This is a genomic window from Pseudomonas sp. LG1E9 (assembly GCF_003290225.1).
GTDB classification, from domain to species: domain Bacteria; phylum Pseudomonadota; class Gammaproteobacteria; order Pseudomonadales; family Pseudomonadaceae; genus Aquipseudomonas; species Aquipseudomonas cyclaminis.
Genome location: NZ_CP029983.1, coordinates 1,482,654 through 1,597,996, shown reverse-complemented (window position 1 = coordinate 1,597,996; position 115,343 = coordinate 1,482,654). Strand labels below are relative to the sequence as shown.

Here is a 115,343-nt window from a genome sequence, read left to right as displayed (position 1 = left end):
CACGCCTCGACCATTTCCTCGGCCAGCACCAGCAGGCGATCACCGACGTCTACCAGCGCGTAGGTGAACTCCGGGTGCACGTTCAGCGCCTGGTTGGCCGGGATGGTCCACGGGGTGGTGGTCCAGATCACGATGGCCGCTGGTTTGCTCAGGCTTGCCAGGCCGAATGCCTGGGCCAGCTTGGCGTCGTCGGCGATCGGGAACGCCACGTCGATGGTCGAGGACTTTTTGTCTTCGTACTCGACTTCGGCTTCGGCCAATGCCGAACCGCAGTCAAAGCACCAGTTCACGGGCTTGAGGCCCTTGAACACGAAACCACCCTTGACGATTTCTGCCAAGGCGCGGATTTCACCGGCCTCGTTCTTGAAGTTCATGGTTTTGTACGGGTTGTCCCACTCGCCCAACACACCCAGGCGGATGAACTCGGACTTCTGCCCTTCGATCTGCTCGGCGGCGTAGGCACGGCACAGTTCGCGGGTTTTATCGGCGCCCAGGTTCTTGCCGTAGGTCACTTCGACCTTGTGTTCGATCGGCAGGCCGTGGCAGTCCCAACCCGGAACATAAGGTGCGTCGAAGCCCGAAAGGGTTTTCGAACGCAGGATCATGTCCTTGAGAATTTTGTTCAGTGCATGACCGATGTGAATCGTGCCGTTGGCGTAAGGAGGGCCGTCGTGCAGGACGAACTTCGGACGATCCTTGCCAATCTCGCGCAACTTTCCGTACAGGCCAATACTGTCCCAGCGCTGCAGGATCTGCGGTTCGCGCTGTGGCAGGCCGGCCTTCATTGGGAAGGCGGTGTCCGGAAGGTTTAGCGTGGCTTTATAGTCGGTCATTTAAGGCTCTTCGGTTAGCGATGGGCGCTAGGTGCGGCTAGTGCACGGGCGGCGGCGACATCCGCATTGATCGCCGTTTTCAACGCCTCAAGGGAGGCGAAACGCTGCTCTTCACGCAGCTTCTGGTGGAAAACCACCGTCAAACGCCGGTCGTATAAATCACCGGCAAAATCCAAAAGGTGAACTTCCAGGTGGGCCTTGCCATCACCTGCAACCGTGGGCCTGACGCCTATGTTGGCGACTCCCGGCCACGGCTGGCCGTCGATGTCGACGCTCACCAGGTAAACCCCGGTAAGCGGCACACGACGACGCTTGAGTTGCACGTTGGCGGTTGGCGTGCCCAGTTGGCGCGCCAGCTTCTGGCCGTGCAGTACCCGCCCGGCAATGCGGAACGGGCGACCCAGCAGACGCTCGGCCAGGGCGAAGTCGGCAGCCGCCAGGGCATTACGCACCTGGGTGCTGCTCACACGCAGGCCGTCCAGTTCGACGGTTTGCGCGGCTTCAACGGTAAAGCCCTGGGTAACGCCGGCGTGCTGCAGGAATTCGAAATCCCCAACCCGATCGCAACCAAAACGGAAGTCGTCGCCGACCTCCAGATGCTGCACACCCAGGCCATCCACCAGGATACGGTCGACGAACTCGGCGGCGCTGAGGCTTTGCAAGCGCTGGTTGAAAGCCAGGCAGAGGACGCGGTCCACGCCTTCTTCGGCCAGCAGTTGCAGCTTGTCCCGCAAGCGGGCCAGGCGGGCCGGCGCCGTCTCCGGGGTGAAGTATTCCCGCGGCTGTGGCTCAAAAATCACCACGCAGCTGGGCACGCCCAACTCGACCGCACGCTCGCGCAGCCGGGCCAGGATAGCCTGGTGACCACGGTGAACACCGTCAAAGTTGCCAATAGTGGCGACGCAGCCCCGATGCTGGGGGCGCAGGTTGTGGAGACCTCGAACCAGCTGCATAACGCGCTTCTTGCTCATAAAGTGGTCGATTATAACCACACCCAGCCTCATACGACAGGCAACAGCGCAGGGCAAATGGATCGAATCGATAAAACACCGCTTTTATCGCGGCAAACTCTCTAGCTCAACGACTTGCGATTGAAATCCCGCAGGCGGAAACCCTGCAGCAGCAACATTCCGAAGTACACCACCACGCCAGCGACAACCAACACGCCCAGACGCATGAAGCGCTCCAACATAGGGCCTTGGTCCCACGCCGGCATAAAGTGCATCAAGCCCATTAACACCGCCGACATCATTGCCACCGCCACCAGCAGCTTGAGGGCAAACATGCCCCAGCCCGGCTGCGGCTGGAACATCTGCTGTTTGCGCAGTTGATAAAACAGCAAGCCCGCATTGATGCAGGCACCCGCGCTGATCGCAAGGGCCAGGCCGGCATGAGCCAATGGACCGATAAACACCAGATTGAGCAGTTGCGTGACGATCAGCGTGAAGATCGCGATTTTCACGGGTGTACGGATGTTTTGCTGGGCATAAAAGCCAGGCGCCAGCACTTTGATCACGATGATGCCGAGCAGGCCGACGGAGTAGGCAACCAGCGCGCGCTGCGTCATCAAGGCGTCATGGGCGTCGAATTGGCCGTATTGGAACAGTGAAACCGTCAGCGGCTCGGCCAGGATGCCCAGCGCCAGGGCACACGGCAACACCAGGACAAAACACAGGCGCAGGCCCCAATCAAGGATGCGCGAGTACTCCTGCCGGTCCTTGCTGGCATACGTGCGCGCCAGGGTAGGCAGCAGGATTGTGCCCAAGGCCACGCCCAGCACGCCGGACGGCAGCTCCATCAGGCGGTCGGCGTAATACATCCACGACACCGAGCCCGATACCAGCAGCGAGGCAAAGGCCGTGTTGATAATCAGGGAAATCTGGCTGACCGATACGCCGAGGATCGCCGGCAGCATATTGCGCATCACGCGCCAGACGCCGGTGTCCTTAAGATTCAGGCGCGGCAGCACGAGCATGCCGATCTTTTTCAGGTGCGGCAGTTGGTAGAGCAATTGTGCCAGGCCGCCGGCCAATACAGCCCAGCCGAGCGCCATGACCGGCGGATCGAAATACGGGGTGAGGAACAGCGCGAAAATGATCATGCTGACGTTTAGCAGGGTCGGCACAAACGCCGGCACCGAGAAACGGTTCCAGGTATTGAGGATCGCCCCGGCCAGGGATGACAGGGAAATCAGCAATATATAAGGAAAGGTAACCCGTAGCAGATCAGTGGTCAGCGCGAACTTTTCCGGCGTATTGGCGAAACCGGGCGCCGTGGCCCAGATCACCCAAGGTGCGGCGAGCATGCCGAGGATAGTCACCACCATCAAAACCAGGGTCAGCAGGCCTGAGACGTAGGCAATAAAGGTGCGGGTGGCCTCCTCGCCTTGCTGGGTCTTGTATTCCGCCAGAATCGGCACGAATGCTTGGGAAAATGCTCCCTCCGCGAAGATACGCCGCAGCAGATTGGGCAATTTAAAGGCAATAAAGAAGGCATCCGTGGCCATGCTGGCGCCAAAAATGCGTGCCAGCAGGGTGTCACGCACAAACCCCAGAACCCTGGAGATCATCGTGATAGAGCTGACGGCGGCCAACGATTTGAGCAGATTCATTGAAAGAGTTTGCGCCTATTAGATAAAGAGCAGGCGAACTGTGCGCCTACTTATGCGATACTGCGCGCCTGCAACAGCACAGAGCCAAAGCTCGCGAGTTTACAGGTCAAGCGCCGGAAATAAATCACCCGCCTCTTCAGATCGACCACTCAGCAGTTCGCATCAGCCGCCCTTGACAACACATCAAGTCATCGGCATGATTCGCGGCCTATTTTGTTTGCTATTTCCTAAAAAGTCTTTCGAGGAGCTCGACGGTGGCCAACACACCTTCCGCCAAAAAACGTGCAAAACAGGCTGAGAAGCGTCGCAGCCACAACGCCAGCCTGCGTTCCATGGTTCGTACCTACATCAAGAATGTAGTTAAAGCCATCGACACCAAAGACGCTGAAAAAGCTCAAGCAGCTTACGTTCTGGCTGTGCCTGTTATCGACCGTATGGCCGATAAAGGCATCATCCACAAGAACAAGGCCGCTCGCCATAAGAGCCGCCTGAACGGCCACATCAAGGCTCTGAGCGTTCCTGCTGCTGCCTAAGTGGTAACAACTGCAACGCAACCCTGGTTGCGAAACAGTTAAGAAATGCCCCGTACCGAAAGGTCCGGGGCATTTTTGTTTTCTGAAGTACGCCCCTCCCACATTTGAACTTCAGTGCTTTTTTAAGCGCAAAAAAAACGCCCCGAACCAGTCGGGGCGTTTTTGCTATCAGCTGATTAACGCATCAATCAGTGCTGATGACCGCCTTCACCGTGAACGTGGCCGTGAGCCACTTCTTCCTGGGAAGCGTCGCGGATGGCAACGATCTTCACTTGGAAGTTCAGGCGCTGGCCTGCCAGAGGGTGGTTGCCGTCGACGGTTACGTCGTCGCCGTCCAGATCACGGATAGTCACGATCTGCATTTGGCCGTCCGGCGCGGAAGCGTGGAACTGCATGCCCACTTCCAGCTCGTCAACGCCTTCGAACATGCTGCGGCTCAGAGTGCTGACCAGTTCAGCCGAGTACTCGCCGTAGGCATCTTCAGGTTCTACGGCAACGGTCAGTTCATCACCAACTGCCTTGCCTTCCAGTGCCTTTTCCAGGCCTGGGATGATGTTACCTGCGCCTTGCAGGTAGACCAGCGGCGCGCCGCCGGCGGAGCTGTCGATGACCTCACCAGCGTCGTTGGTCAGGGTATAGTCGATGGAGACAGCCTTGTTAGCGGCGATCGTCATGGGGCGAGACCTTTTGCATAAGAATGAAGAACGGACAAGTCTAAACAAGGATTTGCCCGAAAGCGAACAGAACCCGGACAGACGGGACCGATCAAGGGTCACGGTCGTCGGTTTTCATCTGGACGAAGAACGGCATTGGGTGGCCGAGCTCTCCTGCGGCCACACCCAGCATCTGCGCCACCAGCCGCCATGGCAATCCCGCGCCTGGGTACTCGACCCCGCACAGCGTCTGGAAAAAATAGGCCAGCCCTTTGCCTGCGGCTGGTGTGCGCAAGCCCCGAATAACGATAACCTTGACGCCTGATTCCCGGTAGGCGCTCAGCCATAGAGCGCCACCGAAGCCATGCACCTCCAGAGAATTCGCATGCAGACTTTTTTTATCGCGCCCACCGATTTTGGTGTGGGTCTGACCTCCATCAGCCTTGGGCTGGTGCGCACCCTTGAGCGGGCCGGGCTGAAAGTCGGCTTCTTCAAGCCGATTGCCCAGCCGCACCCCGGCGACACCGGCCCCGAACGCTCCACCGAACTGGTGGCACGCACCCACGGCCTCAAGCCACCACAGCCTTTGGGCCTGGCACACGTTGAACGGATGCTCGGCGACGGCCAGCTCGACGAACTGCTCGAAGAGATCATCACCCTCTATCAGCAGGCCGCCGTGGGCAAGGACGTACTGATCGTCGAAGGTATGGTGCCCACCCGCAACGCCAGCTATGCGGCACGGGTCAACCTGCACCTGGCCAAGAGCCTGGACGCGGAAGTGATCCTGGTCTCCGCTCCGGAAAACGAAGTGCTCACCGAACTCTCCGGCCGCGTGGAATTGCAGGCCCAACTGTTCGGCGGCCCGAAAGACCCGAAAGTACTCGGCGTAATCCTCAACAAGGTGCGCACCGACGAAAGCATGGAGGCGTTTTCAGCGCGCCTTAAAGAGCATTCGCCTTTACTGCGCAGCGGTGACTTCCGCCTGCTCGGCTGCATTCCGTATCAACCGGAACTCAACGCGCCGCGCACCCGCGACGTGGCCGACCTGATGGGCGCGCAGATCCTCAACGCCGGCGACTACGAAACCCGGCGCATGACCAAGATCATCATCTGCGCCCGCACCATGCGTAACACCGTCGAGCTGCTCAAACCCGGCGTGCTGGTGGTAACCCCAGGCGACCGCGACGACATCATCCTGGCCGTCAGCCTGGCCGCGATCAACGGCGTGCCGCTGGCCGGCCTGCTGCTGACCAGCGATACACTGCCCGATACGCGCATCATGGATCTGTGTCGCGGAGCGTTTCAGGCCGGGCTACCGGTGCTGTCGGTGAGCACCGGCTCCTACGACACCGCCAACCTGCTCAACAACCTGAACAAAGAAATCCCCATCGATGACCGCGAGCGCGCCGAGATCATCACCGATTTCGTCGCCAGCCACCTTGATGCGCGCTGGCTGCATCAGCGTTGCGGCACACCACGGGAAATGCGCCTGTCGCCAGCGGTGTTCCGCTACCAGTTGATCCAACGCGCCCAGGCCGCCAACAAACGCATCGTGCTGCCCGAAGGCAGCGAGCCACTTACCGTCCAGGCCGCCGCCATCTGCCAGGCCCGAGGCATTGCCCGCTGCGTGTTGCTGGCCAAACCAGCCGATGTGGAAGCCGTCGCCCGCGCCCAAGGCATCGAATTGCCGGAAGGCCTGGAAATTCTCGACCCGGATCTGATCCGCCAACGCTACGTCGAACCAATGGTCGCGCTGCGCAAAAGCAAAAGCCTCAACGCGCCGATGGCCGAGCAACAATTGGAAGACACTGTGGTGATCGCCACCATGATGCTCGCACTGGATGAAGTGGATGGCCTGGTTTCTGGCGTTATCCACTCCACCGCCAACACCATCCGCCCCGCCCTGCAACTGATCAAAACGGCGCCGGGCTGCACGCTGGTGTCGTCGGTGTTCTTCATGCTGTTCCCCGAAGAGGTGCTGGTGTACGGCGACTGCGTGATGAACCCGCACCCAAGCGCTGCGGAACTCGCGGAAATCGCCCTGCAAAGCGCCGACTCGGCGGCGGCGTTCGGCATTACCCCGCGCGTGGCGATGATCAGCTATTCCAGCGGTGATTCGGCCAGCGGCGAGGAAGTGGAAAAAGTTCGCGAAGCCACCCTGCTCGCCCATGAACAGCAAAGCTCGCTGTTGATCGACGGCCCCCTGCAATACGACGCCGCCGCCAACGAGGACGTAGCCCGACAACTGGCGCCCAACAGCCAGGTCGCCGGCAAGGCCACCGTGTTCGTCTTCCCTGACCTGAACACCGGCAACACCACCCACAAGGCCGTACAACGCAGCGCCGATTGCGTAAGCCTGGGCCCGATGCTCCAGGGCCTGCGCAAACCGGTCAACGACCTGCCCCGCGGCGCCCAGGTTGACGACATCGTGTACACCATCGCCCTGACCGCGATCCAAGCCGCCAACCGACCAATGGATATCTAAATGCTGGATTTTCTACCTGCCGCCGTGCGCGGGGTGATCGCTTCGCTGTTGCTGGCGCTGAACACGATCCTGCTGTGTTCGTTCCTGTTCATCGTTGCGCTGTTCAAGGCGTTGCCGTTTGCCAAGCGCTTCAGCGAATGGCTGATGAACCACACCCACGAAGCCTGGGTCACCAACAACAAGGGTTGGATGAACCTGGTACAGCGCACGCGCTGGCACCTCAAAGGCCTGGAAGGGCTGGATTATCAACACTCGTACCTGGTGACCAGCAACCACCAGAGCTGGGTCGACATCATGGTCTTGCAATACGTGCTCAATCGACGGATTCGCCCGCTAAAGTTCTTCCTCAAGCAGGAATTGATCTGGGTGCCGGTGATTGGTCTGGCGTGGTGGGCACTGGGCTTTCCGTTCATGAAGCGCTACACCAAGGCTTATCTGGAGAAGCACCCGGAGAAGAAAGGCAAAGACTTGGAAACCACCCGCAAGACCTGTGCGAAGTTTCGCGACAACCCGGTCGGGATTTTCAACTTTGCCGAAGGCACACGGTTTACTGATGGCAAACATGCCCAGCAAAAATCGCCATTCCGTTACCTGCTCAAGCCCAAGGCTGGCGGCATCGCATTTGTGCTGGACGCCATGGGCGAGCAACTGAAGTCCCTGGTGAATGTGACCATTCACTACCCTGGCGGGCGTCCTGGTTATTGGGATTTGCTATGCGGGAATGTGAAGGACGTGGTGGTGCAGTTTGAAGAGGTGCAGATTCCGGCCGAGTTTATTGGCAAGAATTATGAGCAGGATGGGGAGTATCGGTTGGCGTTCCAGGGCTGGATCAACCGGTTATGGGAAGAGAAGGATGCGTTGCTGGAAAAGCTGCATAAAGACTTCCCAGGCAAACGATGATCAACCTGTGGGAGGGGGCTTGCCCCCGATGACGGAGCATCAGTTGATGCAGTCGTAGCTGACCCACCGCTATCGAGGGCAAGCCCCCTCCCACATTTGACCGCGCCCGATCTTGAAGATGTGAAAAAGCCCGCCACCGATCACTCGGTGGCGGGCTTTTTTTGTGGCCGCGAGGTTTAGATCGCGCCGCGCTGACGCAACAGTTCCAGCACTTGCTTGACGCTGTCTTCCAGCGACAGCGCCTGGGTGTCGAGCACCAGGTCGGCATTCAACGGCACGTCGTACGGGAAGGATTCGCCAGGGATGTTATCCCCGCCGGCCGCGTACAGGCCTTGCGGATCACGCTCGGCGCATACCAGCGGCGACGCCTGCACGTACACAGTCAGCAGACGATCACCGCCAATCAGCGCCTTGGCCTGTTCACGGCCTTCGGCATCCGGGGCAACGAACGCGGCCAGGGTCAGCAGGCCGGCTTCGTTGAACTGGCGCGCCACGTGAGCGGCACGACGCCAGTTTTCCGTACGCCCGGCACGATCCTGTGGCAGACCTTTGTTCAGGTCGTGACGCAGGTTCTGACCATCCAGCACGAAGACCGCACGACCCATGTCGAACAGCTTGCGCTCGACCGCATAGGCCAAGGTGCTCTTGCCAGCGCCGGACAGGCCGCTGAACAGCACGGTGGCCGGTTGCTGGCCGAAGCGCTGGGCACGCTCTTCGGTGGCCACATGCGCCAACTTGCCATGCTGCGCCGCGCTGCCGTGAGTGACCGGCGGTGCGATGATCATGCCTGCGGCAACGGTGCCGTTGGTCAAGCGGTCGATAACAATGAACGCGCCCGTGGTGCGATTGCTGTCGTAACCATCCAGCGCGATGGCGGCGTCGAGGCTGACCTTGACCCGGCCGATCTCGTTCAATTGCAGCGAACTCGCCGGGCCTTCGGCCAGGGTGTTCACGTCCACGCGGTGCACGATACTGGTGATGGAACCCGGCACGTAGCTGGTGGCGCGCTTGATGTCGTATTTCTTGCCCGGCAGCATCGGTTCTTCGGCCATCCACACCAGCATGGCGTCGAAGGCGTCAGTTACTTGCGGCACGTTGTCGGCATGCACCAGCAGGTCGCCACGGGAGATGTCGATCTCGTCTTCCATGGTCAGGGTCACGGCCTGGCCTGGGCCGGCGTGTTCCAGCTCACCATCGAAGGTGACGATGGATTTGACGCGGCTGCTCTTGCCCGACGGCAGAACCACGATCTCGTCGCCCTTGTGCACGATGCCGCTGGCCAGGGTGCCGGCGAAACCACGGAAGTTCAGGTTCGGACGGTTGACGTACTGCACCGGGAAACGCAGGTCGGTGTAGTTGCGGTCGTTGGCGATCTCGACGGTTTCGAGGATTTCCATCAGCGACTGGCCGGTGTACCAAGGCGAACGCTCGCTCTTGTTCACCACGTTGTCGCCCTTGAGCGCCGACATCGGCACAAAGGCCATGGTGCTCGGCTTGAAGGCGATACCGTCGGCGAACTTCAGGTAATCGGCCTTGATCTGCTCGAACACGCTCTGGTCGAAGCCATTGATGTCCATCTTGTTGACGGCGATCACGATGTGCTTGATGCCCAGCAACGAGGCGATGAAGCTGTGGCGACGGGTCTGGGTCTGCACGCCGTAGCGGGCGTCGATCAGGATGATCGCCAGGTCACAGGTGGAGGCACCGGTGGCCATGTTGCGGGTGTACTGCTCATGGCCGGGGGTGTCGGCAATGATGAATTTGCGCTTGGCGGTGGAGAAGTAGCGGTAGGCAACATCGATAGTGATGCCCTGCTCACGCTCGGCCTGCAGGCCGTCGACCAGCAAGGCCAGGTCGATGTCGTCACCGGTAGTGCCGGACTTCTTCGAATCGCGGGTGATGGCTTCCAGGTGATCTTCGTAGATCATCTTGGAGTCGTGCAGCAGGCGCCCGATCAGGGTGCTCTTGCCGTCATCGACGTTGCCGCAGGTCAGGAAGCGCAACATCTCTTTGCGCTCGTGCTGGCCCAGGTAGGCGAGGATGTCCTCGCTGATCAAATCAGATTGATGCGACATGACAGCCCCTTAGAAATAGCCTTGACGTTTTTTATCTTCCATTGAGCCTGCGCCATCGTGGTCGATGACACGGCCCTGGCGCTCGGAAGTTCGCGTCAGGAGCATTTCCTGAATGATGTCCGTCAGCGTCTCGGCTTCGGACTCCACCGCGCCCGTCAACGGGTAGCAGCCAAGGGTACGGAAACGTACTTTCTTTTTGACGATGCGGGCTTTGTCTTCGTCGGACAGGTGCTCAAGGATGCGGTCGTCGTCGATCATGATCAACGTGCCGTTCTTCTCGATCACGTCGCGTTCGGCGGCGAAGTACAGCGGCACGATCGGGATGCCTTCCAGGTAGATGTACTGCCAGATGTCCAGCTCGGTCCAGTTGGACAGCGGGAATACACGGATCGACTCGCCCTTGTTGACGTTGCCGTTGTAGACGTTCCACAACTCGGGGCGCTGGTTCTTCGGGTCCCAGCGGTGCTTGCTGTCGCGGAACGAGTACACGCGCTCTTTGGCGCGGGATTTCTCTTCATCACGACGGGCACCGCCGAACGCTGCGTCGAAACCATGCTTGTCCAAGGCCTGCTTGAGGCCTTCGGTCTTCATGATGTCGGTGTGCTTGGCGCTGCCGTGGGTGAACGGGTTGATGCCCTGCGCAACGCCATCGGGGTTGACGTGGGTGATCAGGTCCAGGCCCAGTTCCTCGACCATCTTGTCGCGGAACGCGTACATCTCCTGGAATTTCCAGCGGGTGTCGACGTGCATCACCGGGAACGGCAGTTTGCCCGGGAAGAAGGCCTTGCGTGCCAGATGCAGCATCACGGCGGAGTCTTTACCGATCGAGTAGAGCATCACCGGGTTGTCGAACTCGGCGGCGACCTCGCGGATGATGTGGATGCTTTCCGCCTCCAGCTGTTTCAGATGCGTCAGTTTGTCGACCATGGTTACTCACGGAAAAACGATCTTATGGACGGCCAGCGGGCCGTGTTCGAGCGAGGCATGCTAGCACAGCACCTTCTTCTATTCAGGGAGCTGGCTAGATCGAAACGGTATATGAATATGCCGCCAGGTTTGGCCTGCCATGCCGTCAAACCCCCTCCCACATTCAGATTGGGTTGGGGCAGTCGATGAACAGATGTTCGAGCGCAAAACGCCGCGCCAAGTAATCGCCCAGTGCCTGTACGCCATAGCGCTCGGTGGCGTGGTGGCCGGCGGCGATGAAGCTGATGTCGTTTTCCCGCGCACTGTGGAAGGTTTGCTCGGAGGCTTCGCCGCTGAGGAACAGGTCGACGCCGGCGGCAATCCCATGGTCGATGTAGCCTTGGCCACCGCCGGTGCACCAGCCGACGCGGCGGATCATTTCGCTGCCTTCGATCAGCAGCGGTTCGCGGCCCATGACGTCCTGCACGCGGCGGGCAAAGTCGCGGGGCGACAGGGGTTCGGCGAGGGAGCCGACCAGGCCGACGATCTTGGGGTTGGTCGGGTCGAGAGGGCCTTCGACGGTGATGTCCAACTGCTTGGCAAGCTGCACGTTGTTGCCGACGTCGGGGTGCAGGTCCAGCGGCAGGTGATAGGCCAGCAAACTGATGTCGTGCTTGAGCAGGGTTTTCAGGCGGCGCTGCTTCATGCCGGTGATGCAGGGGTTCTCGCCTTTCCAGAAATAGCCGTGGTGCACCAGGATCAAATCGGCCTGGGCTTCAACGGCTGCGTCCAGCAGAGCTTGGCTTGCGGTCACGCCGCTGACGATGCGCATCACCTGCGGACGGCCTTCGACTTGCAGGCCGTTGGGGCAGTAGTCGGCGATTTTTGCACTGCCGAGGTAGCGGTCCGCTTCCTCGACGAGGGTGGTAAGGGGGACGGCCATAAAAGACTCCTAAATATCCCGTTCCGAGGCGCTCGCAGCCTCGTATAATGCGCGACATTATGGGCGCTCTCCCGCCCCCTGCAACCTGTCAGGACTTACTTGATGCTCAAGGCACTGCGTTTTTTTGGATGGCCATTGCTGGCTGGCGTGCTGATCGCGATGCTGATTATTCAGCGTTATCCCCAGTGGGTGGGCTTACCCAGCCTTGATGTCAACCTGCAACAGGCGCCGCAGACCAGCGCGGTGGTGCAAGGCCCGGTGACGTACGCCGACGCAGTGGTCATTGCCGCTCCGGCGGTGGTCAACCTGTACACCACCAAGGTCATCAACAAGCCGGCGCATCCGTTGTTCGAGGATCCGCAGTTCCGCCGCTATTTCGGTGACAACGGGCCCAAGCAGCGGCGCATGGAATCCAGCCTGGGTTCCGGGGTGATCATGAGCCCCGAAGGCTACATCCTCACCAACAACCACGTGACCACCGGCGCCGACCAAATTGTGGTAGCCCTGCGTGATGGCCGCGAAACCCTGGCCCGCGTGGTGGGCAGCGACCCGGAAACGGACCTGGCGGTGTTGAAGATCGATTTGAAAAACCTGCCTTCCATCACCCTCGGCCGTTCCGATGGCTTGCGGGTGGGTGATGTGGCGCTGGCCATCGGCAACCCGTTCGGGGTGGGCCAGACGGTGACCATGGGCATCATCAGCGCCACCGGCCGTAACCAGTTGGGCCTCAACAGCTACGAAGACTTCATCCAGACCGACGCGGCGATCAACCCCGGCAACTCCGGCGGCGCGCTGGTGGATGCCAATGGCAACCTGACCGGTATCAACACCGCGATTTTTTCCAAGTCCGGCGGCTCCCAGGGCATCGGTTTTGCGATCCCGGTGAAGCTGGCGATGGAAGTGATGAAGTCGATCATCGAGCACGGCCAGGTTATTCGCGGCTGGCTGGGGATCGAAGTACAACCGCTGACCAAGGAACTGGCCGAGTCGTTTGGCCTGACCGGGCGCCCTGGCATCGTAGTCGCCGGGATCTTCCGCGACGGACCGGCGCAGAAAGCCGGCCTGCAATTGGGTGACGTGATCCTGAGCATCAACGGCGAACCGGCCGGCGATGGTCGCAAGTCGATGAACCAGGTGGCGCGGATCAAACCGACCGATAAGGTGGCGATCCTGGTGATGCGCAACGGTAAAGAGATCAAGTTGTCGGCGGAAATCGGCCTGCGCCCGCCGCCGGCTCCGGTAAAAGAAGAAGAATAAGCCGCCTCGTCCAGGTGCCCCTTAGCGGGCACCTGTAAATTAATGTTTCACAGCGATTCATTCTCATTGGTCATGTTATATTGTTTCAATATCGCTATTGGAACGCTCTATCATGCCGTCTCGAAGAATTGCCCCCTTGGCTGGCCTGGCCTTGGGTTTGCTGCTCGACCCCGCCTTTGCCGAAGACACCACCGTCGAACTCGATACCATCAGCGTCACTACCGACGCCTATGAATCCGCCACCGGCCCGGTGAAGGGCTACCGCGCCACTCGTTCGGCCAGCGCGACTAAAACCGACACAGCCCTGCGCGATATCCCACAATCCATCAGCGTGATTCCCGCCACGGTGCTCAAGGATCTGGGCAGCACCAATGTGGAACGCGCCCTGGAATTTGCGGGCGGCGTGTCCAAGCAAAACAACTTCGGCGGCCTGACCCTCTACGAATACAGCGTGCGTGGTTTCACCACCTCGGAGTTCTACCAGGACGGTTTCAGCGCCAACCGTGGTTACCCGAGCACACCGGACGCGGCCAACATCGAACGCATTGAAGTACTCAAAGGCCCTGCGGCCAGTTTGTACGGGCGCGGCGACCCAGGCGGCACCGTGAATATCGTCACCAAAAAACCTCAGCCAGACGCCTTCACCACCCTGCAAACCAGCGCCGGCAGTTGGGACCGTTACCGCACCGCCATCGACGTCAACACCCCCCTGGACAACGAAGGCCACGTGCTCTCGCGGGTCAACCTGGCAGTAGAGGACAACCACAGCTTTCGCGATCACGTGCAGAGCAAGCGCGTTTTGGTTGCGCCCTCGTTCAGTTGGCAACTGGACCCGGACACCAGCCTGCTGGTGGAAAGCGAATTCGTGCGCCACAGCTCCACGTTCGACCGTGGCATCGTCGACGCGCCCGGTCTGTCGCGCTCCACCTTCCTCGGCGAGCCCAACGACGGCGACATCGACAACCACAACAACCGCATCCAGGCGACCCTCGAACATCACCTCAACGACGCCTGGAAACTGCGCCTGGCCAGCCACTACAAACAAGGCAGCCTATGGGGCGATGCCTCGGAAAACCGGCCACTCAGCGCCGACGGCCATACCCTCAACCGCCGCTACCGCGAACGCTCCATGGGCTGGCACGACAGCATCACCCAATTGGAGCTGCGCGGTTTGTTCGACGTCGGCAGCTGGCAGCATGAACTGCTGGTGGGCACCGAATACGAGGACTACCGCAAGAAGGAACGCGTGACCGCCATCGCCGGCAGCCCGGGTAGCTCATACGCGATCGACATCTACAACCCGGTCTACGGCCAAGCCAAACCCAATGGCGTACGTTCCGGCACCGACTTTTTCGAGCAGACCAAAAGCCACGCCCTGAACCTGCAAGACCAGATCGTCTTTACCGACCGCCTGCGCGGCATGGTCGGCGCACGCTTCGAGCATTTCGAGCAAACCGTCGACGACTTCACCCGCAACGCCCCGCCGAGCCGGCAAACCCACGACGCCCTCACCCAGCGCGCCGGCCTGCTTTATCAACTCACGCCCGAAGTCGGCGTGTTCGCCAACGCTTCGACCTCGTTCAAACCCAACAGCGGCCTGGACGCCACGGGCAACACCTTCAAGCCCGAAGAAGGCGTGGGTTATGAAGTGGGGATCAAGAGCGAGCTGTTCGACGACCGCCTCAGCACCACCGTCGCCGCGTTCCATATCGAAAAGGAAAACGTGCTGGCCCTGGACCCGGCCACCAACACCAACCGCGCCATGGGCAAGGCGCGCAGCCAGGGCGTTGACTTGCAACTGACCGGGCAACTGACCGACGCGATACGGGTGATCGGCGCCTTCGCCTACATCGACGCCGAAGTGACCAAAGGTGACAAGGCCATTGCGGCCGGCAGCCGCATTCTCGGCGTGGCCAAGCGCAGCGGCAGTCTGTTGGGGGTGTATGAATTCCAGGATGGCGCGTTGCGCGGCTCAGACCTGGGCGCAGCGTTCACCTATGTGGGAGACCGCTCAGGTGAAGCAGGCGGCAGCTTTGAACTGCCGGCCTACCACACCGTGGATTTGCTCGCGCATTACAAGGCGAACGAGAACGTGACGGTGGGCCTGAACCTGAACAACCTGTTTGATGAAAAATACTATGAGCGGTCCTACAGCAACTACTGGGTCAACCCCGGCGAACCGCGCAATTTCACGGTCAGCCTGACCCTCAATCTCTAACACAAATCAAACATGTGGGAGGGGGCGTGCTCCCGATAGCTGCTACGAATTACGTGTAGCGGGATCAAGCCCCTTCCCACATTTGGATCTGTGCCAGGTTCAATTACAGTGAAAGAGGCGCTCTTTCACACAGCGTATTGAGCGCCGCCGCCCACTGCGGATCATCATTCAAGCACGGTACCAATACCAATTCCTCGCCTCCGGCCTCGCGGAACTGCTCCAGGCCGCGATCGCCAATCTCTTCCAGGGTCTCGATGCAATCGGCCACAAACGCCGGGCACATCACCAGCAGCTTTTTCACGCCTTGTTGAGCCAGCGCCTCCAAGCGCGCTTCGGTGTAGGGTTCGATCCACTTCGCACGGCCCAGGCGCGATTGAAACGCCACCGACCATTTGCCATCCGGCAAGCCCAGGCGCTCGGCTACATCGCGAGCAACACTGAAACATTGCGCGCGATAGCATGTGGCAAGCACCTGCGGCGAGGCGTTCTTGCAGCAGTCGGCATCCTTGAAGCAATGCTGGCCGGTCGGGTCGAGCTTAGTCAGATGGCGCTCGGGCAAACCATGAAAGCTCAGCAGCAAGTGGTCGTAATCCTGCTCGATATAACGCTGTGCGCTCGCCGCCAGGGCATCGAGGTATTCGGGCTGATCGTAGAACGGCTGCAGGATCGAGAACTGTACATTCAGCTTCCTGTCTTTCACCACGCGCCGGGCCTCTTCGATCACCGTGGTCACAGTGCTGTCGGCGAACTGCGGGTACAAAGGCGCCAGGGTGACCTTCTGAATGCCTTGGGCGGCCAGCCGGGTGAGGGTCGTTTCCAGGGACGGCTCGCCGTAACGCATGGCCAACTCTACGGGGCCCTGGGTCCACTGCGCGGTCATCTGCTGTTGCAGGCGGCGACTGAGCACCACCAGCGGCGAGCCTTCATCCCACCAGATCGACGCATAGGCATGGGCTGACTGCTCGGGGCGCTTGATCAGGATCAGCGACACCAGCAAGCGCCGCACCGGCCATGGCAGGTCGATCACATAAGGGTCCATCAAAAACTGGTTGAGGTAGCTGCGCACATCGGCCACCGAAGTGGACGCCGGTGAACCCAGGTTGACCAGTAACAACGCGTGATCCGTCATGCAACATCCTATCTCTAGAGGCGGCTGGACAAGTCGTCCAGAGCCGCATGCAACTCAGTGAACTGGAAAATGAAACCGGCGGCCATCAAGCGTTCGGGGATCGCCTTCTGCCCGCCCAGTAACAGCCCCGACAACTCGCCCAAGCCGACTTTCAGCGCAAAGGCCGGCATCGGCATGAACGCCGGGCGGTGCAGCACCTGGCCCAGGGTCTTGGCGAACTCGCGGTTACGCACCGGGTGTGGCGCGCAGGCATTATACGGACCGCTGGCGTCATCCTTGTGCAGAAGAAAATCAATCAGGGCGATTTGATCCTTGATATGCACCCAGGGCATCCACTGCCGACCATTGCCGATCGGCCCGCCCAGCGCCAGTTTGAACGGCAGCAGCAGCCGCGACAAAAAGCCGCCCTCGGCCGCCAGCACCAGGCCGGTCCGCACCAGCACCACACGGATGCCCAGGGCTTCTGCGCGCTGGGCGGTTTCTTCCCAGGCGATACACAGCTGGCTGGGGAAGTCGTCCTGCACCGGGCCGCTGGCCTCGGTCAGTTCGCGCTCACCGCCGTCGCCGTACCAGCCCACCGCCGAGCCGGAAATCAACACCGCCGGTTTCTGCGCCTGGCCTTCGAGCCACGCCAGCAGGGTTTCGGTAAGACCGATGCGGCTGCTCCACAACAGCGCCTTGCGTTTGTGAGTCCAGGGGCGGTCGGCGATGGCGGCGCCGGCGAGATTGACCACCGCGTCCACGGCGCCGATCACCTCTTCCAGGCGCGCAACGCCCAGCACCTGCGCGCCACACAGGGCGGCAACCTCTTCCGGATGGCGGCTCCACACGGTCAGGCGATGGCCTTGGGCGAGCCAGTGTTGGCAGAGTTGGCGGCCGATCAAGCCGGTACCGCCGGTCAGCAAAATATGCATGGGATCCTCCTCATGTAACGTTCGCCGCCGATCACTGGTCTATTTTATAAGCAGGGATCAATTTGTAATCGGGCGTGGCTGTTGTTTAAGCCTCAGCTTTAACCATAGGTCACGCCAGACGTTCAGGTACGCCAAAACTTATACCAAAAAACAATATTGTACAGCTATTGGTGTCGGCGTAGTCTGTACCCAACGGTAAAACGAGGCCTCCCATGACTGTCCCCATCGCGATCATCGGTACCGGCATCGCCGGTCTCTCCGCCGCCCAAGCGTTACGAGACGCCGGGCACGCTGTAAAACTTTTCGACAAGAGCCGCGGCAGCGGTGGCCGCATGTCCAGCAAGCGCAGCGATGCCGGCGCGCTGGACATGGGCGCCCAGTACTTCACCGCCCGCGACCGACGCTTCGTCAACGAAGTGCAACGCTGGCAAAGCAACGGCTGGGCCGAGCAATGGAAACCGCAGTTGTACAACTTCAAATCCGGCCAGCTCACGCCCTCCCCCGACGAGCAGATCCGCTGGGTCGGCTCACCGCGCATGAGTGCCATCACCCGCGCCCTGCTCGATGACTTGCCGGTGGAATTCGGTTGCCGCATTACCGAGGTGTTCCAAGGCACTCAGCACTGGAACCTGCTCGACGCGGACGGCGGCAGCCATGGCCCATTCAGCCATGTGGTCATCGCCACGCCAGCGCCCCAAGCCACCGCCCTGCTGGCTGCTGCACCCAAGCTGGCCAGCGCCGCCGCGGGGGTGAAAATGGACCCCACGTGGGCTGTCGCCCTGGCCTTCGACAAGCCACTGGATACACCGATGGAAGGCTGTTTCGTACAAGACAGTCCCCTCGACTGGCTGGCGCGCAACCGCAGCAAACCTGGGCGCGACACCACCCTCGATACCTGGGTGCTGCATGCCACCAGCGCGTGGAGCAAAGCCCATCTGGACTTGCCCAAGGAAGCCGTGATCGAACACCTGCACGGCGCCTTCGCCGAATTGCTGCACAGCGCCATGCCTGCGCCGTCCTTCAGCCTGGCGCACCGCTGGCTTTATGCGCGCCCGTCCAGCAGTCACGAATTCGGTGTGCTGGCCGATGCTGACCTGGGCCTGTACGTGTGTGGCGACTGGTGCCTGTCCGGTCGGGTCGAAGGTGCCTGGCTCAGTGGCCAGGAAGCCGCGCGACGATTGATCGAGCACCTGCAATGAACCGCCTCAACCCCGCCAAACTGCTGCTGTCGAAGTGGACAGCAGCCCACCCCCGCCACAAGGAAAAACACTTTCTAGTCACCGAATTGTTCCGGGACGAAGAAGGCACCGTGCTGGAAATCGAGCTGCAGGCGATCATGACCAAACGGGCCGAACGCCTGCCGTGGCAGACGTTGCAGAATGCCGAGGCCTGGAAAATCGGCTGGAAATAGTCCTCACGAAAAAACCTGTACAAATAATTTGACTTGTACAGCGTCAGACCTATGATGAGATTTAGTTGTACAACGCCTAAAGCTTGTACAGGAATTTATCAGGGGTTTGCCAATGTCCAGCAGCGCAAAACCGAAGATCGCTATCAGCGCCTGCCTGTTGGGCGAGAACGTGCGCTTCAACGGCGGTCATAAACAATCCCTGCTCTGCAGCCAGACCCTCGCCGACTATTTCGACTTTGTGCCGCTGTGCCCCGAAGTTGCGATTGGCCTGGGCATCCCCCGCGAACCGATCCGCCTGGTCGGCGACCCTGCCCATCCGCAGGCCGTGGGCACGGTGCGCCGTGAGCTCAACGTGACCCAACCGCTGGACGACTACGGCCAGCAGATGGCCCAGGAACACACCGACCTGTGCGGTTACATTTTTATGCAGAAGTCGCCGTCCTGTGGCCTGGAGCGGGTCAAGGTGTACCGCGAAAACGGCACCCCGGTCGACGGTGGCGGGCGCGGCATCTATGCCCGGGCGTTTTGCGCGCGCCACCCCAACCTGCCGGTCGAAGAAGACGGCCGATTGAATGACCCGGTGCTGCGGGAAAACTTCCTGACCCGCGTGTTCGTCTACGCCAGTTGGCAGCAGCTGCAGGCCGAAGGACTGACCCGTCACGGCTTGCTGGCTTTTCACTCGCGCTACAAATACCTGCTGATGGCCCACAGCCCTGTCCATTACAAAAGCCTGGGTCACCTGCTGGGCAGCATGGGCAAAGGCACCGACCTCAGTGAACTGGCCGCGTGTTACTTCAGTGACTTGATGACCGGCCTGACCAAATGCGCCACCCGCGGCACCCACACCAATGTGCTGCAACACATCAGTGGCTACCTCAAGCAGGTCATCAGCGCCGACGACAAGCAGGAAATGCAGACCGTTATCGGCCAATACCGCCACGGCATCGTGCCACTGGTGGTGCCGTTGACCCTGCTCAAACATCACTTTCGCCAACACCCGGACCGCTACATCGCGCAGCAGGCGTACCTGCAACCGCACCCGGAAAACCTCAGCCTGCGCAATGCGATTTAGACCATGAAAGTTGCCCTGCAAGACGAACCCGGTGAAGACATCGCCCAAGCCCTGCAAGACGGCTGGCTGCCGATACGCGAAGTGGCGCGCCAGACTGGTGTCAACGCCGTGACCCTGCGCGCCTGGGAACGCCGCTATGGCCTGATCGTGCCCCAGCGCACGCCCAAGGGCCATCGGCTGTTCAGCGCCGACCATGTGCAACGTATCCACGCCATTCTCACCTGGCTCAATCGCGGCGTGCCGGTCAGCCAGGTGAAACACCTGATTGACACTGCCCAGACCAGCCCCGACACGGCAGAGAATGAATGGCACACCCTGCGCCAGACCCTGGTGCAGGCCATCAGCGAACTGACCGAGCGCCGGGTCGACGACGCCTTCAACCAGGCCATGGCGCTGTACCCGCCGCGCACCCTGTGCGAACAACTGCTGCTGCCACTGATCATGGACCTGGAGCAGCGTTGGCAGGGCCAGTTCGGCGCGCAGATGGAACGGGTGTTTTTCCTGTCCTGGCTGCGCAGCAAGTTCGGTGCGCGTATCTACCACAACAATCGCCAACTGCACGGTGCGCCGCTGTTGCTGGTCAACCAGTCCGACCTGCCACTGGAGCCGCATCTGTGGCTCAGCGCCTGGCTGGCCAGCAGCGCCGATTGCCCGGTGGAAGTGTTCGACTGGCCGCTGCCCGCCGGCGAACTGGCCCTGGCGGTGGAGCATCTGCAACCGCGCGCGGTGCTGCTGTATTCGAGCAAGGCCCTGCACTTGCCAGCGCTGACCAAACTGCTGATGGGCGTCAGTTGCCCGACGCTGCTCGTCGGACCAACGGTGTGCATCCACCAGGCTGAGTTAGCCGTATTAACCCGTGACACTCCTGAATTGTTCGTGGCCGAAGAGGTGCTGTCGGCTCACCAGTTATTGATCCAGCGTGGACTTATCTAAATGCATTTGATCTGGCTGCGCACCGACCTGCGCCTACACGACAACACCGCCCTGGCCGCCGCGAGCCAGCGTGGCCCGGTCGCTGCCGTGTACCTGATCACGCCTGAGCAATGGCTGGCCCACGATGACGCGCCGTGCAAAGTCGACTTCTGGCTACGCAACCTGCAGCACCTGAGCCAGGCCTTGGGCGAGCTGAACATCCCGCTGTTGATCCGCACGGCGGCCACTTGGGATCAGGCGCCCGCTGTGCTCGGCGAACTGTGCCGGGCGCTGTCGGTGCAATCGCTGCACGTCAACGAGGAGTACGGCATTCACGAAAGCCGCCGTGACGCCGCCGTCGCCCAGGCGCTGGAGGCCGAAGGCGTGACGTTCCACAGCTACCTTGACCAATTGTTCTTCCAACCGGGCAGTGTGCTGACCAAGACCGGCACCTACTTCCAGGTCTTCAGTCAGTTCCGCAAAGTCTGCTACACACGGCTGCACAGCGCCCTGCCACGCTTGGTGCCCACGCCAAAGGCCCAGGCCAGACTCGACTTCAACAGCGATCCGGTCCCGACCACCGTTGCCGGTTTCGAGCCGCCCAGCAACACCCTGCGCGCGCTCTGGCCTGCCGGTGAAGACGAAGCCCGGCGCCGCCTTGACACCTTCGCCGACCAGCAGATCAGCTACTACAAAGACGAGCGCGATTTCCCCGCCAAGCCCGGCACCAGCCAGTTATCGGCCTACCTCGCGGCAGGCGTGGTCTCGCCGCGTCAGTGCCTGCATGCCGCGTTGCAGACCAACCAGGGCGAATTCGAAAGTGGCGACATCGGCGCCATCACCTGGATCAACGAATTGCTCTGGCGTGAGTTCTACAAACACATCCTGGTGGGCTACCCACGGGTGTCGCGCCACCGTGCGTTCCGCCCCGAAACCGAAGCCGTGGCTTGGCGTGATGCGCCCAAGGATCTGGCGGCCTGGCAGGAAGCTCGCACGGGCCTGCCGATCATTGACGCCGCCATGCGCCAACTGCTGGAAACCGGCTGGATGCACAACCGGCTGCGCATGGTGGTGGCGATGTTCCTGACCAAGAACCTGCTGATCGACTGGCGTGAAGGCGAGCGCTTCTTTATGCGCCACCTGATCGACGGCGACCTGGCGGCCAACAACGGCGGCTGGCAGTGGAGTTCGTCCACCGGCACCGACTCGGCGCCGTACTTCAGGATCTTCAGCCCCCTGAGCCAGTCGGAAAAGTTCGACAGCGAAGGTGTATTCATCAAGCACTGGCTGCCGGAACTGGCCGCCCTGAATAAAAAGGAAGTGCACAACCCCGAAGCCGTCGGTGGCCTGTTTGGCGTGGCGGATTATCCGCGCTCGATTGTCGACCTGAAAAAGTCCCGCGAGCGAGCACTGGCCGCCTTTCGCAGCCTGCCTTCGCGGCAGTCGGTGGCCGAACATGAGTGACTTCCTGCAACGCTTCGCCCAGACCTTCGCCACGCTGGACAAGCACAACCTGCACCTGCTCGACAGCCTATACAGCAAGGACATTGCCTTTACCGACCCGCTGCACGAGGTCCATGGCCTGACCGCGCTGCACAGCTATTTCGCCGAGCTGTACAGCAATGTCAGCCAACTGCGCTTCGACTTCCACGGTTTCGACCAAGTGGCCGAAGGCGAAGGCTACCTGCGCTGGAAAATGAGTTTTTGCCACCCGCGCCTGGCCAACGGCCAAGTGATCCGGGTGGAGGGGTGCTCGCACCTGATGTGGCGGGACAAGGTGTACCGCCACCGCGATTACTTCGATGCGGGCGCCATGCTCTACGAACACCTTCCCGTCCTGGGCAAAGTCGTCAGTTGGTTGAAAAGGAGAGTGGGATGAACGCAGTGTCGCCACGTCGTTATTGGCTGACCGGTGCCAGCAGTGGGATTGGTGCCGCCTTGGCTGTGGAGTTGCTTGACAGCGGCGCCCATGTGGCCTTGAGTTCCCGCACACAGGCGCCGCTGGACGCACTGGCCCAACGTTACCCCGGCCAAGTGCTGGTGGTGGCCGGTGACCTGACCAACAGCCAGACGGTACGCGAGATCGGGGAGCATATCGGTGCTGCCTGGGGTTCGCTCGACACCGTGATCCTCAACGCCGGCACCTGTGAGTATGTCGACGCCAAGCAGTTTGATTCATCGATCATCGAGCACGTGGTGCGCACCAACTTGCTGGCCAGCAGTTATTGCATCGAAGCGGCCCTGCCGTTGTTGCGTGCCGGGCGCACCCCGCATCTGGTGGGTGTTGCCAGCGCCGTGACCTACCTGCCGATGCCCCGCGCCGAAGCCTATGGCGCGTCCAAGGCCGGGCTGCGTTACCTGTTTGAATCCCTGCGCATCAGCCTGTCGACGGAAAACATCGACGTCACCGTGATCAGCCCTGGCTTTGTCGACACGCCACTGACCGAGCGCAATGACTTCCCGATGCCCCTGAGCTGGCCTGCCGACAAGGCGGCTCGGCACATTTTCGCCAAGCTGGACAAACGCCCACTGGAAATCGCCTTCCCGGCGTTGTTCATTGCGACCCTGTGGCCCCTGTCGAAACTGCCTAACCGCGCGCAATTGATCATCGGCAAACGCATGCTGCGCAGCCCGCCACCGAAAAAGGACGACCAGTGAAGATCGCCATTATCGGCAGCGGCATTGCTGGCCTGACCAGCGCCTACCTGCTCAGCCGCCGTCACGAGGTCACCGTGTTTGAAGCGGGCAATCGTATCGGCGGGCATACCCATACAGTCGATGTCAGCGTCGACGGCAAAAGCTACGCGGTGGACACCGGCTTTATCGTGTTCAACGACTGGACCTACCCCAATTTCATCCGCTTGCTGGGGCAGATTGGCGTGACGTTCAAACCCACCGAGATGAGCTTCTCGGTGTGCGACGAAAGCACCCGGTTCGAATACAACGGCAATAACCTCAACAGCCTGTTCGCCCAGCGCCGCAATATCCTGTCGCCGGGCTTCTGGGGCATGTTGCGCGACATCCTGCGCTTCAACCGCCAGGCGCCGCTGGATCTGCAGGAGCAACGCATCAGCGCCGAGATGACCTTGGGCGATTACCTCGCAGCCGGCGGTTACGGCGAACGCTTTGTGCGGCATTACATCGTGCCGATGGGCGCGGCGATCTGGTCGATGTCCCTGGCAGACATGCTGGGCTTTCCGTTGCAGTTCTTTGTGCGCTTCTTCAAGAACCACGGCTTGCTGTCGGTGAACAACCGGCCGCAGTGGTGTGTGATCGAAGGCGGGTCCAGCCGCTACATCGAACCGTTGACGCGCCGCTTTCGCGAGCAGATTCGCCTGAATTGCCCTGTGCATAATGTCGAGCGCACCGAGGACGGCGTAGTTATCCACAGCCCTGCCGGCAGCGAGGCGTTTGATCGGGTGGTGTTCGCCTGCCACAGCGACCAGGCACTGGCATTGCTCGCCGACCCCAGCCAGGCCGAACAGGAGATTCTCGGTGCCCTGCCCTACGCCGACAACGACGTGGTCCTGCACACCGACACCCGCCTGCTGCCCGACCGCAAACTCGCCTGGGCCAGCTGGAATTACCGGCTGAGCGGCAACACCCAGACCCAGGCGGCCGTCACTTATGACATGAACATCCTGCAGGGCATCGACAGCGCCACCACCTTTTGCGTCAGCCTCAACCAGACGCCAATGATCAACCCGCTGAAGATCCTCGCGCGCTACACCTACGCCCATCCGCAATACAGCCTGGCGGCGGTGGCCGCGCAAAACCGCTGGGAAGAACTGGCCGGGGCGCGCAACACCTTTTACTGCGGCGCCTACTGGGCCAATGGGTTCCACGAAGACGGCGTGGTCAGCGCCCTGCGCGTGGCCCAGGCCTTTGGGGAAACCCTGTGAACAGCGCCCTGTACAGCGGCTGGATTGCCCATCGACGGTTTGCGCCCAAGGCCCATGCCTTTCGCTACCGCATCGGCCTGCTGTACCTGGACTTGAGCGAACAAGACGAAGTCCTCGGGCTGTCGCCGTTGGCGGGGCGCAGTCGCCTGGCGCCCTTCGGTTTTCGTCAGCAGGATTACCTGCGTGAATTCACGCGCCACGGCATGAGCTTGAGCGATGCCGTGCGCCAGGAAGTCGGCAAGGCGCTGGGGCGTACGCCTCAGGGCGTTATCTGCCTACTGACCCAGGCCCGCAGTTGGGGCTTGGCTTTTAATCCGGTGAGTTTCTTCTATTGCTTCGAGGCCGACGGACAACTGGCCGCGATTCTGTGTGAAGTGACCAACACCCCGTGGCGCGAGCGCTACCACTACGTGCTGCCGGCCCAAGCCCTGGGCGCTGATGAGCACCAGCATTTCGCCGTGGCCAAGGCCTTCCATGTGTCGCCGTTCTTGCCCCGCGACCTGGAATACCGCATGAGCTTCAGCCCGCCCGCCGCCAGGCTCGGCGTGCACATGGCCGACTGGCAGGGCGAGCTGAAAGTGTTCGACGCCACCTTGAGCCTGCAAAAAGAAGTGTTGGATCGCGCCAGCCTGCATCGCTACTTGTGGCGCTTTCCGTGGATGACCGCCAAGACGTGCCTGGCCATTTACTGGCAGGCGCTGCGCCTTTTTCTTAAGCGCACACCGATTTTTCCCCACCGGGCCGCCGATGGCGCCTCTCGTACAGCCGTCGGGTATACCAAGGATCGCCGCCATGAAATCCCCTAGCTTATCGGTCAAGGCCAACCGCCTGAACGTCAACGGTGTGACCAGTGCGCTGTTGCGCAAGGGCGTGCTGCGTCAACTCAGCCAATTGCGCCACGGCCAACTGGTGGTGATCGAGGACGGCGAACGGCAAGTGTTCGGCGCACGGGAAGCGCACTTGCTGGGGGAAATCCAGATCCTCGACCCTGCGGTTTGGGGACTGGTGGCGGCCAACGGCTCCATCGGCGCCGGCGAGGCGTTTATCCACGGGTATTGGAGCAGCCCGGACCTGACCGCCGTAGTGCGTGTGATGGTCAGCAACCTGGACGTGCTCGACGCCATGGAAGGTGGCCTGGCGCGGCTGGCACGCCCGCTCACCCAAGGCCTGCACTGGCTCAACCGCAACACGCGCAAGGGCTCGCAGAAAAACATCGCCGCGCACTACGACCTGGGCAACGACCTGTTCGAAGAATTCCTCGACCCGACCATGATGTATTCGGCGGCGCAATTTCTGAGCCCTGACGACACCCTGGAACAGGCGCAACTGAACAAGCTGGAACGCATCTGCCAGAAGCTCGCGCTCAAGCCCACCGACCACCTGCTGGAAATCGGCACCGGTTGGGGCAGCATGGCGCTGTATGCGGCGCAACACTATGGCTGCAAGGTCACCACCACGACCTTGTCCAAGGAGCAGTTCGCCTACACCGAAAAACGCATCGAAACCCTCGGCTTGCAAGGCCAGGTCACGCTGCTGCTGAGTGACTATCGCGACCTCACCGGCCAGTACGACAAGCTGGTGTCCATCGAGATGATCGAAGCCGTTGGCCATCGCTTCCTGCCGACCTACTTCAAGCAATGCGCGCACTTGCTCAAGAGCGATGGGCTGATGTTGCTGCAGGCCATCACCATCCGCGAGCAACGGTTTGAGCAGGCCAAGAACAGCGTGGACTTTATCCAGCGCTACATTTTTCCGGGCGGCGCCCTGCCCAGTGTGCAGAACATGCTGCAAATCGTCAGCCGCGACACCGATATGAACCTGCTGCACATGGAAGACTTTGGCCTGCACTACGCGCGAACCCTGCGCCTGTGGCATGAGAACTTTCGTCGCGCTCACGGCCGCCTGACAGAAATGGGCTACGACGAATACTTCCTGCGGTTGTGGGAGTTTTACCTGTGTTACTGCGAAGGTGGCTTTATGGAGCGCACCATCGGCACCGCGCAATTGCTGCTGGCCAAACCGGCAGCGATCAACCCGCCGTTGCTCGGGCGCTTCAATGCTTAAAAACCTGGCCAATGCCGCGCTGTTCCAGTGCGGCTGGTTTGCCTGTGTGCTGGGTGGCGACAGCGTGTGGTTACTCGTGGGGCTCGCTGCGCTGGCTATTCACCTGCTGTGGATAAGTTCATGGGCCGAAGACGGCAGACTGATTCTCGGCGTGACGGTGCTGGGCACATTGCTGGATACGGCGTTACGCACGGTGGGCGTGTTTCATTTCACCGAGCCGGGCCCGCTCATCCCGTTCTGGTTGATGCTGCTGTGGGCGCTACTGGCAACCACACTGCGTCATTGTCTGGCCTGGAGCACCCAGCCTCGCTGGCGCGCAGCATTATTGGGCGCCGTGGGCGGCCCCATGTCTTATTACGCAGGCAGCCAACTGGCAGGGGTGAGCTTCGGTTACGCCCTGTGGCCGAGCCTGTTCGGCTTGGCACTGCTGTGGGCTGTGCTCTTCGCACTGCTTGCTCGCGCCGCGACAAAATACTGAAGCCGGTCGGCTTTTTCTTGCAGCTTGCCGCTCAAAGCTTGAAGCTGCCGCCATGACCAACATCCCCCACACTCAAATCGCCGAACCCGCCGTCACCTGCTCGACGTGCGCGGCCTGCTGCTGCCAGCTGGAAGTCATGCTGATCACCGACACCGGCGTGCCGGAGCGCTATATCGACACCGACGATTGGGGCGGCGAAGTGATGCTGCGCCTGGACGACGGCTGGTGCGCGGCGCTGGATCGGGACACGATGATGTGCACGATCTATGAGCGCCGGCCGCTGATTTGCCGGGAATTCGAGATGGGCGCACCGGAGTGCATCGAAGAGCGCCAGGGGATTGCGACGGCCTACCGCTGACCCAAACACCGATGACGATCAAATGCAGGAGGGGGCTTGCCCCCGATTGCAGTGTGTCAGGCAAAAACTTGCTGGCTGATACAGCCCAATCGGGGGCAAGCCCCCTCCCACAAGGGATTTGCGCAATTACAACTGCAGGGTGTAGTGCAGCGCGTAGCTCTCTACCCCATCATTGTTGCTGCTGATGCCGGCATTGGAATAGTGCGTGGCACGAATGCCCACTTCATGCCCACCGGTAAAGCGCAGGCCGAACCCCAGACGGTCTTCGAACTGGAAAGCCTGGCCGATGTTGTTGTCTTCCAACTTCGTGCGGGAGAACACCGCCACACCGATCCCCGCCTCGATGTATGGCTTGACCGATTCCCCGGCAAACTCATACACAAACACCGGCGAGAACGACAGGCTGCTGGCACTGGCGCGCTTGTCGCCATCCCAGTAGGTATAAGCGCCGCTCCAGTAACCGGTCAGGCGACCCACATCGCTCTGCCACCAGCTTTTATCCCAGTCCGACGTGAGCCCCAATCGGTAGGTCATGGTCGAGTCGCTGGTGCTGCCTACGCCAAATTCCAGGCCAGCAGCCTGGGCCGAAACCGAGTGTCCCACCACTACGGCCGCAATTGCGGCCAAACAGAACAAGCGCTTCATAAGAAACAGTCCTTTGAGAACGAAGTTGTATGATTTTTTACAGGCCATCTCGCTATAGAAGCTGACTCAGAGCCAGAAGTTCAGCGACATTTCACGAAATTTTCACGAGCCGAAGCTTCGCACAACTGCGGAATGTTTCCAAAGTGTGGGTAGGATATTTCTTAGATGACACACATCGCCGCTGGTCCAGAACTGGGCAGGTTCAGGATCGCCATGGGCCAGCAGGTTGCGTTCGCCCAACAAACGCTTGAGCTGGCGGGCCACGGCGGCGCCGGTGTCGATGAGGGCGATACTGGGGGGCAGCATCTGTGCCAGGAGGGGCTTCAGGAAGGGATAGTGGGTGCAACCGAGGATGATGGTGTCGCAACCGGCGTTGAGCAGCGGCTCGATGTAGCCCTGCAACAACTGGCGCAGGGCCGGGCTGTTCAGGTCGCCTGTTTCAATCAGTTCCACCAGGCCGGGGCACGGCTGGGTGATCACCCGCACATCGGTGGCGAAACGGTCGAGCAACGCGGCGAACTTGGCACTTTGCAGGGTGCCGGTGGTGGCCAGCACGCCGACCACGCCACTGCGGGTGGCGGCAGCCGCTGGCTTGACGGCGGGCTCCATGCCCACCAACGGCCAGTCTGGGTAGTCCTGGCGTAAATCTGCAACGGCGGCGACGGTGGCGGTGTTGCAGGCAATCACAAAAGCCTTGGCACCCTGTTCGCGGAAAAACTCAGCGACCCGTCGCGAACGCTCACGAATAAATTCGGGAGTTTTCTCGCCATAGGGGATATGCCCGCAATCGGCCACATACAACAGCGATTCGTGGGGCAATAGCTGCTGGATTTCATCCAGCACCGACAAACCGCCGACGCCGGAATCGAACACACCGATTGGCGCGTCCTTAACCATGTTGCGTCCCGCAGACACTGCAACCGGGATCACGCTTGACGCGCAATTCTCGAAAACGTGTGGTCAAGGCGTCGATCAGCAGCAAGCGGCCCACCAGCGGTTCACCGAAACCGGCCAGCAACTTCAAGGCTTCCAAGGCTTGCAGGCTGCCGACGAGCCCCACCAACGGCCCGACCACGCCCGCTTCGCTGCAGGTGAGTTCGGTGTCGCTGCCGTGCCCGTATAAACAGTGGTAACACGGACTTTCGGCGCGACGCGGGTCGAACACCGACAATTGGCCTTCCAGGCGAATCGCTGCCCCGCTGATCAACGGCTTGGCCGCGATAACGCAGGCGGCGTTGACCGCTTCGCGTGTGGAGAAGTTGTCGCTGCAATCAAGCACCACGTCCACCGCAGCCACTGCCGCCGCCAGCGAGTCGGCGTCCAGCGCGGTGCGATGGGCGACCAACGTGATTTCAGGGTTGATGGCGGTCAGGCGGCGCAGGGCCGAGTCGACCTTGGTCTGCCCGACACTGTAGGTGTCATGGATGATCTGACGTTGCAGGTTGGTCAGGTCGACGGTGTCGAAGTCGGCCAAATGCAGTTCGCCCACGCCCGCAGCGGCCAGGTACAGCGCCACTGGCGCGCCCAGGCCACCAAGGCCGACGATCAGCGCACGGCTGTTTTTAAGGCGCAACTGGCCTTCGATGTCGACATGCTGCAACAGAATCTGTCGGCTATAGCGCAACAGCTCCTGATCGGTCAGCACGGGCGATGCCCCAAGGTGATGCGTTCGTGGCCGCCGAGGTCGATGCGACTGTGCACGCCCTCAAAACCCTGGCCCAGCAGCAGATCACGCACGGCCAGGGCCTGGTCGTAACCGTGTTCGAGCAGCAACCAACCACCGGCATTCAGGTAGGCCGGGGCCTCGTTGATGATCAACCGCAGGTCGTCCAAACCGTCATGGCCCGCCACCAGGGCGCTGGCCGGTTCAAAACGTACATCGCCCGCGACCAGATGCGGGTCATTGTCGGCGATATACGGCGGATTACTGATGATCAGGTCGTAACGGCGACCTTGCAGCGCGCTGAACCAATGACTGCTCAGCACTGTGGCGTTATTGAGGTGCAGACGCTGGCGATTGCGCTCGGCCAGCGCCACGGCTTCCAGCACGCGGTCGACGGCCGTGACGTGCCAGGCCGGGCGCTCGCTGGCCAGGGCCAATGCGATGGCGCCGCTACCCGTGCCGAGGTCGAGGACCTGGGTGGGCGTGGCCGGCAACAATTCCAGGGCGGCCTCTACCAGCAACTCGGTGTCCGGACGCGGGATCAGCGTGTGGGGCGCGACCTCCAGGTCCAGCTTCCAGAAGCCCTGCTGGCCGAGAATATAGGCGACCGGCTCCCCGGCGCGGCGGCGCTGGAGGTAGTCGGCAAAGGTCAGCGCGTCTTCGCTGCTGACGATTTTTTCCGGCCAGGTGTGCAGGTAGCTGCGGGACTTGCCCAGGGCCGCCGCCAGTAACAATTCCACGTCCAGGCGCGCAGTGGGCGAGTCGGGCAGGTCGGCGGCGCGCAGCAGGCTGGCGATGATGGTCATTTATTCACCTATCGCGGCCAATTGGTCGGCCTGGTACTCGGCGAGCAAGGGCTCGATCACCGCATCGACGCCGCCGGCGAGAATCTCGTCGAGGGAGTAAAGGGTCAGGTTGACCCGGTGGTCGGTGACCCGGCCCTGGGCAAAGTTGTAGGTACGGATGCGCTCGGAACGGTCGCCCGAACCCACCAGCAACTTGCGCTCGCTGGCAATCGCGTTGGCGGCGGCGCTGGTCTGCTGGTCATTGAGCTTGGCCGACAGCCAGGACATGGCCCGGGCCCGGTTCTTGTGCTGGGAACGTTCTTCCTGGCATTCGACCACGATGCCCGACGGCAAGTGGGTGATACGGATTGCCGAGTCGGTCTTGTTGACGTGCTGACCACCGGCACCCGACGAGCGGTAAGTGTCGACCCGCAGGTCCGCCGGGTTGATCTCGATGGCCTCCTGCTCATCCGGCTCAGGCAATACAGCCACGGTGCACGCCGAGGTGTGGATACGGCCTTGGGATTCGGTCGCCGGTACACGCTGTACGCGGTGCGCGCCGGATTCGAACTTCAGCTTGCCGTAGACATTTTCGCCTTCGACCCGCGCGATGACTTCTTTATAGCCGCCGTGCTCGCCCTCGTTTTCGGACAGGATCTCCACACGCCAGCCACGTCGCTCGGCATAGCGCGAATACATGCGAAACAGATCGCCGGAGAAAATCGCCGCCTCGTCGCCACCGGTGCCGGCGCGGATTTCGAGGAACACGTTGCGCCCGTCGTTGGGGTCCTTGGGCAGCAGCATGCGTTGCAGGTCGCCTTCCAGCGCGATCAACTTGTCCTTGGCCTCGCGGACTTCTTCCACAGCCATTTCGCGCATGTCCGGGTCGCTGTCCTTGAGCAGCGCTTGGGCACCTTCAAGGTCGGCCTGGGTTTTCAGCCATTGCCCGTAGGTGGTTACGATCGGTTCAACTTCGGCGTATTCCTTGGAATAGGTGCGGAACTTGGTCTGATCGGAGATGACTTCGCCATCGCCGAGCAAGGCGGTCAGTTCTTCGAAACGGTCCTGGAGCACGTCCAGTTTATTGAGCAGTGACGCTTTCATTGCGGTTTTTTATCCGAAGAGCTTTCTGACGCGCCCTCACCGAGGGCAAAGAGTTCCTGAGCCATGGCCAGCGCATCGAGGCGGCCTTCGGCGGTAAGCTTTTTCAACTGTACGCTGGGTGCGTGGAGCAACTTGTTGGTCAAGCCACGGGCCAGTTGCATCAGCACTTCTTCGGCGCTGCTGCCGTTGGCCAGCAAACGCTGGGCCTTGATCAGCTCCTCGTCGCGCAGGCGTTCGCCCTGCTGACGATACGCCTTGAGCACGTCCACTGCCGCCAGTTCGCGCAGGCGCACCATAAAATCTTCGGCGCCGGTGCTGACCATTTCCTCGGCGGCCTGGGCTGCGCCCTGGCGGCTCTTGAGGTTTTCGGCGACGACTTCGTGCAGATCGTCGACGCTATAGAGGTAAACGTCGTCCAACTCGCCGACTTCGGGTTCGATATCCCGGGGAACGGCGATGTCTACCATGAAAATCGGCTTGTGCTTGCGCAGCTTCAGCGCGCTTTCCACCGCGCCCTTGCCGAGAATCGGCAATTGGCTGGCGGTGGAGCTGATGACGATGTCACTGCGCACCAGTTCGGCGGGGATATCCGCCAGCAGAACGGCGTGGGCACCGAATTGTTCGGCGAGGATGCTGGCGCGCTCCAGGGTGCGGTTGGCGACCACGATGCGCTTCACACCCAGGTCATGCAGGTGACGGGCGACCAGGGTGATGGTCTCGCCGGCGCCAATCAGCAAGGCCTGGCTGCGTTGCAGGTCGCTGAAAATCTGTTTGGCCAGGCTGACGGCGGCAAATGCCACCGAGACCGGGTTTTCGCCGATGGCGGTGTCGGTGCGCACCTGCTTGGCGGAATTGAACGTGGCCTGGAACAGCCGGCCCAGCAGCGGGCCGACGGTGCCGGCCTCACGCGCCACAGCGTAGGCGGATTTCATCTGCCCCAGAATCTGCGGCTCGCCCAACACCAGCGAATCGAGACCGGCAGCCACGCGCATCATGTGACGAACTGCCGCATCCTCTTCGTGCACATAAGCGCAGGCGCGCAGGTCGTCGAGGCTCAAATGGTGGAAATCGGCCAGCCAGCGCAGGACGACATCTGCTGAAAGATGTTCCTGCTCTATATAAAGCTCGCTGCGATTGCAGGTCGAAAGGATCGCAGCTTCGCGACTGTCGGTGAGCCGGCAGAGCTGCTGCAAGGCCTCAACCAACTGCTCTGGCGTAAACGCCACGCGCTCTCGCACGTCTACGGAGGCAGTCTTGTGGTTAATACCGAGTGCGAGGAAGGCCATTCAATATCGCTGATGATGTCGGGAAGCCGACAATTGTCCTACTTCGAAAGATTCAGAACAACCACCGTCGTCTATTGTCCTAATGCCTTGTGTCTATAAAGGCACCAACTGAGACTCGGTTATGTTTGGCCGAAGGCTTGTGTCATGATGATCCGACCGCAGGTTAGTCGTCCTCTTCCTATATGAATAGATCTTCCGCGTTGCTCCTTGCTTTTGTCTTCCTCAGCGGCTGCCAGACCTTGGCCCCCGTGTCGCCGGACGGTACGCCGCCGGTAGAAGACAGCACCCCCGCCCCTGAAAAGCCCAAGGTTTATTCCTCATTCAGTGAAGAAACGGTGTTCAGCCTGCTGAGTGCGGAACTGGCCGGCCAGCGCAATCGCTTCGACATTGCGCTGGACAACTATGTGACCCAGGCCATCAATACACAGGATCCTGGCATCTCCGAACGGGCATTTCGCATCGCCGAGTACCTGGGCGCCGATCAGGCCGCACTGGACACCTCGCTGATCTGGGCGAAAAACGCGCCGGACGATCTGGAAGCGCAACGGGCGGCGGCCATTCAACTGGCGCGGGCCGGGCGCTATGACGACTCCATGGTCTATATGGAGAAAGTCCTGCAAGGCAAGGGCGATACCCATTTTGACTTCCTGGCGCTGTCGGCTGCCGACACTGACCAGGACACGCGCAATGGCCTGATGAAGAGTTTCGACCGCCTGTTGCAAAAGCATCCAAAAAACAGCCAGCTGATTTTCGGCAAGGCCCTGCTGCTGCAACAGGACGACGAGGCCGACGCCGCGCTGAAACTGCTGGAGCAGAACCCGCCGGACGAGGGCGAGATCGCGCCGATCCTGCTGCGCGCACGCTTGCTGCAGAATCTCAATCGCGGCAAGGAAGCCATTCCGCTGCTGGAAAAAAGCATCAAGAAGTACCCGGACGACAAACGCCTGCGCCTGACTTACGCACGTATGCTGGTGGAGCAGGACCGTATGGAGGACGCCAAAGTGCAGTTCGCCAACCTGGTCCAGCAATACCCCGATGACGACGAACTGCGTTACTCCCTGGCGCTGGTGTGCCTGGAAGCCAAGGCCTGGGACGAGGCCAAGGGTTACCTTGAAGAACTGATCGGGCGTGAAAGCCATGTGGACTCGGCGCACCTGAACCTGGGCCGTATCGCGGAAGAACGCAACGACCCCCAGGCCGCCCTGCTCGAATACGCCCAGGTTGGCCCCGGTAACGACTACCTGCCGGCCCAGCTGCGCCAGGCCGATATCCTGATGAGCAACGGTCGTACCGACGAGGCCGAAAAACGCCTGGCCGCGGCCCGCGATGCCGAGCCGGACTATGCGATCCAGCTGTACCTGATCCAGGCCGAAACCCTGTCGGCCAACAATCAGGGCGAGCGCGCCTGGAAACTGCTGCAACAAGCCTTGCTGCAATTCCCCGACGACTTGAACCTGCTTTACACGCGCGCCATGCAGGCGGAAAAACGCAATGACCTGGCGCAGATGGAAAAAGACCTGCGCCTGATCATCAAGCGCGACCCTGACAACGCCATGGCCCTCAACGCCCTGGGCTACACCTTGTCCGACCGCACGACCCGCTACGACGAAGCCAAGGTGTTGATCGAACAGGCACACCAGCTCAACCCGGAAGACCCGGCCGTACTCGACAGCCTCGGCTGGGTGAATTACCGCCTGGGCAACCTCGACGAAGCAGAGCGCTTGCTGCGCCAGGCGCTGGAGCGCTTCCCCGATCAGGAAGTCGCGGCGCACCTGGGCGAAGTGCTGTGGGCCAATGGCAAGCAGCGCGAAGCACGTCAAATCTGGGAAAAATTCCTCAAGGAACAACCCGAAAGCCCCATCCTGCGCGGCACCATCAAGCGCCTGACCGGATCCGAGACCCTTTAAGCTTATGTTCTTGCGCCATGTTGTAGTGTTCAGTCTTATCGCCCTGCTCGCCGGTTGCGCGGGCATCGGCAGCCGTGAATCCGTTGAAGGCCAGGGCAACCCGGCGCAATGGCAACAGCACAAGGATCAGCTCAGCAGCATTGATGGCTGGCAGATCGAAGGCAAAGTCGGGGTGCGCGCACCCAAGGACTCAGGCAGCGGCACCTTGTTCTGGCTGCAACGCCAGGACTACTACGACATTCGCTTGTCGGGCCCGCTGGGCCGTGGCGCCGCTCGCCTGACAGGTCGACCGGGGCAAGTCAGCCTTGAAGTGGCCAACCAGGGCCGCTATGAGGCGGCTTCGCCGGAAGCACTGCTGGAAGAACAGATTGGCTGGAAGCTACCCGTGTCGCACCTGGTGTGGTGGGTGCGCGGCTTGCCCGCTCCGGACAGCAAGAGTCGCCTGAGCCTCAATGGTGACAGCCGCCTCGCATCACTGGAACAGGATGGCTGGCAGGTTGAGTACCTCAGTTATGTGGAACAGGGCGGTTATTGGCTGCCCGAGCGCATCAAGCTGCATGGCACTGACCTTGATGTCACGCTGGTGATCAAGGATTGGCAACCGCGCAAGCTGGGGCAATAACGTGACTTCAGAACGCCTGATACTGCCCTCACCCGCCAAGCTCAACCTGATGCTGCATATTCTCGGCCGTCGTGAAGACGGCTATCACGAGCTGCAGACGCTGTTTCAATTTCTCGACTACGGTGATGAGCTCACCTTCGCCGTGCGCGACGATGGCGTGATCCACCTGCACACCGAATTCGAAGGCGTGCCCCACGACAGCAACCTGATCGTGAAGGCGGCAAAAAAACTTCAGGAACAATCCGGCTGTGCATTGGGCATCGATATCTGGATCGATAAAATTTTGCCCATGGGCGGCGGAATCGGTGGCGGCAGTTCAAATGCCGCGACGACGTTGCTGGGGCTCAATCACTTGTGGCAACTGGGCTGGGGCAATGATCGCCTGGCCGCACTGGGCCTGACACTGGGCGCAGACGTCCCGGTTTTCGTGCACGGACACGCCGCTTTTGCTGAGGGCGTGGGGGAGAAACTCACCCCGGAATATCCCGAAGAGCCGTGGTATGTCGTGCTTGTCCCGCAAGTATCTGTAAGTACAGCAGAAATTTTTTCAGATCCGTTGTTGACACGTAACTCTTCTCCCATTAAAGTGCGCCCCGTTCCCAAGGGAAACAGTCGAAATGACTGCTTACCGGTTGTAGCAAGGCGTTATCCAGAGGTACGTAACGCTTTGAATTTGTTAGGTAAATTTACCGAAGCAAAATTAACCGGAACTGGAAGTTGTGTGTTTGGGGGCTTCCCAAACAAAGCTGAAGCTGATAAAGTCTCGGCCCTTCTTACAGAGACCCTTACAGGGTTTGTAGCAAAGGGAAGCAACGTTTCTATGTTGCATCGCAAGCTGCAAAGTCTGCTCTAAAAGGAACCGAGTACTGGGTACTCGTTGCAACAGATACAGGGGCGTCGCCAAGCGGTAAGGCAGCAGGTTTTGATCCTGCCATGCGTTGGTTCGAATCCAGCCGCCCCTGCCATTTTCTAATACTCATCCAGGTTACCCTCAGCCTCTAGGTACTGCGCGTGTCCAAGATGATGGTCTTTACGGGGAACGCCAACCCCGATCTGGCTCGACGTGTCGTACGTCAGCTGCATATCCCTCTCGGTGACATCTCTGTCGGTAAATTTTCCGACGGCGAAATTACAGCCGAGATCAATGAAAACGTCCGCGGTAAAGACGTCTTCATTATTCAGCCGACCTGCGCTCCGACCAACGATAACCTGATGGAACTCGTCGTGATGGCTGATGCCTTCCGCCGCTCCTCAGCGACTCGAATCACAGCTGTAATCCCTTACTTTGGTTATGCCCGTCAGGATCGCCGTCCGCGTTCCGCACGTGTGGCTATCAGCGCGAAAGTCGTTGCTGACATGCTGACCGTGGTAGGCATCGACCGTGTTCTCACGGTTGACCTGCACGCTGACCAAATCCAGGGGTTCTTCGATATTCCGGTAGATAACATCTACGGTTCGCCAGTACTGGTGGACGATATCGAAGATCAGCGCTTTGAAAACCTGATGATCGTGTCCCCGGACATTGGTGGCGTCGTGCGTGCACGGGCTGTTGCCAAATCCCTGGGCGTTGATCTCGGGATCATCGACAAACGCCGCGAGAAAGCCAATCACTCTGAAGTGATGCATATCATCGGTGATGTCGAAGGGCGTACCTGTATTCTGGTTGATGACATGGTCGACACCGCCGGCACCCTGTGCCACGCGGCGAAAGCCTTGAAAGAGCACGGTGCAGCAAAAGTCTTCGCCTACTGCACACACCCTGTGCTGTCAGGCCGAGCGATCGAGAACATCGAGAACTCTGTGCTGGACGAACTGGTGGTGACCAACACCATCCCGTTGTCCGCTGCTGCACAAGCCTGTGCGCGTATCCGTCAACTGGATATCGCACCGGTAGTTGCCGAAGCGGTTCGCCGCATCAGCAATGAAGAATCGATCAGCGCGATGTTCCGCTAAGGGTCAAACCTTCGGAACACCTCACTGACGAAAAGCGCCCCGCCCCAGCATTCTGTTGGGGCGGGGCTTTTTTGCCCATATCGCCTTTAGCGCTGGTCGCAAACGCTGGGGCGAATGTGGTTATTTTGGAGATACAACATGAACGATTTTACTCTGAATGCTGAAGTGCGTTCCGACCTGGGGAAAGGTGCGAGCCGCCGCCTGCGTCGTCTCGCAAGCCTGGTTCCAGCTGTAGTTTACGGTGGCGAGAAAGCCCCTGAATCCATCAGCATGCTGGCTAAAGAAGTTGCCAAACTGCTCGAAAACGATGCTGCCTACAGCCACGTTATCGAACTGAACGTTGGCGGCAAAAAGCAGAACGTAATCATCAAAGCCCTGCAACGTCACCCGTCCAAGGGCCACGTTCTGCACGCTGACTTTGTACGCGTTGTAGCCGGTCAGAAACTGACCGCTATCGTGCCTGTGCACTTTGTTGGTGAAGAAGCTCCGGTCAAGAAAGGCGGCGAGATCTCTCACGTCCTGAACGAAATCGAAGTAACTTGCCTGCCGAAAGATCTGCCTGAGTTCATCGAAGTCGACCTGTCGGCTCTGGAAATCGGCGCAATCGTTCACCTGTCCGACCTCAAGGCCCCTAAAGGCGTTGAGTTCGTTGCACTGGCTCACGGTGATGACAAAGCTGTTGCAAACGTACACGCTCCACGCGTTGCTCCAGAAGCTGAAGAAGGCGCTGCAGAGTAATTCACTCTGTATTGCCGGAGCTTGAGGAAACATCGCGGACCGGAACGTAGCGAGAAAGCGGGCGACAACGCGAAGTTTATCTCTGGATAAGTGAGCTCCTGTCGTCCACTTTCGCCGCACTCAGTTCGCGGCGATGTTATCCACAACTCCAAAGGAAGGGCCCCTGTCGTGACTGCCATTAAACTGATCGTTGGCCTGGGAAATCCAGGCGCCGAATACGAACAGACCCGGCATAACGCGGGGGCCCTTTTTGTTGAGCGTATCGCCCATGCCCAAGGTGTAAACCTGGCGGCCGATCGCAAGTATTTTGGCCTGACCGGGCGCTTCTCGCACCAGGGTCAGGATGTTCGTCTGCTGATTCCCACCACCTACATGAACCGCAGCGGCCAAGCTGTCGCGGCGCTTGCGGGCTTCTTCCGGATCAAACCCGAAGAAATCCTGGTGGCCCATGACGAACTGGACCTGCCACCCGGCGTTGCCAAGCTCAAGCTCGGCGGCGGGCATGGCGGGCATAACGGCCTGCGCGACATCATCGCGCAGTTGGGTAATCAGAATAATTTCTACCGCCTGCGGCTCGGCATTGGCCACCCAGGCGTTGCCAGTATGGTTTCAAATTTCGTCCTGGGTCGTGCGCCACGCGCCGAACAGGAAAAACTCGATGCAAGCATCGACTTTGCCCTCGGCGTGCTGCCGGATATCTTCGCCGGGGAATGGAACCGCGCGATGAAAAACCTGCACAGCCAGAAGGCCTGACTTTTTTCCGAGGGGAAACACCATGGGATTCAATTGCGGCATCGTCGGCCTGCCCAACGTCGGCAAATCCACCTTGTTCAACGCTTTGACCAAGTCCGGTATTGCGGCGGAGAACTTCCCCTTCTGCACCATCGAACCCAACAGCGGTATCGTGCCGATGCCGGATCCACGCCTGGATGCCTTGGCGGCCATCGTCAATCCCAAGCGCGTCCTGCCGACCACCATGGAGTTCGTTGACATCGCAGGCCTGGTAGCCGGCGCGTCGAAAGGCGAAGGCCTGGGCAACAAGTTCCTGGCCAACATCCGCGAAACCGATGCCATCGCCCACGTGGTCCGCTGCTTTGAAGACGAGAACGTGATTCACGTCTCCAACAGCGTCGACCCGAAACGCGACATCGAGATCATCGACCTGGAACTGATCTTCGCCGACCTCGACAGCTGCGAGAAACAACTGCAGAAAGTCGCGCGTAACGCCAAGGGCGGCGACAAGGACGCAGTGGTCCAGAAAGGCCTGCTGGAGCAGTTGATCGCACACTTCACCGAAGGCAAGCCGGCACGCAGCCTTATGAAGGGCATGGGCGCCGACGAGAAGGCCGTGATCAAGGGCTTCCACCTGCTGACCACCAAGCCGGTGATGTACATTGCCAACGTCGCTGAAGACGGCTTCGAGAACAACCCCCTGCTCGACGTGGTAAAAGCCATCGCGGACGAAGAAGGCGCGATCGTAGTGCCAGTGTGCAACAAGATCGAAGCGGAAATCGCCGAACTCGATGACGGCGAAGAAAAAGACATGTTCCTTGAGGCCCTGGGCCTGGAAGAACCTGGCCTGAACCGCGTGATTCGTGCGGGCTACGAAATGCTCAACCTGCAGACCTACTTCACCGCCGGTGTCGAAGAAGTCCGCGCCTGGACCGTCAAGGTCGGCGCCACCGCGCCACAGGCTGCAGGCGTGATCCACACCGACTTCGAAAAAGGCTTTATCCGCGCTGAAGTGATCGCCTACAACGACTTTATCCAATTCAAGGGTGAAGCCGGTGCCAAGGAAGCGGGTAAATGGCGCCTGGAAGGTAAGGAATATATTGTTAAAGATGGCGATGTGATGCACTTCCGCTTTAACGTGTAGCCTTCACACGCGCTTATTGCAACACACAAAAAAGCCGACGCAGTGCGTCGGCTTTTTTGTGGCCGAGCTTTAAGTAAATATAAAAATTGTCACACTCCCGCCAAATACCGCCTCTCAAGCTTTTCTCCTACAACCCTATTCAACTATGTAATCTCGATGATTACCCAATTCAACTTTAATCAAGCAACTTCAAACTCTTCCTACACAAAACCAGCAAATTCCTACCTTAATTCGACATAGTATTTTTTATACTATCAACCCATGCCCCATGCTTGCTTAACGTTAATTTACCTGGCGCAATAACAACACGAGGCGCTTATTTAATGTCAACCTTCTGCCACAGGAAAGCCGAACCGGATATCTCATTCATTGACATACCAGATATTGAAAGCACGCTTACCCACACGGCATCACTCAATATTGACATACTCTTATTAGGGGAAACCGGCACCGGCAAGGATACCTTGGCCCATCGAATACATGATTTGTCGGGAAGAAGAGGAGGCTTTGTCGCAGTGAACTGCGCTGCCATCCCGGAGAGCCTAGCAGAGAGCCAATTGTTCGGTGTCAACAGCGGCGCCTATACCGGCGCCGTCCAATCACGTGCAGGTTTCATCGAATCCGCGCACTTGGGCACCTTATATCTGGATGAAATTGATAGCATGCCGTTATCACTTCAAGCCAAGTTATTACGGGTATTGGAGTCGCGGGGTGTGGAGCGACTGGGTTCAACCCGCTTTATTCCAGTGGACATGCGCATCATTGCGTCAGCACAGCAGTCACTGTACGCCATGGTCACGCAAGGGGCTTTCCGGCGAGATCTGTATTTTCGATTGAGCGTAGTCAACATCCAGCTCCCCCCTTTGCGGGAGCGTAGAGACCGAATAATTTCGCTTTTTTTGAACATGGTTCAGCAAGAGGCTGAGAATTTTAAATGCCCTTCTCCCCCCCCCCCAAACGCTTTGCTTCAACAGTTGTTATGCCATCCTTGGCCTGGAAACGTTCGTGAACTACGCTCGACAGCCAAACGCTTCGTATTAGGGCTCCCGCCCTTTTCGGAGGCTATGATCAGCTATCAGGCAACTAAAATGAATCTCAAAAAACGGCTTCAACAAATCGAAAAATCGCTGATTGAAGAGTCACTGCAACGACACAGCAGCAACGTGGATTTGACGGCTGCCGAATTGGGCGTTGCAACGCGCACGCTGTATTATCGGATGAAACAACTCGAAATCCCGTAATAACAGCCGCAAAACCAGGACTCACACATCATTCAGACCGAAGAAACAATTAGCAATATTCAATATTCAAACTGCCAGGAACCGAAGTATCAACGTATGCCACAGAGTGATACCAGGCTCAGGATGTAACGCGATATACCAGGCACCACTCTAGTTGAGCACTGGTTAAAGAAATGCAACCGCAAACCTATTATGTGGAGAGTCACCATGACTTCAGGTATCAACAACTTAGTTCAACCTTATAACTACGGTACAGGTTACGGAGATCAAGGAGGTTACGGAGCTTCGGGCGGCGGAAGCGTAGAGGCAGAAGCTGCAAAAGCGAAAGCGTTGCAAATTGAGGGCATGCGACTCAACAACGAAGTTAAATACGATAACAACTATTCAACCTCTGCTCAAAAAAGGCAGTAACTTAATCGCCTCCTCGGTTTATCAACCGAGGAGGTGACGCAACAGGCTCAAGAAATTCAATGCACCCTCCCCCTGAACCACTCATATAACCGGATTAAAAATGCTTATAGCCGATTATGAAATAATGGAGCATGCTGATCTTTATAAGCCCATTAAAACGCCTGACCATGCCACAGCTGACACAGATATTAGTTTTTTTTCATCACAACTCGGCCACTCCACATCGTCGAGAATCGCAGATGAAAAACTTGACTCGTCAAACCTGTTGATTGCAGCATCAGAACAGTTTGACACCACAAAAGCCAAGATAACCAAACAGCTAAAAACTCTAAGCAAACAGATCGACAGGGATGCGATGAGAAAGTATCCAAACGAGCTCTCCAATACACTATTCATGTCACAAATCCTCGTAAAGAGCCTTGGCAAAACGACCCAATGCATCGACAAAATATGCAACCTCCAGTAGAAAAAAGCATGAGTCGACTTCAAACAACCCTGCTGTCTCTTTCTTTTCTATTTATATTGAACGGTTGCAGTGATCGCGTAGAACTCCATCGCCAATTATCCGAACAGGAAGCAAATGAAGTCGTAGCAGAACTGGCAGATAAACATATTAGAGCACAAAAAATCTCTACCAAGGATGGTGTTACTGTAGCCGTTAATACGAGCGATATCAGCCGCGCTGTACGCACCCTTGAGGCCGTAGGTCTCCCCAAACTTGCTCGTGCCACATTGGGTGATACGTTTCGTAAAGAGGGCGTTATTTCTACGCCACTAGAAGAGCGCGCTCGCTACATCTACGCCTTATCTCAAGAGCTTGAAGCGACATTGTCGAACATCGACGGTGTGATCGTTGCACGAGTACACGTCGTATTGCCCGAACGTATCGCACCGGGAGAACCTGTCCAACCCGCATCAGCCTCGGTATTCATCAAGCACGACCCTCGCCTTGATCCCGATAATATCCGTGCGCGAGTTCGCAGAATGGTCGCAAGCAGCATTCCGGGAATGACCACAGCAGTGGACAATCAACAAAAACTCACTGTGATATTCGTACCTGCTGCGGCTTATCAGGAGCAAAGACGGTTGGCCTATTTCGGTCCTTTCCTAATCCCAGCAAATGATCTTGGCTTCTGGTGGACAAGCGCTATTGTTGCATTGGCCAGTCTGATCTTAACGGGGGTTGGTTCATTATTTTGGCGCAATAGGCGACGCCCACTACCGCAAGAAAAGTCTACGGCTGATTTACCAACTGGACCTTTCCATGGTTCCTAGTTCCGATCACGTAATGACTGAACAACTGGCCTGGGTTCAATGGTGGGCATTTCCCTTGAAATCTTCCCACGAAGACTGGAAGTCTTTACACCCGGAGATTGACCTGACTCTTCGCATTGGAGCCTCGGCGCCAAACAAACTTATGGGCATTGTTCCCTGCTTGCCTCCCCCGCCCCACCATACCGTATATCGACTTGCGCTTGCCTCCACCGAACAACTCGATCTCGCGCTCGCATTGATTCAAAATATCGTTAACCTTGGAACAGCCCACTCCTTGAGTGAAGATCACCATCTATGGTGCACGAGACTTTCTAAAGCACTCAGCCCTGACATACTTCCAACCGGCGATGATCCTTTGCAATTACTGCGCGCCTGGGTAGAGCCCACTATCTGGCAGCGCATTCGATTACGCTTCCCCTGCACGCGAGTGCTTGAGATAGAAAAAAAAGCTCCATTAGTCGAAAACACGCACAGCCGGATCGCGACTCTTTGGCAGGCCGTTGTCTGGCGTGTCACATCTATGAAAAATCACGACACAGTTCATGACTCGCACGGTCAGGAGTTTAACGATGCTCTGCCTGCACAAAATTGAGTTGCACAAGAACGGTACCAGGCTTCCACTCCCACTAATCCCTCATGAAGTGGTGGCAGACATCACGAAGGCTAATCAGCTTTTGGAGCATGCTAAAGCACAGGCTCACGAACTGAGAAGACTAACCGAAGAAGAATGTAAAACGCTGCTAAAAAAAACCACTGTGGAAATCTGGCAACGAGCGGATGACCAACTCAAGCGCTGGGAACGTGAACATGAAAAAATACTTGAAAGTCTCGAATACTATGCAAGCATGATCACCCGTCAAGCGATCAGTTGCATACTTGATGAGACAATCGAATCCAAACGCCTGACGGTTCTCGTAAAAAAGTTGTTGGTCAGTCAGATGCCGCAAATAAATGCGAAATTACTCTGCAGTCCTACAGAAATCGACGCTGTAACACAGTATTTGGCTATTCATGGTGCTGCGCGCTGGACTCTACAGGCAGACGAGGCAATTCCACCTCAAACACTGATACTGAAAACAGACGAGGGTGACTTCTGTATCGATTGGAACTCAATGCTTGATATATTTTTCAAGCACGACAAATAGCATTACTAAAGCGCCTCCATCACTTAAATATTACGTGCATATTTTCTGTGAACGGAACTGAATCAAACCTTTACACCACTACATAAAGAAAGAGTAAGCCTCCATGGACTTTTTTAAAGACTTACCCCTTAACCTTCTGCAAAACAGTAAAAAAGCTTACACGGCACAAAAAAAAGGAGCTGAGGAGGCCATGGAGACTGGCGACTTAGACTTTTTCAACAGACTATTGATCCAACAGCACTACTCCGATTTCGCGTATCAGGAGCAGGGGCGTATCAACCATCAAATACTCAGGACAACTTTTGATAGTTTCCAGTGACTTTGAATTTCTCGTTGCTCATTGGTTGAACAGCGATAAAGAATACATCAAATTGTTTGAAGGGAAAGACGAAATCGTCCTCAGCCGCCAGGAAACTAGGGTGATACTGCGCGTCCAACTCACTCCAGATCAACCCACCCAGACAGACCTGCAATCCTGGCTGCGAATAGGCGCTGCCAGCCTCAATCATTTTCAAGGCGTGCTGTCGCAGGCCCCTACCAATGGTGCGCTGTGGCTTATTCAAAACGACAAGGTTGCACTTGGCGAATCGCATCTGCTCAGGAGTGTCGAATCACTACTCAATCAACGTGATACATGGCGAGACACCGCTGTGCGGCTGAAAAGGTCTGCGCCCCCGTTCACGCCTACCTCGTTACGTTCGTTACTGTACTAATCAGAGAAGCATCTATGTATAACAAGGTCCATAAGCACAACAGCTTACGCATTGACTCGCATGAAACTTTCTCGCTACGTACCAAATGGCGTTGCCTGATCACTGTCGCCTGCTTGTTGGCTCCGGTGTATCCAACCCTCGCCGCCATCCCCCCCGAATGGAAAAACACCGCCTACGCCTATGAAGCCGAACACAAACCCCTGAGGGAAGTGCTCGAAGACTTCGGCCAGACCTTCGGCACACAACTGCAAATCGAGGGTTTGCTGGAGGGGACTGTCAACGGCAAGATCCGCGCGAATACCCCGCAGTCCATGTTGGACAGGCTGGGCGTTGAGCACCGCTTCCAGTGGTATCTCTACAACAACACCCTGTACATCAGCACGCTGGACCAGCAGGAGTCCGCGCGGCTGGAGGTGTCTTCGGAGACGATCAGCGACCTCAAACAGGCGCTGACCGATATCGGATTGCTCGATAGCCGTTTCGGCTGGGGCGAGCTACCGGAAGACGGTGTCGTACTCGTCTCCGGTCCCAAGAGCTATATCCAACAGATCAAGCAATTCAGCAGTCAACGCCGCTCTGCGGATGAAAAACAGAGCGTGCTGAGTTACCCGTTGAAGTTCGCCAATGCCACAGACCGCCTGGTGGATTACCGCGGTGAAAAACTCAACGTTCCAGGCGTCGCCAGCATTTTGCGCGGGCTGCTGGAACCGCGCTCCTCTTCTGCTCTCTCGGGGCTCGGCCAGCGCCCTGCCGCCCAGCCGTCGCCTCTCACGCCAAACGTGCCGCGCCTGGGCAACCCGTTGTTGGGCCAAATGCTTGGTGCAAACGCCAACCCGGCGCAAATGGACATGGGGGCGACCTTGACCCCGCGAGCTCCGGTCGCCAGCAGCCGGATCCGCGTCGAGGCGGATGTGCGTAACAACGCCGTGCTGATCTACGACGTGCCAGAGCGTCAGGCGATGTATCGGGAGTTGATCAGCCAGCTCGACGTTGCGCGCAAACTGGTTGAGATCGATGCGATCATCCTCGATATCGAGCGCACGCAGTTGCGCGAGTTCGGGGTGAACTGGGGCTTTCAGAACAGCCGGTTTCGCGGCGGCGCCAATGTCTCGCCGGGCACCTCATCGCAACTATCGATTGAAAACCGTGACCGCTTCTATGCCGATATACGCGCATTGGAAGCCAAGGGGTTGGCAACCATGGTCTCCAACCCCTCCGTGCTCACCCTGGAAAACCAACCGGCAGTCATCGATTTCAACCGCACGCAGTACCTGACGCCCGGTAGAGAGAATGCAACCATTTTGCCGGTTACCGTGGGCACCAGCTTCCAGGTAGTGCCTCGCGTCATCACCAGCCGTGGCGGCCATCAGATCCACTTAGTGGTGGATATTGAAGACGGCAATTTCGACGAGACCAACCCCAATCCGAACAACCTTGACGTGCGCCGAGGCAAGGTCAGCACCCAGGCCGTGATGGCGGAAAAGCGTTCGCTGGTGGTCGGCGGCTTCCACGTGACCGAGCGCAGCGACAAGCAAAACAAAGTGCCGTTGCTGGGTGATATTCCGCTGCTGGGCAAGGTGCTGTTCTCCTCGACCGAGCGCCAGAACAATCGGCGTGAGCGCTTGTTCATCCTCACCCCGCGTGTCATTGGTGACCAAACCGACCCGTCACGCTACTTGCCCCAGGCCGACCAGGCCGAACTGCAGGCCGCCCTCACGCCGCTGGCCAGGCGCGTTAACCCGCACCAACCGGTGATCAAGCGCAGCGACATCACCAGCACACTGGCCCATCTGGTCAGCGGGCAAGTCCCCAAGGCCTTCAAGGCGGCGCCGATGCCACTGGGGCTCGATACCCTGTGCAACACCCGTGACCTGCTGGCACTGAATACCGAACGCAGCCAATGGTATGCCGGACCGGATTACAACGTCGCGGTGGTGGTGCTGCGCAACCAGTTCACGCGCAATGTGCGCATTGATGAAAAAGAATGCAGCAACTCGCAGACGTTGGCCGTGAGTGTCTGGCCGCGTGCCTGGCTCAAGCCAGGTGAAGAAGCCGAGGTCTTTATCGCCATGCGACCGGTGGTAAAGGATGAACACCTCAGCGTGCCACGCCCCTCCTTGCTCTCTCCAATCCAGAAGGCCACGCCATGAAACACCGCTTGTTGTACGTCACCCTGATCGGCGCGGCATTGCTCGCCACCGGTTGCACACCGACCTGCAAGGGCGACTCCTGCTCACGCCCGCAATCCACCAAGGATAAGCTGGTGATCTGGTGGCCGCCTCAAATGCGCGTCGAACCCGGCCCCGCCGGGGAGCGTGCGGACTATCAGACGGTGTCGCTGGAGCGATGAGTACTCCGGGGATACTGGACGACCATCAGCGTCAGGTCTTCCTCGATAACCTGGTGGGCGGCACTGCCGCTCACCTTACGCTCGGCCCTGGTATAACGGTGTGCGCACAGAACGCAGGCACCCAACCAGGGGTGGCACTGCTGGTCGCTCGCGAAGCGCTGCAGACTGGGCAATTGCAGCAGGCGTTGGAACGACGCTTTGAGCAAGCGCTGGCGTTCGATGGCTGTTTTATCTACCTCGACGCCCAGGACACCCTGGTGATCTGGCACGCGCTGCCTGCAACAACCCGCGCTGCGGACAGGGTCCTCAGCCGGATGCTGACACTGGCCAGCCTGCAAGCCCTGGACACGGGCTCAACCCGCTGATCAACGTTGCTCAAGCTCTGGCAACTCCAGGGTCTCACGCTTGGCCTCATCATCGAGCTCGCGCAAGGTCCGGTAGATCAACGCGACGGCTTGCAAGGTTTCGCGCGGAATGTTCTCGCCCAGTTTCTTCGTATAAAGCGTGCGAGCGAGCCAAACACACTGGATCACTGGCACGTCGGCCGCCTTGGCGCGGTGGATCAGTTTGCGAGCGTTGGCATCAGTGCCCTTGTCCACCAGCAAGGGCAACGGTGTTTTGCCGGGGCGGTAGTAAAGCGCTACGGCAAAGTGCGTCGGGTTGACCACCAGCATATCGGCCTCCTCCAGCTTGGGCAGCTTGACCTTCGGTTCCTCTTGGGCCAATTGGTACGCCAACGAGCGGCGCTGCCCTTTCACATGGGGGTCGCCCTCCATATCCTTATACTCTTTGACGACCTCGACCTGAGTCATGCGCATGCGCTTGGCAAAAAAGTGCTTCTGCAATATCAGGTCGATCAGAGCCAGCACCAGCAGCAACCCCAGGCACGCGTGCAGCAGGTGACGGAACAGTGCAATCAGCGCCAGAAGGTAACTTTGCAGATCGCTATTGGCCAGGTTGATCAACGTTCCCAACGAAGGCCAGACCACCACGTACACAATCAATCCCAGGAGAAACGCTTTGGCGATGCTCATCAATAGGTTCATCAGCGACTGGGCTGAGAACATCTGCTTGATTTGGCTGAGGGGGTTCAGGCGGTTGAAATCGAGCTTCAGGGTCTGCGGAGCAAACAGTATCCCGAACTGCATCCAACTGCTGATCAGCTTCACGATGATCGCAACACCGGCCATCAGCAGGGCGAACGAGAAAAACACCACCAGGCCTTCGGCCAACACTTCCTCCAGCGCTCGCACGAAAGGCTGATTCAGGCGGGACATCGGTAACATCATCAGTTGCTGGAACCGTTGCAAACTGGTCTGGGCGGTGAACAACGCGATTTCGCTGATGGCGGTGAGCACCAGCAACTTGCCCACATCCTGGCTTTGAGCAACCTGGCCTTTCTTGCGTTGGTCACGCAGCTTCTTGGCAGATGCCGGGTGTTTTTTCTCGCCGGAATCACTCATGGTATCGCCGCCTTGAACAGCAGGCCCAGCGAGTGCTTGAGGTCGCCCAACTGGCTCATGCGCCCGACGATCAAGTCCTGTAGCAGCGCAAAGTACAACAGCAGGATTCCGATACCCGCCAGGCTCTTGACCGGTGGCGCCAGCGAACTCACCTGCAACTGCTGACTGTAGACCCCCAGCAACGCGATGCCGAATTCCAGCAACAGCAGCACTGCAATGAACGGTGCGGCATAGAGCATCATGTGCGTGAAGGTATCCGCGAGCAGGTCGACAAATACGCTCATGCCATTCGCCGCCGGCAGCGGAAACCACACCGTGGGGGGCCAGATCAGGTAACTGTCCCAGATCACCTGAGTCAGGGAGCCCAGCCCCAGGCTGACGATCAACAGAAAAATCGCCAACTGCTTGAACAAATGCCCGATGGGCGTCGCATCCGGCCCCAGCGAAGGGTTGAGCTGGCCGCCGGCCAAGGCGCCGCGCTGGTTATCGAGCAGTGCGCCTACCGACTCGAACATCCAGAACGGCATAGAAAGCAAAACGCCCAACAAAAACCCCAGGGCCACTTCCTTGAGCACCAGGCCACCGAGCATGAGCCCTGAGTAGTCGTGGCCCTCCAATGCCGCATGAATACCCGGTGCAGGCATCAGCGCCATGACCATCACGATGGTGTGCCGTGGCATGCCACGGATATGCTGAAAACAGAACGCGACCACCAGAAAGGCGCAGGGGTAGATACGCGCCATGCCAATGATCAGGCTGGGCAGGAACTCCAGATACAGCAGCACAGGCAAAACCTCAATTCAGGGCCGAGCGACCGATCATCTCGAACGTCAGGTTGATCAGTTGAATCAACTCCACACCAATCCAGCGGCCGGTCATGATCAACGTGATACCCACGGCCACCAGCTTGATACCAAAGGGCAGCGTCTGGTCCTGTATCTGCATCAGCGCCTGCACCAGCGACGTCAGCACGCCCACCACCACCGCCACAATCAGCGGCGGTGCCGACAGCACCACCACCAGCAACATGCCTTGCTTGAACAGTACGATCGGTTCCATACGCCCCTCAGAGATAGGAAAGGAACAGGCTGTCGAGCAACCGCGACCAGCCAGACACCAGCACGAACAAGAGCAACTTGAGCGGCAGGGAGATGGTCATGGGCGAGACCATCTGCATCCCCAGCGCCAGCAGCAGGTTGGAGACGATCAGGTCGATCACAATGAAGGGGATATAGATGAGAAAGCCGATCTCGAACCCCGCCTGCAGTTGCGACAGCACGAAGGCCGGTATCAACAGGATCAGGTCCTCGCGCTGCACCTCTTGCGCCATCTGCGCAGGCCACAGGCGCGCGGTATTTTCCAGCAGATGGGTCAGTACGTCCGGGTCGACGTTGCGCAGCATGAATGCACGCAGCGGTTTGATTGCCTCATTCCCGGTCTGCAGAAACGTCTGTACGTTAGTCATGTCCAGGGGCGAAGCCTTGACGCTCTCAGCGATCTCGTACCCCACCGGGGCCATGATAAACAGCGTGGCCGCCAACGCGATCCCGTTGATGGCCATGCTTGGCGGGACCTGCTGCACACCGATGGCGTTGCGGGTAATCATCAGCACAATGACAATCTTCAAGAACGATGTGCAGATGATCAACAGCATGGGCATCAACGACAATGCCCCAAGGAACATCGCTAGAATGAGGGGATCTATCCCCTGCAGTGTCATCGACCGACCATCACGCGAGACAACTGCAAGCCCAGGCGCCCGTCGACTTCCACCAACTGACCCTGGCCAATAGGGCGATCCCCATAGTAAAGGCCGGCCATTCCTGGGGCGTATCCGGCAATCCCCAGCACCGCGCCGGGGGCGAGGTTACGCAACTCACCCAGAGTAAGGTTCAACGTTCCGCAGCGTACGTTCAGCCCGATGCTCAACTCATCGAACGGCTCGTTGCCGAACACATCCACTATGGGCTCATCCTCCTCATGCCCTGAGAAGGGGGGTATTGAAAATTCCTCGTCCACAGACGTGTCCTCGATAGAAGTAAGGGTCAGACGCAGCTGCCCGGTGTCGTCATCAATGCAGCCATGCAGCCGCTGTCTGCCGACCTGTAAATGGCCATTGCCGTGGGCTTGAAACAAGCACTGCTCAAAGATCAGCACGTCGCCAGGCCGCAGGCTGCGTGCCTGCGCAATGGGTAATTGCAAACGTCCCAGGATCACGGCAATTGGCAGTTGAAATGCTCCAGGCATCGGAGCGCCCATGGCGCGCCAAGACCCCGCATCACACAACGCCAGGAAACTTTCAGCCGACAACCACATATAGCCCGTGACACGCGACGCCCCCAGGGTCACGCTGAGCCGGCAACCAAACCCGGTGGGGCGCTCTGTCTCCAGCAAGCGCACATAGCCCAGCAGGGCCAGCACCTGAGGGCTGAGATGATGTTGAAACAGCGCCCAGAACCAGGACTCTGCATCGTTGCCAGCCTCGGCCAGCGTCACCGGGCACTCACCCAGCAAGCTCAATAACGGCCCGGCCTCAGCGAGCGCCAGCACCCCGCATACGGTTTCCAGGCACACGGCTTTGACCCCGGCAGGCGCGCGCCCTGGTTCGAGACACAACACACCGCCCTGCCCCGCCACGTGGAACGGCAGGCGCAAGCCGCGCCCCAATCGACGGCGTGCGGCAACCGTATCGCCGTTGACCAAAGGCAATATCAACTGCGGCATCATCATGCCGACCCGGCGTTGGGTATAAACAGGCTGACCGGCTGCCCCAGCGCGGCGGCAAATCGACCTTCGCACTGTTGGCGCGTGCCCCTGAGCCAACGCGCTGTGGCGTCATCTTCCGCTTCCAGATCAATGCTCCAGGCGTTCTGCTCACGGCGTACGCTGGCGTTGATCCGTCCCAGCCGCGGCAAATACAACACCGCCTGAAGCGGCCACTGCGCGCTGCCCATCACGCGAGGTGCCAGTTGCTCCGCAAGCGCCTCAATCATGGAAGTCGTCATCGACTCTTTCATGCCCGACAAGCCACCCCGCGTCCCGCTACCTTCATCGCTATCGCTGAACAACTGGGCAAACAGCCGCCCTTGCTCCCACGGCACCACGACGCCAGCACCAGGCTCATGTCCCTCTCTAGGCTCGCGCTGTCGTGGGCGTTCGGTGGGTTTGGTTGAAACCTGGGTCATGTCGACTCCTGGAGCAGTAAAAGAGATAACTCCTGCAGTTTTTCCACCTGACGCAGACACTCGCTAACCTGTTTCTGAGTACTGTCGACGCGGGCTTCCTTTTCTTCCTGCTGCCCCCGTAGCGTTTCCAGCTGACCTTGGTCGCGCCGAGTCGTGGCAGACAATGAGCGCTCCTGCGCGCCCCAGGATTTGAGCGCCTGCAGGGTCAATACCTGGCCTTGATGCTGACTGAGCAATTGGGCGCTTTGCCGGGCCTCTTCCTCCCGGGCTTGCTCAAGGGCGGCCTGGGCCTGCTGGATATGTGCGAGCAAGGCTTTCTGAGCCCGCTTCGCTTCACGCAGCGCACGCTCGGCCCGGTCCGCCCGATGCCGGCGCAGGCGTCGCAAGGTCTCGACTTCATCCAGCAGCACATTCGAATAGGTTGATTCAGAAAGGGACATAGGCAGTCAGCTCCTTGAGCTGGTCCAGCGTAGCCGCGAGTGGCGCCGGCTCACGCAAGTCTTGGCGCAGGAAATCGTCCACGGCCTGACGACTGTCCACGGCCAGGTCGGTCAGGGCATCGCTGCCGGGCTGGTACTCACCCAGCTTGAGCATCAACTCGATCTGCTGGTACGCCGACAACAGGCGCCGCAACGCCGTCCCGGCACGGATGTCGTCAGGCTCGGCGACATTGCTCAAAATCCGCGACAGGCTCGCGAGGACATCGACCGCCGGGTAGTGCCCGCGCTCGGCCAGCTTGCGTGACAGCACGATATGCCCATCGAGCAGCGAACGAACCTCATCGGCCACGGGGTCGTTCATGGAGTCCTGTTCGATCAGCACCGTGTAGATAGCGGTGATCACGCCTTCACGGGTCAGGCCGGCGCGCTCGACCAGCCGTGGCAACAGGCTGTACACCGACGGAGGTAAACCACCGCGCCCCAAGGGTTCGCCGGCGGCCAGGCCGATTTCGCGCTGGGCCCGGGCGAAACGCGTCAGGGAATCGATCAGCAGCAACACCCGCTTCCCCTTGCGTCGAAAACCTTCCGCCAATGCGGTTGCCGTAAAGGCCGCACGGGCGCGCTCCATGCTGGAGCGATCGGACGTGGCACACACCAGTACCGCTTTGGAGCGCAGCTGCTCATCCAGTTCGTGGTCGAGAAACTCACGCAGCTCCCGGCCCCGCTCGCCGATCAGGCCGAATACAATCACATCGCACTCGACATTACGGGCGATCTCGGCCAACAAGGTGGTCTTGCCGCAACCGGCCCCCGCGAACAACCCCACACGCTGGCCTTCGCCGAGCGTCAGCAGGCCGTCGATCGAGCGCACACCCGTGGCCAGCGCGCGGTTGATCCTCGGCCGGTCGGTGGGCAAGGGCGCTTCACATAACACCGGGCTTGCATCAGGCGCATCAGCCTCGGCAAACGCACTGGGGCCATCCCCCGTAATCGGCCGTCCAAAACCATCCAGCACCTGGCCCAGCAGCGCGTCACTGACCTGCACGCAATGCGGCACACCCAGGCGCTCCACGCCGGCGCCCACGCGCACACCTTCCAGGTTGCCCAGGGCACTGAGCACCGCATCCTGCTGATCAAAACCGATGATCTCGGCCAGCATGTATTCGCCTGGCTTTTTTTCTACCTGGCACAAGTCACCGATACGCGCCTGAGGCAACCGGCATTGCAGCAGCATGCCGTTGACGCGCTGGATACGACCGCGCATCTTCACCGGCGAAAACCTCACCAGCGATTGTGTCTGGCGCTGCTGCCATGCATCGAGGCGCGCTTGCAGGTCCGTACTCACCAGCGCACCTCATAGCGCTGTGCGCCATCGAAAATCACTTTGCTGTTATCGATCAAGACCAGACGCAAGCCATCCAATTCGTCCCCCACAAACAGCCGACCGCCGTCTTCAAGCACCACATGACCGTTCGGCCCGCCAACGATCTGCACAATCCTGAACGGCGGTGCGCTGTCGCGTACCCGGACACGGCTGATCACCGGAACGTCACTGTCAAACTGCTCGCCAAAGCGGCTGAGCATGCGCGCCACCAAGTCCACATCCTCTTGGGAAACATCCCCATTGAGGGCAACCTGGCCATTGATCACCTGCAAGCTGACGCGATGATCCAACTCGCGCTCGTTGAGCATCTTCAGCAACTGCTGGCGCACTTCGAACGGCGAACCCAGCTCGTTTTTCTTGACCTCAGGAGGCATCAGCGAAGCCTGGGCCTCGCGCTCCCCCGTAGAGGCCATGCCCACCGCCATGATGATGATCGTCACCACCAACACCAGGCTAAGCAGGCGCTTTTGCTGGGAGTGCGAGATGGACGACAACGTGAGTGTTCGCACAGGGTCGACGCTCGGGCGCGATGATGTCGGTACCGCCGCCGGAGCTGGCGCTGGTGCCTGGGGCCAGGGATGATCAGCCAGGGCGACACACAGCCGAACCGTGCCCACCAGAAACGGTACGCTGACTTCCAGCCTCGCAATCTGGGCCAGCACCTGTCCATCAGCGCCGCGCAGCAGACCGGCTTCGGCTTGTACCGACCAGTTCGAGTCGATAAACCGCAACCGCGCATGCTGCTCGGCGATCCCAGAATCATTGAGCACCAAATCTGCATCTGAATGGGCACCAATACTCCATTCGTCGCCAAACAACGGCAACGCAGCGCCTTGGTGTAAACCGTCCAGCACACGTAGCTCAAACATCATCGAGCCCTACCTGACACTGACCATGGATGGGCACTCACGCCACGGCACCCCGCATCAGTTCGTCCTGGCCGAAGTCGAAACGTCCGAGTACTTTCACCTTCGAGGTGCTTCCCAGTTCAGCAAAGGACAGCACCGGAACATGGTTGAACTCCTCCAGCAGCAGGGTACGTAGAGGGCTGCGCAAGTCTTGCGCTACCAACATCACGCTTTTGGTTTTTGGACGTAAGGTAAAAGCCTGGTTGAGCAGGCTGACCAGCGCTGCACTGCTCTCATCGTCAAGCGCAAAAAACACCCCGGTCTGAGTCTGGCGCAGTGCCTCGCGCAAGGTGTTTTCGCTCTGTGGTGACAACAACCACACGTGCAGGCCATCAGCTTCACTGTACTGGTGAAATATCTGGGACTTGAGGGCAATACGGGCATAGCCGGCCAATGCCTCCGGCTCACGTTCATGCTGGCCATATTCGATCAGCGACTCGACGATCAGCCGCACTGCGCGCAGCGGCACGCCTTCACCGGCCAGTCGTTGCAATACCGCTGAAAACCGCGAAAGCGGCATGATGCGTTGTAACTCTTGCACCAGTTCGGGCTGGTTGTGCTCCAGCCAACTGAGGATCGACTTGCTCTCCTGAATACCCAGGAACTGCGGTCCGCTGAGCATCATCGCTTGCTTCATGCGTTCAATAATCAGGGTCGTTGCACTGAAGCGCTCCAACTGCTGATCATCCAGCACCGGATCATCAGGCCTCACCCAGACCCATTCCTGCTCATCACGCTCGGCCAGCCCTTCCTGGGCGTCTTCCAGCTCAACAGTCAGCGCCTTGCGCTCTACCGCCACGCGGCTGACGACAGAGGCTTTGATCATCGGCACTTCATGCACGCAAAACCGCATTTCATCGTCGGCCAGCGAATCATCCAGCTCGACCTCGAATGGCGGCAACGTGAGCCCGATGTTAGCGACAAGCGCATTGCGTGCCTGGCGGATGCCGTGAATCAAGTCCGTCACTTGCGGCGTCCCTCGCAGTGCAGGGGGAAACTTCAACAAGTAAGGCCGCGACGGATCAAAGCCACGCAGGTCTTCACTGCCGTTCTCTTCAGGGCGCACCGCTTCGGCTGCCTGGGCTTCGGGCTGCGCTTGTTGCTGCCGCTTGCGCGCGAGGTAATAACCCAGAGCCCCGGTCATAATCGAGATAAAGATAAACACGAGTGTGGGCATGCCCGGCACTATCGCGAACGCCAGCATTCCGACCGAAGCAATCATCCAGCTCTTGGGCTCGCTGGTCATTTGCCGGGCAATTTCGGCGCCCATATTGCTGACGCCCTTGCGGCCGTCCGGTGCGACGCGAGTAATGATCATGCCCGCCGTCAGCGAGATCAGCAGCGCAGGAATCTGCGCAATCAGGCCATCACCGATGGTCAGTACGGAATACAGCGAGATCGACTCGGCAGCGCTCAAGCCGTGCTGGAACATCCCCGTGGAGAAGCCGCCCAGCAGGTTGACCAGCACAATGATCAAACCGGCGATGGCGTCGCCCTTGACGAACTTCATCGCCCCGTCCATGGCTCCGAACAATTGGCTTTCACGGGACAACTGCTCGCGCTTGTCCCGCGCTTGCCCGCCGTCAATCAGCCCGGCGCGCAGGTCGCTGTCGATAGACATTTGCTTACCGGGCATCGCATCCAGGCTGAACCGCGCCGCGACTTCGGCGACCCGTTCCGAGCCTTTGGTGATGACCAGAAAGTTGACCAGTGTCAGGATCAGGAAGATCACCATCCCCACCGCCAGATTGCCCCCGACCACAAAATTGCCGAAGGCCTCGACGATCTCACCGGCGTCCTGTTCCAGCAGGATCAAGCGGGTGGTAGCGATCGACAGCGCCAGACGAAACATCGTGGTCAACAGCAAAATCGACGGGAACGACGAGAACGCCAACGGCCCCGGCAAATACAACGCCAGCACGATCAACAGGCACGAGATACAAATATTCAGTGCAATAAGGATATCCACCAGCCAGGTGGGCAAAGGCACGATAAAAATAAACACGATGGCCATGACCACCACGGCGCCCAGCACCTCCGCACGCCGTGCCACCTTGAGCAGCACGTTATTGATGACCGCCAGTGCGGTCACGCCCGGTCCCTCGAAAAGCCTGCCACGTAGGCAGAGCCCCGTTCGATACGAGCAAACTCATCCATCACCAGCAAAAAGTTGTGCAGGGCCTCCTGACGCCCACGCTGATCACTCCACAACGCGATAGGGAATTGTTGGAACAACGGGTACAGCGCATTGAGCAACACTAGAGAAACCGATGACTTGTCACCAGCCAACTCCTGCACCAGGCTCTGGATCTCCGCAGGGGCGATGCCGCTGCCGGCATAACCCAGCAGGCGCTGCAGCAGGCTGACCGAGTCCTGCTCGATACTCATGCGCTGAATCAGCATCTGGCATGCACCGAGCACCGCACTCAACTGCCCGCAGCTTTGCAGGCCCAGTAACAACGTACGCAACTGCGCCGTGGGTACCGACGGCGTGTGTGCCGCAATATCGTCCGCCAAGGCCTTGCGCATCACCATGAGCCCTGCGGCGAAACGGTCGCCACCGTACACGCCCAGCAAGGCCTGCATCATGCGAGCCAGGGACTGGCGCTGCACCACACTCGCGTAGTAGAGCGCCCGCACCGCCTGGCACTCCTGCGGATCACCACTGGCCGCATGCAGCGTCATGGCGATGTTGAGCCCGGCCTGGATCTCGCCCTTGTAGCGAACCTCCAACTTGGCCAGCGCGTCTCGGGCCAGCCCGGCTTCGGTCTCGCGCAATTCACCTTCGGCCTGGGTCAGGACATGCTTGAGCACCACATACGTGCAAGCAGGATCACGGCCAGTCAGCTCCACTATTGTGTCAACGCTGGGCCGTTGCAGCAGTTGCATCCTGATCCGACGCGCAACAGCGGAAAGGCTTGCATCAGCGGGGAGGCTAAGCAGGCTGTAGAGCCGCTTGAACTGCTCGATGGGCGGCACGCGCACCTCAAACGTACGCTCGCCCAACGGTTGGTTGTTACGCATTGCTTCCTGGCTGAACACGTTGGCCAGTTCATCGATGCCCGTCGCAGCCGACAGCGTCTGGGGTGCGATCCCAGTGCTGGGACCCAGCTGATCCAGATACTGGCTCTTTTGCACTTCAGGGGTGATTTCGACGTTCATGGGCGTGCCGAGATAAGAAGAGTGTGTGCTTGTGTGGCAAGAAACCCCGAGACGGTTCCACTTTTATTCACACCCTGAACTTTTGAAAAAACCGGCACAAAACACCCATGGTTTTTTGCAAAAAACTGCGCAACCAGCATCAGATAAAATATTTTTATTCATATATTTCAGCTGCTTACATAGATCTTCCGTTTGGCACAGCCAGTGCTACAGGGCTTTGCGTCGAAAGCATTTCGACCCGTTCACCCTGAGGAAAAAACCATGAATCTTCCCATTGAAGCTTTAGCTCACCTCGTTGGCAGCTCGCCTCAATTCATGCATCACCTGACAGACGAACAGCAGAAAAAACTCCGACGCTTCATTCACAAACGCGTACTCAACCCGGAAGATGCGGATGACCTTCTGCAACTGACTTACCTGGAAGCATGGCGCAACCGCGAGCGCTTCTGCGGTAACGCATCGCTCAGCACCTGGATGTGTGGCATCGCACAGAACCTGATCCGCAATCATTTCAGGCGCATGTATGCCAAACCTGTGCATTGCGAATTTGATGAGTCGTTGTGGCATGGCCAGGCAGAAAACAACAACCTGGATTGGGAATTTGAGGTCAACCGCCGCCTGGAGAACACCCTGAGCGCCATCGACCATCTGCCAACGGAAATGCGCAAGACGCTATACGCATCGCTGGAAACCGACGGCAGCTACCAGGACACCGCCGACGTATTGGACATCCCTATCGGCACAGTCCGCTCACGCTTGTCGCGCGCGCGCGAACAGCTCAAGCGCGCCACCCAAAACCCGTTTCAACCGTAAGACTGGCTGACAGGCCAAACGTTGGGCGGCAGGGATATCTGCCCAACCGGACTCCACCTGTTTCCAGCCGGCGCCCCCAATGTTGCCAGGCCCCCACCACTGTCCAGACATCACGAAAGCAGAGGCTGGCAGTCACGCAACACCCTCAGTTTCGTTAAACAATTGAAAGCGTAGAAAAAATCTTCACAAAAATGCTTGACGCATTTGCGTTCTACGCGAATAATGCGCGCCACTTGGCTACGTAGCTCAGTTGGTTAGAGCATAGCATTCATAATGCTGGGGTCCGGGGTTCAAGTCCCTGCGTAGCCACCAAGTACCGATCCATAGATGTCTACAGCAGTCTGTGAATCACCTCAAGAAGCCCGCCTAGTGCGGGCTTTCTTGTGTCTGGAGTTTCATCCAGATCCGCCTCTCACATTACGCGTGCTCTCTGAAAGCCTCGATTAAGCACGCGGCAAACGGGTGATTAACCCGTTGCGCGTAAGGCCTGCGAAAGAAGCAGTTGAATCAACTGGCGGCGTTGATACGGCCGATCAGGGAGCCGGCTTCAAAGTAATCACCCGCCTGTTTGGCAATCTGAAGTTCACCCGCACAGGGGGCCAGAATCGATGTTTCCATCTTCATCGCTTCGACCACCGCGATCACTTGCCCGGCACTGACCGATTCGCCATCGTCGACGACCCAGGTGTGCAGGTTGCCTGCTACCGGCGTCAGTACCGCGTGCGGATCAACCGCCTCGCGTGCGCTTGTGCTTTCGCTGGCGGGACCGGCGGCATTGAGGCTGACACCGCGCAACAGGGCCGCAGGCAGGCCTAGCTCATGGCGCTTGCCGTCGATCTCGACAAAGGTACGCAGCACGTCAGGGTCGGCCGACATGGCGTTGCGCGGCGCGATGGTGATCTGTTCGGCGAAGTCGGTCTCGATCCAGCGGGTGTGCACGGCGAAGCGATCGGCACCGGTGAAGTCGGCATGATCCATCACGGCCCGGTGGAAAGGCAGTACCGATGCGATGCCCTCGATGTTGAATTCAGCCAGTGCCCGGCGTGCACGGGCGATAGCCTGTTCGCGGGTGGCGCCGCTGACGATCAGTTTGGCCATCATCGAATCGAAGGTGCTGGGCACGCGTGAACCGCTGGTCACGCCGCTGTCCAGGCGCACGCCCGGGCCCGAGGGCGGCACAAACTCGGTAATTTGCCCCGGTGTCGGCAAGAAGCCCTTGCCCGCATCTTCGGCGTTGATACGAAACTCAAAGCTATGGCCGCGTGGGGTTGGCGTCTCGCTGAACGACAAAGGGAAACCGTCGGCGATGCGCAGTTGCTCGATCACCAGATCGACGCCGGTGGTTTCTTCGGTCACCGGGTGCTCGACTTGCAAGCGCGTGTTGACCTCAAGAAACGACAAGGTGCCATCCTGACTGAGCAGGAACTCCACCGTGCCGGCGCCGACGTAGCCGGCCTTGGCGCAGATATCGTGGGCGGACTGATGAATGCGCTGGCGCTGCGCATCGCTGATAAAAGGCGCGGGCGCCTCTTCCACCAGCTTCTGGTTGCGTCGTTGCAGCGAGCAGTCACGCGTGCCGACGACCACCACCTTGCCGTGTTTGTCGCCCAGAATCTGCGCTTCGATGTGCCGAGGGCGGTCGAGGAACTGCTCGACGAAACACTCACCGCGACCAAAGGCGGCTTCGGCTTCTCGCACGGCCGAGGCAAACAGCTCGGCGACCTCATCCAGGCGCCACGCGACTTTCATGCCGCGCCCCCCGCCGCCGAAGGCTGCCTTGATGGCAATCGGCAGGCCATGCTGCTCGGCAAAGGCCAGCACTTGGGCGGCGCTTTCAACAGGTCCGGGTGTACCCGCAACCAGAGGTGCGCCGACCTGCTGGGCCAGTTTCCGCGCTTCGACCTTGTCCCCCAGCACGTCGATGGTCTCTGGGTTGGGACCCACCCAGATCAAGCCAGCGGCGATCACTGCGCGAGCAAAGTCGGCGCGCTCCGACAAAAAACCATAACCCGGGTGCACGGCATCGGCGCCGCTGCGTTTGGCGATGGCCAGGAGTTTTTCGATATCCAGGTAGGTCTCTGCCGGGCGTTGGCCATTCAGCGAAAACGCTTCGTCCGCCTGGCGCACATGCAGGGCGTCGATGTCCGCGTCGGCATACACCGCGACAGACTGCACACCGTAGTCGCGACAGGCGCGGGCGATGCGGACGGCGATTTCACCACGGTTGGCGATCAATAATTTTTTCATGGAGTTGTCTTCGCATCGGCAGTTGAAGAAGAGGCGTCTGTGCTGGGTCGGATTTCGTGGAATCCGCCCAGGGGGTTGAAGCGAATCTGCGCGTTGATCGGTATCTGCCCCGCCAGGTCCAAGTGGTGTGTCGCCACTGCGGCGATCACCGGGTAGCCACCGGTCAACGGATGGTCGGCCAAAAACAGCACGGGCTGGCCGCTGGCTGGCACTTGGATAGCGCCGACGGAGGTGCCTTCGCTGGGCAGTTCCTGAGGGTTGCTGCGCGTCAGCGGCGCATCACCGGCCAGGCGAATGCCCACCCGATTGGACTGCGAGGTCACGCGCCAGAGCTGGCTGCTCAGGCGCTGGATCGCGTCTTCGGTAAACCAATCGGTGCGCGGCCCCATGACCACATCAAGGGTAACGATATGGGTCGCCGTCGGCAGCTCAAAGGCCGGGGCTTCGGTCAGCGATACGCTGGTGCCCGTGGTCAGGGTGGTGAAGCCCAGACGATCACCAGCGGCAAGTGCCGCAGGGCCGACCTGGGCCAACGTGTCCGTAGACAAGCTGCCGAGCACCGGCGTGACATCAAAACCGCCACGAATGGCCAGGTAGCTGCGCAGGCCCGCCAGCGGTGCGCCCAGACTGACACGGTCACCCACGTCCAGTTCGATGGGTTGATAGTTGCTGGCCGGCCATTGCAGGCCAGTGGCGTTGGTGATGGTGACCAGCGTGTGCGCACCGGTGATCGCTATCACCGCACGGCCATGGCTAACGAAGCTCAAGCCGCCAAGTACCGACTCTACGCAAGCCATGTCCGAGCGATTGCCCACCGCGCGGTTGGCGGCGCGCAGGGCGCCGAGGTCGAGCGCACCAGAGCGGGAGACGCCTTGACCGGTTTGGCCGGGCCGTCCCATATCCTGCAAGACGCTGTGTAACCCAGGATGGATGATTTCCAGATAAGCACCGCTGGGGGCGGCGGGACGCAGTGCCGCAGCGGGGGTTGGCAGGCCGTTGGTCGGGAGCGGGCCGGCGTCGGTAAAGCGCACTTTATAACCAGGGCGCAGCAGGGCCGGCTCGGTGCGGTTCAGGTCCCACATCTGCAGGGGCGTGACACCGATGATCTGCCAGCCGCCAGGACTGGCTTGCGGATAGACGCCACTGAAATCCCCGGCCAGCGCCACGGCACCCGCCGGTATGCGGGTGCGAGGGGTTTGTCGGCGCGGCACCTGGAAACCGGCGCCGCCCGTGAGGTAGGCAAACCCCGGCGCGAACCCACAAAAGGCCACGCTGTAGTCATGGGCGGTGTGGCGCTGTATCACTTCGTTACGGCTGATGCCGAGCAGCGTGGCGACCTCGTCGAGGTCTTCGCCGTTGTAATGCACGGGGATTTCCACGCGGCGCTGTTCGCCCTCGCGGCGCTGGCTCAGGTCCCGGCCGGCGATACGATCGACCAGCGCCTGACGCTCGATGGCGCTGGGGCGAAACTGGATCAGCAGCGTCCGCGCAGCAGGCACAATTTCTTCCACGCCCGCAATAGGCTCCGCCATCAGGGCGTCGAACAAAGCCAAGGTCTCGTCGAGATCGTTCAATTCGACGAGCAGGGTGTCCAGGTTGACCGGTAGAAAACGCACGGGAGACTCCTAGACGTGATAGGTGCTGTCAGGCACATCGGTAATGAACATGTGGCCAGGGGCGTGGGTGATCGCGAAGGGCACGCCCGACGCCGCCACCGCCGCCTGTGGCGTCACACCGCAGGCCCAGAACACCGGGACTTCGCCGGGCTCGATGCGCACGGCATCGCCGAAATCGGGTCGACTCAGGTCATGGATGCCCAGTAGCGCGGGCTCTCCGATATGCACCGGAGCGCCGTGGACCGACGGATAACGCCCGGAGATGCCACTGGCCTCGGCCACACGATCGGCCGGGATCGGGCGCATGGACACAACCATTTCACCCTGCAAACGTCCCGCCGGACGGCAAGCGCGGTTGGTCCGGTACATCGGTACGTTGCAGCCATCGGCGATATGCCGCACTTCGATGCCGGCTTCTTGCAAGGCGGTTTCAAAGGTAAAGCTGCAGCCAATCAAAAACGCCACCATATCGTCGTGCTCGGCCCAAGCCTGGGTGGCATCGCTGACTTCCTCGACCAGCTTGCCGTCCCGCCAGATGCGATACAGGGGGATGTCGGTACGCAGGTCGGCGCCTTCAGCCAGCAGTGTTCGCGGGCTGCCCGCGTCGCTGACGTCGAGAATCGGGCAGGCTTTCGGGTTGCGCTGGGCGTACAGCAGAAAGTCGTAGGCCCATTCGCGCGGCAAGGCGATCAGGTTGGCCTGGGTCATGCCCGGCGCGATGCCGGCCGTGGGGGTGACCAGCCCGCCACGGTAGGTTTGACGCGCGTCCTGGGCAGCGGCAATGGCCGCTCGGCGGGCGCGGGCGAGCGTATTCATGGACGACCTCCGGCGAACGGTTGCAGCGACAGGTTGGCCTGCTCCAGCACTCGGCGCAATTCGCGAGCCATCGCTACGGCGGCAGGGCTGTCGCCGTGGACACAGATCGAGTCGGCCTGGATTCGGGTGAGCGTGCCGTCGATGGCTTCGATGGTGCCGTCTTGCACCAGGCGCAACATGCGTTGAGCCACAAGCTGCGGATCGTGCAGCACGGCGCCCGGCTCGCGTCGCGAAACCAGGGTGCCTTGCGGCGTATAGGCACGGTCGGCGAAGGCCTCGGCGACACACTGCAAGCCCTCGTTACGTGCCCACTCAATCAGCTCGGAGCCAGCCAACGCCACCAGGGTCAGCGTGGGATCAATGGCACGGATGGCGGCGATCACCGCCAGCGCCTGGCGACGGTCGTGGGCAATGGTGTTGTACAACGCGCCATGGGGTTTCACGTAACGCACCGAGGTGCCGGCAGCCTTGGCCAGGCCTTGCAGCGCACCGATCTGGTAGATCACGTCGGCGGTGAGTTCATCGCTGGCCAGGTCCATGTTCCGTCGACCGAAACCCACCTTGTCCGGGTAGGCAACGTGGGCGCCAATGGCGACATTTCTTGCGGCGGCGGCTTTGAGTGTCCGCAGGATGCCTGCAGGGTCGCCGGCGTGGAAACCACAGGCGACGTTAGCGCTGGTTACCACATCGAGCATGGCGTCGTCGTCGCCCATGCTCCAGGCGCCGAAGCTTTCGCCGAGGTCGCTGTTGATATCTATCGTTGGCATTCACGTAACTCCTTTTTCGTTATCCGGCTCAGGCGACGCTGAGGATGGCAAAGATCGGCACAACGGATTTGATCGCCATGTACCAGGTCAGCAGGCAGGTCAGAGCGCCCAGGACCAAGAGCCAGCGTGGGTAATGGTAACCGCCCATGAGGTCGGATCGGCGCCAGCCGACGTAGATAAAGATGCTCAGGCCGATGGGCAGTATCAGACCGTTGAACCCGCCGGCAAACAGCAGCAGTGCGGCAGGCGCGGTGCCCAACAGAACAAAGATCAGCAGCGATACGGCGATGAACACAGTGGTGGCACGGTTGCGACTCTGCTCGGTGATGTCCGGCTTGAATACGGTGATAAAGGAAATGGACGTGTACGCGGCACCGATCACACTGGTGATGCTGGCGGCCCAGAGGATGAGGCCGAAGATGCGCAGGCCGATCTGTCCCGCGGCTGCCTGGAAGGCTTGTGCAGCCGGATTGGCGCCCTGCCCCGAGGTGTCGATGACGACGCCGCTGGCAACAACGCCAAGGATGGCGAGAAACAGGATATAGCGCATAAGGCCGGTGACCAGGATGCCGCTCAGGGCCGCCTTGGTCACAGCCTGGAGGTTTTCGACGCCGGTAGCACCGCGATCCAGCAGTTTATGAGCCCCCGCATAGGTGATGTAGCCACCGACCGTGCCTCCAACAATGGTGGTAATGGTGGCAAAGTTGATCTGGTCCGGAAGGACGGTCTGGTAGAGGGCTTCACCCAGAGGCGGGTTGGAGGCGAAGGCCACGAACAGCGTCAAGCCAATCATCACCACGCCCAGCACGACGATCAGCCGGTCGACGGCCAACCCGGCGCGGTGAGAGAGGAAGATGCCGATAGCCAGCAGGGCGCTCAGGCCACCGCCCCACTTTGCATCAAGCCCCATCAGCGCATTCAGACCCAGCCCGGCACCGGCGATGTTGCCGACGTTGAATACCAGCCCACCGAAAATCACCAGCACTGCCAGCAGGTAACCGCTGCCTGGAATCGCTTTGTTGGCCACGTCTGCGGCACGCATTCGAGTCAGGGAAACGATACGCCAGACGTTAAGTTGAACCACGAAATCGATCAGAATCGACGCCAGGATACCGAACGCAAATGCCGCCCCCATCTTGGCCGTGAACGTGGCGGTCTGGGTGATGAATCCAGGGCCGATGGCAGACGTCGCCATCATGAAAATCGCGGCGATCAACGAAGCGCGCCGCGCTTTTGTGAACGCTTGAGGGGTCTGTGTCACGGCATCATTCCTACAGTGAGAGGTAGTTTGACTGAGCAATGAGCATGCCAAGACCCAGGCAAACACCCTGAAATGTAGATTCATCAAGGCATTCTTGTTGAACAATCCATATCCTATAGTTGAGCGATTGGCACCAAATTGTTACCTCATACCGCGCATGTGCTACTTAATGACGCATACGACGCGCGTCATCCTTGTGCCACTCACCCGCTCTGATGGAATAATGGAGCGGTTTTCTCACCTAGGATTTTTTATGAACGACGCCTCTTCCGCCCTGCCAAGATCACTGGGAGAAACCATCACCCAGGAAATTCGCAGGATGCTGGTCGAAGGCGAGCTCGTGCCCGGCCAACGCCTTTCAGAAGCGGCACTGGCCGAGAACCTGGATATTTCGCGCAACACGTTGAGAGAGGCCTTCCGGGTCCTGACGCGTGAAGGGTTGCTCAAACACGAACCCAACCGCGGCGTCACGGTGGCGGAACCGGACATGGGGTCGATCATCGACATCTACCGGGTGCGCCGCTTCATCGAGTGCAAGGCGATCGCACAGGGTTACCCCCAGCATCCAGGCACGCTGCACATGCGCGAGGCGGTCGAATTGGGCGTGCGTGCGCGCGAAGCGAAAGACTGGGGCGCGGTCGGCACGGCCAACATGATGTTCCACACCGCTATCGTCGAACTGGCCGACAGCCCGCGCCTGCTGGTGTTCTACGGTCAGATCTCGGCTGAATTGCGGCTGGCGTTCGGGCTGCTCAACGACCCTCAGTTCTTACATTTGCCGTTTCTCAATATGAACGCTTCGATACTGCAGTGCGTTGAGGAGGGCCGGCCAGACGAGGCGACTGTCATGCTGGATGCCTACCTTGTGCAATCGGAGCGAACGGTGTTGGCCGCCTACGAACGCAGCCTGAGGCGATAGTCACCCAGCGCCCTATCAAATGAGACAACTTCTCATTAGTATGCCTGCTATTCGCGCAACGCAGCAGTAAGGTATCGGGGCCATGGAGACAGGGACGCCAGGGGATCAGGAAAAACTCAGCGCCGTTTTTATCGGGCAGCGCAGTGCGTTAATCCGTATGCTGTCGCGCGTCGTCGGCTGTTCGAACCAGGCGGAGGACCTGGCCCAGGAAACCTACCTGAAGGTAGCCAAGGCGCTGTACGCCCGCCCCATCGAACACTTGAAGCCGTTTCTTTATCAAACCGCGCAGTACCTGGCCTTTGACCATTTGCGCAGTGTGCGCAGCAAAAGGCGCTATGAGTGCCATTTGGCCGAAAGCCTGGTGGTCGAAGTGCCCACGACGGCGCCCGGGCCGGAGAGTCAGGCTCAGGGCCAGCAGCAACTGCGGCAGTTTCAACAGGTGCTCGCTACCTTGCCCAAACGCCAGCAACAAATCCTGGTTTTACATCGACTGCACGACCTGTCCCAAGGCGAGATCGCCCAGCGCCTGCAGGTATCGTTGAGCACGGTGGAAAAGGACCTGCGCCAAGCCCTCACCGCCTGCGTCAAGCAAACGACCTACCATGATTGATCGCCCCGACATTCCCGATGCCGTACGTGAGCAGGCAGCCGACTGGTTCGCGCTGCGCGATGAGACAGCGCGCAACCTCATCACCCGCCAGCGCTTTGAGCAGTGGCGCACGGCCGATCCCCGGCACGCCAGCGCGTATGCAGAACTGGATACGCTGTGGGAAAACCGCGCCTTCGAACAGGCCTTGAAAGACCTCGCCGTCGGCCTCGAATTACCCCCGGCCCCGCTAATCGCCAAGCCTCCCAGGATGCGTTTGACGGCCGCCGCTGCTACCGTGTTGCTCGCACTGGGCATCGGCTGGATGGCCGATGTGCCGATGCGCCTGCAAGCCGATCACATGACCGACGTTGCGCAGCTGGAACGCTTTGACCTCGAAGACGGCTCGCACATCGTGCTGGGCAGCCACAGCGCAATCAGCACCGCCTTCGACGGCGCGCATCGACGCATCAAGTTGCTGCGCGGCGAGCTCTACGTAGAAGCCGCCCATGATGCCAACCGCCCCATGAGCATCGAGACCGCCGAGGCCAGCGTGACCGTGGTCGGCACGCAATTGAGCGTCAGCCAGCGCGGCTCGGGGGTCACCGTCGCCGTGCGCCAGGGCCAAGTGCGCTTCGCCGACCGCAAGGGCGAACAGAGCCTGTTGCACGCGGGCAACTGGCAACAGTTGCGCGATGGACAGTTGCAACCGCTGTCACTGGAAGGCAGTGAACGGCAGATGGCCTGGATCAACGGGCGGCTGTCGTTCCAGAACGCGCCACTGGTGCAGGTACTCGAAGAGATCCGGCGCTATTACCCGGCGCCGATCCTGTTATTCAACGATGCCGCCGCCAGTGAGCGCGTCAGCGGGAATTACCAGTTGGATGACCCCCTGGCGATCGTAAAGGCATTGAGTAAAGTCACGTCCACCCAGGTCCAGCGCCTGCCCGGTGGCATCCTGGTTATCCGCTGACACAGAGCCCCGACACCGTCGAAAAAAGTTTTACGGCTTTCGAAGGTTCAACCCGTCAAGAACTTTGCCTTTGCAAATCATTCCTATTTCTAACGGGGCTCACATGCACTTTCCAGCATTCAATCCGACCCATGCCCGCAGCGTCCTGGCGCTCGCCATTTGCCTGGCGTGCAGCCACGCGGTTGCCGTGGAACCGGCGGGCCAGCTGGCCACTCGCGAAGCGGCGGACACCCGCAGTTTTGCCATCGCCGGCCAGTCGCTGGTCAATGCCCTGGATCAATTGAGTGTGCAGAGCGGGCTGCAAATTGCCTACACGGCTGACCTGGCCCAGGGCGTCGAATCGCCCGGTGTCAACGGCCGCATGACCGCCCTGGAGGCGCTGGCCCAACTGCTCGAAGGCACGCCGCTGAGCTTCGAGCGAAACGGTCCCAACGCGGTGCTGCTAACCCGCACCGAACAGCCCGGCGCAGCCTTGCAACTGGGCACCACCACGGTGATCAGCAACCAACTGGGCACCGTCACCGAAGGGACCGGTTCCTACACACCTGGGACCATCGCCACGGCCACGCGCCTGGTGCTCACACCCCGTGAAACGCCGCAGTCCATCAGCGTCGTCACGCGCCAGCACATGGACGACTTCGCCCTCGACAGCGTCGACGACGTGATGCGCCACACACCCGGCATTACCGTCTCGGCCTACGACACCGACCGCAGCAACTACTACTCGCGCGGTTTCTCGATCAACAACTTCCAATACGACGGCATCCCCTCGGCCGTGCGCAACGTGGCCTATTCGGCGGGCAACACCCTGAGCGACATGGCTATCTATGACCGCGTCGAAGTGCTCAAAGGCGCCTCCGGCCTGCTCAGCGGCGCCGGCTCCCTGGGCGGCACCATCAACCTGGTGCGCAAGAAGCCCACGGCGGAGTTTCTCGGCCACATCACCACGGCAGCCGGCACATGGGACAACTACCGCACGGAAGTGGACGTCAGCGGCCCGCTGACCGAAACCGGCAATGTGCGCGGGCGTGCCGTGGCGGCGTATCAGGACAGCAAGTCGTGGATCGATAGTTACTCGAACAAAAGCTCGGTGTTCTACGGCATCCTTGAATTCGACCTGTCGCCCGACACCCTGCTCACCGTCGGCGCGGACTATCAGGACAGCAAACCCAAAGGCTCGACCTGGTCCGGCAGTTTCCCGCTGTTCAACTATTCGGGTGCGCTCAACGATGCCAAGCGGTCTTTCAGCAATGCCACCGACTGGAGCAGTTGGCAGCAATACACCCGCACGGTGTTCGCGAACCTGGAGCACGACCTCGGCGACGGCTGGGTGACCAAGCTGCAACTGGACCACAAGCTCAACGGCTACGATGCCCAGCTGGGCGCGATCCAGTTCTACCAGCCGGCAGCGGACGGTACTGCAGACATCAACGCGCAGCGCTACAAAGGCGAGACCACCAGCGATTCAGCCGACCTGTACCTCAGCGGCCCGTTCAACTTCCTCGGCCGCGAACATGACCTGGTGGTGGGCGGCTCGATCAGCACCGCCCATTGGAAGGGCAAGGGCTACTGGGATGAAACCTTCCCCACGGCCAACCTCGTCGACTACTTCAACTGGCACGGCAACCTGGCCAAGCCCGACTGGGGCGTGGCCTCGCAAGTCATCGACGACACCATCCGCCAGACCGGCATGTACGTCACCACCCGCTGGAACCTCACCGATGACCTGAAACTGTTGCTGGGCGGTCGCGTGGTCGACTACACCCTGACCGGCAGCACCGACACCTACCGTGAAACCGGTCGTTTCATTCCCTATGCCGGGGCCATTTATGACCTCACGGAAAACCTGTCAGCCTATGTCAGCTACACCGATGTGTTCATGCCCCAGGAAAGCTACAACCTCGACCGCGACCGCAAGCTGATCGACCCGGACGAAGGCGAGAACTACGAAGTGGGCCTCAAGGGCGAGTTCCTTGACGGTCGCATGAACGCCAGCCTGGCGTACTTCGAAGTCAAGGAAAGCAACCGCTCCCTCCCCGACGACGCTTACAACAACCAGACGCCAACCCCGTCCAACTTTGCCTTCAAGGGCACCGACGCGACGACCAAGGGCTATGAGTTGGAACTGTCCGGCGAAATCGCCCCCGGCTGGCAGTTGCAAGGTGGCTACACTCACAAAGTGGTGCGCGACGATGCCGGCAAAAAAATCTCGACCTTCGAACCCGAAGACCAGGTGAGCATGTACACGATCTACAAGCTCAAGGGCGAGTTGGACAAAGTCAGCGTCGGCGGTGGCCTGCGCTGGCAGAACACGGTGTGGCAGGACATCTACAACAGCCCCAAGGGCACTACCGATGAATTCTCCCAGGAGTCCTATTGGGTGGTGGATTTGATGACGCGCTACCAATTCACCAAAAACCTGTCGACCACGCTGAACCTGAACAACGTGTTCGATAAGCACTACTACACCAACGTGGGTTTCTATAACTCCGCCATCTACGGCGCGCCGCGTCACTTCATGCTGACCACACGCTGGGATTTCTGATGACCTGGCCACACGGCCTATCCCAAGGCAGGCCGCTTTTGACGCCCTGCTTTGCCACTGTTAGTGTCCAGCCTCCCACCACACGGAGTGCTTCACGGTGAAACTGGACATCTACCAAGTCGACGCCTTCAGCCAACATCCTTTCGGCGGCAACCCGGCAGCCGTGTGCCCGCTCACCGAGTGGCTGCCTGACGATCAACTGCAAAGTATCGCCGCCGAAAACAACCTCTCCGAAACCGCCTACTTCGTGCCCCGTGATGGGTTCTACGAGTTGCGCTGGTTTACCCCCGAAGTCGAGGTGGACCTGTGTGGCCATGCCACGCTGGCGGCGGCGTGGGTGCTGATTAATCAGTTGCCCGATGCACCCGAAGTGCTGCGCTTTTCCACCCGCAGCGGCGAGCTGCGGGTGACACGCGATGGCGATGAGTTGGCGATGGATTTCCCGGCCAAGACGCCGCAGCCCTGTGAGCCGCCAGCCGGCATGTTGAGTGCCCTGGGGATCGAGCACGCCGAGGTATTCAGCACCGATGACTACATCGTGCTGGTGGCCAACGAAGCCCAGGTCGCTGCGCTGACGCCGGATTTCGCACGGCTCAAGGGCCTGCCTAAACGCGGGATCGCAGTAACCACCCAAGGCACGCAGTTCGATTTTATTTCGCGCTGGTTCGGGCCGAACGTGGGCGTCAATGAAGACCCGGTCACGGGTTCTGCGCACACCTCGCTCGCGCCGTTCTGGGCTGCACGCCTGGGGAAAACAACACTGACGGCGGAACAAGGCGGTAAACGCAAAGGCCAATTGCGCTGCGCGCTCAAAGGCGACCGAGTGATCATTTCCGGCAAGGCCGTGTTGTACATGCAAGGCACGATCTACCTGTAATCGGCAGCAACCAGGGACAACAGATCATTCTCAAAATGAACGGAGTTCACCACGTGTTTTCGATTTCCCGCCGTCAGTTGTCGGTTATTGCCGCAGCCCTGGCCCTTGTGGCCTGCCACACCCCGGTCAACGAACAACCACCGGCACCGGAGCTGGGCTCGGGCTATCGCACCGACCTGAGCACGCAGCACGCGCAACGGCATATGGCCGCCGCCGCCAACCCGCTGGCCGCCGAAGCCGGCCGCGCGATGTTGCGCCAAGGCGGTTCGGCGATTGATGCCGCCATCGCCATGCAGGCGGTGTTGACCCTGGTGGAACCGCAATCCTCCGGCATCGGCGGCGGTGCGTTCATCATGCTGTGGGATGGGGAAAAGGTGCGCGCCTATGACGGCCGCGAAACGGCACCGGCCGGGGCGACGCAGCGGTTGTTCCTCAATGCCGACGGCACTCCCATGGCCTTCACCGACGCGCAGATCGGCGGGCGCTCGGTGGGCACGCCCGGTGTGTTGCGGGCCTTGGAAATGGCCCATAAGAAGAGCGGCCACCTGCAATGGGCCAAGCTGTTTGAACCGGCGATCCGCTTGTCTGAGCAAGGCTTCGCGATTTCACCACGCTTGCACAGCCTGATCGCAGCAGACCGCTTTATTGCGCAATCGCCAGAGATGGCCGCCTACTTTCTGAATGCCGATGGCACGCCCAAAGCCGCGGGTACGCTGCTGAAAAACCCGGCGCTGGCCGCCGTGTTCAGGCGCATCGCCACAGAGGGCCCGGACGCGTTGTACCACGGGCCGATTGCCTATGAGATCGCACGCAAAGTACAGGGCAATCGCAACCCGGGCAGCCTGTCCCAGACCGACCTCAAGGCTTACGCGGCCAAGGAGCGTGAACCGCTGTGCACCGATTACAAACGCTGGAAAATCTGTGGCATGCCGCCGCCGTCGTCAGGTGGGATTGCGGTCGCGCAGATCCTCGGAACGTTGCAGGCCCTGGAAGCCCGCGATCCGCGTCTGGCTATTGCACCGATGACACCGATCAAGAGCGCCTCGCCTGCCGGGCTTGAGCCAATGCCCGAGGCCGTGCACCTGATCGCCGAAGCCGGCCGCCTGGCCTTCGCCGACCGCGCGCTGTATGTGGCTGATGCGGACTTTACGCCGGTGCCGGTGGCTGGCCTGGTCGCGCCGAACTACCTGGCCCAACGCGCCACGTTGATCAGTGAACGCAGCATGGGCATCGCCAAACCGGGCCAGCCTGCGGGCATTCAAGTGGCTTACGCGCCGGACCGTTCGCCGCTGCGCATCTCCACCTCGCAAGTGGTGGCCGTGGATGACTGGGGCGGCGCCGTGTCGATGACCACCACCGTGGAAGCCGCGTTTGGCGCACATGTAATGGTTCAGGGCTTTTTGCTCAACAACCAGATGACCGACTTCTCGTTCATCCCCGAAGAAAACGGCCAGCCCGTCGCCAACCGCGTACAACCCGGCAAACGCCCGCGTTCGGCCATGGCGCCGACGCTGGTATTCGACCGCAAGAGCGGTGAGCTGCTGGCCACGGTGGGTTCACCGGGCGGCTCACAAATCATCGAATATGTGAGCAAATCCCTGGTGGCCATGCTCGACTGGAACCTCGACCCACAGGCCGCCATCAGCCTGCCCAACTTCGGCAGCCGCAACGGCGCTACCGAGTTGGAAGCCGGTTTGTTCAGCCCTGGCGTGAAGCAGGCGTTGAAGGACAAAGGCCATGCGCTGAGCGAGATCGAGATGACCAGCGGCGTGCAGGCGATTGTTCGCACGCGGGATGCTCAGGGCAAGGTGTCGCTGAGCGGCGGCGCGGATCCTCGGCGTGAAGGCGAAGCCCTGGGGGATTGATGAACACACAGCCTCCCTCGCCACAAATCCGCGTCAAGGCGTGGCAAGTCAGCGGCTGATCTTCAGCCCCTTGCGCCCCGCATGCCGTTCCAGCGCCAGCTCAATCAAGCGGCTTACCAACTCGCTGTAGCTCATGCCCGCCGCCTGCCACAGCTTGGGGTACATGCTGATGCGGGTGAAGCCGGGCAGTGAGTTGATTTCGTTGATCAGCACTTCGCCGTCTGCCGTAAGAAACACGTCAACGCGTGCCAGGCCTGAGCAGCCCAACACCTCAAACGCTTCAATGGCCAATTGGCGGATCCGCTCGCTGGCCTCGGGGCTGATCGCCGCCGGCACCACCACCTGGGCCGCCTGGTCGTCGATGTATTTGCTGTCGTAGGAATAGAAACCGCTGCTCACCACAATCTCGCCGCAACCGCTGGCGATGGGGTGTTCATTGCCGAGCACGGCACATTCGATTTCACGGCCTTGCACGGCCGATTCGACCAGCACTTTTTCATCAAAACCCAAGGCCAGCTCAACCGCCGCGTGGTACTCGGCTTCCTTCGCCACTTTGCTCACGCCCACCGACGAACCCTGGTTGGCCGGTTTGACGAACATCGGCAGACCGAGTTTATTCAGCGCAGTGTCGAAGGAAGTACGCGCAGCGTTGCTGCGGGTCAGGGTAATGAACGGCGTCACCGCAATGCCCGCGTCGCGCAGCAGGCGCTTGCTGATGTCCTTGTCCATGCACACCGCCGAACCGAGCACGTCGGAGCCGACGAAAGGCAGGTCAGCCATGCGCAGCAGGCCTTGCAGGCAGCCGTCTTCGCCAAGGGTGCCGTGGACGATGGGGAAGATCACATCAATGTGTGCCAGCAGGTCGTTGCCAGAGGTTTCCACCACTTGCTGGCTGGCTTTGCCGGGCACCACCGCCAGTTCGCGGTTGGATTGGTTGAGGGCGATGAGCGCCGGGTTTTCCTGGTTGATCAGGAAGTTCGAGGTGTCGTTGAGGTGCCAATGGCCAGACTTGTCGATGCCGATCAGGACGGGCTCGAAGCGCGAACGGTCCAGCGCGTCGACGATATTGCGCGCCGACTGCAATGACACTTCGTGTTCAGCCGAACGGCCCCCAAAAATAATACCGACCCGCAGCTTGCTCATGACCCGACCTCACAAATAAACGTCAGGCTTCTTACCACGGGCCGTCAGCGATTTGCTAGATGTGCGCCGAACAACACGTAGCAACCGCCGGCAAAACGATCGAGCCATTTGCGTGAGCGACTGTAGAGACTGGCCATATGCGCACTGGAAAACACCAGCGCCACGCAGGAATACCAACTGAACGACAGAGTAGCCATGAGGGTCACCAGCATAGGCCGCCCCCACCGCCCGCACAATCGTACAAGACCCCGGCAGACAGGCGATGCAGACTGGGTTAACGTAATTCCCTCTCTTTTTGTGACAAGCCACCATGGGCAAACCGACCCCCACCTTCGACTGGCTGCACCGCGCCCCGCACGCCAGCGGCCTGGACCGTATCGAGGCGTACTTTGCGGGCTTTGCGTTCGATCCCCATCGCCATGACACCTACGCCATCGGGCGTACCTTGTCCGGGGTGCAGAGCTTTCACTATCGCGGCGACATGATCCACAGCCTGCCCGGCACGACCATGGTGCTCCATCCCGATGAGACCCACGACGGCCACGCTGGCAGCGACGAGGGCTTCAAGTACCGGATGATCTACGTGGAGCCGTCGCTGATCCAGCAGATTCTCGGCGGCAAGCCGCTGCCGTTTATCCCCAGTGGTTTATCCACCGACCCCAGGCTGTTCCGCGCCAGCGAAGTGCTGCTGCAGAACCTCGATCACCCGATTGATCCACTGCAGGAGCAGGACGCGATGTTCGACCTGGCCCACGCGCTCAGCACTGCCGCCGGGGCCATCATCAGCCGCAAGACCTTCGATTACGTGGCCGCCGAACGCGCCCGGGAATTTATCCACAGCGCCCTGGGCCGCAGCATCACCCTGGATGAAATGGCCGAGCACGCCGGCCGTGACCGCTGGGCGTTGTCGCGGGATTTTCGTGTTCTGTTCGGCACCAGCCCCTATCGCTACCTGACCATGCGCCGCCTGGATCTGGTGCGCAGCCTGCTGGCCCAAGGGCGTTCATTGGTCGATGCAGCCTTGACCGCCGGATTCACCGACCAGAGTCACATGACCCGGCAGTTTCGCAGCACCTACGGCATGCCGCCGTCGCGCTGGGTGAAGATGCTGGGGCGCTGAGTCAGCGACTTGAGATCGGCTCTTCAAACGAAAAAACCTACGACACCTCAGCATCAGCCCTACGGGTCAGGTCGATAGCTGGTTTGCGAATTGCCCTACGGCGCTGACCACCTTCTGGGCGCCGTTCTGGATTTCCACGATCACCGTACCCGCCTCCGCTGCCAGGGCCAGGCCCTGCTCGGCTTGCAGGCGGCCGTCGGTCATCAGCGCCACGGCGTCGCGGGCCATGTCCTGGTTCTGACGCACCACGCCGACAATTTCTTCGGTGGCTTTGCTGGTACGTGACGCCAGTTGGCGCACCTCATCAGCCACCACCGCAAAACCGCGGCCCTGCTCGCCGGCACGCGCCGCCTCGATGGCCGCGTTGAGCGCCAGCAAGTTGGTCTGTTCGGCGATGCCACTGATGGTCTTGACGATGGTGCCGATCACCTGGGATTGCGCATTCAGCGCCTCGATGCCTTCACCAGCCTGTTGCATATGCGTAGCCAGGTCGCGCATCACCTCGACCGCCTGAGTCACCACCGTGGTGCCGCGCTGGGCGCTGCTGTCGGTTTGCAAGGACGTGCTGTACGCAATGTTCGCGGCGTCGGCCACCGTCTGTTCACGGTTGACCTGATCGGTGATCACCGTGGCGAACTTGACCACTTTGTACAGCCGCTCGTTGGCGTCCAGCACCGGGTTGTAGGTGGCTTCCAACCACACCACCTGGCCACGGCTGTCCACACGTTTGAAACGCGATGCGACGAACTCACCGTTGTTCAGTCGCTTCCAGAAGGCCTGGTACTCGTCGCTGTTGTATTCCTGCGGCTCACAGAACATACGGTGATGTTTGCCCTGGATCTGCGCCAGGCTGTACCCCATGCCGGCAAGGAAGCGATCGTTCGCGGTGAGCACATGGCCGCCCAGGTCGAACTCGATCACGGCGGTGGAGCGTACCAACGCGGTGATCAGGTTTTCATGCTCACGCGACGCTTCGATGGTGCGCGTGAGGTCGCTGGAAAAAATCGAGAAATGCTTGATGCGTCCATCGGAACTGCGCACCGGCTGCACGATGGAGCGCAGCCAGGCTTCCTGGCCATTGCCACGCATCAGCCGCACGGTGCCAGCGAAGTGTTCGCCACGGCGCAGGGCATTGTTGAAGCGCTGCTGGAATTCATCCCGGCGCACATGGGCCGGCACCAAGTCTTCAATAGGGCGCCCTACAATGTTGCTCGACTGGTAGGCCAGTTCCTGCAGGAAATTGGCATTCGCCCATTCCACCCGGCCATCGGCGTCCAGCGTCAGGCACAACATTTCGCTTTCCAGGCTCTCCTTGACCTGCTGCAAGCTGGACAATTCTTCGCGAAGAGCCGACAGCTCCTGCTTCAAACGGGTGTTGAACATTAGGCACCGATGGTCAATTGGAGAGAGTGATCTGACCTGCATCGGCCCTGAGGGGCTTTTCTGAAGCGAACTTCAGTGCCATACCCGACTGTTTTTTTTGACGCCGTTAACCGCCGTTATTTCGACACACGCCCATGACTTGATACTCCAGTGTATTGAGGGCGCCGCTGGAGTCTTCATAGGTCATGCGCGACGGCACCGGGTTACAGGAGCGGATCGGCGGCGTGACACTAACCACCTTGGCAATGTCCAGATCCATGCCATAGCGATACACCTGTACTTGAGGCGCCGGCTTGCCCTGCTTTTCGGCATAGGCGGCCATGGCCTTTTCATTGCGCTCCATCATCAGGGCAAAGGTGCGATCACCGCCGTTTTCGGCCAGCGCCCCCAATGACAACGTTGCGATCAATACACCCAAGCCAACGCGATAAAAGTTCATGGTTGATTCCTCGACTGAAAGTTCAGTGCCGAGACTAACCAGCGCACCCTGTCATGAGGTTCACCAGAACATTACTTATTTGTTAGATGCCGGTGAGTTTCCAGAATTGTAATGTTCAAGCCACCTGATCGTTATCCACGGTTTGCAACTATCAGCCCGGGCCAGATCAATAAGAACGCCCACCTCCATAAGAAGCTGATCACTGCCAATACCGAGGAGCGAAACATGCACATCCGTTATTACAGCCTTCCCCTTTCACTGTGCGCCGCGCTGCCCTTGGCCGCTGTGGCCGTGGAAGACAAGGCCGAAGGGTTTATCGAAGGCAGCAGCATCAATGTGCTCGCACGCAATTTTTACTTCAATCGGGACGACCGCAAGGGCCAGTCCAGCCCAACCGGCAATGGCTATTCCGAGGCCTGGGCCCAGGGGTTGATCGGTAAATTCGAGTCCGGCTTTACCCAAGGCACCGTGGGGTTTGGCCTGGACGCGTTTGCCATGATCGGCGTGAAGCTCGACTCGGGCACCGGTCGCAGCGGCGGCAAAGGCTCGTTCGGGGTCATGCCCGTGGACAGCAACAACCATCCCGAAGACAGCTACAGCAAAGTCGGCGGCGCGGCGAAACTGCGCGTGCTGGACACGGTGGTCAAGGCCGGCGACGTGTTCCCGCTCACACCGGTAGTGGCCTACGGCGATTCGCGCGTACTGCCGGAAAGCTTTCGCGGCGTGACCTTGCAGAACACCAGCCTGGACGGCCTGACCTTGCAGGGCGGGCGCCTGGACGGCATGAGCCAACCCACCCAAAGCGGCATGAACAAAGGCTTCGCAACGTTTTACGCAGGCCCCGTCGACTCGCCCTGGATCGCCTATGGCGGCGGCGATTACCAGCTCAACAAACACCTCAGCCTGAGCCTGTACGGCAGCCGCCTCAAGGACGCGTGGAACCAGTATTACGCAGGCAGCGCCGCCAGTTACCCGCTGAGCGACGACGTCTCGTTGTTCGGCGACGTCAACGTCTACAAGGCGGTGGACGAAGGTAAAAAACTGCTCGGTGAATTCGATAACACCATCTGGAGTGCCCGGCTCGGCGCGAAGGTCGGCGCTCACAGCCTCGCCGTGTCCCATCAACGCAACAACGGCGATGACGACTTCGACTACCTGCGCAACTCGGACTCGATCTTCCTCAACAACTCGATCCAGTACAGCGACTTCAACTCGCCCAAGGAACGCTCGTGGATGGTCCGCTATGACCTGGACATGCACGCCTTCGGCATCCCCGGCCTGTCGTTCATGACCCGCTACGCCAAAGGCACCGGTGCCGATTACAGCAACGCCAACGCGGTGTACATGCGCCGCGACGGGGCCGGCGACCCGCTTACCAATCAACGCCGCTGGGAGCGGGATATCGAAGCCAAATACGTGGTGCAAAGTGGCAATTTGAAAGATCTATCCCTCAGGCTGCGCCAGGCCACCGTGCGCTCAAGTGCATTCGAATCAGACCTGGAAGAAGTTCGCGTGATTGTCGAGTATCCGTTGGCCGTGCTTTAGGTGGTCCACTTACATTCACTTGCCAATGCCGTACATCTATTAACAAGTTGAAGTCTGTCAGAACTGTAATATCGGCCTCACCTTCTCGTTAAGTTGCACTTTTTATACTGCACATCGAACACACTTCATCTCTGCAGCTTTTGTGTAGCTCCTTTGGAACAGAGATGATTTTTTACGCCCCGTTTGGGGCGTTTTTTTTGTGCGCGCATCCAGCGACGAATCGTCGCAGCGGCCTGACCTGCCTTGACCCTAAAGCTACTTCAGGCTTCAGAGTTTTCCTACAGACCCCTCAGCGCCTCTATGAGGCCATCTCCTTTCGTTTCCTTGAAGGTAAATCCCCATGCGTATCCTTGTGGTTGAGGACGAGCAGAAAACCGCCGATTACTTGCAGCAAGGCCTGACCGAAAGCGGTTACGTCGTCGACTGCGCCGCCAGCGGCATCGACGGTCTGCACCTGGCCAGGCAGAACACTTATGAACTGGTGATCCTCGACGTCAACCTGCCCAACACCGATGGCTGGGACGTGCTGGAGCAACTGCGCCGCGAGGGCAACCAGCGCGTGATGATGCTGACCGCGCGCGGACGCCTGGCCGACAAGATCAAGGGCCTGGACATGGGCGCCGACGACTACCTGGTCAAACCCTTCGAATTTCCCGAGTTGCTCGCCCGCGTGCGCACCTTGCTGCGGCGCAGTGAACATATCCCGCTGCCGGACGTGCTGCGCGTCTCGGACCTGGAGTTGGACCCGCGTCGGCATCGTGCCTATCGCGGCAACCGACGCATCGACCTGACCACCAAGGAGTTCGCCCTGCTGCATGTGTTGATGCGCCAGACCGGCGAAGTGATGACGCGCACGCAGATCATTTCCCTGGTGTGGGACATGAACTTCGATTGCGACACCAACGTGGTGGAAGTCTCCATCAGCCGCCTGCGCGGCAAGGTCGACGACCAGAGCGAAGTCAAGCTGATCCACACCATTCGCGGCGTGGGTTATGTGCTGGAAGCGCGCCAATGAAGACCAGCAGCCTGTCGATGCGCCTGGGCCTGACGGTCAGCCTGATGGGCGCAGGGCTGGTGGTGCTGCTCGCGACCCTCGCCTACCTGGCCCTGACCCACGAGCTGGAAAACCTCGCGCGCAAGGGCCTGGAAAACAAAATGGAGCAGTTGGAACACAGCCTGCGCCAGGACCTCAAACCCCACGACATCGCCGCCCGCCCCCATTCGTTGCTGGACCTGGTGATGGGCCACGACAATATTTACCTGACCATCACCGGCACCCAGCCTGACGCGCCGGTGCTGCTCAGCGTGGGGGCCAAACCCCAGCAGCCGTTGTTGCTCGACGCACCCGCCGGCAAAAACCTGGCCTACGTGAATTGGGTGGACGGCCGCGACAATCGCATCCTCACCGCCACCCACGTGATGCCCCTGCGCGGTGGCGACTATGTGCGTGTATTGCTGTCGCTGGACCGCTCCGACGATGAAGCGTTGCTCAGCGCCTACCTGCGCTCCACCGTGATCGCCGTGCCGTTGCTGTTGATCCTGATCGGCATGGGCGCCTGGTGGCTGGTGCAGCGCGGCTTGGCACCGTTGAAGCAGTTCAGCCATGTGGCCGCCCAGGTCACCACTCAGGACCTGACCCATCGCTTGTCCGTGGATAACCTGCCCAAGGAACTGGGCGAGTTGGCCCAGGGTTTCAACGTGATGCTCAATCGCCTGGATGCCGGCGTACAGCAGCTGTCGCAATTCTCCGACGACCTGGCCCACGAACTGCGCGCGCCGTTGACCAACCTGATGGGCAAGGCCCAGGTGACGCTGTCTCGCGAGCGGCCTTCGGCAGACTACAAGGCCGGGCTGGAGTCCTGCACCGAGGAAATGGAACGCCTGTCGCGCATCGTTTCCGACATGCTGTTTCTGGCCCAGGTCAGCCACCCGGCGGCACGCGCCGAGTTTGGGGCAGTATCGCTGGGTGACGAAGCGCAGCGGGTGATTGAACTGTTCGCCCTGAGTGCCGAGGACAAGCAAGTCACCCTGAGCCTGCGCGGCGACGCCTGGGTGACCGGGGATCGCCTGATGATCCAGCGCGCCATCTCCAACCTGCTGTCCAACGCGATTCGGCATACACCGAGCGGCGCCAGTGTGTTGCTGCTGGTGGAAACCTACGACCAGAGCGTCGCGCTGTCGGTGGGCAACCCCGGTCGCGGCATCGAAGCGCACCATTTGCCGCACCTGTTCGAACGCTTCTACCGCGCCGACAGCAGCCGCACCCGCGCCGAAGGCGGCACGGGCCTGGGGCTGGCCATCGTGCAATCGATCATGCATTTGCATCAGGGCCACGCCGACGTCAGCAGCCAGCCCGGCGTTTTTACACGGTTCAGCCTGGTGTTTCCGCTTCCCTGACAGTTGTAGTGAGCCCACTCACCACAAAAAAAATACACCCTAAGCGCCTTAAGCACCTTGAGCACCTTAAGCCGTGCCCTCTTCCTTGCGATGCGCCCACTGGTACAACGCCGGCAACACCAGCAAGGTCAGCAACGTCGAGGAGATAATCCCGCCGATCACCACGGTTGCCAGCGGCCTTTGCACCTCAGCCCCGGTGCCGGTGGCCAACGCCATGGGGATAAACCCGAGGGACGCTACCAGCGCGGTCATCAACACGGGGCGCAGTCGGGTCAGCGCACCCTCGGTGGTCGCCACCGACAACGAACGCCCTTCCTCGCGCAGGTTGCGGATGAAGGCAATCATCACCAGACCGTTGAGCACCGCCACACCGGACAACGCGATAAAGCCCACTCCCGCCGAGATCGACAGCGGAATATCCCTGAGCCACAAGGCCATGATCCCACCAGTCAACGCGAACGGAATCCCGGTAAACACCAACAGCCCATCCTTGAGGTTGTTGAACATCATGAACAGCAAGCCGAACACCAGCAGCAGCGCCACCGGCACCACGATGCGCAAGCGCTCGGAGGCTTCCTTGAGCTGTTCGAACTGGCCGCCCCAGGAAGTCCAGTAGCCCGCCGGTACTTTCACTTGGCCGGTGATCGCCGCTTCGGCCTCTGCCACGAACGAGCCAATATCGCGCCCGCGCACGTTGGCGCTGACGATCACCAGGCGCTTGCCGTTCTCGCGGCTGATCTGGTTCGGGCCGAGCACCAGGTCCAGGCTGGCAACCTGGGACAAGGCAATAAAACCCAATTGCCCGGAGGCCTGCGCCGGCAGCGGAATCAGCAACCGTGACAGGCCGTCGATATCGGTGCGCAGCGCGTCGGACAAACGCACGACCATGTCGAAACGGCGGTCGCCTTCATACAACGTACCGGCCTGGCGCCCACCGACGGCCACCGCGAGGGTGTCCTGCACATCGCCGACATTCAGGCCAAAACGCGCCGCCTTGTCGCGGTCGATATTGATGGTCAGCACCGGCAAACCGGCGGTCTGTTCCACCTTCACTTCTGAGGCGCCATCGAGCTTCTGCAAGGTCTCGGCGATTTCCCCGGCAGTCTTGTTCAGCACCGCCATGTCATCGCCAAACACCTTCACCGCCACGTCACTGCGTACTCCGGAAATCAGCTCGTTGAAGCGCAGTTGGATCGGCTGCGACAGCTCATACGCACTGCCCGGCACGATCGCACTGGCGCGCTGGATATCGGCGATCAGCGCCTCGCGGGACTTTTTCGGATCGGGCCATTGGTCCTTCGGCTTGAGCATCACGTAGCTGTCGGAAATATTCGGCGGCATCGGGTCGGAGGCAATTTCTGCGGTGCCGGTGCGGGCAAATACTCGCTCGATTTCCGGCACCTGGGCCATCAACACCTTCTCAAGCTGCTGCTGCATCTGCACCGATTGCGTGAGGCTGGTGCCAGGCACGCGCAGGGCCTGTTGGGCGAAGTCGCCTTCGCTGAGGCTGGGGATGAATTCACTGCCCATGCGGCTGGCCACCGCGCCCGAAGCGACGATGCTCAACAGTGCCAGACCGAACACCAGCGCACGTCGCGTCATCACCCAATCCAGCACCGGCGCGTACACCCGGCGTGCGCTGCGCATCACCAGGTTCTCCTCTTCCTTGACCTTGCCGGTAACAAACAGCGCAATCGCCGCCGGTACGAAGGTCACCGACAGAATCATCGCGCCGAGCAAGGCGATCACCACGGTGAAGGCCATGGGGTGGAACATCTTCCCGGCCACACCGGTGAGGGCGAAGATCGGCAGGTAGACGACCATGATGATCAACTGCCCGAAGATCAGCGCACGCCGTGCTTCCTTGGCGGCGGCAAACACTTCGTGCAGGCGCTCGCTGCGAGTCAACAGACGGCCATGGCGCTGTTGCGCATGGGCCAGGCGGCGGATGGCGTTCTCGACGATCACCACCGCGCCGTCGACGATGATGCCGAAATCCAGCGCGCCGAGGCTCATCAGGTTGGCGCTGACTTTGTGGGTGAACATGCCGGTGAAGGTGAACAGCATCGCCAGGGGAATCACCATTGCGGTGATCAACGCCGCGCGGATATTGCCCAGGAACAGAAACAGCACCGCGACCACCAACAGCGCGCCTTCAAAAAGGTTTTTCTTGACGGTGGCGATGGCTTTTTCGACCAGGTTGGTGCGGTCGTAAACGGTGACGGCCACCACGCCCTGGGGCAGCGAACGGTTGATCTCTTCAAGTTTTTTCGCCACGGCCTGGGACACGCTGCGGCTGTTTTCACCGATCAACATGAACACCGTGCCCAGTACCACTTCACGGCCGTTTTCCGTAGCGGCGCCGGTGCGCAGCTCGCGTCCGATGTCGACCTGGGCCACGTTGCGCACACGAATTGGCGTGCCGTCCGCAGAGGTGATGACGATGTTGGCGATGTCATCGATGGATGCCAATTGCCCCGGTGCGCGGATCAGCAATTGCTCGCCACTGCGCTCGATATAACCGGCGCCGACGTTGGCGTTGTTGCGTTCCAGCGCGGTGACCAGATCGCTCAAGGTCAGGTTGTAGGCCGCCAGGCGCTTGGGATCAGGGGCGATCTGGTATTCCTTGGCAAAGCCGCCAATGGTGTTGATCTCGGCCACGCCCGGCACGTTGCGCAGTTGCGGCTTGATGATCCAGTCCTGAATCACGCGCAAGTCTGTCGGCGTGTAAGGCGTGCCGTCATCCTTGAGCGCACCGTCGTTGGCTTCCACGGTCCACAGGAAAATTTCCCCGAGCCCGGTGGAGATCGGCCCCATCGCCGTTTCGATGCCACTGGGCAATTGCTCGCGGGCCACTTGCAGGCGCTCATTGACCAGTTGGCGGGCAAAGAACAGGTCGATGCCGTCCTTGAAAATCACCGTGACCTGGGACAACCCGGAGCGCGACAGCGAACGCGTCTGCTGCAAGCCCGGCAACCCGGCCATGGCCGTTTCAATGGGAAAGGTGATGCGTTGTTCGGTTTCCAACGGCGAAAACCCGGCCGCTGCGGAGTTGATCTGCACCTGTACGTTGGTGATGTCGGGCACTGCGTCGATGGGCAATTTCTGATAGCTGGCGATGCCGACACCGGCCATCAACAGCACCGCCAGCAGCACGATGATGCGCTGCTCGATGGCGAATTGGATAAGGCGCTCAAACATGGGGAATCACTCGCAGGATCAATGGGCGTGCTCGGCCGAGCCTTTGCCCAGTTCGGACTTGAGGATGAAGCTGCCGACCGTGGCCACTTGCTCGCCGGCGGCCAGCCCCTGGCGCACTTCGACGTAGCCGTTCTCACTGACGCCCAGCTCAAGGTGGCGGGTGATAAAACCGCCTGGCGTGCGCACGAATACCGAGGGCTTGTCCTCGACCGTCTGGATCGCTTCCTGAGGGATGGTGACCTTGGCCTGGGCGGTGTCCGTGGCCAGTTGCACGGTGACAAACAACCCTGGGCGCCAGGCGTCGTCCGGGTTGGGCACGCTCACGCGCACGGTGGCGGTGCGCGTCTGTTCGCCGAGCAGGCTGCCGACGTAGGCCACGGTGCCGCGCACGTCGGTGCCCAGTTCCGTGGAGCTGACGGTCACCGGTTTGCCGATGCGTACCTTGTTCAAGTCCTTGGGGAATACGCCGAAGGTGACCCACACCTGGGACAGGTCCGAGAGGGTGAAGGCGTTACTGGTTTCGCTGACGACCTCGCCAACCCCGAGGTGCTTTTCCACCACGACACCGGCGAATGGCGCACGCAGTTCGTAGCGATTGCCGCCGACCAATACGGCACTGCCACTCAGGGCGGTCATCTTCTGGCGGGCATTGTCGAGGGCGATTTCGGCCTCTTGCAGGGCCTGGCGCGCCAGCAGGTAATCCTGCTCGGCGGAGATCTTGTCCTGCCATAACTGGCGTTCGCGCTGGAAGGTGGTGCGCGCCAGTTCGACCCGGCGCTCGCTGGCGGCCAACTCGCTGCGCTGATCGGAAATCTGCTGGCTGGCGATTACCGCCAGCAGGTCGCCCTTCTTCACCGACTGACCGAGATTGACCTTCACCGACTCAACCACCCCGGCGGCACGCGGGACGATGTGGGAGGTGCGATCTTCGTCAAAACGTACCTCTCCCGGCAGCGTCAGCAAGGTGCTGATGGGCCGTGGTCGGGCCTGGGCGAGTTGAATGCCGGCGGCCTCGATTTGCTGCGCGGTGAGTTCGAGCGCACCTTCTTCTTCCTCGGCATTGGCCAGGCTGGACAGCATCAGGCCCAAGGCGACGGCAAGCGCCACGCCGTGTTTTCTATTCATAGGGGACTCCAGGAAAAATCAGAAGCGGGCGAGGTCGCCGTAAATCCGTTCGATGCGCAGCCAGGCGTCGGTGGCCTGGGCCGTGGCCGTGAGGTATTGGGTGCGCGCCGCGATCAGGGTGCGCTGGGCGTCGAGCACGTCGAGGAAGTTGAACTTGCCCATCTCGAAGCCACGGGTGGCGGCATCCACCGCACTTTGAGCGGCGGGCAGGATCTGCTGGTTGAGCGCGCGCACCTCCGTATTAGCGGCTTGCCACAGGTCAAGGGCCTGGCGGGTTTCGGTGCGCAGGCGCAGCTCAGCGGCATTGCGCAGGTCACGGGCCTGGTCGGCACGGCGGGTGGCGGCGAGCACGTTGCCCTGGTTGCGGTTGAACAGCGGGAGCGGCATCGACACGCCCACCAGGTTCACGCGCTCGCGCACACTGGCGTCGTATTGGCTGCCGATGGACACATCGAGGTCGGGAATGCGCTGGGTTTTTTCCAGGCTCACACTGGCCTCGCTTTGCTGAATGTGCAGTTCGGCCAGACGCAGCTCAGCGGTCTGCTCAAGGCGTGCCAGCAACTGTGCGGCTGGCGGCAGGGCCGGTGTGGATTGGCTTGGCGTGGCGACAGCGTCAAAGTCGGCGGCGGCGTTACCAGTGCTGGCGGCCAGCCGGCGATACGCGTCAGTGAGGCCGATCTGTGCGCGGTTGAGTTCCAGGCGGATTTGCGACAACTGCACCTGGGCACGGGTGGCTTCCACCGGTGATGTCTTGCCGGCGCTGACGCGGCCGTTGGCGACCACCAGACCGCGTTCAGCCAGGGCCAGTGAACGTTGCGCCAAGTCGAGGCGTTCCTGGGCGCGAAGGGCGGCGTAATAGCTGTCGATCACCTCGGTGCGCAGGGTGTTGCGGCGCTGTTCCAGGGTCAGCGCGGCGGCGTCCTGGGCGCGGCTGGCGACATCGATGCGCGCCCCACGCTTACCGCCCAGCTCCAGGGCTTGGCTGAGTTTGACGGTGGTGGTGCGAGAGTCGCGGCGAGTGTCTTCGGCGTCCCAGGACACGACCGGATTGGGGATCAACCCAGCCTGTTGGCGACCGCCCGCAGCGATGTCGATTTCCCATTGCGCGGCGGCCAGGTCCGGGTTGTTGGCGAAGGCGGTTTGCAGGGCGGAATCGAGGGTCAGGGGTTGCGCCAGGGCGGCGTTGGCAGCCGCCCACAGCAGCGTCGCCCCGACCAGTTTTTTAACGGAAATTGCCATAACAAGAGTTCCACGGCCATGAGGTCCAAGCGCAGGCAATGTAGCGCTCGCGACTTATCAGGGCGGTGGAGCAAAGATTACAAAATCGACAGCAAGGGCTCTGGCACTTCCGAGCGGGTCCTCAGGCAGCCAATGTGTGGCGCTTGCCAAACAGCGCCACACTCGTCACGCCCACCGCCCCCATCACCACGCAATACCCCACGCAGATCCACGGGCTGGTAGGCATCAGCGCGATCAGCATCAACGGCGTGGTGCTCGCCCACAGCGCGTAGGCAATGTTGTAGGTAAAGGAAATCCCCGACACCCGCACCTGGGCCGGAAACAGCCCGACTATCACCGACGGCACCGCGCCCACCACGCCGCAGCTCAAGCCCGCCACGGCGTACGCCGCGCCCAGCCACACGCCGCCATTGATCAGGCTGGCGTACAGCAACGCGATGCCCATTGGCAGCAACAGGCTGTAGACCAGCACCGCGCGCCAGGCGCCGATGCGGTCCACCAGCAGGCCGGCGAGGACGCAGCCGATGTTCAGGAACACGATGCCCAAGGCGCTCAGGGCGAAGGTGTGACTGGGGCTCATGCCGAAGGTTTTTTGCATCATGGTCGGGGTGATGACCACCAGGACCACCACGGCGGAGGTGAGCACGCAGGTGAGGATCATCGCCGGCAACAAGACGGCGCGGTGGTCACGCAGTACGGTACGCAGCGGCAGTTCAGCGGCGGCCTGGCGGCGGGCCTGCATTTCGAGGAACACCGGAGTTTCGCTGAGCCAGCGACGCAGCCATACGCCGATCACGCCGAACACACCGCCGAGCAGAAACGGAAAACGCCAGGCGTAATCCAGGATTTCGGCCGGGGTGAAAACTTGCGCCAGCAGCGTGGCGGTCAAGGCGCCGAGCAGGTAGCCGAAGGTCAGACCGGCCTGCAGAAAGCCCAGCGCGTAGCCACGGTGATTGCGCGGTGCGTGCTCGGCGACGAAGGTCCAGGCGCTCGGCACTTCGCCGCCCACCGCCGCACCTTGCAGCACGCGCAGCGCGAGCAGGATCAGCGGGGCGAAATAACCGATTTGCGCATAGGTGGGCATGATCCCGATCAGCAGGCACGGCAACGCCATCATCAGGATGCTGAGGCTGAACACGCGCTTGCGCCCCAGGTGGTCGGCAAAGTGCGCCATCAGGATTCCGCCCAGCGGGCGCGCCAGATAGCCGGTGACGAAGATGCCGAAGCTTTGCAGCAGGCGCAGCCACTCGGGCATTTCCGGGGGGAAAAACAGTTGGCTGAGGGTCAGCGCAAAAAACACGAAAATAATGAAATCGTAGATTTCCAGGGCACCGCCCAGGGCGGCCAGGCCCAGGGTTTTGTAGTCGGAGCGGGAAAAACGCTGCGCCTGTGAAGAAAAGGTGGCAGTCATGTTGAGGCTCGGCAGACAAACAAAATGGCGTGCAGGTTATGAGCTGAGCCGGTTGATGGCAATCGCCGCAGATATATTTGTTTTCCTCATGGATCGATGAAGATAACTGCATTCCCATATCAATGGCCGTGGAGGAACATGCGCGAAAACTGCCGCCCATAATAAATACAAGAGGTACGACCCGTGGCCGATGCTATCGAAGAAAGCCGCTATGCCCGATTTGCCCTGCGTTGCTCCAACTTCGCCGAACGCTGGTTCCCTGACTCGTGGGTGTTCGCCGCGCTCGCGGTGATCATCGTCGCCGTGGCGACCCTGGGCATGGGCGCAGCGCCCACCGAGGCCGCCAAGGCCTTCGGCGATGGGTTCTGGAGCCTGATCCCGTTCACCATGCAAATGGCGTTTGTGGTGATCGGCGGTTACGTCGTCGCCAGTTCGCCGCCGGCGGTCAAGCTGATTGACCGCCTGGCACGCATCCCGAAAAACGGCCGTTCAGCCGTGGCCTGGGTGGCGTTGATTTCCATGGTCGCCTCGCTGCTCAACTGGGGCCTGTCCCTGGTATTCGGCGGCTTGCTGGTACGGGCGCTGGCCCGGCGTACGGATTTGCGCATGGACTACCGCGCCGCCGGTGCTGCGGCCTACCTGGGCCTCGGTGCGGTGTGGGCGCTGGGGTTGTCGTCGTCGGCCGCGCAGTTGCAGGCCAACCCGGCCAGCCTGCCGCCGTCGATTCTGGCGATCACCGGGATGATCCCGTTTACCGAGACCATCTTCCTGTGGCAATCCGGCGTGCTGTTACTGGCGCTGATCGTGGTGTCGCTGATCATCGCCTACGCCACCGCGCCCGGCCCGAACAGCGCCCGTGACGCCAAGGCCTGCGGCGTCGACCCGGCCTTCAACCTGCCCAAGCCGCAAGCCCCGACGCGCCCCGGCGAATGGCTGGAACACAGTCCGCTGCTGACCATCCTGCTGGCACTGCTGGCGGCCGGTTGGCTGTTCCACGAGTTCTCGACCAAACCGGCGATCAGCGCCATCTCGGGGCTCAACACTTACAACTTCCTGTTCATCATGGTCGGTGCGCTGTTGCATTGGCGCCCGCGCAGCTTCCTGGATGCGGTGGCGCGGGCGGTGCCGACCACCACTGGCGTGCTGATCCAATTCCCGCTGTACGGCTCGATTGCGGCGCTGATGACGGTGGTGAAAGGCGCTGACGGCCAGACGCTGGCGCACCATATCTCGACCTTCTTCACCTCCATCGCCTCCCACGACACCTACGCGCTGCTGATGGGCGTGTACTCGGCGGTGCTGGGCTTCTTTATCCCGTCGGGCGGCGGCAAGTGGATCATCGAAGCGCCGTACGTGATGCAAGTGGCCAATGACCTGCAATACCACCTGGGCTGGTCGGTGCAGATCTACAACGCGGCTGAAGCGCTGCCCAATCTGATCAACCCTTTCTACATGCTGCCGTTGCTCGGGGTGTTGGGGCTCAAAGCGCGGGATCTGATCGGGTTTTCGTTTGTGCAATTGCTGGTGCACACGCCACTGGTGCTGTTTTTGTTGTGGGCGTTGGGGACGACGTTGACGTATCTGCCGCCGGTGATGCCATAGGGTACGGCGGTTGCTCTAATGCCTGTCTTCGTTCCGTCACATTGCATTGCTACCGTCCTGCGAAATATCTTGCAACAACTCGCCAGCAAGGACTCCCCGCAATGAGTGACGAGCACGAAGACCGCCCCGCCCCATGTTCCACATCCAATCCGCCGGTAGACAGCAGCCGGCGGCGCTTCCTGGGAGGCGCGGCTGTGTTGGGGGTGGGGGCGACCTTGAGTGCCTGCGGCCACACCAGTGACGCGCCGGGAAAACCTGCAGCACGGCCACTCACGCCCCAGGAATTGGACAAGGCCTTGCAGGACCAGGTGAAAACCGTGGTGGTGATCTATGCCGAGAACCGCAGCTTCAACAACCTGTTTGCGGATTTCCCAGGTGTTGAGAAACCGCTTTCCGCGCTGTCCGCAACCGACACCCAGCAACGCGACCGCGATGGCAGCTTATTGAGCACGCTGCCACCGGCCTGGGGCGGCGTACTGCAAGTCGGCCCGCAAACCGTGGACGGGGTGACGTACCCCAGCGAAGTGCAATTCCAGGAAAACCTGCCCAACGCCCCTTTCGACCTCAAGGGTCCGAGTGGCGAGGACCTGCCGCTGAGCCTGGTCACCCGCGATTTGTGGCACGTGTTTTACCAGAACCAGATGCAGATCAACGGCGGCAAGAACGATGGCTTCGTCGCCTGGGCGGATTCCGGCGGGCTGGTGATGGGCCGTTACGCACAAAGCCGTTATTCCCTGCGTCTGTGGGACGTGGCCAAGGAGTTTGTGCTCTGCGATAACTTCTTCCAGGGTGCGTTCGGCGGTTCGTTCCTTAATCATCAGTACCTGATCAGCGCCACGGCGCCGGTTTATCCGAATGCAGCCGCGTCGGTGGCCAAGGCGCAGATCGCCACGTTGCAAAGCGATGAACCGACCGACACCCGCCTCAAACCGCTCGAAAAATCCCCGGCCAGCGCCATGACTGGCCCGCCGCAGTTCGGCCCCAGCGCGCTGACCCCGGACGGTTTCGCCGTGAATACCCTGGCCCCGCCCTATTGGCCGACGTGGATTCGCGACCCGCAGAACCCGGATTACTCCAAACCCGACCTGCCCAACGTGCTGGTGCCGCAGACCCACGAACACATCGGCGACAAGCTGTCGAAAAAGAACGTCGACTGGGCCTGGTATGCCGGCGCGTGGCAGGCGACGCTGGATCAGTTCAAGGATTCGGGGGGCATTCCGAAGATCCCGAACTTCCAGTACCACCATCAGCCGTTCAACTATTTCAAAAAACAGGGGCCCGAGAACCGTGCAGAACGTGACAAGCGCCTGCGCGATGGCGGTTTGGGCGATGAGTCCAGCACCAATAAGTTTTTCGCCGATGCCCAGGCTGGCAAGCTGCCGGCCGTGAGTTTCTACAAACCCCAGGGCAACCTGAACATGCATGCCGGTTACGCCGACGTGGCCTCGGGCGACCGCCATATCGCCCGCGCATTGAAGGTGCTGCAGGACAGCCCGCAGTGGAAAAACATGGTGGTGATCGTCACCGTCGATGAAAACGGCGGCTGGTGGGACCACGTCGCACCGCCCAAAGGCGACCGCTGGGGCCCTGGCACGCGGGTTCCGGCGCTGGTGGTGTCGCCGTTCGCACGTAAAGGCACGGTGGACCATACGGTGTACGACACCGCGTCGATCCTGCGCTTGATCACCCGGGTCTTCCAACTGGAGACCCTCGACGGCCTCAAGCAGCGCGATGACGCGATGATCGCCCGCGGCCAGAAACCCATGGGCGATTTGAGCAACGCCTTGCAGTTCAACCTGTAGGTTTCTTATCCAATAGCGACACGCCCAGCGATTTAGCACGCGGTTTTCCTGGTCAACCGCTACTGTGAGGAGGTGGGCTTTCACCCCGCGCAGACGGGCTTTCGCTGACAAGGAATCAACTATGTTCAAACCGACCGGGCTTTCCCTCGTCCTGGCCGCACTGATGTGCAGTGCAGTCGTACACGCCGATGTCGACGTACCACTGGGTAGCACGCAACGGGTTACCCAGCTGTTCGCGTTCCCCAACAACTGCAATGTGATCTGCTTTCGTCCCTGGACGCTGGAGCAGACCGCCGAGCACTATCTGAACCAAAGCCTGGTGCGCGACGGTTACAGCCGCGCCAAGGTCAGCGTCAAGAGCCATGACGGCCAAGTCGTGGCAACCTTCAGCGGCGTTCCCGACAGCTATGGCCAACCCCTGACGACGTTGCTCAACACTGCAGACCTGGCTTACCAAGGCGCCAGCAAGCTCAACAGCGACGGCAAGTGGGCCTACAGCTGGTACCTGTTCCTGCCATTGGGCATGGCCCTGGAAAACCGTAAAAGTATTGAGCTGCTGCACTTCCCGCCGGACTATTCATTGACTCAGGCGCAGGATTACCTAGAGTCGAAAACCACGGATCGCTGGGCCGACTTGCTCACCAGCAACGGCGTGCCGGCCACCGAAACCCCGGCTTACCAGACCATCATCGATATCGCCCCCATCGCCGCCCCCTCCAACGCCGGCAAGGACTTGGAAGGCATCTACAGCTACTTCACCGACTACCAAACACGCATGGTCAAGGAACTGAGCCTGCTGCCCGACGGCTCGCTGCCAATGGTGGCGTTCGGCGCGCCGGTGCGTAACTGGATCAAGCAGCAGTACGGGCAAACCGTAGGCGTACTGGGTTTGGCGCAAATAAACCCAATCGAGGGCAAAGCCGTATCGGTACTGGGCGCCAACCACCCAAGCTATATCTGGTACGCCGCCGACCCCGAGACCTACGACGGCAACGAACAAAAGGCCGACGAGGCGGGCTTGAAAGTAATGGGCCAGGATCTCAGCGCCGCCTGCTGGCAGGCCGGGATGGGCCAGAAACCGGCCAGCGACCCGAATGTGCTGCTCAAGGCCTGCATGAATACCTGGCAGGTGACGCGCAAAGAGCAGACCTGTGAGTTGTTCTACACCTCGGTGCGCAAACTGAGCCCGGAGCAGGCCAACGCCAAGTGCGCCACGTCAGCGATCAAAACTCAGTTGAAACAGCTGAAGAACGCCGCTCCTGCCCCCCTGATCACGGAGCCTGCGTTGTAAAGCGCAGAAAAAAGAACCCGTTTCTACTGTCATATTTGACAGTAGAAATCGGATCCAACTTAAGCGAGTCTTGAGCCGCGCCCATCCGCTGCAAGACTGGCCGTCAGACACCACCCGCAGGTCGATGCAGCCTAACCAAGGAGAGTTATGAAAACTCAAGCCATGGATAAGGCTAGAACTGCTGCAAGTGAATGTTTATACCCGTTCAAGACGCTGCGAATTGAACAGGGCTACCCTTCGTCCGAGCAGTTCAAGGTCGTACGCACCGCAAATGACGCGGGAGGTGGCATCAAGGCGCGCACAGCCTTGGACGGCCGCACGCGCATTGCCATTGTCTCCGGCTACGCAGTGGGCGAACGACGCCTGCACACGCTGCAGTTGTCCCCGCGCATCCACTTGTACGACTGTTGGTTCTGCGGCCTCTTACAGCATTCGTGCAACCCGAATGTGTTCTTCGACACCACGTACCTGGAGCTCTGGACCGTGCAACCCATCGCCGCCGGTGCCTGGCTGACCCTGGACTACGCCAGCACTGAAGATGTGCTGTTCCGGCAGTTCGCTTGCCAATGCGGCGAGCTGAACTGCCGGGGCTGGATCACCGGCAGCCAGGAACCATTGAATGCCGAAGGCCAGGCCTTCATGGCCCGGTGGCGGATGCGTAAACGGCCTTAGGCTTCGCCCAGTGGACGCAGGCGGTATTGCGGCGGCAGTTGCTCGAAGCCACTGATGGTGGTGTTCAAGCTCTTCCAGCGGCCATCCTTGATGCCGTAGATGCAGCCGTGGATGGACAGGCTCTGCCCACGGTGCCAGGCGTTTTGCACAATGCTGGTGTGGCCGACGTTGGCCACCTGCTGAATCACGTTCAGCTCGCACATGCGGTCCACGCGCTCTTCTTCGGTCGGCAACTGGGACAGCACGTCGCGGTTTTCGTAATACAGGTCGCGAATGGTGCGCAGCCAGCCGTCGATCAGGCCGAACTGGCGATCCTGCATCGACGCCCGCACACCGCCGCAGCCATAGTGACCGGTGACGAGGATGTGTTTGACCTTCAGCACGTCGACTGCGTACTGGATCACCGACAGGCAGTTGAGGTCGGTGTGCAGCACCACGTTGGCCACGTTGCGGTGCACGAACAGATCACCCGGCAGCATGCCGACGATCTCGTTGGCCGGCACACGGGCGTCGGAGCAGCCGATCCACAGGTATTCCGGGGTTTGCTGGCGGGCGAGCTTGGCGAAGAATTCGGGATCTTCCTGTTTGATCGCATCCGCCCAGCGTTCGTTGTTATCAAGCAGGTCTTGTAGTTCGTTCATCAGGGAAAGCCTCAGGAATGATGCGCAGTTTTGTGACTGACAACCCATCGTCCAGGTCACGCGATGCGCAAATTAGCTTGAATCTTTGGCGCGCCGTGCCTGTCCACACACTATAAGCCCCACAGTATGAGGATTGGCCATGACTGAATCACGACGTCCCTACGGCGCTACCCAGCCCGAACCGATTGACGATAACGAAGATCGCATGGGGTCGATGCGCGAGTTGGATTTTGACGAAGAGGAACCGACGGCGGAGATCGGCGATGAGATCCCACGTCGTCAACGCGAGCAACTGATGCCCGCCGAACGGGTGCGTGAAGCCGGTCTGACAGGGGCTTCGACGGATGATCACGAGCCTACCGATGACGATATGAGCCCGGAAACCCTGATCCATGAGGATGGTGCGCGGGATGTCCGGGAGGAAGGTGAAGATAATCCTGCGGACTACGACCTGAGTATCGTGGATGAAGATGCGATTGGCGGCGGGAATGGGTTGGATGAGGCGGAGTTGGCCGATCTCGACCCGGTAGACGGCAACCGCTGAAGAAATGCGGTTCAACAAAATGTGGGAGGGGCTTGCCCCCTCCCACATGGGTTTCAACGTTTAGTCGACGAGGGTGCAGGCCATGACGACCGCATCTTCGCGACCACCGACAGCCGGGTAGTAATCCCGACGACGGCCAATCTCGTTAAAGCCATAGCGCTCGTACAAGCGAAAAGCGCCGGTATTGCTGTCGCGCACTTCCAGGAAACACTCCCGCGCCTTGGCCTCATAGGCCCGAGACATCAAGTGTTCGAGCAAGCTCAAGCCCAAACCACGGCCCTGGTTTTCCGGCTTGACGGTGATGTTGAGCAAATGCGCCTCGTCGAGGATGATCTGCACGACGCCATGACCCACCTGCTGCTCACCTTCAAACATCAGCCAGATCTGGTACTTGCCCAGCCCGTCCATAAAGATGCCGCGGGTCCAGGGATGGCTGAACGCCGCGTATTCGATTTTCAGCACGGCGTCGAGGTCAGCCTCGGTCATCGGGCGGAAGGATAAAGCCTCACTCATCGGTTGTTTTCCAGCGCGCCATCAGCCGGCGCATGGCTTGCCAGACATCAGCCTTACGCTGTGGCTCTTCCATTAATAATTCGAGGCCCGGCAGGGCCCATACCGAACCCAGGCCTTCGACCTGCAGTTCGCGGTACCAGGACTCGGCATTGGCCTCACCGGCAAACCGCACGGCGGGCAGGCCGATCAGCCACAGGCACACACAGGGTTCGTCTTCCAGGCGCGCCGAGACAAAGCTCTGCACAAAATCCCGCGCCGCTTCCGGGCCCTGGTCCATGGTGCCGCGCACCAACAGCGGCCAGCGCACCGGATCACCGACGATTTGCGGGCTGTCGGGCAAACCGGCGGCGCGCAGCATGTCTTTGAGCAACATATAAGCGGGATCGCGGGTCTGGAAACGCTCGCCGGTGGGCAATTCCACCAGTAGCAGGCAGCGCCCGGCGCGCAGCAATTGCAGGGCAAAGCGTGGCGGCGGCACTGCCGGGGTCTTGACCACCGGGGCCTGCGCCTCGGCGACCACGGGCTTGGCTATCGGCGACGGGCGTGGCACTTCGATCTTGGTGCGCTCGACCGCCGGGCGCGCCTGCGGCTGCGGCTTGACCACCGCCACCGGTGCGGCGGCCTCCTCGCCCGAGGTCTGGAGCGCCTCATCGGGCTCAAGCGCCTGTAGCAGCTCGGGCCGCGACGGCGCGGCAAACGGCAGTTCGGTGCGGGGCAGCCAGTTGACCACCTGCATGGCGGTCAAGTAAGCGCGACGTCGGGACTCGATAAGCACAGCTCGGCCACTTGTGGATAAGTAAAGAGCGGGGATTCTACCGCTGTTCGGTAACAATCGCCCACTGCGCACTGACCGGCTGTGGATAAATCCCCCGCTTGATGCAGTACAATCGCGACTTTTAATCGCCAACCAGCCGGCCATTCCCATGATCGAACCCAAGCGCGTCCTGCGCGCCCTCGCCGAACACTGGGCCTTACTTGAGCCACTGTGCGAACACTTCGACCAAGGCACCCTGAGCCTGAGCGAGCTGCGCGCACAACTGGCCGCCCAACAACTGGACAGCACGCCCCAGGACATCACCAGCCTGCTGGACGTGTGGATTCGCCTGGATATCCTGGTGCCTGTCGCCAAGAGCCCGAACCGTTTCGAGCTCAACGCGCAGATCCACGATTTCCTGGCTTATCTTCGCAAGGAGCACCGGCTTGGCCTGTGCCTGGAAATCGAAGCCTACCTGCGCCACCTTGAGCGCCTGGCCGGTTATATCCAGGACGCCTTCGACATCCGTGACGGCCACGACCTGGCCCGCCAGCTGCGCCTGCTGGATATGCGCGTGCGGGATGTGCTGAAAAAACTCGCCAACGACGAACAAGCCCTCGCGGCCGTGGCAGACCGTGCCAAGACCAGCGACCGGCAGATCCCGTTGCGCCAGCGTTACGCCGAAGTGCTGGCGACCTGGGACGAATACGTCGAACCCATGATCCAACTGGTGAACGCCGACGGCGCCTTCGAGCAAGGCGTGCGCAAGGTCGAGAATGTGCTGCTGCGCATGCTCACCGAGCAACAGCGTCTTGGCCACCTGGTGGACGACGACATGCTGCTGCGCACCCACGCGCGCATCCTCGAAATGCAGACCAGCGCCCAGTTGACCTTGCGTCATGCCCGCGAGCTGCTGTTGCCGCTGCGTGAAGAAGCGCGCCGGCACAACGCCGTGACCCGTGGCGCGGCATTGGCGCTGTCGGCCATCCGCCGCAAAGGCCTGGATGCGGTACCCCAGGCCGCCATGCCCATGTTCACCCGGCCGCAAAGTACCTTCCTTGGTAGCGCGAGTCAGGTGGAAGCCTATGTATATGCCCTGGCGAATTTCGAGCCGAAACCGGCACGGTTCCCCAAGGCGCACAAATCCCACAAGGGCGAAGCCCAGCGTGCGCCACGTACGGTCAAGGAAATGCTGGAGCGTTGCGAAGACGCCCTGCCGATGCCGGACCTGATGACTTGGCTGCTGGAGCAGGAACCGGACGGCGCCACCGACGAATTGCTGTACTGGTTCTCCCGACTGTCCCGTGAGAAGCGCTTCAAGCGCGAACGCCTGGAACGTCGCGATTACCACACACACGAGCACCAGGTCAGCCTGCGCTCATTCGCCCTGCTCCCGGCCGGCACCGACGCCGCCGAGCATCCTGCGAGTACACCTTATGCATCTTGATCTATCCGAACTGTCCCAGCTGGCGCCGATCTTTCGCGAGCTGTTCAAGGGTTACCACGTCAGCCGCCGCGACCCGGAGCTGTACGCACAACTGTCGAACTTCCAGGACCAGTACCGCACGCTGTTCAAGGCCCTGGGCTTTGAGCTGGTATGCGACACCCGTGGTTTTTATTACTTCGTGCCGGACTCCGCCATCGCCAGCGCGCAGGTGAACAAGACCGCCCAGCGCCTGGCGCTGTTCACCTTCATCATCGTCGAGCACCTGGCCGATCAGGGCCGCGACCCGATCGCCGTGCTCGACGGTGGCAGCCTGGGCCGCGACGAGCTGCCGTCCCTGCTGGAAAAATACCGCGACCTGTTTATCCAGGCCGAAGTGCAGACCCAGGAAGAACTCGAAGAAAAAATCATGCGCCGCATGACCCAGCTGGGTTTTGCCAGCGAGGACAACGGTATCTATCGCTTCCTGCCGCCGATGCACCGTTTCCTCGACGTGTGCCTGTCGGTGCAGCAGGACCGCGACCTGGCGGCCAGCGTGCACAGCGTGTTGCCACTGCCGGTGCCGGTGATCATCGACGAAGACAGCGATGAAAAACTGCTGAAGACCGATGACCCGCTGGACCTCAGCGACTTCGCGGACGAAAGCGAAGAAGACGCACTGGCCCGCGCCATTGCCGAAGAACAGGAGACCGACGCATGAGCAAGGAACGCTACGGCATCCGCCGCTTCGCCCTATTGAACACTGCCGGCTACAGCTTGGGGTTGTTCCCGCTGGAAGAACCGCTGTCGGTGTATGGCGCAAACAACCTGGGTAAATCCGCGTCGATCAACGCCTTGCAGTTCCCGATCCTGGCACGCATGTCGGACATGAGTTTCGGCAAGTACACCCTGGAACAATCGCGGCGCTTCTACTTTGCTACCGACACCAGCTACATCCTGGTGGAAGTCTCCCTGCCCCACGGCCCGCATGTGATCGGCGTGGTCGGGCGCGGCCCGGGCGGTGGTTTCGGTCACCAGTTCTTCGCCTATGCGGGCAAGCTGGACCTGGCGCACTACCAAAAGAACGACACGTGCCTGCGTCAGAAAGAGCTGTTCACCAACCTTGAGCGCGAAGGCCTCAAAGCCTACGAACTCAAGCCGGATGAACTGCGGCGTTTGCTGGTGGGCGGCCACACCTCGATCCCGCTGGACCTGACGCTGATCCCGCTGCGCTCCACCAGCGAGCAGAGCCTGAAGACCTTCCGTGCGTTGTTTATCAACCTGCTGCACATGCGCGAAATCACCGCAGCCAAGCTCAAGCAATTGTTCCTCGATGCCTTCGAACACAGCCTGCGTTCCGGTAGCGTGGATTACATCGCTGCGTGCGAAGAAGCCTTTCGCGATGTGCGACGCATGGAGCAGGACTACAACTCGCTGGTCGCCGCGGGTCCGCTGGTCGAAGCGTTGGCCAATGGCGTTCGCCAGCGCGACAGCTTGCGCGGCAAACTGCATCGCCTGTCGCCGCTGCTGGACTCGCTGCTGGGCACCTGGTCCGATTACGCCAGTGCACGCAAGGAAGAGCTGACCATCCAGGCCGAGCACTACCGCAACGAGCAAGACGCGCTGCAGAACGATCAGCGCGGTGGCACCCAGGAGCTGATGCGCCTGGAGCGTGAGATCAGCGGCATCCAGCGCTGGTTAGGCGAGCTGTCGGTGCTCAAGCATCGCTTTGCCCTGGTGGATGACGTGAAGGTGCTGGAACAGCAACTGCTGGCAGCCAAGGATGCCCACGATGAGCTGGCGGGCGCTTTGGCGCAGTCACGTCAGTTCAGCGCCGAAGACTTGGACGAGCGTCTGCGCGACTTGGAAAAACGCTTGAAGTCGGTCAGACAGCAGCTTGATCACGCCGACAACAACAGCTACGCCAAACTGCGGGAAGAATTCTCACAGCAGGATGTCGAGCGTCTGATGCGTCTGTTCAACAGTTCGTTGTTCAGCCTGCCGTTGGGTGAGCATGGCATCACGCTGGACGAGGACGGCCAGTGGGTCAAATCCCTGGAGCAGATCCTCGATGGCTTCAAGGGCGAGCGCTTTGAAGTGCCGGGGCTGTCCATCGACATCTCCCACATCGAGCCGCCGGCGTTGCAGGCCCTGGCAGATCGCGCCGCATTGCGCGACCAGAAGGAACGCCTGGAAAAAGAGCTCAAGCAACTCAAGACGCAGCAGGCTGTAGCGTCCGACCGCGCCGCGAGCAAGACCCAGACCGAGGCGCTGTACCAGCAGGTGCTTGACGCGCAAAAGGCCCTGGAAGACTTCCGCCGTGCGCAAACCCTGAGCGCCGAAGAAGGCGAGAAGCTGGAAAACCTGGCGCAGATGGAAGCTGCCCAGGACGAGTTGAAGCGCTCCAGCGATGCGTTTACCGAACGTGTCCAACAACTGTCGGCGAAGCTGCAACTGGTCGGCCGGCAGATTGGCGACATGGAAGCCAAGCAACGTACGCTGGACGACGCCTTGCGCCGTCGTCAGTTGCTGCCAGCGGATTTGCCGTTCGGCACGCCGTTCATGGACCCGGTCGACGACTCCATGGACAACCTGCTGCCGTTGCTCAATGACTATCAGGACAGCTGGCAAGGTCTGCTGCGCGCCGACGGCCAGATCGAGGCGCTGTATGCGCAGGTGCGCCTCAAGGGCGTGGCCAAGTTCGACAGCGAGGATGATGTTGAGCGCCGCCTGCAACTGCTGATCAATGCCTACGCCCACCGCACTGATGAAGCGCTGACGCTGGGCAAGGCGCGCCGCGCGGCGGTGACCGATATCGCTCGGACCCTGCGCAATATCCGCAGCGACTACGACAGCCTTGAGCACCAGTTGGCGTTGTTCAACCGCGAGATCAACAAGCGTCAGGTGTCCAATCTGCAAAGCTTCCGCATCGTGCTGGCGCCGAACAAAGAAGCTCTCAAGCATATCGACCAGATCATCCACAGTGCGGGTCAGTACGAGGAAGGCGAAACGCTGTCGGTGTTCGACCTCAGCCAGAGCGCCGAGCAAGACAACAAGAACGAAGAGGCCAAGGAGTATCTGGCGCGTCTGGTGGCGGCCAACCACAACCAGTTGGGCCTCAAGGACTTGTTCGAGCTGGCGTTTGAGATCACCAAGGTAAATGGTCAGCCGGTCATTCACACCGACATTGATGGTGCGGCGTCCAACGGCACCACCATGACCATCAAGGCGCTGACCAACATGTACTTGTTGCTGCACCTGATGGACCGCGATCAGGCTGGGCGTGTGCGCTTGCCGTACTACCTGGATGAAGCGGCGGACATCGACGAGAAGAACCAGGCCGCGTTGCTGGAAACCAGCCTGCAACTGGGCTTCGTGCCGATTCTGGCGAGTGTGAAGCCGCAAGTGTCTGCCCAGGTGGCGATTGACCTGGAAGGTGGCAGCGGCCCGAACGGGATCTACATTGATGAGGCGGATTGGAAGTACATCCGTCGTCACGATGTGGTGAAGGCGACGGTGAATGTGCAGGCGGATGAACCGGAGTTGGATGAGGTCTGATTTTTTGGGCTGAAATGCAAAGGCCCCTGGGTTCTCCCCAGGGGCCTTTTTTGTGTCTGGGCGGCCTCACGGGGGCAAGCCCCCGATAGCCGCGCCTGGGTCTACTTGCCGAGCGGAATTTTAGGCGCCCAGGTCAGCCATTCATCTTCAAACTTATCAAACAACGGGAAGGTCTGCTGTGGCCGCGCAGCGTTACCCATCCGCTCGCCGTCTGGCGTGGCGAAGGCGATGCCGCCGGCAACCAGCGTCTCCAAGGACTCAGTCCGTACGGTGGCGCCTTTGAAGAGGCCGAAGTCGAGACCGAAGCCACTGGTATTCCAGAAACGACTGCCACCGCGCACCAGCGATGCGTACTTGGGTTCGATGAGGATGTGGATCAGCACGCGGTCAGCGGTTTGGCCCAACTCGTAGCCCGTAACTTTGCCCACGGTAACCTCACGGTAAGTCACAGGCACACCTTCCTTCAACGAGCCACGGCGTGCGGCGCTGAGCGTGAGGCTCAGACCTTCCTCTTGGTGTACTACCTCAGGCGGCTGGTCCAGGGCGACGAAACTCTTTTGCGGCCCCGAGCTTTTTACTGCGGGTTGCACTTCGATGTATTGGCCGGTGACCAGGGTTTCCAGGTTGGAGGTTTTCATCAGGCCGAGCTCCGGCTTGACCACCCAGAACTGGCTACCGGCACGTGCGATCCGGTCCGCCACCTGGGTGATGCGGGCACTGAGCAGCACCGACTGCATATCGGCACTCAGGTCGACACTCTCGATCTTGCCGACATCCAGGCCTTTGAAACGTACCGCAGTGCCTGGGCGCAGGCCATCGGCGCGGTCAACCTTGATGGTCACCAGAGTGCCGTGCTGGTTGGCGGCTTCACGGTCGGCGAACAAGCGGAAACGCGGAATGCGCTTCTTCAGGGGTACGTTCGGCTGTGGCGTTTCGAAGGCGATGCCGCCGGCCATCAGGCTGGCGAGGGATTCACTCTTCACCTGGATGCCGCCGGTGAGGCCACCGGTCAGGGTGACGCCACTGGCATTCCAGAAACGCGTGGAACCGTTGACCAGGTTTTCGTATTCCTTCTCGATGTGAACGCCAATCACCAGTTGCTTGTTCTTGCGCGAGAACTGGTAGCTCTGTACCGAACCGACTCTGACCTGCTTGTAAAGGATCGGGCTGCCGACATCCAGGGAGCCAAGGTTATCGGTGAATAGCACCATGTGCAGGCCCGGAGAGCGCAGGTCCAGCGGTGGTGCTTTGGCGCGGGCGACGTATTCACGCTGAGGAGCGCTGCCCTTATCGCCAGGACGGACGGCGATGTAGTTACCTTTTACCAAAGCTTCCAGACCGGTGATGCCTGCCAGGGAAATGGACGGTTTGACTACCCAGAATTGGGTGTCCTGCACCAGGTAGTCTTCGGCCAATGGGTCGAGGGTCAACTCGGCGTTAGCGCTGGACAGATCGGGGTCGATCTTCAGGGTTTTAAGGCTGCCGACCTGGATGCCTTTGTACATCACCGGGGTACGCCCAGCTTGCAGGCCTTCGAAGTCAGTGAGCTTGACCTTGACCCTGATGCCAGCCGCGGCGGCGTCGAAGTCTTCGTATAACCGGAACGGTAGGCTTGGGTCGGTGGGTGGGCTGTCTTTTCGATTTTCCGGAGTGGCGAACGCTATACCGCCGGCGACGATGCTGGAGAGCGACTCGCTGCGCACTTTCACACCGGAAAGGTTGGCGTCGATGCTGATGCCGCTGGCATTCCAGAAACGCGTGTGTTTGCGCACCAGGTTGGCGTAAGTCGGTTCGATGTAGACCTTGATCTCGACGGTGCTCTGATCCTCGGACAGCAGGTAGCTTTTGACCTGACCGACCTGGATCTGCTTGTAGAAGACAGGGCTGCCACGGTTCAGCGAGCCTAGACGATCAGCCTTGATGGTCAGATGCAGGCCGGGCTTGGCGTCGGATAATGGCGGCTCTTCAGAGAGCGCCTTGAATTTACGTGTGGGTTCGCCATCGCCAGGGCTGGCGGCGATGTAGTTACCTGAGACCAGGGTTTCCAAGCCAGTGATACCGGCGAGGCTTACGCTGGGTTTGACCAGCCAGAAGCGCGTGTTGGTCTTGAGGTATTGATCGACGTCCTTGTTCATCTCGATGGTGGCAATCACCCCGCGATTATTGCCCTCGTCATCCAAGGCCAAGGCTTTGACCTTACCCACTGGCATGCCTTTGTAGACAACTTCAGTCTTGTTGACCTGGATGCCTTCGCCGCTTTCAAAGCGCACTTGGATCTCAATGCCCTGCTGGGAATAGGCACGCCATCCCAACCAGCCGCCGATGATCAGGGCAATCAGGGGTAACACCCAAATGGCCGACCAGTTGGAAGCTGGACGGGTTTTAGCTTTAGGCAAATCACTCATGGTCGTCGTCCGACTCCGTGTTATCCCAAATCAGTCGGGGATCAAAAGTTACAGCGGCAAGCATCGTCAAGATCACCACACTGGCGAACGCCGCAGCACCGAGGTTGGCCTCGACGCTGGCAAGCCGTCCAAAGTTTACGACCGCCACAAGGATGGCGATCACGAAGATATCCAACATGGACCAGCGCCCAATGAATTCGATAAAGCGGTACATCACAATGCGTTGCTGTGCAGAAAGCGGCTGGTGACGCTGCACCGAGAACAGCAGCAGGCCAATGCCAACCAGCTTGAATGTGGGCACCAGGATACTGGCGATAAATACCACGGCTGCGATGGGAAACATACCGTGCTGCACCAGTTGAATCACACCTGCCATGATGGTGCTGGGGTCACCCTGACCCAATGAGTTGATCGTCATGATCGGCAACAGGTTGGCGGGGATGTACAAAATCGCGGCGGTGATCAGCAAAGACCACGTGCGCGCGAGGCTGTTGGGGCGACGGGCATGGATCAGCGCACCGCAACGGGAGCAGATTTGCTCATCGGTATCTGCTTCCTGCTTGTTCAACTCGTGGCATTCGGTACAAATCAGAATGCCCGCATCAATCGCCCGCATGATCATCCTCTCCCGACAGGGCTTGCCAGATCTGGTGCGGCGACATCACCACCTCAAGCAGAACCTGAACCATTAATAGACTGACGAAGCAGACCAAACCGAGACCAATCGTGATGGCGGCCATGTCGGCAAGTTTTACAATTGCCACCAGCACGCCCATCAAGTAGACCTCCAACATTCCCCAATCTTTCATGTGGTGGTAGATGCGGTACAACAATAAGCCGTAACTGCGGCCGACTTTCCAACGAATACTGAGCAACACCGCCAATTGGCAGAGCAACTTGAGCAAGGGAATGCCCATGCTGCATAGAAACACCACGGCAGCAACGCCTTGCATACCAGTATCAAATAGGCCGACTACGCCACTCCACACGGTGTCCTCAGAGGACTGCCCGAGTAGATTGAGCTGCATGATGGGGAGAAAGTTTGCGGGGATGTACAGCAACAGCGCGGCGAGTACCAGGGCAAGACTACGCTCAACGACATTGTGGCGGTGAGCGTACAGCTCGTAACCGCAACGCGGGCATTGGGCTTTTTCGCCAAGGGCGAGCACGGGTTTGCGCATCAGTAAGTCGCACTCATGGCATGCCACCACGTCGTCCAGTGGTAAATCCGACACCTCAAGGGCATCAACCGGATCGGGCATAAATAGGGCTCTGGCTCTAAAAAAGGTTAGGTACCTATTCTAGTGGTCTGGCTCAGAAATAACTGTGCAAATTTGTCGTGGGTCTAACCGCGCTTTCCGACCGCCCAAAACAAAACCCCTGTTTGCGTTAGCAAACAGGGGTTCTGGAATTTAATCTTGACGATGACCTACTCTCACATGGGGAAACCCCACACTACCATCGGCGATGCATCGTTTCACTACTGAGTTCGGGATGGGATCAGGTGGTTCCAATGCTCTATGGTCGTCAAGAAATTCGGGTACTGACTCGTGACCTGTTGGCCTCGCTTCAGCAAATTGGGTATGTGATAGCTTTCGGTGTTTTGTGAGCGTCGAACTTTCGGTTCATCTCGTCTTCACACACCGCAATCTGGCCTTTCGACGCAAATTGCTTGGGTGTTATATGGTCAAGCCTCACGGGCAATTAGTATTGGTTAGCTCAACGCCTCACAGCGCTTACACACCCAACCTATCAACGTCGTAGTCTTCGACGGCCCTTCAGGGAACTCAAGGTTCCAGTGAGATCTCATCTTGAGGCTAGTTTCCCGCTTAGATGCTTTCAGCGGTTATCTATTCCGAACATAGCTACCCGGCAATGCCACTGGCGTGACAACCGGAACACCAGAGGTTCGTCCACTCCGGTCCTCTCGTACTAGGAGCAGCCCCTCTCAAATCTCAAACGTCCACGGCAGATAGGGACCGAACTGTCTCACGACGTTCTAAACCCAGCTCGCGTACCACTTTAAATGGCGAACAGCCATACCCTTGGGACCGGCTTCAGCCCCAGGATGTGATGAGCCGACATCGAGGTGCCAAACACCGCCGTCGATATGAACTCTTGGGCGGTATCAGCCTGTTATCCCCGGAGTACCTTTTATCCGTTGAGCGATGGCCCTTCCATACAGAACCACCGGATCACTAAGACCTACTTTCGTACCTGCTCGACGTGTCTGTCTCGCAGTCAAGCGCGCTTTTGCCTTTATACTCTACGACCGATTTCCGACCGGTCTGAGCGCACCTTCGTACTCCTCCGTTACTCTTTAGGAGGAGACCGCCCCAGTCAAACTACCCACCATACACTGTCCTCGATCCGGATAACGGACCTGAGTTAGAACCTCAAAGTTGCCAGGGTGGTATTTCAAGGTTGGCTCCACGCAGACTGGCGTCCACGCTTCAAAGCCTCCCACCTATCCTACACAAGCAAATTCAAAGTCCAGTGCAAAGCTATAGTAAAGGTTCACGGGGTCTTTCCGTCTAGCCGCGGATACACTGCATCTTCACAGCGATTTCAATTTCACTGAGTCTCGGGTGGAGACAGCGCCGCCATCGTTACGCCATTCGTGCAGGTCGGAACTTACCCGACAAGGAATTTCGCTACCTTAGGACCGTTATAGTTACGGCCGCCGTTTACCGGGGCTTCGATCAAGAGCTTCGCGTTAGCTAACCCCATCAATTAACCTTCCGGCACCGGGCAGGCGTCACACCCTATACGTCCACTTTCGTGTTTGCAGAGTGCTGTGTTTTTAATAAACAGTCGCAGCGGCCTGGTATCTTCGACCGGCATGAGCTTACGGAGCAAGTCCTTCACCCTCACCGGCGCACCTTCTCCCGAAGTTACGGTGCCATTTTGCCTAGTTCCTTCACCCGAGTTCTCTCAAGCGCCTTGGTATTCTCTACCCAACCACCTGTGTCGGTTTGGGGTACGGTTCCTGGTTACCTGAAGCTTAGAAGCTTTTCTTGGAAGCATGGCATCAACCACTTCGCTAACTAAAAGTTAGCTCGTCATCAGCTCTCGGCCTTAAGATCCCGGATTTACCTAAGATCTCAGCCTACCACCTTAAACTTGGACAACCAACGCCAAGCTGGCCTAGCCTTCTCCGTCCCTCCATCGCAATAACCAGAAGTACAGGAATATTAACCTGTTTTCCATCGACTACGCTTTTCAGCCTCGCCTTAGGGACCGACTAACCCTGCGTCGATTAACGTTGCGCAGGAAACCTTGGTCTTTCGGCGTGGGTGTTTTTCACACCCATTGTCGTTACTCATGTCAGCATTCGCACTTCTGATACCTCCAGCAAGCTTCTCAACTCACCTTCACAGGCTTACAGAACGCTCCTCTACCGCATCACTTACGTGATACCCGTAGCTTCGGTGTATGGTTTGAGCCCCGTTACATCTTCCGCGCAGGCCGACTCGACTAGTGAGCTATTACGCTTTCTTTAAAGGGTGGCTGCTTCTAAGCCAACCTCCTAGCTGTCTAAGCCTTCCCACATCGTTTCCCACTTAACCATAACTTTGGGACCTTAGCTGACGGTCTGGGTTGTTTCCCTTTTCACGACGGACGTTAGCACCCGCCGTGTGTCTCCCATGCTCGGCACTTGTAGGTATTCGGAGTTTGCATCGGTTTGGTAAGTCGGGATGACCCCCTAGCCGAAACAGTGCTCTACCCCCTACAGTGATACATGAGGCGCTACCTAAATAGCTTTCGAGGAGAACCAGCTATCTCCGAGCTTGATTAGCCTTTCACTCCGATCCACAGGTCATCCGCTAACTTTTCAACGGTAGTCGGTTCGGTCCTCCAGTTAGTGTTACCCAACCTTCAACCTGCCCATGGATAGATCGCCCGGTTTCGGGTCTATTCCCAGCGACTAGACGCCCTATTAAGACTCGCTTTCGCTACGCCTCCCCTATTCGGTTAAGCTCGCCACTGAAAATAAGTCGCTGACCCATTATACAAAAGGTACGCAGTCACCCAACAAAGTGGGCTCCCACTGCTTGTACGCATACGGTTTCAGGATCTATTTCACTCCCCTCTCCGGGGTTCTTTTCGCCTTTCCCTCACGGTACTAGTTCACTATCGGTCAGTCAGTAGTATTTAGCCTTGGAGGATGGTCCCCCCATATTCAGACAAAGTTTCTCGTGCTCCGTCCTACTCGATTTCATGACTAAGAGATTTTCGCGTACAGGGCTATCACCCACTATGGCCGCACTTTCCAGAGCGTTCCGCTAATCTCAAAGCCACTTAAGGGCTAGTCCCCGTTCGCTCGCCACTACTAAGGGAATCTCGGTTGATTTCTTTTCCTCAGGGTACTTAGATGTTTCAGTTCCCCTGGTTCGCCTCTTACGCCTATGTATTCAGCGTAAGATAACCATCTTATGATGGCTGGGTTCCCCCATTCAGACATCTCCGGATCAAAGTCTGTTTGCCGACTCCCCGAAGCTTTTCGCAGGCTACCACGTCTTTCATCGCCTCTGACTGCCAAGGCATCCACCGTATGCGCTTCTTCACTTGACCATATAACCCCAAGCAATCTGGTTATACTGTGAAGACAACATTCGCCGAAAATTCGAATTTCTCAATTAAGAGAACTCACAAATTTTACCTTAGCCTGATCCGTTACCAGTGAAAGTAACGTTCAGTCTATCTTTCTATCACATACCCAAATTTTTAAAGAACGATCTAATCAAAGACTAGAAATCAACATTCACCATCATCACAATGGAATGCTCATTTCTAAGCTTTCAACAAACAGAAGCAGTAGTGGTGGAGCCAAACGGGATCGAACCGTTGACCTCCTGCGTGCAAGGCAGGCGCTCTCCCAGCTGAGCTATGGCCCCGTATTTCTACAGGCGTTTCCCACACAAAATTGGTGGGTCTGGGCAGATTCGAACTGCCGACCTCACCCTTATCAGGGGTGCGCTCTAACCAACTGAGCTACAGACCCAATTTCGGGCTGCTTCTTTATCGTCTTCTTCAATGAATCAAGCAATTCGTGTGGGAACTTATGGAGCAGCTGATGTCGTCGATTAAGGAGGTGATCCAGCCGCAGGTTCCCCTACGGCTACCTTGTTACGACTTCACCCCAGTCATGAATCACACCGTGGTAACCGTCCTCCCGAAGGTTAGACTAGCTACTTCTGGTGCAACCCACTCCCATGGTGTGACGGGCGGTGTGTACAAGGCCCGGGAACGTATTCACCGCGACATTCTGATTCGCGATTACTAGCGATTCCGACTTCACGCAGTCGAGTTGCAGACTGCGATCCGGACTACGATCGGTTTTATGGGATTAGCTCCACCTCGCGGCTTGGCAACCCTCTGTACCGACCATTGTAGCACGTGTGTAGCCCAGGCCGTAAGGGCCATGATGACTTGACGTCATCCCCACCTTCCTCCGGTTTGTCACCGGCAGTCTCCTTAGAGTGCCCACCATTACGTGCTGGTAACTAAGGACAAGGGTTGCGCTCGTTACGGGACTTAACCCAACATCTCACGACACGAGCTGACGACAGCCATGCAGCACCTGTCTCAATGTTCCCGAAGGCACCAATCTATCTCTAGAAAGTTCATTGGATGTCAAGGCCTGGTAAGGTTCTTCGCGTTGCTTCGAATTAAACCACATGCTCCACCGCTTGTGCGGGCCCCCGTCAATTCATTTGAGTTTTAACCTTGCGGCCGTACTCCCCAGGCGGTCAACTTAATGCGTTAGCTGCGCCACTAAGAGCTCAAGGCTCCCAACGGCTAGTTGACATCGTTTACGGCGTGGACTACCAGGGTATCTAATCCTGTTTGCTCCCCACGCTTTCGCACCTCAGTGTCAGTATCAGTCCAGGTGGTCGCCTTCGCCACTGGTGTTCCTTCCTATATCTACGCATTTCACCGCTACACAGGAAATTCCACCACCCTCTACCATACTCTAGTCAGTCAGTTTTGAATGCAGTTCCCAGGTTGAGCCCGGGGATTTCACATCCAACTTAACAAACCACCTACGCGCGCTTTACGCCCAGTAATTCCGATTAACGCTTGCACCCTCTGTATTACCGCGGCTGCTGGCACAGAGTTAGCCGGTGCTTATTCTGTCGGTAACGTCAAAACAATCACGTATTAGGTAACTGCCCTTCCTCCCAACTTAAAGTGCTTTACAATCCGAAGACCTTCTTCACACACGCGGCATGGCTGGATCAGGCTTTCGCCCATTGTCCAATATTCCCCACTGCTGCCTCCCGTAGGAGTCTGGACCGTGTCTCAGTTCCAGTGTGACTGATCATCCTCTCAGACCAGTTACGGATCGTCGCCTTGGTGAGCCATTACCCCACCAACTAGCTAATCCGACCTAGGCTCATCTGATAGCGCAAGGCCCGAAGGTCCCCTGCTTTCTCCCGTAGGACGTATGCGGTATTAGCGTCCGTTTCCGAACGTTATCCCCCACTACCAGGCAGATTCCTAGGCATTACTCACCCGTCCGCCGCTCTCAAGAGAAGCAAGCTTCTCTCTACCGCTCGACTTGCATGTGTTAGGCCTGCCGCCAGCGTTCAATCTGAGCCATGATCAAACTCTTCAGTTCAAACATCTTTGGGTTTTTAAGAAACCCTAAACTTGGCTCAGCAATCGTTGGTTACATCTTTGATTTCTCGCGGAGTAACTTGTGATGCTGATAATCTTGTTGACTATCAGTCTGACTCCACAAGCACCCACACGAATTGCTTGATTCAGTTGTTAAAGAGCGGTTGGTTAAGATCTTTCGTCTCAACCGAGGCGCGCATTCTACAGCAGCCTCATTTGCTGTCAAGTGATTATTTTCAGAAGCTTTCGAAGATTTCTTCAACAACTTCAACCACTTGCGCTTCAGATCTCTCATCAGCGGGAGGCGAATTCTACAGCGTTACACGCTGCTGTCAACACCTCTTTTTCAACTTCCTTTTGGCTTCGATGAACTGAAGCGACCTGCTGCCGAAAAATGCGTAACTCATTGTTTATCAAGGAGTTTTCCGTTTCAACTGCGCCGGAAGTGGGGCGAATTATAGGCTTCCAGAATCTGGCGTCAACCTTCTTTTTCATATTTCTGTCATATAAGTCAAAAATGCCCCTGAAACGCAAAAGCCGGCCCCGGGGGCCGGCTTTGCGCCTACCAAGCCTTACAGGCTAGGGAAAGCGAACTGCGACGCTTCATGGCTCGCCCGCTGCGGCCAACGCTGGGTAATTGCCTTGCGACGGGTATAGAAACGCACCCCGTCCGGCCCATAGGCATGCAGGTCGCCAAACAGCGAGCGCTTCCAGCCACCAAAGCTGTGATAAGCCACCGGCACTGGAAGTGGAACGTTCACCCCAACCATGCCCACTTCAATCTCATCACAGAACAGACGAGCCGCTTCACCATCACGCGTGAAGATACACGTCCCGTTGCCATATTCGTGGTCGTTGATCAGTTGCATCGCCGCTTCCAAACTGCTCACCCGCACCACGCACAACACAGGCCCGAATATCTCCTCCTTATAGATACGCATCTCAGGCGTCACACGGTCAAACAGGCTGCCACCGAGGAAGAAGCCCTCTTCATTCCCGGCAATGCTCAATCCACGGCCATCAACCACAAGCTCCGCCCCCGAAGCCACACCGTCTTCTATATAGCCGCTGACCTTATCCCGAGCCTGCCCTGTCACCAGCGGCCCCATATCCAACCCACAGGTCGTGCCAGCGCCAATCTTCAGCGCCTTGATCTGCGGCACCAACTTGGCGATCAATGCATCCGCAACCTGGTCACCCACGCACACCGCCACCGAGATCGCCATGCAACGCTCACCGCAAGAACCATATGCCGCGCCCATCAAGGCACTGACTGCGTTATCCAGATCCGCATCCGGCATCAGCACCGCATGGTTCTTCGCCCCACCCAGCGCCTGTACGCGTTTTCCGCGCTTGGTCGCTTCGGAGTAGATGTACTCGGCAATCGGCGTCGATCCCACAAAACTCAGCGCCTTCACTTCCGGCGCCTCAATCAGCGCATCCACCGCGCCCTTGTCGCCATGCACCACACTCAACACACCCTTAGGCAGGCCGGCTTCCTGCAACAATTGCGCAATCAACAACGTCGAACTGGGATCACGCTCAGAAGGTTTCAGGATGAAACAGTTACCGCACACGATTGCCAGCGGATACATCCAAAGCGGCACCATCGCCGGGAAGTTGAACGGCGTAATACCCGCCACCACGCCCAAAGGCTGGAAGTCCGACCAGGCATCAATGTTCGGACCCACGTTGCGGCTGTACTCGCCCTTCAGAATCTCCGGCGCCGAGCACGCGTACTCAACGTTCTCGATACCGCGCTTCAACTCACCCGCCGCGTCTTCCAGGGTCTTGCCATGCTCCTCGCTGATCAACTGCGAGATGCGCGCTTCGTTCTGCTCCAGCAACTGCTTGAAACGAAACATCACTTGGGCACGCTTGGCCGGCGGCGTATTGCGCCAAGCCGGGAATGCGACTTTGGCTGAGTCGATCGCCTGTTGAATGGTTTCACGGCTGGCCAACGGCACCTGGTGAATCACCTGGCCGGTGGACGGGTTGTACACGTCGGCACTGCGACCGCTGTCGTTGACCAACTCACCGTTGATCAAATGCTGGATAAGGCTCATGCAGGACTCCTGAAAAGTTGTTCTATATAGAAGGAGAAATCAGTCGATCTTGTTCAGCACTTCGCCGACCGCATCAAACAGGCGGTCCAGGTCCTGCGGCTTGCTGTTGAAGGTTGGCCCGAACTGCAGAGTGTCACCACCAAAACGCACGTAGAAACCGGCTTTCCACAAGGCCATGCCGGCCTCGAATGGACGCACGATGGCATCACCGTCACGCGGGGCAATTTGGATCGCACCGGCCAGGCCATAGTTACGAATGTCGATCACGTTCTTGCTGCCCTTCAAGCCGTGCAGCGCATTCTCAAAGTGCGGAGCGACTTCGGCTACGCTCTGCACCAGGTTTTCCTTCTGCAACAGGTCGAGTGCCGCCAAGCCAGCCGCGCAAGCGACGGGGTGCGCCGAGTAGGTATAGCCGTGGGGGAATTCCACCGCGTACTCAGGCGTCGCCTGGTTCATGAAGGTCTGATAGATCTCGCTGCTGGCAATCACCGCGCCCATTGGAATCGCGCCGTTGGTGACTTGCTTGGCGATGCACATCAGGTCCGGGGTCACGCCAAAGCTGTCGGCGCCAAACATCGAGCCGGTACGGCCGAAACCGGTGATCACTTCGTCGAACACCAGCAGGATATTGTGCTGATCGCAGATTTCACGCAGGCGCTTGAGATAACCCTGCGGTGGCACCAGCACGCCCGCGGAGCCAGCCATCGGCTCGACAAACACTGCCGCGATGTTGGACGCGTCATGCAGTTCGATCAGCTTGAGCAGCTCATCGGCCAACGCGATGCCACCCAGCTCAGGCATACCACGGGAGAACGCATTGCTCGCCAGCAAGGTGTGCGGCAGATGGTCGACATCCATCATCGCCTGGCCAAACATCTTACGGTTGCCGTTGACACCGCCCAGGCTAGTGCCTGCGATGTTCACACCGTGATAACCACGGGCGCGGCCGATCATCTTGGTCTTGGTGGCCTGGCCTTTCAGGCGCCAGTAAGCACGCACCATCTTCACCGCCGTATCAGCGCACTCGGAACCGGAGTCGGTGAAGAACACATGATTCAGGTTGCCTGGGGTCAAGTCGGTAATCTTTTCCGCCAGCTGGAAGGACAACGGATGACCGTACTGGAACCCGGGGGAGTAGTCCAAGGTGCCCAATTGCTTGGCGACCGCTTCCTGGATTTCCTTACGCGTGTGCCCTGCGCCGCACGTCCACAAGCCTGACAGCGAGTCGTACACCTTGCGGCCCTTGTCATCGGTCAACCAGCTGCCTTCGGCGGCCACGATCAAACGCGGGTCTCGCTGGAAGTTGCGGTTGGCAGTGTAGGGCATCCAGTGCGCGTCCAACTTCAATTGGCTGGCCAGGGACGATGGGGCGTTTTCGGGCATGTTCATCAGCAAAACCTCGCAGGGCAAAAGGCAGCGTCGGGATTGAAAAGCGTTCTTGCAGCTAAATTGCCATGGCGATAAAGTCGGTGAAATTCAACTCTTCTAACCTTCAGTCAGGCCTTCACTAAACTATGAGCAGCCGTCGACCCGATCCCCTGGCCCAAGTCAGCGACTTTGATATTCGTCTGCTGCGCATCTTTCGCAGTGTGGTGGAGTGCGGTGGGTTCTCGGCGGCGGAAACCGTACTCGGCATCGGGCGCTCGGCCATCAGCCAGCAAATGAGCGACCTTGAACAGCGTCTCGGATTACGTCTGTGCCAACGCGGCCGCGCAGGTTTTTCCCTGACGGAAGAGGGCCGCGAGGTTTATCAATCGGCCCTGCAACTCTTGAGTGCGCTGGAAAGTTTCCGCACCGAGGTCAACGGCCTGCACCAGCATTTGCGCGGAGAGTTGATCATCGGCCTTACCGACAACCTCGTCACCCTGCCCCATATGCGCATTACTCACGCCCTGGCCCAATTAAAGGAACGCGGCCCGGACGTGCAGATCCAGATCCGCATGATTGCCCCCAATGAGGTCGAACAAGGCGTACTCGACGGTCGCCTGCATGTCGGTGTAGTGCCACAGGCCAGCGCCCTCTCCGGATTGGAGTACCAACCGTTATATAGCGAACGCTCGCTGCTCTACTGCGCAGTCGGCCACCCGCTGTTTTACGCCGACGACAAGCAATTGGACGACGAGCGCATCGACAGCCAGGACGCCATCGCACCGACCTTCCGCCTGCCTGCTGAAATCCAGGCCCATTACCAAGCCCTTAACTGCACCGCCAGCGCCTCGGACCGCGAAGGCATGGCGTTCCTGATTCTCACCGGCCGTTACATCGGTTACTTGCCCGACCACTACGCCAGCCTGTGGGTGCAACAAGGCCGACTGCGCGCGCTGAAATCGGCTACACGTTTTTACGATTTAAGCCTCGCATCGGTCACCCGCAAGGGACGTCGCCCTCATTTGGTGCTGGAAAGCTTCCTCGACGGTCTGGCCACAACGCGCTAGCACGGGGCTTACGCTAAAAGCTGAGCAACTGGACAGCTTTTTGCAAGGACAGATGGAACATGAACCATCCGCCTTGAGTTAACCCGCCATGCCACCAGAATCTAGCAGCCCCAGCGACCTGATCTACGGCCTCAACGACCGTCCCAAACCGGCGCCAGCCTTTTTGGCCGCACTGCAACATGTGCTGGCGGCGTTTGTCGGCATCATCACCCCGCCACTGATCATCGGCTCCACCCTGGGCCTGACCGCCCATCTGCCCTACCTGATCAGCATGGCGTTGATGGTTTCCGGTGTCGGCACGTTCATCCAGGCGCGCAGGCCATTTGGCATCGGCGCGGGGATGATCTGCCTGCAAGGCACCAGCTTTGCCTTTCTTGGCGCGGTGCTGTCGGCGGGTTTCCTGGTGAAACAACGCGGCGGCAGCCCGGAAGACATCATGGCGATGATCTTCGGCGTGTGCTTTTTCGGTGCCGTGGTGCAGATCGTGCTGAGCCGTTTTATCGGCCAACTACGCCGAGTCATCACGCCGTTGGTGACCGGGATTGTCATCACGCTCATCGGCATCAGCCTGATCAAAGTGGGTATCACCGACCTCGGCGGTGGCTTCAATGCAGCGGATTTCGGTGCGCCCACCAACCTTGCGTTGGGCCTGTTCGTGGTGCTGACGATCATCCTGCTCAACCGCTCCAACACGCCGTGGGTGCGGCTCTCGGCCATCATCATCGGCCTCGCGCTTGGCAGCCTCGCGGCCTGGTTCAGCGGAAAATTGGTGCCCCAAGCCCTGCCAGACGTGCCTCTGATGAGTCTGCCAATAC

General features: G+C 59.8%; 102 protein-coding genes, 4 tRNA genes, 3 rRNA genes and 3 pseudogenes (2 of these 112 cut by a window edge). 59 read left to right on the top strand and 53 right to left on the bottom strand.

Translation table 11 applies throughout. From position 1 onward, the window contains the following. The 3 genes from ileS to murJ form a co-directional block, all read right to left on the bottom strand. On the bottom strand, positions 1 to 833 hold the 5' portion of the coding sequence (gene ileS, locus DNK50_RS07485) for an isoleucine--tRNA ligase (protein WP_112193387.1). Its footprint begins 1,999 nt before the window's first position; only the first 833 of its 2,832 coding nucleotides appear in the window; the start codon lies at positions 831 to 833; the stop codon falls past the left edge of the window. A gap of 14 nt (positions 834 to 847) precedes the next feature. Further along, on the bottom strand, positions 848 to 1,786 hold the full coding sequence (ribF, locus tag DNK50_RS07480) for a bifunctional riboflavin kinase/FAD synthetase (protein ID WP_160385075.1): 939 nt from the start codon (positions 1,784 to 1,786) through the stop codon (positions 848 to 850). A 119-nt stretch (positions 1,787 to 1,905) separates the two neighbouring features. After that, the gene (murJ, locus tag DNK50_RS07475) at positions 1,906 to 3,444 is read right to left on the bottom strand and encodes a murein biosynthesis integral membrane protein MurJ (protein ID WP_112193385.1); all 1,539 of its coding nucleotides are present in this window, start codon (positions 3,442 to 3,444) and stop codon (positions 1,906 to 1,908) included. 254 nt (positions 3,445 to 3,698) lie between these two features. Here murJ and rpsT point away from each other — a divergent pair, with 254 nt between their 5' ends. Beyond that, a complete protein-coding gene (rpsT, locus tag DNK50_RS07470) occupies positions 3,699 to 3,977 on the top strand; it encodes a 30S ribosomal protein S20 (protein WP_003188401.1) in 279 nt (92 codons plus the stop codon). A 188-nt stretch (positions 3,978 to 4,165) separates the two neighbouring features. Here the strand turns inward: rpsT and DNK50_RS07465 are convergent, their stop codons facing one another. Next, positions 4,166 to 4,651, bottom strand: a complete 486-nt coding sequence (locus tag DNK50_RS07465) for a peptidylprolyl isomerase (protein ID WP_032886172.1) — start codon at positions 4,649 to 4,651, stop codon at positions 4,166 to 4,168. On the opposite strand from DNK50_RS07465, the gene DNK50_RS07460 reads away from it, so the two are divergent. The 3 genes from DNK50_RS07460 to DNK50_RS07450 are packed head-to-tail and all read left to right on the top strand — an operon-like array spanning position 4,620 to position 8,015. Then, positions 4,620 to 4,955: a DUF3565 domain-containing protein gene (locus DNK50_RS07460; RefSeq protein WP_099583978.1), complete on the top strand. Its 336-nt coding sequence runs from the start codon at positions 4,620 to 4,622 to the stop codon at positions 4,953 to 4,955. The two genes, DNK50_RS07465 and DNK50_RS07460, sit on opposite strands and share 32 nt — an antisense overlap. 60 nt (positions 4,956 to 5,015) lie before the next feature. Beyond that, the gene (gene pta, locus DNK50_RS07455) at positions 5,016 to 7,115 is read left to right on the top strand and encodes a phosphate acetyltransferase (RefSeq protein ID WP_112193383.1); all 2,100 of its coding nucleotides are present in this window, start codon (positions 5,016 to 5,018) and stop codon (positions 7,113 to 7,115) included. Then, a complete protein-coding gene (locus tag DNK50_RS07450) occupies positions 7,116 to 8,015 on the top strand; it encodes an acyltransferase (protein WP_112193381.1) in 900 nt (299 codons plus the stop codon). A gap of 176 nt (positions 8,016 to 8,191) precedes the next feature. Here the strand turns inward: DNK50_RS07450 and cysN are convergent, their stop codons facing one another. The 3 genes from cysN to DNK50_RS07435 all read right to left on the bottom strand — a co-directional run bounded on the left by cysN (position 8,192) and on the right by DNK50_RS07435 (position 11,939). Further along, entirely contained in the window at positions 8,192 to 10,090 is a 1,899-nt protein-coding gene (gene cysN / locus DNK50_RS07445; RefSeq protein ID WP_099583975.1) for a sulfate adenylyltransferase subunit CysN, read from the bottom strand. Positions 10,091 to 10,099: 9 nt separating this feature from the next. Continuing rightward, the gene (gene cysD, locus DNK50_RS07440) at positions 10,100 to 11,017 is read right to left on the bottom strand and encodes a sulfate adenylyltransferase subunit CysD (RefSeq protein ID WP_032886164.1); all 918 of its coding nucleotides are present in this window, start codon (positions 11,015 to 11,017) and stop codon (positions 10,100 to 10,102) included. A 163-nt stretch (positions 11,018 to 11,180) separates the two neighbouring features. Next, positions 11,181 to 11,939, bottom strand: a complete 759-nt coding sequence (locus DNK50_RS07435; RefSeq protein ID WP_112193379.1) for a Nif3-like dinuclear metal center hexameric protein — start codon at positions 11,937 to 11,939, stop codon at positions 11,181 to 11,183. Between the two features lie 102 nt (positions 11,940 to 12,041). Here DNK50_RS07435 and algW point away from each other — a divergent pair, with 102 nt between their 5' ends. Both algW and DNK50_RS07425 read left to right on the top strand, forming a co-directional pair. Next, entirely contained in the window at positions 12,042 to 13,196 is a 1,155-nt protein-coding gene (gene algW / locus DNK50_RS07430) for a Do family serine endopeptidase AlgW (RefSeq protein ID WP_099583973.1), read from the top strand. Positions 13,197 to 13,308: 112 nt separating this feature from the next. After that, positions 13,309 to 15,414 carry a TonB-dependent siderophore receptor gene (locus DNK50_RS07425; RefSeq protein ID WP_112193377.1) on the top strand — a complete coding sequence of 702 codons (2,106 nt, stop codon included), beginning with the start codon at positions 13,309 to 13,311 and terminating at the stop codon, positions 15,412 to 15,414. Positions 15,415 to 15,517: 103 nt separating this feature from the next. On the opposite strand, the gene hemH is transcribed toward DNK50_RS07425, so the two are convergent. Beyond that, positions 15,518 to 16,543, bottom strand: coding sequence for a ferrochelatase (gene hemH, locus DNK50_RS07420; protein WP_112193375.1), 1,026 nt, complete (start codon positions 16,541 to 16,543; stop codon positions 15,518 to 15,520). Positions 16,544 to 16,557: 14 nt separating this feature from the next. Continuing rightward, positions 16,558 to 17,457: a TIGR01777 family oxidoreductase gene (locus tag DNK50_RS07415; RefSeq protein WP_112193373.1), complete on the bottom strand. Its 900-nt coding sequence runs from the start codon at positions 17,455 to 17,457 to the stop codon at positions 16,558 to 16,560. 212 nt (positions 17,458 to 17,669) lie between these two features. Here DNK50_RS07415 and DNK50_RS07410 point away from each other — a divergent pair, with 212 nt between their 5' ends. The 12 genes from DNK50_RS07410 (at position 17,670) to DNK50_RS07355 (ending at position 27,654) form a co-directional block, all read left to right on the top strand. After that, positions 17,670 to 18,656: an NAD(P)/FAD-dependent oxidoreductase gene (locus DNK50_RS07410; RefSeq protein WP_099583969.1), complete on the top strand. Its 987-nt coding sequence runs from the start codon at positions 17,670 to 17,672 to the stop codon at positions 18,654 to 18,656. Continuing rightward, positions 18,653 to 18,868, top strand: coding sequence for a TIGR02450 family Trp-rich protein (locus tag DNK50_RS07405; protein ID WP_099583968.1), 216 nt, complete (start codon positions 18,653 to 18,655; stop codon positions 18,866 to 18,868). Before DNK50_RS07410 ends, DNK50_RS07405 begins: the two co-directional genes overlap by 4 nt. A 112-nt stretch (positions 18,869 to 18,980) precedes the next feature. Continuing rightward, positions 18,981 to 19,940 carry a DUF523 and DUF1722 domain-containing protein gene (locus tag DNK50_RS07400; protein ID WP_112193370.1) on the top strand — a complete coding sequence of 320 codons (960 nt, stop codon included), beginning with the start codon at positions 18,981 to 18,983 and terminating at the stop codon, positions 19,938 to 19,940. 3 nt (positions 19,941 to 19,943) lie between these two features. Further along, positions 19,944 to 20,873, top strand: coding sequence for a MerR family transcriptional regulator (locus DNK50_RS07395; protein WP_112193368.1), 930 nt, complete (start codon positions 19,944 to 19,946; stop codon positions 20,871 to 20,873). After that, positions 20,874 to 22,316 carry a deoxyribodipyrimidine photo-lyase gene (gene phrB, locus DNK50_RS07390; RefSeq protein ID WP_112193366.1) on the top strand — a complete coding sequence of 481 codons (1,443 nt, stop codon included), beginning with the start codon at positions 20,874 to 20,876 and terminating at the stop codon, positions 22,314 to 22,316. It abuts the gene before it with no gap. Continuing rightward, on the top strand, positions 22,309 to 22,731 hold the full coding sequence (locus tag DNK50_RS07385; protein ID WP_099583964.1) for a nuclear transport factor 2 family protein: 423 nt from the start codon (positions 22,309 to 22,311) through the stop codon (positions 22,729 to 22,731). The genes phrB and DNK50_RS07385 overlap by 8 nt, the downstream gene beginning before the upstream one ends. After that, positions 22,728 to 23,510, top strand: a complete 783-nt coding sequence (locus DNK50_RS07380) for an SDR family oxidoreductase (protein WP_099583963.1) — start codon at positions 22,728 to 22,730, stop codon at positions 23,508 to 23,510. Before DNK50_RS07385 ends, DNK50_RS07380 begins: the two co-directional genes overlap by 4 nt. Continuing rightward, positions 23,507 to 24,754: an NAD(P)/FAD-dependent oxidoreductase gene (locus DNK50_RS07375; protein ID WP_099583962.1), complete on the top strand. Its 1,248-nt coding sequence runs from the start codon at positions 23,507 to 23,509 to the stop codon at positions 24,752 to 24,754. Before DNK50_RS07380 ends, DNK50_RS07375 begins: the two co-directional genes overlap by 4 nt. Next, the gene (locus tag DNK50_RS07370; RefSeq protein WP_112193364.1) at positions 24,751 to 25,560 is read left to right on the top strand and encodes a DUF1365 domain-containing protein; all 810 of its coding nucleotides are present in this window, start codon (positions 24,751 to 24,753) and stop codon (positions 25,558 to 25,560) included. The genes DNK50_RS07375 and DNK50_RS07370 overlap by 4 nt, the downstream gene beginning before the upstream one ends. Continuing rightward, entirely contained in the window at positions 25,547 to 26,818 is a 1,272-nt protein-coding gene (locus DNK50_RS07365) for a cyclopropane-fatty-acyl-phospholipid synthase family protein (protein WP_112193362.1), read from the top strand. Before DNK50_RS07370 ends, DNK50_RS07365 begins: the two co-directional genes overlap by 14 nt. Further along, positions 26,811 to 27,296, top strand: a complete 486-nt coding sequence (locus DNK50_RS07360) for a DUF2878 domain-containing protein (RefSeq protein WP_112193360.1) — start codon at positions 26,811 to 26,813, stop codon at positions 27,294 to 27,296. The genes DNK50_RS07365 and DNK50_RS07360 overlap by 8 nt, the downstream gene beginning before the upstream one ends. 52 nt (positions 27,297 to 27,348) lie before the next feature. Next, positions 27,349 to 27,654, top strand: coding sequence for a YkgJ family cysteine cluster protein (locus DNK50_RS07355; RefSeq protein WP_099583958.1), 306 nt, complete (start codon positions 27,349 to 27,351; stop codon positions 27,652 to 27,654). Positions 27,655 to 27,780: 126 nt separating this feature from the next. Here DNK50_RS07355 and DNK50_RS07350 read toward each other — a convergent pair whose 3' ends face one another. The 6 genes from DNK50_RS07350 to hemA all read right to left on the bottom strand — a co-directional run bounded on the left by DNK50_RS07350 (position 27,781) and on the right by hemA (position 33,137). Further along, positions 27,781 to 28,299: an acyloxyacyl hydrolase gene (locus DNK50_RS07350; RefSeq protein WP_099583957.1), complete on the bottom strand. Its 519-nt coding sequence runs from the start codon at positions 28,297 to 28,299 to the stop codon at positions 27,781 to 27,783. A gap of 102 nt (positions 28,300 to 28,401) precedes the next feature. Further along, positions 28,402 to 29,196, bottom strand: coding sequence for a glutamate racemase (gene murI / locus DNK50_RS07345; protein ID WP_112193358.1), 795 nt, complete (start codon positions 29,194 to 29,196; stop codon positions 28,402 to 28,404). Continuing rightward, a complete protein-coding gene (locus DNK50_RS07340) occupies positions 29,189 to 29,944 on the bottom strand; it encodes a molybdopterin-synthase adenylyltransferase MoeB (RefSeq protein ID WP_112193356.1) in 756 nt (251 codons plus the stop codon). The genes murI and DNK50_RS07340 overlap by 8 nt, the downstream gene beginning before the upstream one ends. Next, on the bottom strand, positions 29,938 to 30,768 hold the full coding sequence (prmC, locus tag DNK50_RS07335) for a peptide chain release factor N(5)-glutamine methyltransferase (RefSeq protein WP_099583954.1): 831 nt from the start codon (positions 30,766 to 30,768) through the stop codon (positions 29,938 to 29,940). The genes DNK50_RS07340 and prmC overlap by 7 nt, the downstream gene beginning before the upstream one ends. Next, on the bottom strand, positions 30,769 to 31,851 hold the full coding sequence (prfA, locus tag DNK50_RS07330) for a peptide chain release factor 1 (protein WP_099583953.1): 1,083 nt from the start codon (positions 31,849 to 31,851) through the stop codon (positions 30,769 to 30,771). Continuing rightward, positions 31,848 to 33,137 carry a glutamyl-tRNA reductase gene (gene hemA, locus DNK50_RS07325; RefSeq protein WP_099583952.1) on the bottom strand — a complete coding sequence of 430 codons (1,290 nt, stop codon included), beginning with the start codon at positions 33,135 to 33,137 and terminating at the stop codon, positions 31,848 to 31,850. Before hemA ends, prfA begins: the two co-directional genes overlap by 4 nt. A 182-nt stretch (positions 33,138 to 33,319) precedes the next feature. Between hemA and DNK50_RS07320 the strand changes: the two genes are divergently transcribed. The 19 genes from DNK50_RS07320 to DNK50_RS07235 all read left to right on the top strand — a co-directional run bounded on the left by DNK50_RS07320 (position 33,320) and on the right by DNK50_RS07235 (position 47,733). After that, entirely contained in the window at positions 33,320 to 35,044 is a 1,725-nt protein-coding gene (locus DNK50_RS07320) for a tetratricopeptide repeat protein (RefSeq protein ID WP_099583951.1), read from the top strand. 4 nt (positions 35,045 to 35,048) lie between these two features. Then, positions 35,049 to 35,666 (top strand): lipoprotein insertase outer membrane protein LolB, encoded by a 618-nt coding sequence (gene lolB / locus DNK50_RS07315; protein ID WP_099583950.1) that lies wholly within the window; start codon positions 35,049 to 35,051, stop codon positions 35,664 to 35,666. Between the two features lie 49 nt (positions 35,667 to 35,715). Further along, entirely contained in the window at positions 35,716 to 36,519 is an 804-nt protein-coding gene (gene ispE, locus DNK50_RS07310) for a 4-(cytidine 5'-diphospho)-2-C-methyl-D-erythritol kinase (RefSeq protein ID WP_256595610.1), read from the top strand. A gap of 37 nt (positions 36,520 to 36,556) precedes the next feature. Beyond that, positions 36,557 to 36,631 (top strand) — tRNA-Gln (locus DNK50_RS07305). A 46-nt stretch (positions 36,632 to 36,677) separates the two neighbouring features. Then, on the top strand, positions 36,678 to 37,619 hold the full coding sequence (locus tag DNK50_RS07300) for a ribose-phosphate pyrophosphokinase (protein ID WP_003171603.1): 942 nt from the start codon (positions 36,678 to 36,680) through the stop codon (positions 37,617 to 37,619). 138 nt (positions 37,620 to 37,757) lie between these two features. Further along, positions 37,758 to 38,357 carry a 50S ribosomal protein L25/general stress protein Ctc gene (locus tag DNK50_RS07295; protein WP_099583948.1) on the top strand — a complete coding sequence of 200 codons (600 nt, stop codon included), beginning with the start codon at positions 37,758 to 37,760 and terminating at the stop codon, positions 38,355 to 38,357. 168 nt (positions 38,358 to 38,525) lie between these two features. Continuing rightward, positions 38,526 to 39,110 (top strand): aminoacyl-tRNA hydrolase, encoded by a 585-nt coding sequence (gene pth / locus DNK50_RS07290; RefSeq protein ID WP_003171596.1) that lies wholly within the window; start codon positions 38,526 to 38,528, stop codon positions 39,108 to 39,110. A 22-nt stretch (positions 39,111 to 39,132) separates the two neighbouring features. Then, a complete protein-coding gene (ychF, locus tag DNK50_RS07285) occupies positions 39,133 to 40,233 on the top strand; it encodes a redox-regulated ATPase YchF (protein WP_099583947.1) in 1,101 nt (366 codons plus the stop codon). Between the two features lie 323 nt (positions 40,234 to 40,556). After that, positions 40,557 to 41,474 (top strand): sigma 54-interacting transcriptional regulator, encoded by a 918-nt coding sequence (locus DNK50_RS07280; RefSeq protein ID WP_112193352.1) that lies wholly within the window; start codon positions 40,557 to 40,559, stop codon positions 41,472 to 41,474. Between the two features lie 207 nt (positions 41,475 to 41,681). Beyond that, complete coding sequence (locus DNK50_RS28760; RefSeq protein WP_162633363.1) at positions 41,682 to 41,885, top strand: hypothetical protein; 204 nt, start codon at positions 41,682 to 41,684, stop codon at positions 41,883 to 41,885. 100 nt (positions 41,886 to 41,985) lie between these two features. Beyond that, positions 41,986 to 42,351: a type III secretion apparatus protein RspB gene (locus tag DNK50_RS29085; protein ID WP_256595553.1), complete on the top strand. Its 366-nt coding sequence runs from the start codon at positions 41,986 to 41,988 to the stop codon at positions 42,349 to 42,351. Positions 42,352 to 42,359: 8 nt separating this feature from the next. Next, positions 42,360 to 43,160, top strand: coding sequence for a type III secretion system inner membrane ring lipoprotein SctJ (gene sctJ / locus DNK50_RS07270; protein ID WP_112193350.1), 801 nt, complete (start codon positions 42,360 to 42,362; stop codon positions 43,158 to 43,160). Between the two features lie 13 nt (positions 43,161 to 43,173). Then, positions 43,174 to 43,752 (top strand): type III secretion protein, encoded by a 579-nt coding sequence (locus tag DNK50_RS07265; RefSeq protein WP_244653858.1) that lies wholly within the window; start codon positions 43,174 to 43,176, stop codon positions 43,750 to 43,752. Beyond that, a complete protein-coding gene (sctL, locus tag DNK50_RS07260; RefSeq protein ID WP_112193346.1) occupies positions 43,730 to 44,305 on the top strand; it encodes a type III secretion system stator protein SctL in 576 nt (191 codons plus the stop codon). The genes DNK50_RS07265 and sctL overlap by 23 nt, the downstream gene beginning before the upstream one ends. A gap of 103 nt (positions 44,306 to 44,408) precedes the next feature. Further along, complete coding sequence (locus tag DNK50_RS07255; RefSeq protein WP_112193344.1) at positions 44,409 to 44,624, top strand: hypothetical protein; 216 nt, start codon at positions 44,409 to 44,411, stop codon at positions 44,622 to 44,624. After that, positions 44,608 to 45,018 (top strand): type III secretion protein, encoded by a 411-nt coding sequence (locus DNK50_RS07250; RefSeq protein WP_256595551.1) that lies wholly within the window; start codon positions 44,608 to 44,610, stop codon positions 45,016 to 45,018. The genes DNK50_RS07255 and DNK50_RS07250 overlap by 17 nt, the downstream gene beginning before the upstream one ends. 14 nt (positions 45,019 to 45,032) lie before the next feature. Beyond that, positions 45,033 to 47,168: a type III secretion system outer membrane ring subunit SctC gene (gene sctC, locus DNK50_RS07245; RefSeq protein WP_112193342.1), complete on the top strand. Its 2,136-nt coding sequence runs from the start codon at positions 45,033 to 45,035 to the stop codon at positions 47,166 to 47,168. Continuing rightward, entirely contained in the window at positions 47,165 to 47,368 is a 204-nt protein-coding gene (hrpT, locus tag DNK50_RS07240) for an HrpT family type III secretion system protein (RefSeq protein WP_099583939.1), read from the top strand. Before sctC ends, hrpT begins: the two co-directional genes overlap by 4 nt. Next, entirely contained in the window at positions 47,365 to 47,733 is a 369-nt protein-coding gene (locus DNK50_RS07235; protein WP_099583938.1) for a transcriptional regulator, read from the top strand. The genes hrpT and DNK50_RS07235 overlap by 4 nt, the downstream gene beginning before the upstream one ends. Here the strand turns inward: DNK50_RS07235 and sctU are convergent, their stop codons facing one another. From sctU to sctW, 11 genes are read right to left on the bottom strand one after another with little or no spacing between them, the layout of a single operon-like run. Further along, positions 47,734 to 48,831 carry a type III secretion system export apparatus subunit SctU gene (gene sctU / locus DNK50_RS07230; RefSeq protein WP_112193340.1) on the bottom strand — a complete coding sequence of 366 codons (1,098 nt, stop codon included), beginning with the start codon at positions 48,829 to 48,831 and terminating at the stop codon, positions 47,734 to 47,736. It abuts the gene before it with no gap. Then, on the bottom strand, positions 48,828 to 49,616 hold the full coding sequence (gene sctT / locus DNK50_RS07225; RefSeq protein WP_099583936.1) for a type III secretion system export apparatus subunit SctT: 789 nt from the start codon (positions 49,614 to 49,616) through the stop codon (positions 48,828 to 48,830). Before sctT ends, sctU begins: the two co-directional genes overlap by 4 nt. A gap of 10 nt (positions 49,617 to 49,626) precedes the next feature. Continuing rightward, positions 49,627 to 49,890 carry a type III secretion system export apparatus subunit SctS gene (sctS, locus tag DNK50_RS07220; protein WP_065938437.1) on the bottom strand — a complete coding sequence of 88 codons (264 nt, stop codon included), beginning with the start codon at positions 49,888 to 49,890 and terminating at the stop codon, positions 49,627 to 49,629. 7 nt (positions 49,891 to 49,897) lie between these two features. Continuing rightward, a complete protein-coding gene (gene sctR, locus DNK50_RS07215; RefSeq protein ID WP_099583935.1) occupies positions 49,898 to 50,551 on the bottom strand; it encodes a type III secretion system export apparatus subunit SctR in 654 nt (217 codons plus the stop codon). Further along, complete coding sequence (locus DNK50_RS07210) at positions 50,548 to 51,561, bottom strand: FliM/FliN family flagellar motor switch protein (protein WP_112193338.1); 1,014 nt, start codon at positions 51,559 to 51,561, stop codon at positions 50,548 to 50,550. Before DNK50_RS07210 ends, sctR begins: the two co-directional genes overlap by 4 nt. After that, on the bottom strand, positions 51,558 to 52,016 hold the full coding sequence (locus tag DNK50_RS07205) for a type III secretion system HrpP C-terminal domain-containing protein (protein ID WP_099583933.1): 459 nt from the start codon (positions 52,014 to 52,016) through the stop codon (positions 51,558 to 51,560). Before DNK50_RS07205 ends, DNK50_RS07210 begins: the two co-directional genes overlap by 4 nt. Continuing rightward, complete coding sequence (locus tag DNK50_RS07200) at positions 52,013 to 52,456, bottom strand: YscO family type III secretion system apparatus protein (RefSeq protein ID WP_112193336.1); 444 nt, start codon at positions 52,454 to 52,456, stop codon at positions 52,013 to 52,015. The genes DNK50_RS07205 and DNK50_RS07200 overlap by 4 nt, the downstream gene beginning before the upstream one ends. Then, positions 52,443 to 53,801 (bottom strand): FliI/YscN family ATPase, encoded by a 1,359-nt coding sequence (locus tag DNK50_RS07195; protein ID WP_099583931.1) that lies wholly within the window; start codon positions 53,799 to 53,801, stop codon positions 52,443 to 52,445. Before DNK50_RS07195 ends, DNK50_RS07200 begins: the two co-directional genes overlap by 14 nt. Then, positions 53,798 to 54,709 carry an FHA domain-containing protein gene (locus tag DNK50_RS07190; protein WP_112196900.1) on the bottom strand — a complete coding sequence of 304 codons (912 nt, stop codon included), beginning with the start codon at positions 54,707 to 54,709 and terminating at the stop codon, positions 53,798 to 53,800. Before DNK50_RS07190 ends, DNK50_RS07195 begins: the two co-directional genes overlap by 4 nt. A gap of 37 nt (positions 54,710 to 54,746) precedes the next feature. After that, complete coding sequence (gene sctV / locus DNK50_RS07185) at positions 54,747 to 56,840, bottom strand: type III secretion system export apparatus subunit SctV (RefSeq protein WP_112193334.1); 2,094 nt, start codon at positions 56,838 to 56,840, stop codon at positions 54,747 to 54,749. Further along, entirely contained in the window at positions 56,837 to 57,910 is a 1,074-nt protein-coding gene (gene sctW, locus DNK50_RS07180) for a type III secretion system gatekeeper subunit SctW (RefSeq protein WP_112193333.1), read from the bottom strand. Before sctW ends, sctV begins: the two co-directional genes overlap by 4 nt. 261 nt (positions 57,911 to 58,171) lie before the next feature. On the opposite strand from sctW, the gene DNK50_RS07175 reads away from it, so the two are divergent. After that, the gene (locus DNK50_RS07175; RefSeq protein ID WP_099583929.1) at positions 58,172 to 58,723 is read left to right on the top strand and encodes an RNA polymerase sigma factor; all 552 of its coding nucleotides are present in this window, start codon (positions 58,172 to 58,174) and stop codon (positions 58,721 to 58,723) included. A gap of 235 nt (positions 58,724 to 58,958) precedes the next feature. After that, positions 58,959 to 59,035 (top strand) — tRNA-Met (locus DNK50_RS07170). A gap of 195 nt (positions 59,036 to 59,230) precedes the next feature. Here DNK50_RS07170 and DNK50_RS07165 read toward each other — a convergent pair. The 5 genes from DNK50_RS07165 to DNK50_RS07145 are packed head-to-tail and all read right to left on the bottom strand — an operon-like array spanning position 59,231 to position 65,430. Then, positions 59,231 to 60,970, bottom strand: a complete 1,740-nt coding sequence (locus DNK50_RS07165) for a biotin carboxylase N-terminal domain-containing protein (protein ID WP_112193331.1) — start codon at positions 60,968 to 60,970, stop codon at positions 59,231 to 59,233. Further along, entirely contained in the window at positions 60,967 to 62,586 is a 1,620-nt protein-coding gene (locus tag DNK50_RS07160) for a 5-oxoprolinase/urea amidolyase family protein (RefSeq protein WP_112193329.1), read from the bottom strand. The genes DNK50_RS07165 and DNK50_RS07160 overlap by 4 nt, the downstream gene beginning before the upstream one ends. A gap of 9 nt (positions 62,587 to 62,595) precedes the next feature. Beyond that, positions 62,596 to 63,402, bottom strand: a complete 807-nt coding sequence (locus tag DNK50_RS07155; protein WP_112193327.1) for a putative hydro-lyase — start codon at positions 63,400 to 63,402, stop codon at positions 62,596 to 62,598. After that, a complete protein-coding gene (locus DNK50_RS07150; protein WP_112193325.1) occupies positions 63,399 to 64,169 on the bottom strand; it encodes a LamB/YcsF family protein in 771 nt (256 codons plus the stop codon). Before DNK50_RS07150 ends, DNK50_RS07155 begins: the two co-directional genes overlap by 4 nt. Before the next feature lie 28 nt (positions 64,170 to 64,197). Beyond that, positions 64,198 to 65,430 carry an NRAMP family divalent metal transporter gene (locus tag DNK50_RS07145; protein ID WP_099583924.1) on the bottom strand — a complete coding sequence of 411 codons (1,233 nt, stop codon included), beginning with the start codon at positions 65,428 to 65,430 and terminating at the stop codon, positions 64,198 to 64,200. Between the two features lie 319 nt (positions 65,431 to 65,749). On the opposite strand from DNK50_RS07145, the gene DNK50_RS07140 reads away from it, so the two are divergent. The 6 genes from DNK50_RS07140 (at position 65,750) to ggt (ending at position 73,195) form a co-directional block, all read left to right on the top strand. Then, positions 65,750 to 66,349: a GntR family transcriptional regulator gene (locus DNK50_RS07140; protein WP_244643795.1), complete on the top strand. Its 600-nt coding sequence runs from the start codon at positions 65,750 to 65,752 to the stop codon at positions 66,347 to 66,349. Positions 66,350 to 66,431: 82 nt separating this feature from the next. Next, the gene (locus DNK50_RS07135; protein ID WP_099583922.1) at positions 66,432 to 66,959 is read left to right on the top strand and encodes an RNA polymerase sigma factor; all 528 of its coding nucleotides are present in this window, start codon (positions 66,432 to 66,434) and stop codon (positions 66,957 to 66,959) included. Further along, positions 66,952 to 67,908, top strand: a complete 957-nt coding sequence (locus tag DNK50_RS07130; protein ID WP_112193323.1) for a FecR domain-containing protein — start codon at positions 66,952 to 66,954, stop codon at positions 67,906 to 67,908. Before DNK50_RS07135 ends, DNK50_RS07130 begins: the two co-directional genes overlap by 8 nt. Before the next feature lie 103 nt (positions 67,909 to 68,011). Continuing rightward, the gene (locus tag DNK50_RS07125) at positions 68,012 to 70,453 is read left to right on the top strand and encodes a TonB-dependent siderophore receptor (protein WP_112193321.1); all 2,442 of its coding nucleotides are present in this window, start codon (positions 68,012 to 68,014) and stop codon (positions 70,451 to 70,453) included. A 97-nt stretch (positions 70,454 to 70,550) separates the two neighbouring features. Further along, positions 70,551 to 71,330, top strand: a complete 780-nt coding sequence (locus tag DNK50_RS07120; protein WP_112193319.1) for a PhzF family phenazine biosynthesis protein — start codon at positions 70,551 to 70,553, stop codon at positions 71,328 to 71,330. Positions 71,331 to 71,365: 35 nt separating this feature from the next. Next, a complete protein-coding gene (ggt, locus tag DNK50_RS07115) occupies positions 71,366 to 73,195 on the top strand; it encodes a gamma-glutamyltransferase (RefSeq protein WP_112193317.1) in 1,830 nt (609 codons plus the stop codon). 48 nt (positions 73,196 to 73,243) lie between these two features. Here ggt and ddlA read toward each other — a convergent pair whose 3' ends face one another. Beyond that, positions 73,244 to 74,338 carry a D-alanine--D-alanine ligase gene (gene ddlA, locus DNK50_RS07110; RefSeq protein WP_112193315.1) on the bottom strand — a complete coding sequence of 365 codons (1,095 nt, stop codon included), beginning with the start codon at positions 74,336 to 74,338 and terminating at the stop codon, positions 73,244 to 73,246. A gap of 44 nt (positions 74,339 to 74,382) precedes the next feature. After that, positions 74,383 to 74,553, bottom strand: a pseudogene (locus DNK50_RS07105) (lysine transporter LysE); the annotation flags it as partial. A 95-nt stretch (positions 74,554 to 74,648) separates the two neighbouring features. On the opposite strand from DNK50_RS07105, the gene DNK50_RS07100 reads away from it, so the two are divergent. After that, positions 74,649 to 75,458: an AraC family transcriptional regulator gene (locus DNK50_RS07100; protein WP_112193313.1), complete on the top strand. Its 810-nt coding sequence runs from the start codon at positions 74,649 to 74,651 to the stop codon at positions 75,456 to 75,458. Positions 75,459 to 75,524: 66 nt separating this feature from the next. Here DNK50_RS07100 and DNK50_RS29440 read toward each other — a convergent pair. The 3 genes and pseudogenes from DNK50_RS29440 to DNK50_RS07090 form a co-directional block, all read right to left on the bottom strand. Further along, positions 75,525 to 75,956 (bottom strand): annotated as a pseudogene (locus DNK50_RS29440) (methyl-accepting chemotaxis protein); the annotation flags it as partial. Positions 75,957 to 76,115: 159 nt separating this feature from the next. Next, positions 76,116 to 76,751: pseudogene (locus DNK50_RS29435) on the bottom strand (PAS domain-containing protein); the annotation flags it as partial. A 196-nt stretch (positions 76,752 to 76,947) separates the two neighbouring features. Further along, positions 76,948 to 77,280, bottom strand: a complete 333-nt coding sequence (locus DNK50_RS07090) for a DUF2790 domain-containing protein (protein WP_112193309.1) — start codon at positions 77,278 to 77,280, stop codon at positions 76,948 to 76,950. Positions 77,281 to 77,505: 225 nt separating this feature from the next. On the opposite strand from DNK50_RS07090, the gene DNK50_RS07085 reads away from it, so the two are divergent. The 3 genes from DNK50_RS07085 (at position 77,506) to DNK50_RS07075 (ending at position 81,222) form a co-directional block, all read left to right on the top strand. After that, positions 77,506 to 78,825, top strand: coding sequence for an OprD family porin (locus tag DNK50_RS07085; protein ID WP_112196899.1), 1,320 nt, complete (start codon positions 77,506 to 77,508; stop codon positions 78,823 to 78,825). Positions 78,826 to 79,165: 340 nt separating this feature from the next. After that, entirely contained in the window at positions 79,166 to 79,840 is a 675-nt protein-coding gene (locus tag DNK50_RS07080) for a heavy metal response regulator transcription factor (RefSeq protein WP_099583913.1), read from the top strand. Beyond that, entirely contained in the window at positions 79,837 to 81,222 is a 1,386-nt protein-coding gene (locus DNK50_RS07075; RefSeq protein ID WP_099583912.1) for a heavy metal sensor histidine kinase, read from the top strand. The genes DNK50_RS07080 and DNK50_RS07075 overlap by 4 nt, the downstream gene beginning before the upstream one ends. Before the next feature lie 66 nt (positions 81,223 to 81,288). Here the strand turns inward: DNK50_RS07075 and DNK50_RS07070 are convergent, their stop codons facing one another. The 4 genes from DNK50_RS07070 to DNK50_RS07055 form a co-directional block, all read right to left on the bottom strand. Further along, positions 81,289 to 84,423 (bottom strand): CusA/CzcA family heavy metal efflux RND transporter, encoded by a 3,135-nt coding sequence (locus tag DNK50_RS07070; RefSeq protein WP_112193307.1) that lies wholly within the window; start codon positions 84,421 to 84,423, stop codon positions 81,289 to 81,291. Between the two features lie 18 nt (positions 84,424 to 84,441). Continuing rightward, the gene (locus tag DNK50_RS07065) at positions 84,442 to 85,548 is read right to left on the bottom strand and encodes an efflux RND transporter periplasmic adaptor subunit (RefSeq protein WP_112193305.1); all 1,107 of its coding nucleotides are present in this window, start codon (positions 85,546 to 85,548) and stop codon (positions 84,442 to 84,444) included. 18 nt (positions 85,549 to 85,566) lie between these two features. Further along, positions 85,567 to 86,787, bottom strand: a complete 1,221-nt coding sequence (locus DNK50_RS07060) for a TolC family protein (RefSeq protein WP_112193303.1) — start codon at positions 86,785 to 86,787, stop codon at positions 85,567 to 85,569. Between the two features lie 121 nt (positions 86,788 to 86,908). Further along, positions 86,909 to 88,198: an MFS transporter gene (locus tag DNK50_RS07055; protein ID WP_112193301.1), complete on the bottom strand. Its 1,290-nt coding sequence runs from the start codon at positions 88,196 to 88,198 to the stop codon at positions 86,909 to 86,911. 183 nt (positions 88,199 to 88,381) lie between these two features. Between DNK50_RS07055 and DNK50_RS07050 the strand changes: the two genes are divergently transcribed. From DNK50_RS07050 to DNK50_RS07035, 4 genes are all read left to right on the top strand, one after another. Further along, on the top strand, positions 88,382 to 89,800 hold the full coding sequence (locus DNK50_RS07050) for a short-chain fatty acid transporter (RefSeq protein ID WP_099583907.1): 1,419 nt from the start codon (positions 88,382 to 88,384) through the stop codon (positions 89,798 to 89,800). A gap of 101 nt (positions 89,801 to 89,901) precedes the next feature. Beyond that, a complete protein-coding gene (gene acpA, locus DNK50_RS07045; protein ID WP_112193299.1) occupies positions 89,902 to 91,602 on the top strand; it encodes an acid phosphatase in 1,701 nt (566 codons plus the stop codon). Positions 91,603 to 91,723: 121 nt separating this feature from the next. Beyond that, entirely contained in the window at positions 91,724 to 92,893 is a 1,170-nt protein-coding gene (locus DNK50_RS07040) for a hypothetical protein (RefSeq protein ID WP_099583905.1), read from the top strand. Between the two features lie 147 nt (positions 92,894 to 93,040). After that, positions 93,041 to 93,565, top strand: a complete 525-nt coding sequence (locus DNK50_RS07035) for an SET domain-containing protein-lysine N-methyltransferase (protein ID WP_112193297.1) — start codon at positions 93,041 to 93,043, stop codon at positions 93,563 to 93,565. On the opposite strand, the gene can is transcribed toward DNK50_RS07035, so the two are convergent. Next, a complete protein-coding gene (gene can / locus DNK50_RS07030) occupies positions 93,562 to 94,206 on the bottom strand; it encodes a carbonate dehydratase (RefSeq protein WP_099583903.1) in 645 nt (214 codons plus the stop codon). The genes DNK50_RS07035 and can overlap by 4 nt on opposite strands. A 139-nt stretch (positions 94,207 to 94,345) precedes the next feature. Here can and DNK50_RS07025 point away from each other — a divergent pair, with 139 nt between their 5' ends. After that, positions 94,346 to 94,750: a serine kinase/phosphatase gene (locus DNK50_RS07025; RefSeq protein ID WP_112193295.1), complete on the top strand. Its 405-nt coding sequence runs from the start codon at positions 94,346 to 94,348 to the stop codon at positions 94,748 to 94,750. 60 nt (positions 94,751 to 94,810) lie between these two features. Here the strand turns inward: DNK50_RS07025 and rimI are convergent, their stop codons facing one another. Both rimI and DNK50_RS07015 read right to left on the bottom strand, forming a co-directional pair. Next, on the bottom strand, positions 94,811 to 95,263 hold the full coding sequence (rimI, locus tag DNK50_RS07020) for a ribosomal protein S18-alanine N-acetyltransferase (RefSeq protein ID WP_099583901.1): 453 nt from the start codon (positions 95,261 to 95,263) through the stop codon (positions 94,811 to 94,813). After that, positions 95,256 to 95,999: an SPOR domain-containing protein gene (locus tag DNK50_RS07015; protein WP_112193293.1), complete on the bottom strand. Its 744-nt coding sequence runs from the start codon at positions 95,997 to 95,999 to the stop codon at positions 95,256 to 95,258. The genes rimI and DNK50_RS07015 overlap by 8 nt, the downstream gene beginning before the upstream one ends. 187 nt (positions 96,000 to 96,186) lie before the next feature. Between DNK50_RS07015 and mksB the strand changes: the two genes are divergently transcribed. From mksB to mksF, 3 genes are read left to right on the top strand one after another with little or no spacing between them, the layout of a single operon-like run. Continuing rightward, positions 96,187 to 97,464, top strand: a complete 1,278-nt coding sequence (gene mksB / locus DNK50_RS07010; RefSeq protein ID WP_053134085.1) for an Mks condensin complex protein MksB — start codon at positions 96,187 to 96,189, stop codon at positions 97,462 to 97,464. Beyond that, on the top strand, positions 97,454 to 98,161 hold the full coding sequence (gene mksE / locus DNK50_RS07005; RefSeq protein WP_065923985.1) for an Mks condensin complex protein MksE: 708 nt from the start codon (positions 97,454 to 97,456) through the stop codon (positions 98,159 to 98,161). Before mksB ends, mksE begins: the two co-directional genes overlap by 11 nt. Continuing rightward, the gene (gene mksF / locus DNK50_RS07000; protein WP_099583898.1) at positions 98,158 to 100,998 is read left to right on the top strand and encodes an Mks condensin complex protein MksF; all 2,841 of its coding nucleotides are present in this window, start codon (positions 98,158 to 98,160) and stop codon (positions 100,996 to 100,998) included. Before mksE ends, mksF begins: the two co-directional genes overlap by 4 nt. A 101-nt stretch (positions 100,999 to 101,099) precedes the next feature. On the opposite strand, the gene DNK50_RS06995 is transcribed toward mksF, so the two are convergent. The 10 genes from DNK50_RS06995 to DNK50_RS06945 form a co-directional block, all read right to left on the bottom strand. Then, complete coding sequence (locus DNK50_RS06995) at positions 101,100 to 103,403, bottom strand: PqiB family protein (RefSeq protein ID WP_112193291.1); 2,304 nt, start codon at positions 103,401 to 103,403, stop codon at positions 101,100 to 101,102. After that, positions 103,396 to 104,019: a paraquat-inducible protein A gene (locus DNK50_RS06990; RefSeq protein ID WP_099583896.1), complete on the bottom strand. Its 624-nt coding sequence runs from the start codon at positions 104,017 to 104,019 to the stop codon at positions 103,396 to 103,398. Before DNK50_RS06990 ends, DNK50_RS06995 begins: the two co-directional genes overlap by 8 nt. After that, complete coding sequence (locus DNK50_RS06985; protein ID WP_112193289.1) at positions 104,006 to 104,665, bottom strand: paraquat-inducible protein A; 660 nt, start codon at positions 104,663 to 104,665, stop codon at positions 104,006 to 104,008. Before DNK50_RS06985 ends, DNK50_RS06990 begins: the two co-directional genes overlap by 14 nt. A 154-nt stretch (positions 104,666 to 104,819) precedes the next feature. Next, a 5S ribosomal RNA gene (gene rrf, locus DNK50_RS06980) occupies positions 104,820 to 104,935 on the bottom strand. A gap of 151 nt (positions 104,936 to 105,086) precedes the next feature. Beyond that, positions 105,087 to 107,978, bottom strand: a 23S ribosomal RNA gene (locus DNK50_RS06975). Between the two features lie 247 nt (positions 107,979 to 108,225). Then, positions 108,226 to 108,301, bottom strand: a tRNA-Ala gene (locus DNK50_RS06970). Positions 108,302 to 108,331: 30 nt separating this feature from the next. Next, positions 108,332 to 108,408 (bottom strand) — tRNA-Ile (locus DNK50_RS06965). Between the two features lie 83 nt (positions 108,409 to 108,491). Continuing rightward, positions 108,492 to 110,028 (bottom strand): 16S ribosomal RNA (locus DNK50_RS06960). The 16S, 23S and 5S rRNA genes sit together here with 2 tRNA genes alongside, the layout of an rRNA operon. Before the next feature lie 571 nt (positions 110,029 to 110,599). Further along, positions 110,600 to 112,093, bottom strand: a complete 1,494-nt coding sequence (locus DNK50_RS06950) for a CoA-acylating methylmalonate-semialdehyde dehydrogenase (RefSeq protein ID WP_112193287.1) — start codon at positions 112,091 to 112,093, stop codon at positions 110,600 to 110,602. Between the two features lie 39 nt (positions 112,094 to 112,132). Then, positions 112,133 to 113,482 carry an aspartate aminotransferase family protein gene (locus DNK50_RS06945; protein WP_032887096.1) on the bottom strand — a complete coding sequence of 450 codons (1,350 nt, stop codon included), beginning with the start codon at positions 113,480 to 113,482 and terminating at the stop codon, positions 112,133 to 112,135. A 125-nt stretch (positions 113,483 to 113,607) separates the two neighbouring features. On the opposite strand from DNK50_RS06945, the gene DNK50_RS06940 reads away from it, so the two are divergent. Together DNK50_RS06940 and DNK50_RS06935 are read left to right on the top strand one after the other, a co-directional pair. Further along, the gene (locus tag DNK50_RS06940) at positions 113,608 to 114,528 is read left to right on the top strand and encodes a LysR family transcriptional regulator (protein ID WP_112193285.1); all 921 of its coding nucleotides are present in this window, start codon (positions 113,608 to 113,610) and stop codon (positions 114,526 to 114,528) included. A gap of 88 nt (positions 114,529 to 114,616) precedes the next feature. After that, positions 114,617 to 115,343, top strand: partial view of a uracil-xanthine permease family protein gene (locus DNK50_RS06935; RefSeq protein WP_112193283.1) — the 5' portion only. 668 nt of this gene lie beyond the right edge of the window; 727 of the gene's 1,395 nt are visible here — the first part of the coding sequence; the start codon lies at positions 114,617 to 114,619; its stop codon lies off the right edge, out of view.

Bases quoted from the DNA above. Each gene is read 5' to 3' on its own strand.
- DNK50_RS07070 (WP_112193307.1), bottom strand. From the start codon at position 84,423: ATGTTTGAGCGCCTTATCCAATTCGCCATCGAGCAGCGCATCATCGTG.
- sctR (WP_099583935.1), bottom strand. From the start codon at position 50,551: ATGACACTGCAGGGGATAGATCCCCTCATTCTAGCGATGTTCCTTGGG.
- DNK50_RS06950 (WP_112193287.1), bottom strand. From the start codon at position 112,093: ATGAGCCTTATCCAGCATTTGATCAACGGTGAGTTGGTCAACGACAGC.
- DNK50_RS07165 (WP_112193331.1), bottom strand. From the start codon at position 60,970: ATGAAAAAATTATTGATCGCCAACCGTGGTGAAATCGCCGTCCGCATC.
- prmC (WP_099583954.1), bottom strand. From the start codon at position 30,768: ATGACCATCATCGCCAGCCTGCTGCGCGCCGCCGACCTGCCCGACTCG.
- hrpT (WP_099583939.1), top strand. From the start codon at position 47,165: ATGAAACACCGCTTGTTGTACGTCACCCTGATCGGCGCGGCATTGCTC.
- DNK50_RS07365 (WP_112193362.1), top strand. From the start codon at position 25,547: ATGAAATCCCCTAGCTTATCGGTCAAGGCCAACCGCCTGAACGTCAAC.
- sctC (WP_112193342.1), top strand. From the start codon at position 45,033: ATGTATAACAAGGTCCATAAGCACAACAGCTTACGCATTGACTCGCAT.
- ribF (WP_160385075.1), bottom strand. From the start codon at position 1,786: ATGCAGCTGGTTCGAGGTCTCCACAACCTGCGCCCCCAGCATCGGGGC.
- DNK50_RS07125 (WP_112193321.1), top strand. From the start codon at position 68,012: ATGCACTTTCCAGCATTCAATCCGACCCATGCCCGCAGCGTCCTGGCG.
- sctS (WP_065938437.1), bottom strand. From the start codon at position 49,890: ATGGAACCGATCGTACTGTTCAAGCAAGGCATGTTGCTGGTGGTGGTG.
- DNK50_RS07075 (WP_099583912.1), top strand. From the start codon at position 79,837: ATGAAGACCAGCAGCCTGTCGATGCGCCTGGGCCTGACGGTCAGCCTG.
- DNK50_RS07130 (WP_112193323.1), top strand. From the start codon at position 66,952: ATGATTGATCGCCCCGACATTCCCGATGCCGTACGTGAGCAGGCAGCC.
- DNK50_RS07295 (WP_099583948.1), top strand. From the start codon at position 37,758: ATGAACGATTTTACTCTGAATGCTGAAGTGCGTTCCGACCTGGGGAAA.
- DNK50_RS06940 (WP_112193285.1), top strand. From the start codon at position 113,608: ATGAGCAGCCGTCGACCCGATCCCCTGGCCCAAGTCAGCGACTTTGAT.
- mksF (WP_099583898.1), top strand. From the start codon at position 98,158: ATGAGCAAGGAACGCTACGGCATCCGCCGCTTCGCCCTATTGAACACT.
- cysN (WP_099583975.1), bottom strand. From the start codon at position 10,090: ATGTCGCATCAATCTGATTTGATCAGCGAGGACATCCTCGCCTACCTG.
- DNK50_RS07040 (WP_099583905.1), top strand. From the start codon at position 91,724: ATGTTCAAACCGACCGGGCTTTCCCTCGTCCTGGCCGCACTGATGTGC.
- DNK50_RS07385 (WP_099583964.1), top strand. From the start codon at position 22,309: ATGAGTGACTTCCTGCAACGCTTCGCCCAGACCTTCGCCACGCTGGAC.
- DNK50_RS07210 (WP_112193338.1), bottom strand. From the start codon at position 51,561: ATGATGATGCCGCAGTTGATATTGCCTTTGGTCAACGGCGATACGGTT.
- DNK50_RS07415 (WP_112193373.1), bottom strand. From the start codon at position 17,457: ATGCATATTTTGCTGACCGGCGGTACCGGCTTGATCGGCCGCCAACTC.
- DNK50_RS07140 (WP_244643795.1), top strand. From the start codon at position 65,750: ATGCTGGTCGAAGGCGAGCTCGTGCCCGGCCAACGCCTTTCAGAAGCG.
- DNK50_RS07355 (WP_099583958.1), top strand. From the start codon at position 27,349: ATGACCAACATCCCCCACACTCAAATCGCCGAACCCGCCGTCACCTGC.
- hemA (WP_099583952.1), bottom strand. From the start codon at position 33,137: ATGGCCTTCCTCGCACTCGGTATTAACCACAAGACTGCCTCCGTAGAC.
- mksB (WP_053134085.1), top strand. From the start codon at position 96,187: ATGATCGAACCCAAGCGCGTCCTGCGCGCCCTCGCCGAACACTGGGCC.
- DNK50_RS07175 (WP_099583929.1), top strand. From the start codon at position 58,172: ATGAATCTTCCCATTGAAGCTTTAGCTCACCTCGTTGGCAGCTCGCCT.
- ispE (WP_256595610.1), top strand. From the start codon at position 35,716: ATGCTGCATATTCTCGGCCGTCGTGAAGACGGCTATCACGAGCTGCAG.
- DNK50_RS07255 (WP_112193344.1), top strand. From the start codon at position 44,409: ATGGACTTTTTTAAAGACTTACCCCTTAACCTTCTGCAAAACAGTAAA.
- ychF (WP_099583947.1), top strand. From the start codon at position 39,133: ATGGGATTCAATTGCGGCATCGTCGGCCTGCCCAACGTCGGCAAATCC.
- DNK50_RS29085 (WP_256595553.1), top strand. From the start codon at position 41,986: ATGCTTATAGCCGATTATGAAATAATGGAGCATGCTGATCTTTATAAG.
- lolB (WP_099583950.1), top strand. From the start codon at position 35,049: ATGTTCTTGCGCCATGTTGTAGTGTTCAGTCTTATCGCCCTGCTCGCC.
- DNK50_RS07435 (WP_112193379.1), bottom strand. From the start codon at position 11,939: ATGGCCGTCCCCCTTACCACCCTCGTCGAGGAAGCGGACCGCTACCTC.
- rimI (WP_099583901.1), bottom strand. From the start codon at position 95,263: ATGAGTGAGGCTTTATCCTTCCGCCCGATGACCGAGGCTGACCTCGAC.
- ggt (WP_112193317.1), top strand. From the start codon at position 71,366: ATGAACGGAGTTCACCACGTGTTTTCGATTTCCCGCCGTCAGTTGTCG.
- DNK50_RS07395 (WP_112193368.1), top strand. From the start codon at position 19,944: ATGAAAGTTGCCCTGCAAGACGAACCCGGTGAAGACATCGCCCAAGCC.
- mksE (WP_065923985.1), top strand. From the start codon at position 97,454: ATGCATCTTGATCTATCCGAACTGTCCCAGCTGGCGCCGATCTTTCGC.
- DNK50_RS07090 (WP_112193309.1), bottom strand. From the start codon at position 77,280: ATGAACTTTTATCGCGTTGGCTTGGGTGTATTGATCGCAACGTTGTCA.
- sctW (WP_112193333.1), bottom strand. From the start codon at position 57,910: ATGAACGTCGAAATCACCCCTGAAGTGCAAAAGAGCCAGTATCTGGAT.
- DNK50_RS07465 (WP_032886172.1), bottom strand. From the start codon at position 4,651: ATGACGATCGCCGCTAACAAGGCTGTCTCCATCGACTATACCCTGACC.
- DNK50_RS07065 (WP_112193305.1), bottom strand. From the start codon at position 85,548: ATGAATAGAAAACACGGCGTGGCGCTTGCCGTCGCCTTGGGCCTGATG.
- DNK50_RS07035 (WP_112193297.1), top strand. From the start codon at position 93,041: ATGAAAACTCAAGCCATGGATAAGGCTAGAACTGCTGCAAGTGAATGT.
- DNK50_RS06985 (WP_112193289.1), bottom strand. From the start codon at position 104,665: ATGCCCGATCCGGTTGATGCCCTTGAGGTGTCGGATTTACCACTGGAC.
- can (WP_099583903.1), bottom strand. From the start codon at position 94,206: ATGAACGAACTACAAGACCTGCTTGATAACAACGAACGCTGGGCGGAT.
- murJ (WP_112193385.1), bottom strand. From the start codon at position 3,444: ATGAATCTGCTCAAATCGTTGGCCGCCGTCAGCTCTATCACGATGATC.
- DNK50_RS07200 (WP_112193336.1), bottom strand. From the start codon at position 52,456: ATGTCCCTTTCTGAATCAACCTATTCGAATGTGCTGCTGGATGAAGTC.
- DNK50_RS07360 (WP_112193360.1), top strand. From the start codon at position 26,811: ATGCTTAAAAACCTGGCCAATGCCGCGCTGTTCCAGTGCGGCTGGTTT.
- prfA (WP_099583953.1), bottom strand. From the start codon at position 31,851: ATGAAAGCGTCACTGCTCAATAAACTGGACGTGCTCCAGGACCGTTTC.
- DNK50_RS07235 (WP_099583938.1), top strand. From the start codon at position 47,365: ATGAGTACTCCGGGGATACTGGACGACCATCAGCGTCAGGTCTTCCTC.
- acpA (WP_112193299.1), top strand. From the start codon at position 89,902: ATGAGTGACGAGCACGAAGACCGCCCCGCCCCATGTTCCACATCCAAT.
- DNK50_RS07405 (WP_099583968.1), top strand. From the start codon at position 18,653: ATGAACCGCCTCAACCCCGCCAAACTGCTGCTGTCGAAGTGGACAGCA.
- DNK50_RS07265 (WP_244653858.1), top strand. From the start codon at position 43,174: ATGACTGAACAACTGGCCTGGGTTCAATGGTGGGCATTTCCCTTGAAA.
- DNK50_RS07350 (WP_099583957.1), bottom strand. From the start codon at position 28,299: ATGAAGCGCTTGTTCTGTTTGGCCGCAATTGCGGCCGTAGTGGTGGGA.
- DNK50_RS28760 (WP_162633363.1), top strand. From the start codon at position 41,682: ATGACTTCAGGTATCAACAACTTAGTTCAACCTTATAACTACGGTACA.
- ddlA (WP_112193315.1), bottom strand. From the start codon at position 74,338: ATGAGCAAGCTGCGGGTCGGTATTATTTTTGGGGGCCGTTCGGCTGAA.
- phrB (WP_112193366.1), top strand. From the start codon at position 20,874: ATGCATTTGATCTGGCTGCGCACCGACCTGCGCCTACACGACAACACC.
- sctL (WP_112193346.1), top strand. From the start codon at position 43,730: ATGCTCTGCCTGCACAAAATTGAGTTGCACAAGAACGGTACCAGGCTT.
- DNK50_RS07100 (WP_112193313.1), top strand. From the start codon at position 74,649: ATGGGCAAACCGACCCCCACCTTCGACTGGCTGCACCGCGCCCCGCAC.
- DNK50_RS07380 (WP_099583963.1), top strand. From the start codon at position 22,728: ATGAACGCAGTGTCGCCACGTCGTTATTGGCTGACCGGTGCCAGCAGT.
- DNK50_RS07460 (WP_099583978.1), top strand. From the start codon at position 4,620: ATGGAGACAGCCTTGTTAGCGGCGATCGTCATGGGGCGAGACCTTTTG.
- algW (WP_099583973.1), top strand. From the start codon at position 12,042: ATGCTCAAGGCACTGCGTTTTTTTGGATGGCCATTGCTGGCTGGCGTG.
- DNK50_RS07080 (WP_099583913.1), top strand. From the start codon at position 79,166: ATGCGTATCCTTGTGGTTGAGGACGAGCAGAAAACCGCCGATTACTTG.
- DNK50_RS07450 (WP_112193381.1), top strand. From the start codon at position 7,116: ATGCTGGATTTTCTACCTGCCGCCGTGCGCGGGGTGATCGCTTCGCTG.
- cysD (WP_032886164.1), bottom strand. From the start codon at position 11,017: ATGGTCGACAAACTGACGCATCTGAAACAGCTGGAGGCGGAAAGCATC.
- DNK50_RS07205 (WP_099583933.1), bottom strand. From the start codon at position 52,016: ATGACCCAGGTTTCAACCAAACCCACCGAACGCCCACGACAGCGCGAG.
- pta (WP_112193383.1), top strand. From the start codon at position 5,016: ATGCAGACTTTTTTTATCGCGCCCACCGATTTTGGTGTGGGTCTGACC.
- DNK50_RS07055 (WP_112193301.1), bottom strand. From the start codon at position 88,198: ATGACTGCCACCTTTTCTTCACAGGCGCAGCGTTTTTCCCGCTCCGAC.
- DNK50_RS06990 (WP_099583896.1), bottom strand. From the start codon at position 104,019: ATGCGGGCGATTGATGCGGGCATTCTGATTTGTACCGAATGCCACGAG.
- DNK50_RS06995 (WP_112193291.1), bottom strand. From the start codon at position 103,403: ATGAGTGATTTGCCTAAAGCTAAAACCCGTCCAGCTTCCAACTGGTCG.
- DNK50_RS07425 (WP_112193377.1), top strand. From the start codon at position 13,309: ATGCCGTCTCGAAGAATTGCCCCCTTGGCTGGCCTGGCCTTGGGTTTG.
- sctU (WP_112193340.1), bottom strand. From the start codon at position 48,831: ATGAGTGATTCCGGCGAGAAAAAACACCCGGCATCTGCCAAGAAGCTG.
- DNK50_RS07025 (WP_112193295.1), top strand. From the start codon at position 94,346: ATGACTGAATCACGACGTCCCTACGGCGCTACCCAGCCCGAACCGATT.
- DNK50_RS06945 (WP_032887096.1), bottom strand. From the start codon at position 113,482: ATGAACATGCCCGAAAACGCCCCATCGTCCCTGGCCAGCCAATTGAAG.
- DNK50_RS07060 (WP_112193303.1), bottom strand. From the start codon at position 86,787: ATGGCAATTTCCGTTAAAAAACTGGTCGGGGCGACGCTGCTGTGGGCG.
- DNK50_RS07135 (WP_099583922.1), top strand. From the start codon at position 66,432: ATGGAGACAGGGACGCCAGGGGATCAGGAAAAACTCAGCGCCGTTTTT.
- sctJ (WP_112193350.1), top strand. From the start codon at position 42,360: ATGAGTCGACTTCAAACAACCCTGCTGTCTCTTTCTTTTCTATTTATA.
- DNK50_RS07320 (WP_099583951.1), top strand. From the start codon at position 33,320: ATGAATAGATCTTCCGCGTTGCTCCTTGCTTTTGTCTTCCTCAGCGGC.
- DNK50_RS07085 (WP_112196899.1), top strand. From the start codon at position 77,506: ATGCACATCCGTTATTACAGCCTTCCCCTTTCACTGTGCGCCGCGCTG.
- hemH (WP_112193375.1), bottom strand. From the start codon at position 16,543: ATGACGGATCACGCGTTGTTACTGGTCAACCTGGGTTCACCGGCGTCC.
- DNK50_RS07190 (WP_112196900.1), bottom strand. From the start codon at position 54,709: ATGTTTGAGCTACGTGTGCTGGACGGTTTACACCAAGGCGCTGCGTTG.
- DNK50_RS07280 (WP_112193352.1), top strand. From the start codon at position 40,557: ATGTCAACCTTCTGCCACAGGAAAGCCGAACCGGATATCTCATTCATT.
- DNK50_RS07150 (WP_112193325.1), bottom strand. From the start codon at position 64,169: ATGCCAACGATAGATATCAACAGCGACCTCGGCGAAAGCTTCGGCGCC.
- DNK50_RS07400 (WP_112193370.1), top strand. From the start codon at position 18,981: ATGTCCAGCAGCGCAAAACCGAAGATCGCTATCAGCGCCTGCCTGTTG.
- DNK50_RS07015 (WP_112193293.1), bottom strand. From the start codon at position 95,999: ATGCAGGTGGTCAACTGGCTGCCCCGCACCGAACTGCCGTTTGCCGCG.
- DNK50_RS07410 (WP_099583969.1), top strand. From the start codon at position 17,670: ATGACTGTCCCCATCGCGATCATCGGTACCGGCATCGCCGGTCTCTCC.
- DNK50_RS07155 (WP_112193327.1), bottom strand. From the start codon at position 63,402: ATGAATACGCTCGCCCGCGCCCGCCGAGCGGCCATTGCCGCTGCCCAG.
- murI (WP_112193358.1), bottom strand. From the start codon at position 29,196: ATGGTTAAGGACGCGCCAATCGGTGTGTTCGATTCCGGCGTCGGCGGT.